Origin of the sequence: Enterococcus sp. BWB1-3 (genome assembly GCF_016745275.1) — a bacterium.
Taxonomy (GTDB): Bacteria; Bacillota; Bacilli; order Lactobacillales; family Enterococcaceae; genus Enterococcus_L.
The window spans coordinates 1-108,872 of record NZ_JADOEP010000013.1 but is presented as its reverse complement, the minus strand read 5'-3'; the positions used below and the strand labels follow the sequence as shown (position 1 = coordinate 108,872).

Annotated in this window: 78 protein-coding genes and 2 tRNA genes; 66 read left to right on the top strand and 14 right to left on the bottom strand. The window is 38.6% G+C overall.

Translation table 11 applies throughout. The features are described 5' to 3' along the window. The first annotated feature begins 166 nt into the window (after positions 1–166). The 4 genes from IW492_RS10510 (at position 167) to IW492_RS10495 (ending at position 6,280) form a co-directional block, all read left to right on the top strand. A complete protein-coding gene (locus IW492_RS10510; protein ID WP_202067578.1) occupies positions 167–490 on the top strand; it encodes a YfhO family protein in 324 nt (107 codons plus the stop codon). A gap of 24 nt (positions 491–514) precedes the next feature. Further along, a complete protein-coding gene (locus tag IW492_RS10505; protein ID WP_202067577.1) occupies positions 515–1,447 on the top strand; it encodes an NAD-dependent epimerase/dehydratase family protein in 933 nt (310 codons plus the stop codon). After that, positions 1,444–2,616, top strand: coding sequence for a glycosyltransferase (locus tag IW492_RS10500; RefSeq protein WP_202067576.1), 1,173 nt, complete (start codon positions 1,444–1,446; stop codon positions 2,614–2,616). Before IW492_RS10505 ends, IW492_RS10500 begins: the two co-directional genes overlap by 4 nt. Before the next feature lie 802 nt (positions 2,617–3,418). After that, on the top strand, positions 3,419–6,280 hold the full coding sequence (locus IW492_RS10495) for a GBS Bsp-like repeat-containing protein (RefSeq protein WP_202067575.1): 2,862 nt from the start codon (positions 3,419–3,421) through the stop codon (positions 6,278–6,280). A 964-nt stretch (positions 6,281–7,244) separates the two neighbouring features. On the opposite strand, the gene IW492_RS10490 is transcribed toward IW492_RS10495, so the two are convergent. After that, the gene (locus IW492_RS10490) at positions 7,245–8,681 is read right to left on the bottom strand and encodes an oligosaccharide flippase family protein (protein ID WP_202067574.1); all 1,437 of its coding nucleotides are present in this window, start codon (positions 8,679–8,681) and stop codon (positions 7,245–7,247) included. Positions 8,682–8,922: 241 nt separating this feature from the next. Here IW492_RS10490 and IW492_RS10485 point away from each other — a divergent pair, with 241 nt between their 5' ends. The 19 genes from IW492_RS10485 to glmS all read left to right on the top strand — a co-directional run bounded on the left by IW492_RS10485 (position 8,923) and on the right by glmS (position 37,397). Beyond that, positions 8,923–9,063, top strand: coding sequence for a hypothetical protein (locus IW492_RS10485; RefSeq protein ID WP_202067573.1), 141 nt, complete (start codon positions 8,923–8,925; stop codon positions 9,061–9,063). Positions 9,064–9,760: 697 nt separating this feature from the next. Then, positions 9,761–10,576 (top strand): ABC transporter permease, encoded by an 816-nt coding sequence (locus tag IW492_RS10480; protein WP_202067572.1) that lies wholly within the window; start codon positions 9,761–9,763, stop codon positions 10,574–10,576. Positions 10,577–10,689: 113 nt separating this feature from the next. Beyond that, positions 10,690–11,976, top strand: a complete 1,287-nt coding sequence (locus IW492_RS10475; RefSeq protein WP_202067571.1) for an ABC transporter ATP-binding protein — start codon at positions 10,690–10,692, stop codon at positions 11,974–11,976. Positions 11,977–11,999: 23 nt separating this feature from the next. Then, positions 12,000–12,920 carry a class I SAM-dependent methyltransferase gene (locus tag IW492_RS10470; protein WP_202067570.1) on the top strand — a complete coding sequence of 307 codons (921 nt, stop codon included), beginning with the start codon at positions 12,000–12,002 and terminating at the stop codon, positions 12,918–12,920. Between the two features lies 1 nt (position 12,921). Then, positions 12,922–14,298 carry a hypothetical protein gene (locus tag IW492_RS10465; protein ID WP_202067569.1) on the top strand — a complete coding sequence of 459 codons (1,377 nt, stop codon included), beginning with the start codon at positions 12,922–12,924 and terminating at the stop codon, positions 14,296–14,298. A gap of 27 nt (positions 14,299–14,325) precedes the next feature. Beyond that, positions 14,326–16,752 (top strand): glycosyltransferase family 2 protein, encoded by a 2,427-nt coding sequence (locus tag IW492_RS10460; protein ID WP_202067568.1) that lies wholly within the window; start codon positions 14,326–14,328, stop codon positions 16,750–16,752. A 928-nt stretch (positions 16,753–17,680) separates the two neighbouring features. Next, positions 17,681–19,240, top strand: a complete 1,560-nt coding sequence (locus IW492_RS10455; RefSeq protein ID WP_202067567.1) for a glucosyltransferase domain-containing protein — start codon at positions 17,681–17,683, stop codon at positions 19,238–19,240. Between the two features lie 714 nt (positions 19,241–19,954). After that, entirely contained in the window at positions 19,955–22,018 is a 2,064-nt protein-coding gene (locus IW492_RS10450; protein ID WP_442896327.1) for a glycosyltransferase family 2 protein, read from the top strand. Between the two features lie 193 nt (positions 22,019–22,211). After that, on the top strand, positions 22,212–23,129 hold the full coding sequence (miaA, locus tag IW492_RS10445) for a tRNA (adenosine(37)-N6)-dimethylallyltransferase MiaA (RefSeq protein ID WP_202067565.1): 918 nt from the start codon (positions 22,212–22,214) through the stop codon (positions 23,127–23,129). Between the two features lie 13 nt (positions 23,130–23,142). Further along, a complete protein-coding gene (hflX, locus tag IW492_RS10440; protein ID WP_202067564.1) occupies positions 23,143–24,393 on the top strand; it encodes a GTPase HflX in 1,251 nt (416 codons plus the stop codon). After that, positions 24,380–24,580 (top strand): hypothetical protein, encoded by a 201-nt coding sequence (locus tag IW492_RS10435; protein WP_202067563.1) that lies wholly within the window; start codon positions 24,380–24,382, stop codon positions 24,578–24,580. Before hflX ends, IW492_RS10435 begins: the two co-directional genes overlap by 14 nt. Next, entirely contained in the window at positions 24,567–24,746 is a 180-nt protein-coding gene (locus tag IW492_RS10430; RefSeq protein ID WP_202067562.1) for a methionine gamma-lyase family protein, read from the top strand. Before IW492_RS10435 ends, IW492_RS10430 begins: the two co-directional genes overlap by 14 nt. 242 nt (positions 24,747–24,988) lie before the next feature. After that, complete coding sequence (locus IW492_RS10425) at positions 24,989–25,372, top strand: MerR family transcriptional regulator (RefSeq protein WP_202067561.1); 384 nt, start codon at positions 24,989–24,991, stop codon at positions 25,370–25,372. Positions 25,373–25,407: 35 nt separating this feature from the next. Continuing rightward, positions 25,408–26,748, top strand: coding sequence for a type I glutamate--ammonia ligase (gene glnA / locus IW492_RS10420; protein ID WP_202067560.1), 1,341 nt, complete (start codon positions 25,408–25,410; stop codon positions 26,746–26,748). 732 nt (positions 26,749–27,480) lie between these two features. Further along, on the top strand, positions 27,481–31,155 hold the full coding sequence (gene nifJ, locus IW492_RS10415) for a pyruvate:ferredoxin (flavodoxin) oxidoreductase (RefSeq protein WP_202067559.1): 3,675 nt from the start codon (positions 27,481–27,483) through the stop codon (positions 31,153–31,155). A gap of 437 nt (positions 31,156–31,592) precedes the next feature. Beyond that, on the top strand, positions 31,593–32,492 hold the full coding sequence (cdaA, locus tag IW492_RS10410; protein WP_202067558.1) for a diadenylate cyclase CdaA: 900 nt from the start codon (positions 31,593–31,595) through the stop codon (positions 32,490–32,492). Then, on the top strand, positions 32,489–33,589 hold the full coding sequence (locus tag IW492_RS10405) for a CdaR family protein (RefSeq protein ID WP_202067557.1): 1,101 nt from the start codon (positions 32,489–32,491) through the stop codon (positions 33,587–33,589). The genes cdaA and IW492_RS10405 overlap by 4 nt, the downstream gene beginning before the upstream one ends. Positions 33,590–33,611: 22 nt before the next feature. Further along, the gene (glmM, locus tag IW492_RS10400) at positions 33,612–34,970 is read left to right on the top strand and encodes a phosphoglucosamine mutase (RefSeq protein WP_202067556.1); all 1,359 of its coding nucleotides are present in this window, start codon (positions 33,612–33,614) and stop codon (positions 34,968–34,970) included. Between the two features lie 615 nt (positions 34,971–35,585). After that, a complete protein-coding gene (glmS, locus tag IW492_RS10395) occupies positions 35,586–37,397 on the top strand; it encodes a glutamine--fructose-6-phosphate transaminase (isomerizing) (protein WP_202067555.1) in 1,812 nt (603 codons plus the stop codon). A 716-nt stretch (positions 37,398–38,113) separates the two neighbouring features. Here glmS and IW492_RS10390 read toward each other — a convergent pair. Both IW492_RS10390 and IW492_RS10385 read right to left on the bottom strand, forming a co-directional pair. Beyond that, the gene (locus IW492_RS10390; protein WP_330927849.1) at positions 38,114–39,007 is read right to left on the bottom strand and encodes a C40 family peptidase; all 894 of its coding nucleotides are present in this window, start codon (positions 39,005–39,007) and stop codon (positions 38,114–38,116) included. A 288-nt stretch (positions 39,008–39,295) separates the two neighbouring features. After that, positions 39,296–39,772, bottom strand: a complete 477-nt coding sequence (locus IW492_RS10385; RefSeq protein ID WP_202067554.1) for an effector binding domain-containing protein — start codon at positions 39,770–39,772, stop codon at positions 39,296–39,298. Positions 39,773–39,879: 107 nt separating this feature from the next. Between IW492_RS10385 and IW492_RS10380 the strand changes: the two genes are divergently transcribed. The 3 genes from IW492_RS10380 to IW492_RS10365 all read left to right on the top strand — a co-directional run bounded on the left by IW492_RS10380 (position 39,880) and on the right by IW492_RS10365 (position 42,701). Further along, a complete protein-coding gene (locus tag IW492_RS10380) occupies positions 39,880–40,908 on the top strand; it encodes a helix-turn-helix transcriptional regulator (RefSeq protein WP_236671875.1) in 1,029 nt (342 codons plus the stop codon). Positions 40,909–41,347: 439 nt separating this feature from the next. Continuing rightward, on the top strand, positions 41,348–41,638 hold the full coding sequence (locus IW492_RS10370; protein WP_202067553.1) for a hypothetical protein: 291 nt from the start codon (positions 41,348–41,350) through the stop codon (positions 41,636–41,638). Positions 41,639–41,732: 94 nt separating this feature from the next. Then, positions 41,733–42,701: a hypothetical protein gene (locus IW492_RS10365; protein ID WP_202067552.1), complete on the top strand. Its 969-nt coding sequence runs from the start codon at positions 41,733–41,735 to the stop codon at positions 42,699–42,701. 737 nt (positions 42,702–43,438) lie between these two features. Here the strand turns inward: IW492_RS10365 and fabZ are convergent. Further along, entirely contained in the window at positions 43,439–43,873 is a 435-nt protein-coding gene (gene fabZ / locus IW492_RS10360) for a 3-hydroxyacyl-ACP dehydratase FabZ (RefSeq protein ID WP_202067551.1), read from the bottom strand. Between the two features lies 1 nt (position 43,874). Continuing rightward, the gene (gene fabF, locus IW492_RS10355) at positions 43,875–45,113 is read right to left on the bottom strand and encodes a beta-ketoacyl-ACP synthase II (RefSeq protein WP_202067550.1); all 1,239 of its coding nucleotides are present in this window, start codon (positions 45,111–45,113) and stop codon (positions 43,875–43,877) included. Between the two features lie 303 nt (positions 45,114–45,416). Here fabF and fabI point away from each other — a divergent pair, with 303 nt between their 5' ends. The 3 genes from fabI (at position 45,417) to IW492_RS10340 (ending at position 47,602) form a co-directional block, all read left to right on the top strand. Then, the gene (gene fabI, locus IW492_RS10350; RefSeq protein ID WP_202067549.1) at positions 45,417–46,169 is read left to right on the top strand and encodes an enoyl-ACP reductase FabI; all 753 of its coding nucleotides are present in this window, start codon (positions 45,417–45,419) and stop codon (positions 46,167–46,169) included. Positions 46,170–46,339: 170 nt separating this feature from the next. Then, complete coding sequence (locus IW492_RS10345; RefSeq protein ID WP_202067548.1) at positions 46,340–46,519, top strand: hypothetical protein; 180 nt, start codon at positions 46,340–46,342, stop codon at positions 46,517–46,519. 306 nt (positions 46,520–46,825) lie between these two features. Beyond that, on the top strand, positions 46,826–47,602 hold the full coding sequence (locus IW492_RS10340) for a nitroreductase family protein (protein WP_202067547.1): 777 nt from the start codon (positions 46,826–46,828) through the stop codon (positions 47,600–47,602). A gap of 253 nt (positions 47,603–47,855) precedes the next feature. Here the strand turns inward: IW492_RS10340 and IW492_RS10335 are convergent. Beyond that, positions 47,856–47,927, bottom strand: a tRNA-Arg gene (locus IW492_RS10335). A 59-nt stretch (positions 47,928–47,986) separates the two neighbouring features. On the opposite strand from IW492_RS10335, the gene rpoN reads away from it, so the two are divergent. The 5 genes from rpoN to araA all read left to right on the top strand — a co-directional run bounded on the left by rpoN (position 47,987) and on the right by araA (position 54,750). Then, the gene (gene rpoN, locus IW492_RS10330) at positions 47,987–49,318 is read left to right on the top strand and encodes an RNA polymerase factor sigma-54 (RefSeq protein WP_202067546.1); all 1,332 of its coding nucleotides are present in this window, start codon (positions 47,987–47,989) and stop codon (positions 49,316–49,318) included. Between the two features lie 195 nt (positions 49,319–49,513). Continuing rightward, positions 49,514–50,599, top strand: a complete 1,086-nt coding sequence (locus IW492_RS10325; RefSeq protein ID WP_202067582.1) for a GntR family transcriptional regulator — start codon at positions 49,514–49,516, stop codon at positions 50,597–50,599. A 232-nt stretch (positions 50,600–50,831) separates the two neighbouring features. Next, positions 50,832–52,433, top strand: a complete 1,602-nt coding sequence (locus tag IW492_RS10320; protein ID WP_202067545.1) for a xylulokinase — start codon at positions 50,832–50,834, stop codon at positions 52,431–52,433. 45 nt (positions 52,434–52,478) lie between these two features. Further along, positions 52,479–53,174 carry an L-ribulose-5-phosphate 4-epimerase gene (locus IW492_RS10315; RefSeq protein ID WP_202067544.1) on the top strand — a complete coding sequence of 232 codons (696 nt, stop codon included), beginning with the start codon at positions 52,479–52,481 and terminating at the stop codon, positions 53,172–53,174. A gap of 151 nt (positions 53,175–53,325) precedes the next feature. Continuing rightward, positions 53,326–54,750 (top strand): L-arabinose isomerase, encoded by a 1,425-nt coding sequence (gene araA, locus IW492_RS10310; RefSeq protein ID WP_202067543.1) that lies wholly within the window; start codon positions 53,326–53,328, stop codon positions 54,748–54,750. Between the two features lie 503 nt (positions 54,751–55,253). Here the strand turns inward: araA and IW492_RS10305 are convergent. From IW492_RS10305 to IW492_RS10295, 3 genes are read right to left on the bottom strand one after another with little or no spacing between them, the layout of a single operon-like run. Then, positions 55,254–56,810 carry a helix-turn-helix domain-containing protein gene (locus IW492_RS10305; RefSeq protein WP_202067542.1) on the bottom strand — a complete coding sequence of 519 codons (1,557 nt, stop codon included), beginning with the start codon at positions 56,808–56,810 and terminating at the stop codon, positions 55,254–55,256. Continuing rightward, entirely contained in the window at positions 56,803–58,242 is a 1,440-nt protein-coding gene (locus tag IW492_RS10300; RefSeq protein WP_202067541.1) for a sensor histidine kinase, read from the bottom strand. The genes IW492_RS10305 and IW492_RS10300 overlap by 8 nt, the downstream gene beginning before the upstream one ends. Positions 58,243–58,253: 11 nt before the next feature. Then, a complete protein-coding gene (locus IW492_RS10295) occupies positions 58,254–59,228 on the bottom strand; it encodes an ABC transporter substrate-binding protein (RefSeq protein WP_202067540.1) in 975 nt (324 codons plus the stop codon). Between the two features lie 281 nt (positions 59,229–59,509). Between IW492_RS10295 and chvE the strand changes: the two genes are divergently transcribed. The 4 genes from chvE to IW492_RS10275 all read left to right on the top strand — a co-directional run bounded on the left by chvE (position 59,510) and on the right by IW492_RS10275 (position 63,951). Next, positions 59,510–60,607, top strand: coding sequence for a multiple monosaccharide ABC transporter substrate-binding protein (gene chvE, locus IW492_RS10290; protein WP_202067539.1), 1,098 nt, complete (start codon positions 59,510–59,512; stop codon positions 60,605–60,607). Between the two features lie 247 nt (positions 60,608–60,854). After that, positions 60,855–62,387, top strand: a complete 1,533-nt coding sequence (gene mmsA / locus IW492_RS10285; protein WP_202067581.1) for a multiple monosaccharide ABC transporter ATP-binding protein — start codon at positions 60,855–60,857, stop codon at positions 62,385–62,387. A 1-nt stretch (position 62,388) separates the two neighbouring features. Then, positions 62,389–63,594, top strand: a complete 1,206-nt coding sequence (gene mmsB, locus IW492_RS10280; RefSeq protein ID WP_202067538.1) for a multiple monosaccharide ABC transporter permease — start codon at positions 62,389–62,391, stop codon at positions 63,592–63,594. A 15-nt stretch (positions 63,595–63,609) separates the two neighbouring features. Beyond that, a complete protein-coding gene (locus tag IW492_RS10275; protein ID WP_202067537.1) occupies positions 63,610–63,951 on the top strand; it encodes a PTS sugar transporter subunit IIB in 342 nt (113 codons plus the stop codon). A gap of 584 nt (positions 63,952–64,535) precedes the next feature. Here the strand turns inward: IW492_RS10275 and IW492_RS10270 are convergent. Then, positions 64,536–64,606: transfer RNA gene (locus IW492_RS10270), tRNA-Thr, on the bottom strand. Between the two features lie 936 nt (positions 64,607–65,542). On the opposite strand from IW492_RS10270, the gene IW492_RS10265 reads away from it, so the two are divergent. The 9 genes from IW492_RS10265 (at position 65,543) to IW492_RS10225 (ending at position 76,485) form a co-directional block, all read left to right on the top strand. Continuing rightward, positions 65,543–66,508: a ribose-phosphate diphosphokinase gene (locus tag IW492_RS10265; protein ID WP_202067536.1), complete on the top strand. Its 966-nt coding sequence runs from the start codon at positions 65,543–65,545 to the stop codon at positions 66,506–66,508. 160 nt (positions 66,509–66,668) lie between these two features. Next, on the top strand, positions 66,669–67,568 hold the full coding sequence (rarD, locus tag IW492_RS10260; protein ID WP_202067535.1) for an EamA family transporter RarD: 900 nt from the start codon (positions 66,669–66,671) through the stop codon (positions 67,566–67,568). Between the two features lie 73 nt (positions 67,569–67,641). Next, positions 67,642–68,787: a cysteine desulfurase family protein gene (locus IW492_RS10255; RefSeq protein ID WP_202067533.1), complete on the top strand. Its 1,146-nt coding sequence runs from the start codon at positions 67,642–67,644 to the stop codon at positions 68,785–68,787. Between the two features lie 82 nt (positions 68,788–68,869). After that, positions 68,870–69,211, top strand: coding sequence for a DUF1831 domain-containing protein (locus tag IW492_RS10250; protein WP_202067532.1), 342 nt, complete (start codon positions 68,870–68,872; stop codon positions 69,209–69,211). Positions 69,212–69,576: 365 nt separating this feature from the next. After that, a complete protein-coding gene (locus tag IW492_RS10245; RefSeq protein WP_202067530.1) occupies positions 69,577–71,883 on the top strand; it encodes a glycoside hydrolase family 65 protein in 2,307 nt (768 codons plus the stop codon). A 165-nt stretch (positions 71,884–72,048) separates the two neighbouring features. Then, the gene (locus IW492_RS10240; protein ID WP_202067529.1) at positions 72,049–74,244 is read left to right on the top strand and encodes a glycoside hydrolase family 65 protein; all 2,196 of its coding nucleotides are present in this window, start codon (positions 72,049–72,051) and stop codon (positions 74,242–74,244) included. A 523-nt stretch (positions 74,245–74,767) separates the two neighbouring features. Then, positions 74,768–74,959, top strand: coding sequence for a hypothetical protein (locus IW492_RS10235; RefSeq protein WP_202067528.1), 192 nt, complete (start codon positions 74,768–74,770; stop codon positions 74,957–74,959). A gap of 247 nt (positions 74,960–75,206) precedes the next feature. Then, complete coding sequence (gene yqeK / locus IW492_RS10230) at positions 75,207–75,797, top strand: bis(5'-nucleosyl)-tetraphosphatase (symmetrical) YqeK (RefSeq protein WP_202067526.1); 591 nt, start codon at positions 75,207–75,209, stop codon at positions 75,795–75,797. Positions 75,798–75,894: 97 nt separating this feature from the next. Then, positions 75,895–76,485, top strand: a complete 591-nt coding sequence (locus tag IW492_RS10225) for an HAD hydrolase family protein (RefSeq protein WP_202067580.1) — start codon at positions 75,895–75,897, stop codon at positions 76,483–76,485. A 351-nt stretch (positions 76,486–76,836) separates the two neighbouring features. Here the strand turns inward: IW492_RS10225 and IW492_RS10220 are convergent, their stop codons facing one another. Both IW492_RS10220 and IW492_RS10215 read right to left on the bottom strand, forming a co-directional pair. Then, complete coding sequence (locus tag IW492_RS10220; RefSeq protein WP_202067579.1) at positions 76,837–77,097, bottom strand: integrase core domain-containing protein; 261 nt, start codon at positions 77,095–77,097, stop codon at positions 76,837–76,839. Next, positions 77,094–77,378, bottom strand: a complete 285-nt coding sequence (locus IW492_RS10215; RefSeq protein ID WP_202067525.1) for a transposase — start codon at positions 77,376–77,378, stop codon at positions 77,094–77,096. Before IW492_RS10215 ends, IW492_RS10220 begins: the two co-directional genes overlap by 4 nt. Positions 77,379–77,639: 261 nt before the next feature. Between IW492_RS10215 and mnmA the strand changes: the two genes are divergently transcribed. The 13 genes from mnmA (at position 77,640) to cydC (ending at position 96,544) form a co-directional block, all read left to right on the top strand. Further along, on the top strand, positions 77,640–78,761 hold the full coding sequence (gene mnmA / locus IW492_RS10210; RefSeq protein ID WP_202067524.1) for a tRNA 2-thiouridine(34) synthase MnmA: 1,122 nt from the start codon (positions 77,640–77,642) through the stop codon (positions 78,759–78,761). A 201-nt stretch (positions 78,762–78,962) separates the two neighbouring features. Continuing rightward, positions 78,963–79,358: a DUF1033 family protein gene (locus tag IW492_RS10205; protein WP_202067523.1), complete on the top strand. Its 396-nt coding sequence runs from the start codon at positions 78,963–78,965 to the stop codon at positions 79,356–79,358. A 211-nt stretch (positions 79,359–79,569) separates the two neighbouring features. Continuing rightward, entirely contained in the window at positions 79,570–81,654 is a 2,085-nt protein-coding gene (locus IW492_RS10200; RefSeq protein ID WP_202067522.1) for a DNA topoisomerase III, read from the top strand. 729 nt (positions 81,655–82,383) lie between these two features. Continuing rightward, on the top strand, positions 82,384–82,857 hold the full coding sequence (locus IW492_RS10195) for a PTS sugar transporter subunit IIA (protein WP_202067521.1): 474 nt from the start codon (positions 82,384–82,386) through the stop codon (positions 82,855–82,857). After that, on the top strand, positions 82,854–83,168 hold the full coding sequence (locus tag IW492_RS10190; RefSeq protein ID WP_202067520.1) for a PTS fructose transporter subunit IIB: 315 nt from the start codon (positions 82,854–82,856) through the stop codon (positions 83,166–83,168). The genes IW492_RS10195 and IW492_RS10190 overlap by 4 nt, the downstream gene beginning before the upstream one ends. Positions 83,169–83,180: 12 nt before the next feature. Then, positions 83,181–84,221, top strand: coding sequence for a PTS fructose transporter subunit IIC (locus IW492_RS10185; RefSeq protein WP_202067519.1), 1,041 nt, complete (start codon positions 83,181–83,183; stop codon positions 84,219–84,221). A 14-nt stretch (positions 84,222–84,235) separates the two neighbouring features. Next, on the top strand, positions 84,236–85,069 hold the full coding sequence (locus IW492_RS10180; RefSeq protein WP_202067518.1) for a class II fructose-bisphosphate aldolase: 834 nt from the start codon (positions 84,236–84,238) through the stop codon (positions 85,067–85,069). Between the two features lie 38 nt (positions 85,070–85,107). Beyond that, positions 85,108–87,075: a BglG family transcription antiterminator gene (locus tag IW492_RS10175; protein ID WP_202067517.1), complete on the top strand. Its 1,968-nt coding sequence runs from the start codon at positions 85,108–85,110 to the stop codon at positions 87,073–87,075. A 785-nt stretch (positions 87,076–87,860) separates the two neighbouring features. Next, a complete protein-coding gene (locus IW492_RS10170; protein WP_202067516.1) occupies positions 87,861–90,422 on the top strand; it encodes a cation-translocating P-type ATPase in 2,562 nt (853 codons plus the stop codon). Between the two features lie 221 nt (positions 90,423–90,643). Then, positions 90,644–92,053, top strand: coding sequence for a cytochrome ubiquinol oxidase subunit I (locus tag IW492_RS10165; RefSeq protein ID WP_202067515.1), 1,410 nt, complete (start codon positions 90,644–90,646; stop codon positions 92,051–92,053). Beyond that, entirely contained in the window at positions 92,054–93,079 is a 1,026-nt protein-coding gene (cydB, locus tag IW492_RS10160) for a cytochrome d ubiquinol oxidase subunit II (protein WP_202067514.1), read from the top strand. Then, positions 93,076–94,818 (top strand): thiol reductant ABC exporter subunit CydD, encoded by a 1,743-nt coding sequence (gene cydD / locus IW492_RS10155; RefSeq protein WP_202067513.1) that lies wholly within the window; start codon positions 93,076–93,078, stop codon positions 94,816–94,818. Before cydB ends, cydD begins: the two co-directional genes overlap by 4 nt. Then, positions 94,799–96,544 (top strand): thiol reductant ABC exporter subunit CydC, encoded by a 1,746-nt coding sequence (cydC, locus tag IW492_RS10150; RefSeq protein WP_202067512.1) that lies wholly within the window; start codon positions 94,799–94,801, stop codon positions 96,542–96,544. Before cydD ends, cydC begins: the two co-directional genes overlap by 20 nt. Positions 96,545–97,296: 752 nt before the next feature. On the opposite strand, the gene IW492_RS10145 is transcribed toward cydC, so the two are convergent. After that, entirely contained in the window at positions 97,297–98,277 is a 981-nt protein-coding gene (locus IW492_RS10145) for a polyprenyl synthetase family protein (protein ID WP_202067511.1), read from the bottom strand. A 128-nt stretch (positions 98,278–98,405) separates the two neighbouring features. On the opposite strand from IW492_RS10145, the gene IW492_RS10140 reads away from it, so the two are divergent. Both IW492_RS10140 and IW492_RS10135 read left to right on the top strand, forming a co-directional pair. Further along, the gene (locus tag IW492_RS10140; protein WP_202067510.1) at positions 98,406–99,308 is read left to right on the top strand and encodes a prenyltransferase; all 903 of its coding nucleotides are present in this window, start codon (positions 98,406–98,408) and stop codon (positions 99,306–99,308) included. Between the two features lie 88 nt (positions 99,309–99,396). Continuing rightward, on the top strand, positions 99,397–100,608 hold the full coding sequence (locus IW492_RS10135) for an NAD(P)/FAD-dependent oxidoreductase (RefSeq protein WP_202067509.1): 1,212 nt from the start codon (positions 99,397–99,399) through the stop codon (positions 100,606–100,608). A gap of 335 nt (positions 100,609–100,943) precedes the next feature. On the opposite strand, the gene IW492_RS10130 is transcribed toward IW492_RS10135, so the two are convergent. Then, positions 100,944–101,765, bottom strand: coding sequence for a VanW family protein (locus IW492_RS10130; RefSeq protein ID WP_202067508.1), 822 nt, complete (start codon positions 101,763–101,765; stop codon positions 100,944–100,946). A 331-nt stretch (positions 101,766–102,096) separates the two neighbouring features. Here IW492_RS10130 and IW492_RS10125 point away from each other — a divergent pair, with 331 nt between their 5' ends. The 4 genes from IW492_RS10125 (at position 102,097) to IW492_RS10110 (ending at position 108,737) form a co-directional block, all read left to right on the top strand. Then, positions 102,097–104,481, top strand: a complete 2,385-nt coding sequence (locus IW492_RS10125; protein WP_202067507.1) for a DNA translocase FtsK — start codon at positions 102,097–102,099, stop codon at positions 104,479–104,481. An 875-nt stretch (positions 104,482–105,356) separates the two neighbouring features. Further along, entirely contained in the window at positions 105,357–106,058 is a 702-nt protein-coding gene (locus IW492_RS10120) for a GntR family transcriptional regulator (RefSeq protein ID WP_202067506.1), read from the top strand. A 110-nt stretch (positions 106,059–106,168) separates the two neighbouring features. Continuing rightward, positions 106,169–106,918, top strand: a complete 750-nt coding sequence (locus IW492_RS10115) for an ABC transporter ATP-binding protein (RefSeq protein ID WP_202067505.1) — start codon at positions 106,169–106,171, stop codon at positions 106,916–106,918. Continuing rightward, entirely contained in the window at positions 106,908–108,737 is a 1,830-nt protein-coding gene (locus IW492_RS10110; RefSeq protein ID WP_202067504.1) for an FtsX-like permease family protein, read from the top strand. Before IW492_RS10115 ends, IW492_RS10110 begins: the two co-directional genes overlap by 11 nt. The last annotated feature ends 135 nt before the right edge of the window (positions 108,738–108,872 follow it).

Below are 108,872 nucleotides of genomic sequence, written 5' to 3'. Positions count from 1 at the left end.
TTCCTTTCTAGTTGGTTTTGTGGTGATTCTATTCTAGCGGAAATGTTGTGTGTCTTCCTTGTTTTTTAATAAGAAAATAGGACCGATAGATTTTTTTCTATCAGTCCAATAAATTATAGAGCCAGAAATTATCGATGAAACGAAACCTTTATCTGATGATGAGAAAGTGGTTGTTGAGGAAAGGGAAAAAGATGGAACGGTCAAATTAACTGTGGATTCTTCGGAAAATCGCATGTTGGTAATGAATGAATACAACGATGGCAACTGGAGAGCCTTTATAAACGGCAAAGAAACAACTGTTTATAAAGGCAACTATTTATTTAGAGCTATTGAGGTACCAGCAGGTAAAAGCGAGGTTATTTTCAAATACTCCCCGAAAGGACTGCAACTATTTACTTTTGTTGCTCTTGGAGCACTGTTTCTGTTATTTTTGATGATCGTATTCTGGAAAAGGATACAGATATTTATCAATCAGTTCGTCAGTAAATGATTTTAAAGAATTGGAGAAATTGCAATGAGATATTTAGTTTTAGGGGCATCCGGGTTTATAGGGAAAAATCTAGTAAAGCAGTTACATGGAAGTGGTGATCACACAATCCGTATATTTGATCGGGTAATTGCTTCAGAATTCTCCGGCGATCGTGTTGAGATAGAATGTGTGGAGGGAAACTTTGAAGATTATTCTGATTTTGACAGCTTAACCAAAAATATAGATATAGTCTATCATTTGATCAGCACGACAATTCCATCTTCTAAGATTTCATTTGAACAGGAAATGGCAGAGAATCTTTTTCCAACTTTAAACTTATTGGAAGCATGCAGGAACAATGGCGTGAAGAAGCTTGTCTTTGTTTCTTCCGGTGGAACGGTTTATGGAAAAAGTAAAGGTATTCCTTTCAAAGAAGAGGATGTAACTGACCCAATTAGCTCCTATGGTGTTCAAAAACTGACAATAGAGAACTATATTCGACTGTATCATCATCTGTACAATCTTGACTATAAAATTATTCGACTGGCCAACCCATACGGACCCGGTCAAAATCCTCATGGAAATCAAGGCGTACTTACAAAATTTATTTACAATATGGTAAATGACTGTCCTGTAGACATTTTTGGAGCAGGAGATGTTGTACGGGACTATATTTATATTGACGATGCTGTGGAAGGAATCATTGAGTTGTCTAAGGATGACAGTTCCGAGAAACTCTTTAATTTAGGCATGGGTATTGGTCACAGTATTAATGAGATCGTTGATGTAGTTGAAGAGGTTTCTAATAAAAAATTTCAGATTAATTATAAAGAGGCCAGAAATATTGATGTTCCCTATAGTGTGCTGGATATTGAGCGGTATCTGGAAGTATCACCAAATAAGACATTCATTACATTAGATGATGGTGTGAAAAAAACGTTAGATTATTTTTTGGATGGCGGTGAAACAGAGAAGTGAAAAAAATATTGGTTACAGCCTCAACATTTCCGAGGTATGAGCATGATACTGAACCCAAATTTATTTATGATTTATGTAAGGAGTATGCTAAGTACTACGATGTAACAGTTCTTGTTCCCAGTGCATGGGGGGCCTTGAACAGAGAGGAAATGGAAGGACTGCATGTCATCAGATATCGTTACTTTCCAATAAAAAAACTTGAGACCTTGGCTTATCCTGGTGCGATTGTTCCGCGAATCCGGGAAAAGAAAGCACGCGCACTGCTAATACCTTTTCTTTTTATCAGTATGTTCTTTGCAATCAGAAGGGAAATAAAAAAAGTTGATTTAGTTCACGCCAATTGGATTATTCCTCAAGGAATTATTCAGTCGCTTTTCTCTAAAAAGCCATATGTACTAAGTGGCTTAGGCGGAGATGTGACTTCATTGAATAAAGGGATCGTGAAAAAATGGAAGAATAAAGCTTTGGGGGATGCAGCGGCAATAACAGTCGTTTCCGCCGATTTAAAAGCAAGTCTTCATAAAGAATTTGGCTTTGATCAGGTGGAGATTTTACCAATGGGTGTAAACATGGAACAGTTTTCACCAGCCAATCGTGTAGAGAATTTTTTTGACACAGATAAAAAGGGAACAATTCTTTTTGTAGGAAGACTGGTCGAGAAAAAAGGGACACGCTATCTTATTGAAGCGATGGCAAAAGTTGATGCAACACTGATTATCGTTGGAGACGGTCCTGAAATGACGAAACTGGTTGAACTTGCTCAGGGAATTGATGCAGATATCAGATTTGTTGGGGCGAAAAATAAGAAAGAGCTGGCAGTATTGAACGCTTCATGTGATGTATTCTGTGCTCCAGCAGTTGTTGCCAAAGATGGGGATAAAGATGGACTTCCAGTCGCAATCATTGAAGCGATGGCTTCCGGCACCCCTATTGTTGCTTCTCAAATAGGTGGTTTGGCTGAAGCCGTAGTTGATAATTATAACGGTTTGATTGTCGAACCGGGGAATGTAAAGGATTTGGTTTCCAAATTGAATCTTTTATTAGATGATGATGAATTGAGAAATAAGCTCTCTCGACAAGCTATTGAGAAGGCTCATGAATTTGATTTCAGTAAAATCGGAGCCAGATATAAAGAAATATTTGATAGAATTATCGAGGAAGAGAGCTAATCTTTTTAGTGGTTGCCTACTCATATACTTTATTAATAATAACAACTTGTCTAAATTCAAAAAATATTTTTTGAATTTAGACGATTTACTTTTCTTCATTAAAATCATTGACTGGTCGATAACAGATGGACCGAACTTTCTTTTTGAAAAAGAGTGATGATTTTGTTAAAGTCAATGGGGAAGAATCAGGGACTGTCTGAAAATGATTGGGGAGACAACTTGCCAAGGTTTTCCAAATAGACGTGTTCGTACCGAGAATCGAACAGTGTTAGACTCGTAAATTTAAGGATTTTCTACTGGTATAGGAATTTTTAGTAGAATTACCAGTCCTGCTGTTGCAGGAACAACTAGAAGAATGGTATGTGAAGCCCTGATGGGGATGCATTTGTCAAAATTTATCCCATATATAAAGAGATAGCTGTGTACGTATGACAATATGAAGAATGTGGTAGCATTCCTTCTTTAAACGGGACTGACTCATAGGTATTTTTGTAAAAAAGCCTCACTGCTGGGGTTCTCAGACAGGTTCTAATTCGGATAAAACATTTATGTCTTTAATATATCGTTTATTGTAAAGAATATTATTTTTTGGTAGGATAGATGTAGTGAGTTTTCACAATCCTTTATTGATGGACATTTCATTACTTTAGTTTGGAGTTGTATTTATAAGTATGTTCTAGGGCAGTTTTATTTGGGGAGGCTACCTGTTTAACTAATGATTGGCGGCAGTAGGGTTATTCTGAACAGGTTAAATGATTAAGTGGAAGCTTGGGTAAAAAAATAAAAAGGAGATTTAGAATCAGTGAAAAAAACAATAAGCGGGATACTCACAGTTGCAATGTTGACATTGACTATCATCCAATTTAGTTATATTTCTCAGGCAGAGCAAGGTTCCGGAGTTGAAGTTGACCAAACTCCTGCACAATTACTTGAACAGGAATTGAGTCAAAGTTCTGAAATAGCAAATCTGGAGACGACAGTTGTTTCTTCAGAAGAGCAAAGTGTTGAAGCACCGACAGTGAGCAGCACAGAACAAATAGCAGAGGCAGAGGAAACTGCTGAGCTAGAATCAATGACTGAGTCAATGAGCGATGTCGATTTGGAAAATGGATATTACGAGCCATCCAATCGTTCAGATTTGTCAGGAACAGGAAGAAGCAGAATTAGTGCATTAAGCGCCATTGATGTAGTTCAAGCTGGAGAAGCCAATCGACCTGCAGCACATTTCATTGATGTTTCCTCACACAACGGTACAATTAGTGTAGCACAATACAACATGATGAAAACCTATGGTGTGACTGGTGTAGTGGTCAAATTAACAGAAGGAACTACCTATTATAATCCCTATGCAGCATCTCAGGTTCAAAATGCCAGAGCTGCAGGAATGACTGTTTCTGTTTATCATTACAGTCACTATACTTCTGCTGCCGGAGCACAGGCTGAAGCAGCTTTTTTTGCCGGCAAAGCAAGTATCTTGGGACTTTCAAAGAGCACCGTGATGGTTTCTGACATTGAAGAATCAGCAATGAAGAATTCTTCTGTAAATTCTAATACAAATGCTTTCAAGGAAAAATTAAACGGTTTAGGTTACAACCGGGTGGCATACTATCTGTCAAGAAGCTGGCTGGATGCAGATGGCGGGCTGTTCAATACATCAATGTTTGGAAAAAACAATATTTGGGTAGCTCAATATCCATATACACCAACTGCATCGCAGAAGTGGAATAGCGACTATGCTTCCTGGCAATGGTCTTCAAATTACTATTTCCCTGGTATTTCGCATGCTTTTGACATCAACACAGATTATCTAGGATTGTTTACTGGCGGCAGTAATTGGAGCAGTGATATTCCGGTTACAGGTACTGTGTCAGTGGCAGATACAGATGGAACGGAAACAAAATTCCGTGCAACGGCTAAGATCGAAGCGGGTGGTTATATTCCACAAAACGTTTATTTTGCTACATGGTCTGATAAAAACGGAAAAGATGATCTTATCTGGTATCCGGCAACTTTGAACAATGATGGTACATGGAGCACAGATATTGATATTTCCAGACATAAGACTGATGGCAGCTATACAGTTCATACTTATGCAAAAATGAATAACAGCACGCAGCTTCATGTAGCAACGAATACATTCAACGTCAACCAACCGACAATGAGTGTGTCCTTTGATAAAAGTAATGCGGCAAATGGAACCTTTGATGTGATTGTAACACCAAGCTCAAAATCAGCAATCAGCAGGATCCGTGTACCGATGTGGAGTCAGGCGAATCAGTCCGATCTAGTTTGGTATACCGCAACAAAACAAAGTAATGGGACGTATAAAGCAACCATGTCTGTTTCCAATCACAAAAATAATACCGGTGATTATACGGTTCATGTTTATATGGATACTGCAAATGGTTTTACAGTAGGTAAGAATGCAGGGAAAGTGACTGTTGGTCTTGGAACAGTTAAAGGAACAACAACCATTACAGATTCTGCCAAAACAGAAACGACTTATAAAGCAGAAGCAAGAATTAATATGGGGGGATACGGTACGCCATCCAATGTCTATTTTGCAACATGGAGTGCAGAAAAAAATAAGACAGATCTTCGCTGGTATGCAGGAACTAAAACCAGCTCGGGAACCTATACTTCCTCTATCAATATAAATAATCATAAGGCTTCCGGGATATACTATGTTCATACCTATGTTAAACTGTCCAATGGCGATATGAAACATATAACGACAAATACGTTTACAGTTAGTCAGCCGACAATGAGTGTTTCTATTGATAAAAGTAATGCGGCAAATGGAACCTTTGATGTGATTGTAACACCAAGCTCAAAATCAGCAATCAGCAGGGTTAGGGTTCCAATGTGGAGCAAATCGAATCAATCTGATCTAGTTTGGTATACCGCAACAAAACAAAGTAATGGAACCTATAAAGCAATCATGTCTGTATCTAAACACAACTACAATATCGGGGATTATACGGTTCATATTTACATGGATACAGTGAATGGAATTACAGTAGGTAAAAATATGGGTAGAGTGACTGTCGGTCTTGGAACAATTAAAGGAACAACAACCATTACGGATTCTGCCAAAACAGAAACAACATTTAATGCGGAAATCAAACTTGATATGGCTGGTTATGGAAAACCTTCAACTGTGTATTTTGCTGTCTGGAGCGCAGCAAAGAATAAAACTGATCTTCGCTGGTATACGGGAACACAGACAACATCTGGAACCTATGCTGCCTCAATCAATATAAACAATCATAAAAGTGCTGGGACTTACTATGTTCATACCTATGTGAAATTATCAAATGGCGATATGAAGCATGTGGCATCGAATACATTTACGGTCAGTCAGCCGACAATGAGTGTTAAAATTGATACTAGTAAAGCTAAAAGTGGTACGATTGATGTCATTGTGATGCCAAATTCTAAAGCTGCAGTTAGTAGTGTCCGCGTGCCTATATGGAATCAGGCAAATCAGTCGGATTTAATTTGGTATACCGCAACAAAAGAAAGCAATGGTACGTATAAAGCGACTATGTCTATCAGTAAACACAAAAATAAAGTCGGCGATTACACCATCCATGTTTACATGGATACAGCAAACGGCTTTACAGTGGCTAAGAGTATGGGCAAAGTAACGGTAGGCAAATAATACTAAAGTAAAGAGAATGAGCAAGGAGTGCTCAGCTTCAAGCAGTAAGAAGGAAATCACGAAAATGACAAGAAACACGGAATGTTTCATTCCGATGTGATTGATTCCTAATTGGTGCTCCAAAAATTTTTGGTAAATTTCGACTTACTGTCGAAGAAGTTGCTTCTGCACCTACGATTTTCACTTTGTTCTGATTCTCTAAGCAGTATTTATTTGCCTCAAGTAATCTCGCAGAGGCTTGGTGTGGCTCTGGAACACTTGAGGAGCTGTGGCGTCTAATAATTAAGTTGAAAAGCATAAGTCACATAGATTAATTCTTTCTGCAAAAGCCAGTGCTATAAAAACTGGTTTTTGCAGGCTCATTGTCAACTAGTATTGGTAAAAGAAATACTATAGAGAAAGCAAACGGGGAGGAAATCCATGTCACCCTGATTGCTTTTTCAGTGTCGCTTTTGGTTTCTTCTTGAGGAAATAGGTTCCTCAAGAAGAAAAGATCGTAAGCGGGAAATAAAAGACCGCATAGAAAAAGAAAGAAACAATCTCTATACTGAAAATATCAAAAGAAAGAGATTGTTTCTTCTTTATTTCGTACTCCTCATCCTCTATTCTTCAGTTCCTCCCGGATCTTTCTAAAACAATTCTTTCTCAATTTAAAGGAGTGAATAACCTATGTTCGTTGATTTTTCCCGAGTAGATACTTGTTACTTAGTTTGTGGTCATACTGACCTTCGCAAAGGATTGATGGACTTTCTGCCATTGTTTCCCGCTACCATTGTTCCTTTGTATGAGGTGTTGGACAAGTCACACAAGATTAAGTATAAAGGAATATTTTATGAAATATCGATTGTTTCATGCAACACTAGTGATTTATTATAGTACCGAAATTGGTCATCAAGTGAAAGCTGTTGTGAAAATATTGGTCTAAAAGCCATGATTTTAGTCAATGGAAGACATTAGTATTCAATTATTTAATAAACTGGCTGATGACTTTTTTTAAATTGATGATTTTCAGCAAATGTAGTACACCAAGGAAAACAAAATAGATTACTGCATACACGGGAGCAAGAATCAGTAAATTAGAGATACTGATATAAGAAAAGACCAGACGAAGAGTAACCCAAAGTGCTATGTTGAAAGCGATAACTAGGTATATCTGTTTGCTGAATACATTTCCAATTTTGTTTTTCACTTCACAGACAGATACCAGTGAAGTAATAAATGTTGCAATTATACTGGCTGCAGCAATGTAATTAATACCGCCTACTTTTGCCGCAATAATAAAAACAGGAATAATTGTTACTAAAGCAATAAATGAAAGGATATTTGAAAATTTATTTTCTCCAATAGAGGTCAATACCATATTGAAAAATACAGTAAATCCCATAAAGAAGTGAGAAATTGCCAGCAACATAAGAGGGATGGCAGCAAGTACAAATTCTTCTGTATAGAAGGACCTTAGTAAAGAACTGCTTGTTGCTGAAATAACCAGAGTAATTGGTAAAATAAAGATAAAGATCAATAATAAGGTTTCTTTGATTGTACTCAAAACTTTTTCTGAATTATTCTCACTGAAATGTTTCGCCACGACTGGTAAAATAATTGTAAAGAAAGCTGTTAAAAGAAAATAGGATAATTTGGCGAAATTGACAGCTCCTGTATAATATCCAGAAATCGATTTATTCGTAACAACTGACTTCACGATGAGTGTATCAATACTTAGAACGAGAGCAACGATAATGAAGAAAAAGGAAAAGCTCATTGTATTATGAGCGATCTCAGAAAATGAACTTTTCTTTGTTAAGTTTGAAGAAAATTTACTTTTATCTGATAAAAGTCTAACTAAACCAATCAAAATTGTCAGCACCAGCGCGAAAAGAAAGCCTATCTGCATTCCCACAACTGGATCTTTGAAAACAAATAAGATAAAGGGAATGGCGGAAAGTTTTGCAATTGGATAAAAAGTATTTAAAAAAGCACTTTTCCCAAATTCTTGTAATCCATCGTTTATACCTAAAATGACAACAAATAATCCATTGGCAGGGATGAGAAATGAGGCAACTTTAAAATAAAAAGACAGGGTTTCATCATTTAAGACAGATGCAAAAATAGGTGAACCGAAAAAATTAATCAGAAAGAAAAATGTAATAAGTAGAAACTGAAAGAGCACACTTTTTTTGATAATATCTTTTGGATTGTAACGATTCATTGAAAGTTCCCTGGTCAAAGATTGTCTTGTTCCATTACTTAAGAACATGTATTCAAAATCTAAAACAGTGATAATTGTTCCAACAATGCCATAATGAACAGCTGACATTGTGTTTCCCAAAAAGAAATGCAGAATATAACCGCTTAAAAAGAAGATAATATTGCTTGAAAGATTATAGATTAAGCCACGATGCATGGTAAAACCACCTTTTAATTTAGTAAAAACCTATTTAAGCTAATCTCATAAACATAAATCATGAACAATAATTGATTGAGATATAAAAAATAGAAGAAAAATGAAAATAAAAGAAGTAAGATAAATTTAATAGTATTTATAGGCTTTTGAAGTAGTAAAATAGAAAAGAATTGACTTGAAAAAATACGCTTTTTTATATTAATTAGGCTGCGTAAAATAAGCCAAAATTGAGAATAATGTGATGACTAAACAATGTTTAGGGAGACGAATTCCAACACTTGATCGGTTGAATCAGCTTCTAAGTGCGTGGGAAACGGCTCGGAATCAGCTAAATAAAGGGGTAGATTGGCAATTTACTACACGGATGCAAGAGTTCGATTAAAATACCTCTATCCTAATTTATAACATTGTCAGAGCGCTAGTATCTTGAACGAATTAAAATAGTTCTGTCTAATAATTGCTCTATACACGATTCAAGTTATCGGAATATTCTAGTGGTAGGTTTCAAATATTCAGATTAATGTAGGTAGGATAAATAGTTTTCGTAATTCTATATGGGTATAATAAAAGTAATCACTCATTATTCATCAACTTTCCTGCTTTCACTACTAATTTTAAAACACTTCCCCTATTTTACTTGATTCTACTTCTGCAATCAATTCAAATTTTAGCCATACAAAGCAGAAGCCTTTATCACTCAACCTGATAAAAACGTGTGTACGCTGATCTGAAGTTTTAATTTGTGATATTCTATACAGATAAGCTGCAGCTTTCTGATTAATCAAAGCTTGTCATGAAGTTAGAGTAGTTGTTTGAGGTTCCTCCAACAGATTGAAAAAAGATTTTCTATTCTATAATACACCAGCAACAATGTGTATATTATAGAGTAGTTTGGAATTTTTAAAAAGATTTAAGAAGTATCAGAGCAAAATTGCCTGTACTGTAAATTAATGATATAATTTATCGACGTTCAACTTAGGAATTATTTGAAAACTTTGGTGGTTCGAATTCCTCTATAGTTTTCAGATGTGACCTAATGTAAGGATAAGGAAAAGTAGTTTAGGAGATTGAATAGACAAATGATAAAAAGACTATTTGCAATACCAAAAGAGCTTTACCAGAATCGTAAATTAATTATGACGTTATCAATTAATGACTTCAAAACAAAATATGCAGGGTCTTATTTTGGGATAATGTGGGCGTTTATCCAACCAGTTACAACAATACTCGTGTACTGGTTTGTGTTTGGTACAGTATTTAAAAGTAGTGCTGACAGAGGGGTACCGTATGTTTTGTGGTTGGTTACTGGTTTGGTTCCATGGTTTTTTGTTCAGGAAGGTATCAATTCTGGAACAACCACATTTCTCGAGTATAATTATCTTGTAAAAAAAGTTGTTTTCAAAATAAGTGTCTTACCAGTAGTAAAAGTGATGTCCGCTTTTTTTATCCACATCTTCTTTTTGATGTTTGTTATATTGTTGTATTTAATCTATGGGATAATGCCGACTCTGTACTATTTTCAAATTATTTATTATAGTTTCTGTATTTTCTGTTTTATTCTAGCTATTTCCTATATAACAAGTTCACTGGTTATTTTTTTCAGAGACTTGACTCAGATTATTAACATCGTTCTGCAGGTGGGTATTTGGATGACACCTATTATGTGGGGCTTGTCGGATATGGGGATTTCTGATACAAGTAAACTGGGATATCTGCTAAGACTTAATCCTATTTATTATGTCGTAAATGGCTATCGAACAACATTAATTAATCATATTGGTTTTTGGGAGTATCCTAGCTGGACGCTCTATTTTTGGGCAGTTACGTTACTTCTGTTCTTAATAGGGATGAGCCTGTTCAAAAAGCTAAGAATACATTTTGCTGATGTCCTGTAAATTCACAAAGATGGGTGCCGAATCAGTAAAAAAATAATTATGCCGGATTTAGTTGGATAATGAGTATCTATTTATTTATAGAGTGAACACTCATTTTAGTAAGGAGAATAAATATGTCAGACAGTGTAATTACTGTAGAAAATTTAAATAAAGTCTATACTCTTTATGATAGACCTTCAGATCGTTTGAAAGAAGCGTTGGGGTTAAAAGTTAATTCGAGTAAACATTATGCTTTGAATGATGTCAGTTTTCAGGTGAACAAAGGGGAAACAATTGGAATCATAGGGACAAACGGCTCTGGTAAATCAACCTGCCTGAAAATAATAACAGGCGTTTTAAATCCTACAAGCGGCAGTGTGACGGTAAATGGAAGAATCTCTGCACTGCTCGAACTGGGAGCGGGATTTAATCCCGAATATTCCGGACTGGAAAACGTATTTTTGAATGGAACAATGATGGGTTTCACCAGAGAAGAAATTGAAGCTAAAATGGACAATATTTTGAGTTTTGCGGATATCGGAGACTATATTCATCAACCAGTTAAATCCTATTCCAGTGGGATGTTTGTGCGATTGGCTTTTGCGGTAGCTATTAATATAGAGCCGGAAATTTTAATTGTCGATGAAGCACTTTCTGTTGGGGATGTTTTCTTCCAAGCGAAGTGCTATAAAAAAATTGAAGAATTTCGACAAAATGGAAAAACCATTTTGTTAGTCAGTCACGATCTGGGCAGTATCTCAAAATACTGTGATCGAGTTGTTTTACTTAATAACGGGGAAAAGCTGGCTGAAGGCAAACCCAGAGAAATGGTGGATTTGTTTAAAAAAGTTTTAGTGAAGCAAGAAGGGGAACTAGCTTACGAAGAAGATCCTGACCAAAATGATATCGAGAAGTTGAATAGTGATTCAGTTGAAAAAACAAATGGCTGGGACAAACCATTTCCAATTAATCCAGAGGTTCTGGAATATGGAAATAAGCTGGTGGAAATCATTGATTTTACTGTTCTGGATGAAACTGGACTGCCAACCAATGCAATTGAGAAATTCAGTGAGTTTACCATTAAGATGAAGGTAAAGTTTCATAAGGATCTGGAGGATGCCATCTATGCCTTCACTATTAAGGATTTAAAGGGAACTGAAATAACCGGAACGAACTCAATGTTTGAAAAAGTAGAGATGAATGCGCGAAGAAAAAACAGCGAAGTGGAAATTTCCTTTACTCAAAAAATGACTATTCAGGGTGGGGAATACTTGTTGTCACTAGGCTGTACAGGATATCCACAGGGAGAATTTGACGTGTATCACAGATTGTACGACATCTGTAACATAACGGTCGTTTCTTCTAAAGATACAGTTGGTTTCTTCGATACAGATTCCCAAATTACTGTAAGAGATAGTTAGTCGTTCAGAAAGGAAAGTAGGAAATGAATGAATTTATAGGAAAAGTCCAAATTGATGAAACACATTATCCTGGTGAAGATTATTATAGTGATGGCGCTATAGAGGACCGATTATTGGATATAGTGGAAACATATCCAGAAGAAAATTATAATGAGATAATCAACGATAGTGAAGACTGGGCTATCCTGTATCATTTGTCTCACCTGCGTGGAAATATTGTTGAGTGGCTGCCAATTGAAAAAAAACAGTCCGTTTTGGAGATTGGTGCCGGCTGTGGTGCAGTTACTGGTGTATTGAGTCAAAAAGCAGCTAAAGTGGACTGCATTGACTTATCCAAAAAAAGAAGTCTGATTAATGCTACAAGAAATAAAGAAAAGGACAATATCACTATTAAACTGGGAAATTTTCAGGATGTAGAGGCATCATTAACTGAAAAATACGACTGGATCACTTTAATTGGTGTATTTGAGTATGGGAAAGCATACATATCTTCTGACAATCCTTATGTTGATTTCCTAAAAATCATTAAAAAACATCTTAAGCCCAATGGGAAAATTGTGATTGCCATCGAAAACCGTCTGGGTCTGAAGTACTTTGCTGGCTGTGTAGAGGATCATTCAGGAATTTTATTTGATGGAATTGAAGGGTATCAGCATGGCGGCTTAGCAGAGACGTTTTCAAAACAGGAGTTGACTACTGTTTTGAAGGAGGCGGGTTTTCCAATCGCTGATTTTTATTATCCGTATCCGGATTATAAGCTGCCTCTTTACATTTTTTCGGATGATTATTTGCCTCAGGCAGGAAGTCTGCATATTCATCAAAACTACGACCGCCTGAGAGTGAATGCGTTTGATGAGATAAAGGCTTATGACAGTCTGATTGCCAGTGGTCTTTTTCCATTGTTCTCAAACTCTTTTCTGATTATCCTGGAAGGAGATGAGTAATATGAAAAAAATTGCTTACAGTAAATACTCAAACGAAAGAGCTCGTCAGTTTGCCATACGCACGGATATTCTTGTGGATGAATATAAAAACTATACTGTTGTCAAGAAGAACTTGTATCCGGAAGGCAGAGCACACATTGAGAATATCTATAAGTGGTATGAATCACTAAATGCAATCTATTTTGAAACCGGATTGGTTATGAACGAATGTATCCTGAATGATGAAGGGGTATCCTTGGAATATCTTTCAATGTTTACATTGGAGCATGAGTTGACTCAACTGCTTCAAGGGGATAATACAGATAAATTTTTAGAGCTTCTGTTTTTATATTTGGATAAAGTAAAAAGTGTAAAAAATAAAATACCGTTTAAGCTAACAGATGCGTTTATCGAAGTATTTGGCCATGAAGAATTTCCGGAAGAGATGATTTGTTCAGAAATTACTGATATTGATATGGTATTGAACAATGTAATTTTGGGAGATAGATGGACAATTGTAGATTATGAATGGACATTTGATTTTCCAATTCCAATTAATTTTGTTGTTTACCGTATTTTACACTACTTAATTTATACAAGTACGTTTAGACAAAAGCTGCTTTCTCTTGATTTGATGAAAAAAGCAGACATTTCAGAAACTGAATGTGAAATATATGCGAGAATGGAGCTGCATTTCCAAACGGAATATCTGCTGACAGACCAGTCCAATAGAAAAGTTCTTGTTCCGATAAGAGAGATGCATGACAAAATTTCTCCGGGCAGTATAGATTTAAAAGCAATTTATATGACAGAAAAAAGCAAGAAGGAAAATCATCTTCAGGTTTTCTTCAGTGAAGAAGGCGTGTTTTCAGAAGAGAAGTCCTATACAGTTCTTCAGGATATTGAAAAACCCGGCAGACTTGAAGTTGATCTGCAGAAGGCAACGCAGTTTTTCCGCTTCGATCCTAGTGATCGTCCGTGTATTATAAGCGAATTAATTGTAAAAGATAATTTTGGCAATAAAAGAGCAATTGATTATACAAATGGGATTCCTGTCAAAGAAGATCAGTTCGTTTTTCTAGATAATGATCCTCAGATGGTTTTTGGCGGGCTAAAAGATGTTGCAAATCTGACATTGTCGTTTAACTTGGAGTTTTTATCTCAGGAAGAACATGAAATGTTTGGGGATATGATTGCTTCAAGAAGAAGAGTGGAAGAAATTCTGCAGACAAAAGAAGCGGAGATTGTCCATTTAGAAGACCAGACAAACCAGAAAAATGCTGAGATTGAGAATTATCAGGGAATCATTGCCAACAGAGATCAGCAGATAGAGAATATGAAGAATACCAAGATCTGGAAGGCTTATGAGAAATTCAGGAGCATGTTTGGAAAAGCCTGACCGACAGGAAACGAGGAGAAAGAAACAGTGGAAAATAGTTTTTGGATAAGAAATGATCGTTTTCATTTAAAGGATAAAACGAAATATATTATCGATGCCTGGCTGAAAACGGGTCATACAATAAATGTTAAACTGGATGATCAGACATTAGCTCATGCACTGGAAGAGCCTCATGAGGTTCAGGATAATTCTATTGGTCGCTTTGTTAAAATAACTATTGTTCTCCCAGATGATTTAAACGATTATCATAGTTTGAAGATTTACAGTCAGGGAAAAGGCAAAGAAGAACTGTGTTGTGAAATCGGCATTCCAGCTTTACTGAAAAGAAGAGAGCCAGTTCAGGTCTACTATGATAAGTCGGAAATTGATTTCGTGACAATGACTTATAGAATTGAAGGATGGATGGTTTCAGATCGGCCTGTGGAAATAAAGCTGCTTGACAAAAAAAACAAACCAATTAACTATGATCTCGAGTGGGTAAAACGCAGAGATATACTGGCTCTTTTTCCAGAATATGACTTGCCGGCAGATAATGGATTTGTTATTATCTTCAGTCTTGGAAATCCGAAAACAGGCTATTTAACCTTTAGTGACGGTATGTTTGAAACAACGGAGGTTCTTCATCTCAATAAGAATTATTACAGAAAAGAACGTGTGAAGGCACTAATTGAAAAGGCTAAGCTGGTCATTAAAACAGAAGGACTTGGCTCGATGCTGAAAGCTGCTTTTAGAAAAATTAGGCATCGTCTTGATTCGAGTTCACCAAGACCGGTAAATTACAAGGAGTGGAGTAATCTCCATCTGCCTGATAAAAACGAACTGAGTAATCAGAGAAAACATGTCTTTGAGAAGCAGCCGCTAATCAGTATTGTTGTTCCGCTGTATAAAACATCTGAGTATTATCTTAACCAGCTAATTGATTCAGTGAAAACACAATCCTATGAAAAATGGGAGCTTTGTCTTTCTGACGGCAGCGGAAAGAATTCTCCAATCAGATCGATACTGGAGAATTTTGAAAAAAGCGATCCAAGGATTAAAGTAGTGTATAATGAAAAGCAGCTTCATATCTCTGATAATACAAATGAAGCCATTAAGGTAGCTTCAGGTGAATTTATTGCATTTGCCGATCATGATGATACCCTGACGCCGAATGCATTATACGAAAATGTCCTGCTGATTAACCAGCATCCTAATGCAGAAATGATCTACTCTGATGAGGATAAAGTCTATGGAGATAATCAATATGTGCATCCCCATTTTAAACCAGATTTTAGTGTCGATATGCTGTGTTCACTAAATTATATTTGTCATTTTTTAGTGGTAAAAAGAAACATTATAGACGAGGTTGGCATGCTACGCTCCGAATACGACGGAGCACAGGATCATGATTTTATCTTAAGATGTTCAGAGGCAACAAAACATATTTATCATATTCCCAAGATTCTGTATCACTGGCGTCTTTCAGAAGATTCAACTGCGGAAAACCCGGAAAGTAAGATGTATGCTGTTGAAGCAGGAAGAAAAGCTGTTCAGGCGCATTATGACCGTTTAGGCATTCCAGCTGTTGTTGAAAAAGGAAAATATTTCGGTTTATACCGTACCTGTATGAAAAGAAACTCAGATCCGCTAGTATCAATTATTATTCCCAACAAGGATCATATTGATGATTTGTCCTTATGTATTAACTCTATTCAGGAGAAAAGTACGTATAAAAACATTGAATATGTCATTGTTGAAAATAACAGCACACAGGATTCAACATTCGAATATTATGAACAGTTAAAAAAAGAGATTCCACAAGTCAAGGTTGTTACTTATACAGGTTCATTTAACTATTCTGCCATTAACAATTTTGGTGTCTCCCGTGCTGAAGGAGAATACTATTTGTTTTTAAATAATGATGTGGAGATTATCAGTCCTGAAACAATTGAAGAGTTGCTTAATTATGCGATGAGAGAAGATGTTGGTGTTGTTGGATCAAGACTCTACTATCCTGATGGTACGATTCAGCATGCAGGAGTAGTTGTCGGATTTGGCGGAATTGCCGGTCATACATTTGTTAATCAGAAACCTACAGAAAACGGCTACTTCAATCGAATTATTATTGCACAAAATTATAGTGCAGTTACTGCTGCCTGTATGATGGTAAGAAGGGATGTCTTTGAACAGGTACATGGATTTTCAGAAGAATTAGCTGTTGCTTTCAATGATATCGATTTCTGCCTGAAAGTCCGAAAAATCGGCAAGTTGGTTGTATACAATCCGTATGCAGAGCTCTATCATTATGAGTCCAAGTCAAGAGGGGCAGAAGATACCCCTGAAAAAATTCAACGATTCCAGAATGAGATTGCTGTTTTTCAAAATAAATGGCCGGAGATACTGGCTGAAGGGGATCCTTATTACAATATAAATCTTTCTTTGGAAACACAGGATTTTTCAATAAAATTTAGTTAATCTGGATTATACAAATATGAGAAATTTATAGAAACAGCAGCTAAATTGTTTTCTTAAAAGATATGAGAAGCCTTCTCTTTCTTTTAAGGAGCAATTTTTACTGGTCTGTTTTTCCAAAATAAGAAATACGCAAAGTCTGGATGGATACTCTGTGATTTCTTTAGCAGAAAAAAGGTGCGCCGAAAGCTGTGTACTTGAAAATAACTTATTCTATGGACAGAACAATACTTCTGAAGTTGAATAGGATATACTGGACAAGAGAAATTTGAAATGTTGAACAGACCAACAGAATTTGGACAAGAAATTCGTCGGGGATTGCCATGACTGTTCATCGTGTATTCAACAGATACATTTCCAGATGATTTTAGGCGTACATTTTTGTTTGGGAAATAGCAGGAATTGAATTGTTTGCTGGACTAAATATATTTGTTTGTCTGGAGAAAGCAGGAAAGTCTTTTAAAAGTAAAGGACTGACTGATGCAGCAGAAAGATTTACATAGGGAGAAATAACTGGTTGTATACATAGAGCTTTCTATATTTTTGAGATTATTCGGCATAGTTTAGCCCATGCAAGTGCTGGCTCTACTGTGTCGTCCCCATTTTTTAGGAACAATCCAGTGAGATGGTCTGCTTAGTTTCGACAAGTATTTCTTGAATGAAACCAGCTCACTTAATCTAGTAGGATTGTATGCGTAGCGAAGCGTAGAAGAGTTGCCTTTGCGTTTACGGTTCTCACTACACTACACTTCGTTTCGATCTAATCACTTTCTAAACGGCAGAGCCGCTAAGAATTGAAGGACTTTGTTCCGATCCTCGGTATGCAAAGACTGGAACATCGTTTATTTGGCTTTAGGAAGCTGGGACATGCTAATGTCATGCCCTATTTATATCAGAAAAAAAGAAGAAAGAGATGCGTGGTGCTATGAGTTTGGAAATAAAAAAAATTTTGGTATTTACTAAGAAAAATATCGGATTGACTGTCTTCACATTTGTACTCACTTTTGGTGTTTACGGGATAAAAATTGTCAATCATGCATTTGGGATGGATACAAATATTTATATCTCCAATTATCCAAGATACTTAATACACTGGATTTCCATTGGCAGATTTGGTGAGGTATTTTTAAAGAAAAGTCTTTGGGGCGCTTATACGAATATCTATCTAATTAATTTTCTGTGTTTTTTATTGTTTGCACTATCCTCTTTTTTGTTATGTTATCTGTTTTCAAAAACAATTACTTCAAAAGAAGTAAAGTATCATTTATACATTATTCCCAGTCTATTTTTGACCAGTCAAATTTTTGTCTATCAGTTTTATTTTGTCTTACAAAATTTTGAATTTGCTTTAGGGATGTTTTTAGTTGTATCCGCCGTTATTTTATTAACGATTGAAACAGAGATAAGGTGGCAAAAGATAATTTACTGGATATTGTCTGTTCTTATGGCGGGTCTGGCAATTTCAGTGTATCAATCTTTTGTTCTGTTTTTTGCAGCGATTACTGCGGCAGTCTTGTTGTTGGAAATCTACAATAGTTTTACAGAGAATACAGAATACCGGTTTACAACCTTGTTTAAGCGTTCTCTGCCTTATATCATTGTTTTGGCTGTCAGCACAATACTTTATTTTGTAGCTGATAAAATAGTTGGAACAATCTTGGAGATTCCAAGAAGAGGGCGTGCTTTGGGGATGATTGTCTGGGATGACCTTTCTATAAAAGAAGGTGTGATTTCTCTTCTTAAGGCAATGAGGAATATTGTATTTTTAACCTCAGACATACACAGTAAGCCCACCTATAGCTACAGTATTTTAATTGCCGTAATTTTATTATTGCCAATTGCAGTTTTATTTTTGAAAAAAAGAGATAAAAATAGATTGACTGCTTTTATTTGTATGACAACGATTTTAGTATCAGGTTTTGGGGTTGTCATTGCCATGGGGACAAATCCGCTACCAAGAAGTATGGTGCCGCAATATCCATTTGTTGCTGCATTCTTACTCTTTTATGCCAGCTTATTCTATCAAAGAAAAGTATTGAAAAGGATTGTTCTTGTCATTGTCCTGCTTTTAACATTTTCCCAAATCAAAACGACCAGCAATCTGCTGTTTTCTGAACAGATGACCTTTGAAGAGGATCAAAGAAAAATGATTCAAATCGATCAGGTAATTAAAAATCTCGAGCTGGAGAACGCTTCTTCATATAAGCTTGTCATCATCGGAACTTCTCCTTCTGAAAATATGTTTAACATACAGGGGAACAATGAACTCGTTGGTGTTTCGATGTTTCAATTTGGTGCATCACCGAATCTGGGTTCCTATGACGTTAATGCGAATGTGATGGAGATCATGAAAATTATGGGGATGACTTACCAAAGCCCTTCGAGGGAAGAATACCTGGATTATTGGCAAAATAAAAGCACACTGAAAGACTCTCCTGTGGAATTTGGAGTTGAAGTAATTGATAATTTTATTATTGTTAAAGTAAGCTGAATTAGTAAAAGAAAAAGTAAAGAAAAAGGATCTTTCTCCTGTAAATGAATAAACTTTCTTCTGTCTATTAATTCAGAAGGAAGCGATAGGAGCGATAGTAAAGCACCTGTGAATCCACCCGTAATCGGGTTCAGATCACAGGTGCTTTTGTGTAGAAGAAAAGAATTTACGCAAAAGAAAATCTTTGTAGATAAAGTTCTTTTGTTTAGCAGTGAAATTGATTTTTAAGGAACATCTTTTTTGGGCTAAAAGGAACAAACCATTTTGAATTTACCCAAAATTGTTGAAAATAATACAGAAAATTGTTGAACTAACAGTACTTCATTTGTTTATAAAACAGCTTCTTTAACTACTGATATAATGGAGTTTTTAGTGGGAAATGGGTAAACTCAAAACAAACCATTTCTTCTCAAAGTATTCAATTGATGATAAAATAAATCAGTATGTTATTCCTTGAACTGGAAATCACAACAAAGCGACTGTTCATTTAAGTTCGGCGGATGCCTGTTTAGTCTGTTGGAAGACGAGCAGATAAGCACAATTTCGGCTTCGTTTGACATTTAAATGATTGAATTGGACTTTGCTCATAAAACACTGTAATCTATGAATAGAATAAACTTATAGAAAAGGAACGAATAAATGGCTAATGAACAAAAAATCCTCGTGAATATTGATAACATTTATAAAGACAAACAAAAAAAAGAGATAACAATTATGGGCTGGGCGATAGATATGCTCAGTAAAAAAAATCCGCAAATTGAAGTGAAAAAGACAGCAGAGATTGTTTCCAGCAAAATAGGACTGGCACCTAGAGGAGACGTAATAGGGATTTATGATCTTCCGCCCTATGTCTCTGTTGGTTTCAGTATTACTTTAACAGTGCAGTCTTTTAAAGGGGAGGCAGTTCTTCTTTTTTCAAACGCAGAAGAAACGGTCACTCAGACGATTGATTTGGAAAAGAACTATGCCAATCTTAAACAGTCTGTCAATAAAGACAAATGGAAGCAGTATTTCAGAAAAGTAAAAAAGGGTTTTGGCTATCTCAAAAGAAACGGTTTGTTGAATACGTATCGCAGAGTTCGAATTGAGCAGCAGAAAACGAATGATAAGTATTTGGAATGGATTGAGAAAAATGAACAGCCTTTACAGCAAACAGCTGAATTAAAGAATCAGGTTCTTATTTCAGTTGTCATACCGGTATACAATGTGGAAGTTAGATGGCTGGATAAGTGCATACAGTCAATTAAAGATCAGACCTACACAAACTGGGAGCTATGCATAGCAGACGATGCTTCGACAAATAAAGAGCTGCTGGATGCTTTGGCTGCCTATGAAAAGTCAGACAGCAGAATCAAAGTTGTCTTTAGAAAAGAAAATGGTCATATTTGCAAAGCTACAAATTCAGCATTGGAAATTGCTGAGGGAGAATTTGTGGCACTGTTGGATAATGATGATGAGCTTGCTCCGAATGCATTATATGAGGTTGCTGCATTATTAAATGAGCATCCGGAATTAAACTTAATTTATACAGATGAAGATAAAATTGATGAATCCGGTACACGTTCTGATCCGGCATTTAAGCCTCAATGGTCTCCGGATCTGTTGATGGGAACGAACTACATTTCTCATTTAGGTGTTTACCGTCGTTCGATTATTGAAGAAATCGGCGGACTGCGTGAGGGTTTTGAAGGGGCTCAGGACTATGATCTGGTCTTACGATTTACTGAAAAAACAGCACCGGAAACTATTGCTCATATTCCAAAAGTACTCTATCATTGGCGAATGCTGGATACCTCTACTGCAGCGAATCAGGGCTCAAAAAACTATGCCTTCCTGGCTGGTCAGAAAGCACTGCAGGAAGCATTAAACAGAAGAGGGATTGCCGGATCTGTGGAATCTGGTGCAGCTAACGGACTGTATCGGGTAACTTATGATATTCCTGAAAAAGAAATGGTGTCAATCATTATTCCTACAAGAAATGGTTATAAGGATCTTAAAAGATGTGTAGATTCAATTGTTGAGAAAACAGAGTATCCCAATTTTGAAATTATTGTTGCAGATAATGGCAGTGATGAGGCACAGATGGAAGAGCTCTACAGTCATTATGAAACAATGCTTGGAGATCGTTTTACAAAACTGTCAATTGATATTCCGTTCAATTTTTCGAAAATCAATAATCTTGCGGCGAAAGAAGCAAAAGGAAAGTATCTCTTGTTTTTAAATAATGATACGAAAGTTATCAATATGAATTGGCTGACCAATATGGTTTCACTGGCACAGTTTGACCATGTGGGAACAGTTGGGGCAAAGCTCTATTATGAGAATAATACGATTCAGCATGCCGGTGTTATTGTCGGACTGGGCGGAGTTGCCGGACATGGGCATCATACATACCCTAAAGGGGATTTCGGCTACTTCGGAAAGCTGGTTGTAAATACAGATTATCTGGCAGTTACTGCAGCCTGTGTGATGATTAAAAAGACTGATTTTGACCAGCTGAACGGTTTCGATGAAGAGTTTGTTGTAGCGTATAACGATGTGGATTTATGTATCCGCGTTTACGACGAGCTGGGTAAATACAATGTGTTTGCAGCGGATACGGAACTTTATCACTATGAATCACAGTCCAGAGGCTATGAAGATACACCGGAAAAGCAAGAACGATTCCTGCAGGAAGCAGAACGATTCAGAAGAAGATGGCCAGACTATGTAGAAAATGATCCGTTTTATAACCCGAACTTAACAGTAAGCGGCGGAGATTTCACAGTACGCTTATAAGTGATGAAATTACATTGGGTTTGTGCAGAGAAATGGATGTTTAGAGACGGAAACTCTTGAACAAGATGCTAATTGTTGTGAAAGAACTTTTGACGAGCAATGACAGAAGTGCAGTTTAATGCCGGGAGTATTTCTAGAATGAGTACTACCCGGTTCTTTTGAAGAATTGAGAAAAAAGAAAAGGACAGTAAAGATGAAGAAAGTACTGGCAATTACAGGACCGACAGCAGTTGGCAAGACAGCATTGAGCATATATTTGGCAGAAAAATTTAATGGTGAAATTGTCAGCGGAGATTCCATGCAGGTTTACCGTCAACTGGATATTGGAACAGCCAAAGTGACAGAGCAGGAAAAAAAGAGTATTCCTCATTATTTGATTGACTGCCGTGAAATAACTGAAAGTTACTCTGCGGCTGATTTCCAGTGTGAAGGCAGGAAATACATAGAAGAGATTACTGCTAAGGGCAAACTACCGATTATTGTTGGCGGTACAGGCTTGTACATTCAGGCATTGCTGTATGATTTTCAATTGGGCGGACAAAACGAGCCGGAAACTTCTGCTATTCGTGAAAAATATGAAGAATATGCTGAGAACAATAGCAATGAAGCTTTATGGCAGCTGCTGAAAGAGAAAGATTTGAAAGCGGCAGAGGTCATCCACTTCAATAACCGGAAAAAGGTCATCCGGGCACTGGAAGTGTTTGAGACAACAGGTTACAGTATCACGTCACCGAAAGAAAAGCCAAAGCCAGTATATGATTATTTTCTGATTGGCTTGGAAACGGAGAGGGAAATCCTTTATGAACGAATTAATCAGCGAGTGGAACTAATGATGGAACAAGGGCTCTTGAGGGAAGCAAAGCTGATGGATCAAAACAGGTCTGTACAGGCTGCTCAGGGTATTGGCTATAAGGAATTTTTCCCGTATTTTGATCAGCAGCTTCAGCTAGAGGAAGCGGTTGGTCAGGTAAAACAAAATTCACGAAGGTATGCGAAACGACAGCTGACATGGTTTAAAAATCGAATGACTGCTCATTGGATTGATCTGGTCATGCACCCAGAAAAATTACCTGATTTGGAACGATCCGTTGCCCAATGGCTCGATCAATAGAGAGGAAGAAACTATGGAGAATGGAAAAGAACGAGTGATTCTGGTTGGTGTAGAAACGGAAGCAAATACTCGTCAATTTGATTATTCAATGCAGGAATTAAAAAAACTAACAGAGACAGCACAAGGAGAAGTCGTTTTCTGTTTGACTCAAAAGCGTCCTCGAGTAGATCGGCATACAGTTATCGGCAAGGGGAAATTAGAGGAGCTTATTAACTTTTCAGATGCCCATGAAGCAGATTTGGTGATTTTTAATCATGAGTTAACCCCCAGACAAAACCAGCAGCTTGCAGAGGCTCTTGGGATAAGAGTTATCGACAGAGTACAGCTGATTTTAGATATTTTTGCTCTTCGGGCACGCTCAAAAGAGGGAAAACTTCAAGTAGAGCTGGCTCAGTTGAATTATCTATTGCCGCGACTGGTAGGACAAGGTTTGCATTTGTCCCGGCTGGGCGGCGGGATCGGAACGAGAGGACCTGGAGAAACCAAATTGGAGTCCGATCGAAGGCATATTCGCAATAAAATTACCATTATCAAAAGAGAATTAAAAGAAGTTGCTGCACATAGAGAACGAAGCAGGCAGAAGCGGCAAAATGCTGACGTCTTTCAAATTGGGTTGGTAGGATATACGAATGCCGGAAAATCAACGATTATTAACATGCTGACAGCTGCGAAAACTTATTCAGAAGATCAGCTGTTTGCCACATTGGATCCGCTAACTAAAAAATGGCAGATGCCTAATGGGATGGAGGTTACGATCACTGATACAGTTGGATTTATTCAGGATCTGCCTACACAGCTGATTGAAGCCTTTCAGTCTACACTGGAAGAAAGCAGAGAAATGGATCTCCTGCTTCACGTTGTTGACGCCAGTGCTCCTAATCGTCTTCAACATGAGCAGACAGTGACAGGTCTGCTTGATGATCTTGATTTTGAAAATATTCCTGTACTAACCGTTTATAATAAGGCGGATTTGATTATGGAAGATGATTTTACCCCAACCTTGTTTCCAAGTGTGCTGATTTCCGCGAAGAACAGTCAGGATAAAGACATGTTAATTGGCAGAATCAGAGAGAAAATGATGGAGCTGCTTGTTCCTTATGAGCTGGAAATAGCTGTTGATCAGGGACAGCTGCTGAGCGAACTTAAACGGCATACGATTCTATTGTCAGAAGAATTTGCAGAAGAAGAGAATAGTTATAAGGTGCGCGGATTTGCGAAAAAAGATTCCAAATGGGTAAGGAGACAGGAAAATGAGTTGGACTGAAGGCTTTTATCCTGAATTGATCACTAAAATTGAAGAAGTTGATAAAAAAATAAATTCGCAGCTTAAACTGCTGCAGGAAAGATTGAAGGAAAAAGAGGCGATGATTAAAGTTTTGTCAGGCGATCTAAAAGTTTTCTCCAGTTGCTGCATTTGTCGTACCGATTCCGTCCTGCATGCCGAGCTATGAAGATGATGTTATCATGGCAGCCGGAACGTTTATTCAGGGACCCAGTATGGAGTTGAGTGCAGATGCCCCCGTTCGTCCTCCGTGTTTAATTTATCTTCAAGGCGGACTGACTTATGAACACATAAAAATTGCTGTTTCACATGCCGTTAATGAAGTATTCTATTAGTATAAAAATGGTCTGGTTTTTTCACATTTTTTAGTATATCGATGATTGGAAGGATATCTCCAGTCATCGTTTTTTCATATGTAGGGAAATCTTAATATTTTCAATGAAAAAGTAATTTTTTATCTTTGAGAAGTGGTCTAAAACCGAACGAAAAAACATTTATGTTAGAAAACCTAACATAAATGATTGACAAGTTAAAAAAGTGCTGTTATCCTAATAGCAACTAAGAGAGGGGGGTGGATATGAGAGAAAAGGAACTGAGAAGATCTATGTCAGTATTTCCAATTGGTACAGTTATGAAATTAACAGATCTGTCTGCGCGTCAGATTCGTTATTATGAAGAACAGGATTTGATACATCCGGAAAGAAGTGAAGGAAATCGTCGGATGTATTCATTGAATGACATTGATACCCTGCTAGAAATAAAAGATTATTTATCTGATGGACTGAACATGGCTGGTATTAAACGAGTGTATACAATGAAACTGGAAGAGCAGAAGAACGGCACGGATACCAGTAAGCCTTTGACTGACGAAGATGTCCGGAAAATTCTGTATGATGAGATTCTTTCTCAAGGAGGACTTACTCAACAGAATCCATTCCAATCGCAAGGACCGAAACTATAACTTTAAGAAAAAGATGAGGGGCGTGAAGGGAATTTATGGTTAAAAAAGAGAACAGTGTAGAAGATATCAAGCGGATGGTTGAAGAGGAAAACGTTCGTTTCCTGAGATTGATGTTTACAGATATCATGGGAACAATCAAGAATGTAGAAGTGCCGGTCAGTCAGCTTGATAAAGTATTGAGCAACAAAATGATGTTTGACGGTTCCTCTATTGAAGGATTTGTAAGAATTGAAGAAAGCGACATGAATTTATATCCGGATCTATCTACATGGATGGTTTTTCCTTGGGAAAGTGCCCATGGAAAAGTGGCTCGTTTAATTTGTGATATCTATAATCCTGACGGAACACCATTTGCCGGAGATCCGCGCGGGAATTTAAAGCGAGCGTTGAAAGACATGCGGGAATTGGGTTTCACTTCGTTTAACTTAGGACCTGAGCCGGAATTTTTCCTGTTCAAATTAGATGAAGATGGTGAAATTACGACAGATTTAAATGACAGAGGCGGATACTTCGATTTTGCTCCAACGGATTTGGGCGAAAACTGTCGTCGTGATATTGTTTTGGAACTTGAAAGCTTAGGCTTTGAAGTGGAAGCCTCTCATCATGAAGTAGCTCCAGGGCAGCATGAAATTGATTTCAAATATGCAGATGTGGTTGAAGCCTGCGACAATATCCAGACATTTAAATTAGTAGTAAAGACGATTGCAAGAAAGCATGGACTGCACGCTACCTTTATGCCAAAACCTTTATTTGGAATTAATGGTTCTGGAATGCACTGCAACATGTCATTATTCAGTGAAGAGGGAAATGCATTCTTTGATAAAGAAGGACCGATGCAATTAAGTCAGACTGCCTATTACTTCTTGGGCGGCTTGTTAAAACATGCACGTGCCTATACAGCTGTCTGCAATCCAACTGTGAATTCTTATAAACGCCTAGTTCCCGGATATGAAGCACCTGTTTATGTAGCATGGAGTGGAAGAAACCGTTCTCCTCTGGTACGGGTACCTGAATCAAGAGGGATGTCAACTCGTCTAGAGCTTCGTTCAGTGGATCCTTCGGCGAACCCTTATTTAACAATGGCTGTACTGCTTCAGGCTGGTTTAGATGGAATCAAAAATGAAATTATACCGCCGGCTGCAGTGGACAGAAATATTTATATTATGAATGAAGAAGAACGCAGAGAAGCACAAATTGAAGATCTGCCCTCTACTATTCACAATGCGATTAAAGAACTTCGGAAAGACGATGTAATGATTGATGCATTGGGACAGCATATTTATGCAAACTTTGTTGAGGCAAAACGAATGGAATGGGCAGCATTCCGTCAGACAGTTTCTGAATGGGAAAGAGAACAATATTTGGAACTGTATTAGAATAGAAAAATGCAGGAAACACTGATTGCTGAAAACGTAATCAGTGTTTCTTTGTAATTTTGAAAACTGCGTTTTTGACGGGACAAACTTTCAAGGGCTGATACGTCAGTAAGTACATTTGTTAGCAGCTATTCAAATGAAGAATAAATAGAAAGCTGTATCTTGGCAAAGTATATCAAATTTCTTGAAAAAGACTCGTAACTGTTTTCATAAATAAACTAGTCTCTTTGCATTTTCACTGTAAAGAGAACTAGTGCTTCGACACTGTTATAAATCATAATAAAGATAGTTTATAAAAGATGTTCAAAGATAGAAAATTTTAACTTGTATGCTTCAATGACAAGAACGAGCAGCTACAAAAATTGAAGTTGCTCCCGTGCTGGCTGCACATTTCTTGGATTAGAAACTTCTCTTAATTTTAACTTAGTTAACAAGAATAGTTTCAAGCCTTTACTGTTTACATGCATTAGAATAACTCAGCACGATTACTGCAATGAGACTATAATTGTGCTGAGTTTATTTTTTGTTTCGTGTGTTTTTTCACTGATTACAGAGACTATATTCAGTAAAATCGTCATTTTTCAATTGAAATATAGATTTTTTTGAATGATATTTCATGAAATGTTTGTGAAAAATTTCTATAAATTGTTTCAAAATAATACTGTATCCGTTATAATAGATACGTATAAATAGTTAAAAAATTTACTTTTTCGACAGAAGGATGATATAAACATGAGGAAAATGAAAACAATGGATGGAAATACTGCAGCTGCTTATATTTCCTATGCCTTTACAGAGCTGGCAGCAATTTATCCAATCACACCAAGCTCAACAATGGCTGAGCTGGTGGATCAATGGGCTTCAGAGGGAAAAAAGAACTTATTTGGTCAACCAGTAAAAATTGTGGAAATGCAGTCAGAAGCAGGTGCTGCAGGAGTTGTTCATGGTTCACTAAAAACAGGAGCGATGACGACTACTTACACAGCATCACAGGGATTATTATTGATGATTCCAAATATGTATAAAATTGCCGGAGAACTTCTGCCGACAGTCTTTCATGTGGCCAGCAGAGCGGTGACAACCGGAGCTTTGAATATCTTTGGAGACCATGGGGATGTGATGGCAGCCCGACAGACTGGTTTTGCAATGCTGGCGGAAAGCAGTGTTCAGGAAGTGATGGATCTTTCTCCTGTTGCCCATCTGGCATCTCTTGAATCCAAAGTTCCGTTTATGAATTTTTTTGACGGATTCAGGACAAGTCACGAAATTCAGAAAATAGAAGTATTGGAATATGATGAACTGCTTCCCTTGATGAACCAGGATGCGTTGGCTGATTTTAGAAGCCGAAGCATGAATCCAAATCATCCTTCAGTCAGCGGAACCAATCAGAACCCAGATATACATTTCCAGCAGCGTGAGGTAGTAAATCCATATTATGAGAAGCTTCCTGCTATTGTACAGAAATACATGAGAGAAATTAATCAGCTTCGGGGAACAAATTATGATCTGGTTACCTATTATGGTGCTGAAGATGCGGAAGAAGTTATTGTTTCTATCGGTTCTGTGGCTCAGACAATTGAGCAGACCGTTGATTTTCTAAATAAAAACGGCAGAAAAGTCGGCTTTTTAAATATACGTTTATATCGCCCGTTTCCTATTGAAACATTTTTGGAAAAAATGCCGAAAACAGTAAAATCTGTCGCTGTTCTTGACCGTACGAAAGAAGCAGGAGCAGGCGGCGAACCTTTACTTCTGGATGTGCAGAGCGTTTTATATGAATCGGATATCCATCCTTCAATTATTGGAGGACGTTACGGACTTGGATCAAAGGATGTACTGCCGGACCAGATTATGGCAGTTTATGATGAGCTTGTAAAGGAAAAGATAGAAAGAAAATCCCGCTTTACGCTGGGAATCAACGATGATGTGACTGGAACATCACTATCTTCTAAAGGAGTCTGCGATTTAACGGATGCTCAGACTTATCAGGCAAAGTTCTGGGGATTTGGCTCAGACGGTACAGTTGGAGCAAACAAGTCTGCAATAAAACTTATTGGAGACCATACCGATAAATATGCTCAAGGCTATTTTCATTATGATTCCAAAAAATCAGGCGGTTTGACTGTTTCACATTTACGTTTTGGCGATATACCCATAAAATCGGCTTATTTAATTGAGAATGCAGATTTTATTGCTTGTCATACTGCAGCATATCTGCATACGTATGATCTGGTAAAAGGGTTGAAAAAAGGTGGAACTTTCCTTCTCAATACAATTTGGAATGATGAGCAGCTTGACCGATATCTGCCGGCAGGCATCAAACGTTACCTTGCACAAAATGACATTCAGTTTTATACCATTAATGCAGTTCAGCTGGCTTCAGAAGTTGGTTTGGGCGGAAGAATCAATACGGTTATGGAAACTGCATTTTTCAAACTTGCAAACATTATGCCGTTTGAAGAAGTTCTGCCTATTTTAAAAGAAGAAGCATTAAAAAGCTATGGGCATAAATCAATGGCAGTTGTTGAGAAAAATATACAGGCAATTGATCGAACGGTTGAATTGCTTCACAAGGTTGAAGTACCGGCTGCCTGGAAAGAAGTCCAGGCTAAAACGACAGCGGCAGACAGAAGTGTTTCAAAATATGTCCGGGAAATTGTTGAACCAGTTAATCGTCAAGAAGGAAATGAGCTGTCTGTCGGAACCTTAGTGGCAAATGGAATGGTAGACGGACGGATGCCGCTTGGTACAACTGCTGTTGAAAAACGTGGTATTGCATTGGAGGTTCCTGAGTGGATCAGCGATCGTTGTACGATGTGCAATGAGTGTTCATTTGTCTGTCCTCATGCAGCGATTCGACCATTTCTTGCAGATGAGGAAGAGATGGAAGAGGCACCGGAAGGATACATTGTCAGAGAAATGCGTGGTGCAGATGGTCTGAAATATCGCATTCAGGTTTCTGTAGAAGATTGCACAGGCTGCGGACTCTGTGTTGAAGCCTGTCCTGCTAAAGGAAAAGCACTTGTGATGAAGCCTTACAACGAACAGAAAGAACAGGCAATAAATTGGGCTTTTTCTATGACGTTGAGACAAAAAGAAAACCCTGCGAAAGCAACTACCGTTTTAGGTACACAGTTTAGTAAACCGTTGCTGGAATTTTCCGGTGCCTGCTCTGGCTGTGGTGAAACTCCTTACGTGAAATTATTGACACAAATGTTTGGTGATCGAATGATGATTGCCAACGCAACTGGCTGTTCATCTATCTGGGGGGCAGCGGCACCGGTTGCACCTTATACAACGAATGAGCTGGGGCAGGGACCTGCCTGGTCAAACTCCCTATTAGAAGATAATGCCGAATTTGGCTATGGAATGTTCTTGGCCAATCAGACACGAAGAGAATATTTGGCAGTTAAAATGGATGAGAGTATGTCAGTAGCTTCAGATGAATTGAAGAGTTTGATGACAGATTGGCAAAATCATCTTCATGACAGTGAAGGGACTCAGCAAAGAGCTGCTAAATTAAGGGCAGCTCTGGAAGCAGAAAAAATGGGTCAGCCGCTTTTAGAAGCCGTTTATGAGGATCAGGATCTCTTTGCAAAACCAAGTCAGTGGATGATCGGTGGGGATGGCTGGGCTTATGATATAGGATATGGAGGAATTGATCATGTGCTGGCCAGCGGTGCAGATGTTAATATGCTGGTGCTGGATAATGAAGTATATTCCAATACAGGCGGCCAGACCTCGAAAGCAACACCGGCATCTGCAATCGCAAAATTTTCTGCCAGCGGAAAATATGTATCTAAAAAGGATTTAGGGATGATGGCAATGACTTACGGCAATGTCTATGTTGCTCAAATCGCATCAGGTGCCAATCAAATGCAGACGATTAAAGCATTTGAAGAGGCAGAGAAATTCCCGGGACCGTCTATTATCATTGCTTATACACCTTGTATTGCTCATGGCTTGAAGGGCGGAATGAGCCAGACGTTGGAGGAAGCAAAGGAAGCTGTACAGTCAGGCTACTGGTCGCTTTACCGCTATAATCCTGAGTTGAAAGAAAAGGGAAAAAGTCCAATGATCCTGGACTATAAAAAACCTGATTTTAATGTTATGAAGGATTTCATGCGTAAACAAGTCAGATTCTCATCACTAGAGGCAACACAAGCTGAATACGCCGGGAAATTATTTGACAAAACTGTTTCAGATGCGAAAAATCGTTTTTACAGCTATGCTCGAGTAGCGGGACAGGAAGAAAAAATTCGGGAAAAACTGGAAAAAAATACAATATCTGCAGCAGATTTAACTGAGGAGAAGCCTGTTCGAGAAAAACGGGAACGAGTGAAAGATTCTGAAGCTGAAGCACGCAGAGCTGCAAGAAGAGCGGAGAGAGCTGCTAAAAGACAGTAAGAGGAAAGTTAGTACTTTTTGATAGCTGTTAAGGTGAGGTTGAGAAAGAAGTGTTCTGTCTCAAGAACCAGGTAGGTAACATGCATCATCTACTCTGACAAGTCAATCGTAGTGATTTATGTCAATAAGTCGGAATATCCGAAAATTGTCAAGGAGCACTATTCATAAAATGAATAGCTGTGGATTGATACACTACGCTGCGCTTCGATCCTCGAAGGATGGATGGGCTTTAGAACACCGTTTATTCGGCTCTAGGGGACTGTGACAAACTTTTGTCACAGTCCCATCTTTCTTCATATATCAGTTGTTACGAGGAATAATTGGAAAAGATTATGACCATTTTTCTAAAAGTTTCTTTCAATTTCCTGTATTCTGTAATCTATAAAAAATTTATGCTATACTAAAATGGAATTCCTCAGAGAGAAGTGATAAAAGATATGTCGTCTTTTCAAATCAGTCAGTTATTTGATTTAAGCTATTGGGAAAAATTTGTTCCTTCTGATTTGTTATCCCGCAATTTTATTATAAATATTATAGATATTCTGGTTGTCTGGTACCTGGTTTATAAGCTGTTTATGCTTATAAAAGGAACAAAGGCGGTTCAACTCCTTAAAGGTGTGGCAGTCTTTATCCTCATCCGAATACTCAGTGAGTTTATTGGTCTGCACACATTATCCTGGCTGATGAATCAGGTTATTATGTATGGAGTAATTGCAGCTGTTGTAATCTTTCAGCCGGAAGTGCGCCGCGGATTGGAGCATTTGGGAAGGAGCTCATTTTTCAGAGCCTCCAAAAATGAAGAGCAGGAAGATGAGAAAATGATTTTGGCATATGATAAAGCCATCCAGTATATGGCCAGACGGAAGATTGGTGCGCTGATAACTATTGCCAGAAATACAGGTTTGGAGGAATATATTGAAACAGGAATTTCTTTGGATGCGGATGTAACCGGCGAACTGTTGATAAATATTTTTATTCCGAATACACCTTTGCACGATGGGGCAGTGATTGTTCAAGATGGAAAAATTGCGTGTGCCAGTGCCTATTTGCCTTTATCTGAAAGCAGTTTGATTCCAAAAGAATTTGGAACAAGGCACAGAGCTGCTGTAGGAATCAGTGAAGTCAGCGATGCATTGACAATTGTCGTGTCAGAGGAAACTGGCGATGTCAGTCTAACTTTAAATAATGAATTAATTCCACGCCTGAATCAGGAAGAATATTTAAAAATACTTAGAGAAGAACTGGTTCAGACAAAAGAGCCTAAAAATGACAAGGACCGAAACAACCTTTTACAGCACTTTATTGATGGTGTGGCTAAAGGAGGGAAAAAGAAATGAAAAAAGCCTACGAAAGCAACTGGTTTTCTGGTCTGCTGGCTTTATTATTTGCTTTACTGCTCTTCTTTAATGCGAACTCAAACAGCAGCTCAACCAATACTGCAACTAATAATCAAGTGTATGATGAGGTGCTTTATAATATTCCGGTCAAGCTTGAATATGATGAAGACACGTATTTTGTTTCAGGGTATGAAGACAGTGTAACGGTTCATTTAAGCAGTGCAAACCGAATACAGTTGAATCTTGAAACGAATGAAGATACAAGAAATTTTCGGGTAGAGGCTGATTTGACAAATCTTTCACTGGGAACAGCCGAAGTTCCGTTAAGAGTAACAGGAATCAGCTCGGCAGTTACGGCTGAACTTGATCCGGCTACGATTACAGTAACGATAGAAAACAAAGTGACAAAAGCTTTTGATGTAGAAGCTCAAATACCTGAAAGCTTTAATACTGAAGGATACAAAGTTGATTCGATTTCAATCAGTCCCAAAACTGTAGACATTACAACCGGCGAGGATACTATGGCGGAAATTGTAAGAGTAGTTGCGCCTTTGACCAGTGTCACTCAATCGGCAGACACGATCAGACAGACAGTAAACGTACAGGCTCTTGACAGTAAAGGTCAGATATTAAGCATTGAAAATCCAGCACCGCAGGTCAAAGTGTCTGTTAAGCTGTCGCTGCCTAAAAAAGAAGTAGCGCTGAAAATTGTCAGTACCGGATCTTTACCATCAGATATAACAGGGTACACATTTAATACATCCGAGCAGGTGGTGGAAATCAGTGGATCAAATTCAGTCTTGGAGTCGATTGATTCTATAGAGGTACCTGTTGATATCAGTGATATTCGAACTTCTATACGAAAGACAGTGAATATTCCTGTTAATGGCGACTATACGGTGAATCCGTCTCAAATAGAAGTCACGATTATACCAATTTATGCTGGGTTCGGTACCAGCGACTCTATCAGCAGTTCAACGCCTCGTGGAACTGACGGTAATGGAACAGCAGACAGCAGCAACACGGTTGTGTCATCTGCTGAATCATCAGAAAACAATCAGGGATCGACAGAAGAAAGTACAGATTCGACAAACTAATTAGCGAGTAAGGAGAATAATGATGGGTAAATATTTTGGAACAGATGGAGTTAGGGGAATTGCAAATAAGGAATTAACTCCTGAATTGGCATTTAAATTGGGGCGCTGCGGGGGCTATATTTTAAGTCAGCATGAAGATGACAGTTCACGCAAACCCAGAGTTCTGGTGGGAAGAGATACTCGTATTTCAGGGCAAATGCTAGAGCAGGCGATTATTGCCGGATTGCTGTCTGTTGGGATTGAAGTATTTCAGCTGGGAGTTATTGCTACTCCGGGAGTCGCCTACCTGACCCGTTTGCAGAAAGCTTCAGCAGGAATTATGATTTCTGCTTCTCATAATCCTGCTGAAGATAATGGTATTAAGTTCTTTGGTTCTGACGGTTTTAAGCTGGATGATGAACAGGAGCTGGAAATTGAAGCATTGCTTGACAGTGAAGAGGATACACTGCCTAGACCCTCTGCGGCAGGACTGGGGACAGTAGAAGATTTTCCGGAAGGACTGTTAAAATATTCTCAGTTCCTTGTACAGACGATTCCTGGGGATCTGTCAGATTTAACTGTTTGTATTGATGCGTCTAATGGGGCGACGACTACATCTGTCAACCGACTGTTTGCGGATCTGGAAACAGACTTCTTTACGATGGGTACTAGTCCGAATGGCTTAAATATCAATGATGGCGTAGGCTCAACACATCCTGAAAAACTGGCTGAATTTGTTCTTGAAAAAGGGGCAGATGTGGGTCTGGCGTTTGATGGTGATGGAGATCGGCTGATTGCGGTTGATGAATTGGGAAATATAGTTGACGGAGATAAAATTATGTTTATCTGTGCAAAATATTTGTTCGAGAAAAAACGGCTGAAAAAGAATACGATTGTGACGACAGTTATGAGTAACTTAGGTTTTCGTAAAGCAGTTGAAGCAAATGGACTGCTGGATGTGATCACACAGGTAGGAGACCGTTATGTTGTAGAAGAAATGAGAAGAAATGACTATAATTTTGGTGGTGAGCAGTCCGGACATATGGTTTTTCTTGATTATAATACAACAGGTGACGGGATGTTATCTGGTATTCAGCTGCTAAATGTGATGAAGCAAACAGGTAAAACATTATCCGAGCTGGCATCTGAAGTAACTGTTTATCCTCAAAAACTGGTGAATATTCGCGTAATGAATAAAAACAATGCCATGGATGTACCAGCTATCAAAGAAATTGTAGAAAAAATGGAAGCAGAAATGAATGGCGATGGCAGAATTTTGGTTCGACCTTCCGGAACAGAGCCGTTACTTCGAGTGATGGCAGAGGCGCCGACAAAAGAAAAAGTCGACTACTATGTAGATACGATTGTTCGGGTTGTTGAAGATGAGATCGGTATCAAATAAATAAGAAACTAACGAAACGGATTTCTTTCTAAAGAGCTTATTGTCAAATGATAGTGGTGAGGGGAAAGAAATTCTTGATGAAGACTATAGCTATTTTCTAACAGAAGCAATCTGTATTCTTTTATTGCACTCAGAAACACCAACGAAATGAACCCTTTTTGGGGCATTCCATTGGTGTTTTAGTATGGACTGAGGTTACTTCTTTTTGTATATACCAATTTATTTTTTTAATTCTTTCGTTGACAACTGTATGTGTTTTATTATAATATTTAATAAGTTTCTATAGATATTAAAGTTAAGGAGGGTTGTGTATACCAATTTAGGGGAGCGCCAGACCTGAATGACTATTTTCAGGTGACGAGGGTGAAGCTTATCGAAGATTCGGCGGGTAGCTTCAGGGACTGCACTCTACAAGTCAGAACAAAAAATAATTGTGAAATTATAATAAAACACTGACTAAGCAGATAGAAACAGATGTTGAATAGATGAGTGAATGAATTTGTATTATTTTAAATAAATGGAAAGTACAGAAAGCCCTCTCTATTCTTTGAATCTTAATAACTGGCGGGAAGGATGACCTAATCCTGACCTCGTGAGAAAGCAGGAAAAGATATTATGTGTGGAATTGTTGGAATTATAGGCAAAGAAAATGCTGCAGATATTTTATTACAAGGATTGGAAAAACTTGAGTATAGAGGCTACGACTCAGCCGGTATTTATGTAACAGATAAATCTGGAAAAGATTGCCTGGTTAAATCCCAGGGAAGAATTGCGGATCTGCAAAGTAAGATAAAAGAAGAACTGTCCGGAAATATCGGGATAGGGCATACCCGATGGGCAACGCATGGCAAACCAAGTGAACGGAATGCCCATCCGCATACTTCAGAAAATGGTCGTTTCACATTGGTTCATAATGGAGTAATCGAAAATTTTGAAGAAATAAAACAGGAATTTCTTCAAAACAGCAGATTAATCGGAGAGACAGATACAGAGATAGTTGTTCATTTGATTAATTATTTTGCCGATCAGTCAGGTGATACAAAGGAAGCATTTAAACAGACCTTGAAAGTAATTAAAGGTTCATATGCTTTTGCATTAATTGACAATCATAACCCGGAAGTTATCTATGTAGCAAAAAATAAAAGTCCGTTGCTGATTGGACTTGGAGATGGCTTCAATGTGATTTGCAGTGATGCAATGGCTATGCTTCAGGAAACGAATCATTTTGTGGAAATTGCCGACGGCGAGCTGGTAGTCGTTAAGACTGACAGCATTCAGATTGAAGATGAAAAAGGAAACATGGTTTTTCGCGAATCTTATGAAGCCCAGCTGGATTTGAATGATTTGGAAAAAGGAACTTATCCTTATTATATGCTGAAAGAAATTGATGAACAGCCAAGTGTTATGCGTCGAATCGTTGATTGTTATACAGACAATGAAGGAAATCATCTGGTTGATCAGAAAATCATTCAGCAGGTTCTTGAAAGTGATCGGATTTACATTGTTGCCTGCGGGACAAGCTATCATGCAGGTTGGGCCGGTAAAAAGATTTTTGAAGAGCTAACCGGCATACCGGTGGAAGTTCATCTTTCCAGCGAATTTGGCTACAACATGCCTTTGATTTCTCAAAATCCGCTGTTTATTTTTTTGAGTCAAAGCGGAGAAACGGCTGACAGTCGTCAAGTCTTGGTACAGATTAATCAAATGGGATATTCTTCATTAACACTGACAAATGTACCCGGCTCCACATTGTCCAGAGAAGCAAAACATACGATGCTGCTGTATGCAGGGCCGGAAATTGCTGTTGCCTCAACAAAAGCCTATACTGCTCAAATTGCAGTACTGACAATGCTTGCTGCAGCTGTCGGCAGAGAAAAGGGAAATTCAGCAGCACTTGGATTTGATGTGGTCCATGAGGTGAGTCTTGCTGCAGCTGCGATGGAAGCAATTGTTGATGAAAAAATGATGATTAGCCAACTTGTTGAAACATTTCTAAATGATACACGAAACACTTTTTATATTGGCAGAGGAATGGATTATTTTGTTTCGATGGAGGCAGCATTGAAGCTGAAGGAGATTTCCTATATTCAGGCAGAGGGATTTGCTGCCGGGGAATTGAAGCATGGGACGATTGCACTGATTGAAGAGGAAACCCCGGTTATCGGGATTATTACTGATCAGAAGACGGCGTCCCTTACTAGAGGGAATCTAAAAGAAGTAGAGAGCCGAGGAGCTCAGACAGTGACAATTGTCACTGAGTCACTGGCGAAGGGAACAGATCAGCTGGTCATACCTGAGATTCATCCATTGCTGACAGTACTGGTCAGTGTTGTTCCAACACAGCTGATTGCTTACTTTGCAACCCTTCAAAGAGGGTATGATGTTGATAAACCAAGAAATTTGGCGAAAAGTGTTACGGTAGAATAAATGGGCAGCAGATATCTGTAAAAGCCTGAAATGAAAAACATACTAAGATTTAGGTTGCGACAGAAGTGTTCTACCTCAAGAACCAGGTAGGTAACATGCATCATCTACTCTGACAGGTCAATCGTAGTGATTTATGACACCAGGTAGGTAACATGCATCATCTACTCTGACAAGTCAATCGTAGTGATTTATGTCAATAAGTCGGAATATACGAAAATTATCAAGGAACACTATTCATTTTATGAATAGTGTTCCTTGATACCTCCCTGGAGCTGCTTATATTTTTAGTATAGTTTGACTTATTTCCGAGAGGTTGCCTGCGATTACTCGGCACAGTTTAGGACCGACAAGTGCTAGTTCTACTTTGCCACTTCTGCTTATATTCGTACTTTAGCAGAATGGTATGCGTAGCATAGAAGAACTGCTGTCTCTACGAGTCTAACGATCCTCGAGACAAAATATTACGCTGCAGCTATTTTTCTGCGTCTACGGTTCTCACTACACTACACTTCGTTTCGATCTCATCAATTTCTAAACGGCAGAGCCGCTAAGAATTGAAGGACTTCGTTCCGATCCTCGAAGCATGTCTGAGGGGCATATAAGAACTTGATCCTACGCTTCTTACGAATGTTCGAATCATACAAAGACTGGAACACCGTTTATTTAGCTTTAGGGGTCTTAGACATACTTCTATCACAGCCCCTTTGATTTTCTAATTATAAAACACGTACTGCAAAATTAGGAGAATAAGAGGAAACTGAAGTCACCTGAACAACGTCACCCGGTACCGGAGCATGAATAAAAGATCCATTCCCCAGTGAAATTCCCACATGGTAGGTTTCTCCATGACCGCCCCAAAAGACAAGGTCGCCAGCCATAGCCTCACTTACAGAGATTATATTTCCTGCTGTTTCCTGATTTACTGTTGTTCGACCGATAGACAAACCAACAGAATTAAATACATATTGTACCAAACCGGAACAATCAAAAGCATTTGGACCGGATGCGCCATATACATAAGGCTTTCCTAATTCTTTCTGAGCTGCAGAAACAATTTGAGAACGCAGATCTGATGATACATTTTCCTTATCCAGCCGTTCTTCCAATACTGATAGTTCCAGTAATATTCTTTTTTCTTCTGCCAAAAGATCAGCAGCTTCAGTGAGTTTCTCTTTTTCAGCTTCTTTAATTGCAGCTAATTCTTCTTTTAAACTGTTCAGTTCATTTAAATAGACTGTTTCTTCATTGTCTTTTGTTGGATTAGATGCCGGAACAGGCAACAGAGTTAACGTAGCTGTTTCTTTCGCTTTAGTCCCAGTCTGATTTATCAGCTTTTGTGAAACAGTCAGTGACTCATTAAGCAAACGAATTTTTGTAATTGAGGCTTGAGCTTCTTTTATTTTTTCAGTGATTATTTCTTTATCAGATTGAAGGCTGCGTAACTTTACACCTTCCGCTTTCTTTTCTTCCTGAATCAAGTCAAATCGAGAAGAGAGGGCTGCAGGCTTCTCTTCCGACTCTTCTGCCCAAGCGGAGAATCCTCCCGCAAACGTAACAGCAAGTATCAAGAGGAATAGTAATGATTGACTAAAAAAGGTTTGTTGCTTCACAAAAAAACTCCTTACATTATTAAAATACAAATTTAACACTAAGGAATATTAAAGCATAATAGAGAGGCAGAGTCTGTAATAAAAAGATTAAGTCTTTATTTCTTAAAAGACAAAATAATGTCTTTTTATTTTTAAATAGCAAAAAGATTGGAAAAATGTCAACAGCATGTAATTTTTGTATTTAAATGATACAAACTTATTTAGTCATTTGACAAAATATAAAAAAAGCAGTAGATGACTTCATTACAGAAGTATATCTACTGCTCAAAATAGTTGGAAAGGGAGATGCTATTTGTCTACAACAGGTATCAATAATTCTCCACAAATGTCTTGTTTCGTTTCCTCAGTGATCACAATACCGTTGGGACCTCCTACATAAGCAAAATCATTTGCTTTAGGTAGAATGTGTCCAAAAGCCAAGTTGGTTAAAGAATCATTTAATGTTAAGATATCATTTGCCTTATCCTTAGAAACTAAATATTTACTTTTAGGAAATTGAATCATACGGGCTTCATCCATAACTGTATTGGCTAATATACCTATATAAAACATCTTTTTATTATTGACAGCTTCATTAACAATATAAATATCCATATTCGTTGCCACTTGTCTTAATTTTTTTAGTGTACCATCATGCATTACTTTTTCCAAAAATGCATGCTTTTCGCGATTTAAACCTTCAAAATCTGTATACTCACTTATCAATTCTGTTCCAATACCAGCAACAGTAAAGGCTTCTTTATCTACTAACTGATAGCTACTCATGGGGCATTCCTTCTCTCTGCGTTTTTATCACAGCTTGTATTCTTAACTGTGTATATTTATAATAACATTAAAAGGTGTCAAAAATAGATACTGTTTAGGAGCAAATAATGAAAAAAGTAGAAAGAGTCAATACCATGATTCACTATATCAATAATCGAGCACATTTCACTATTTCAGAATTGATGCAAGAATTCAATATTTCGCGTTCTACAGCAATTCGTGATTTGCAAGAAGTAGAACAACTGGGTATCCCTTTAGAAGCTGAGGTAGGACGTTCAGGGGGCTACTCTGTATTGCCAAACGCAGTTCTTCCCAAAATTCGATTTACTGACACTGAAGTAAAAGCGTTGTTTATTGCTTTTATGGCTACAAAGAATCTGCAGCTTCCTTATTTAAGCAGCAGGCAATCATTAACAGAAAAAATTTTAGGACTTATTTCAGAAAAACAACAAGAGGAGCTGATTTTTCTTAATCAATTTCTTTTTTTTGAAGGAACGAATCTGCATAATTCAGATATATTAGATTTAAATGATCAGCCGCATTCCAACCTAAACATACTTATTAAGAGCTGTCTGGAAGATCAATTTCTATTACTTTATTTTTCTGAGCAAGAAAAAGTTTCTCATGCTATATATACATTACGTTTATATAATGAAAAAGCTATTTGGAATTTAGAATATTTTGATCTGGAAACTGAAAAGACAGAAATTATTTCTATTGAACAAATCTCAAAGATAAAAATTAACCCAAGTCCATTAAAAAAGTGGACAAAAAAACGAATTTTAAAAACCATATTAAATAAAAAAAAGGATATGAATGTACGCTTAGTATTGAAACAATACGCTGTTCAACAATTTAAAAAGTATCATCCATATAATTATTCATTAATCTATACAGATGCGTATCAATCAACGGCAATTTTTCAAACAAAGGTCAATACTGCAGATAAACAAGAAGTTCATTCTTTTATTAATTGGCTGCTTTTTCTTGGTCCGGATTGCCAGATAGAACAAATTCCCGAAACTATTAAATTGGTATTGAGACAACGGATGCAAGACTTTTTAATGGGTGTGGATTTGAATTTAGAAGACTTCTCTGATCATGAAGCAATTACTACTATTTATAAAGATAACTAGAGGTAATTTTAGATTGATTCATTGATTATCCACACAGATTGACCGGGTTTTGGAGATAAACAATCTAATAGTTATAACCGTTGACGTAGTTGAAGCTGCTGGAGAAATTACCATTTAAATGCAAAAGTCACAAAAGCATTTCAGAAATGGCTGATATTAAAAACTAACTAAGCTTTTTGGATATAAAAAGGAATAGTACTGAGACTGACAAGAGCTGGCTGTTAGAAATTATTAATGAAAACAGATTTATGAAATGATCATTTATTATTGTGGTTTAATTTTAAAGCAGATAAAGGTTGAAAATGCTTCGACAGGGAATTGGACGGACTTTTATAATTAAGTATTCTTTTTTAGGGTTTCTATTCTCTATCGGAGTAATTTGGGGTATGATGTTAAAAGAAGCACTTGCATACAAGCCAATAGGAAAAGGGGCGAGCAGATGGAACACGAGGTACAAACAATGACATTTAAAGAACTGAAAGATGTTGTGTCGAAATTAGAAAAAAACCAGCACGTTAATGACAAAACAAAATTATTTATAGATACTGGCTGGGACAGTGTTCAGGAAATAGATTCTGAGGCGGTTTCTGTTGAAACTGTAATGGCTTTTACTATTGAGGATGAATTGACAAAGGAACAGTTTAAAGGATATTCTCTCATTGAAAAGGCAGAGAAAATGGGTGCAGACGGAGAAGAAGAAACAGTAATCATTATCAGAAATTTATATTAATTTTTGATTAAGCACAGGGGGAGTAAATCTGTTTTTTGTTGGATTCATTTTAATGATTAGCAGGTTTGGATAGTATAGAAAGGCGGCGTTTTTTATGTCGAATCAGATACAGTTTCCAAAAAACTATGATCGATTCATCTCACTTGGAAAAGAATCAATGAAAAAAGAAAATGTGATTGAAGCAATCGATTATTTTCAGGAGGCATATGCAATCAGGCAAGAATTTTCATTGAACTATTTATTGGTCGGCAGTTATTTAAAAAGCGGCGAAAAGACACAGGCTCTATCCATGATTGAGGAAATGAGAACAGAGTATCTTTCTTGTTTGGAATATATCGAAACTTATATACAGACATTAATTCTAAATAATCGTTTCCTGACAGCGCATGGTGTGATTAATGATCGTATTTTGAAAGAAAACAGCGGAGAGATGCGAGTACTGGTTGCTCTAAAAAAGAAAGTAAGGCAAGCAGAACTGCTTTATCAGCAATTTGAAGTAAAGAAAATAGAAAAGATTAAAAATGAATTGTCCAAACTGGGCAGCTGCAGCTACTATGAGCAGATGTATCTTGTGAAAAAAGCAATGAGCCTTCCACAGGAAGAATTTATAGAAGTCAGCAGAGAGATTTTGACAAACAAAGATATCCATAACCTTGTCCGTTCATGGGCACTGGAAGAATTATGTCGAATCCATTATCGGAAAGAGGTGCAATTTCTTTGGCGGGACAATCAAGTTTATGATATTGTGCCTGCTTCAGCAGGAGCGCCGCTGGACAGTATGGCTTACCAGCGAATTGTGCTTTTTTTGGAAAAAGAATTGTTGAACAATCATCATGTCCTATTGCTTGATTTACAGGAGGAAATTCGACTGCATTTTGCTTTGCTCTATCCTTTTGCAGATAAAATAATCAAAGATCCAAAGCTTTGGGCGATTTGTTGTATAAAGTCCTATAATGATCAGGCAGCAGTGCGTTATAAGGATGAGCTGGCAACGGAAGAAGCAGCCAGAATTCAGGAAATACAGCGTACAATACGGTTTGAACTGGAAAATTTTGTTATTTAAATTCAGAGGATGTGCCAAATACTCATGAGGGCAGGGCTGCCCTCACCAAACAGAATGAAAACAAAAGAGGTCGACCTATCAGCCATTTTCTGTCATGCTAAAGAGGACAGATGCGGCTGGTAGGTCGATCACTTTTTAAGGTTCTTCTCCAAGTTGTCCTTGAGTTGTAAATTCCGCCTTATTTCCGAGAGGTTGCCTGCGATTACTCGGCACAGATTAGGACCGACAAGTGCTGGTTCTACTTTGCCGCTTCTGCTTATATTCGCACTTTAGCAGAATGGTATGCATAGTTTTGATAAGTATTCCTTGAATGAAACTAGCTCACTTGATGTAGTAGAGCTGTATGCGTAGTGAAGCGTAGAAGAACTGCTGTCTCTGCGAGTCTAACGATTCTCGAGACAAAACATTACGTAGAAGAACTGCTGTCTCTGCGAGTCTAACAATTCTCGAGACAAAACATTACGCTGTATCCGTTTTTCTGCATCTACGGTTCTCACTATACGACACGACACTTCGTTTCGATCCTCGAAATATGTCTGAGTGGCATATAAGAACGTGCTCCTATGAATGCTCGGATCATACAAAGGCTGGAGCACCGTTTATTACTCAGACATACTAATGTCACAGGCCCCTGATTTTTTAGCAGTTCTCTGATTAATATTCAACATGTTAGGATTTATTCATTTTAATGCAATTAGTTATTTCTAAGCTTGAGTCAGTTTTAAAAAAGAATCTATCTATCTTCCTACAATAAATGTCAGCTCGCATTCACAGACTTTTTTATCATCCACATACGCAGTTGCCTGTCCAATTCCTACGAAGTCCCGCAGCTTTACTATTTCAAAATGAAGCTTTAGAACATCTCCAGGAACTACTTTTTGACGGAATTTTGCTTTATTAATACCGCCGATATAGGCTGTTTCTCCTTTAAACTGATCCATTTTTAAAATCAGAATAGATCCAACCTGAGCTAAAGCTTCAATAATCAGAACACCCGGCATTGTTGGGTTTCCCGGGAAATGTCCCTGGAAAAATTCTTCATTGATAGTCACATTTTTTGTTGCAATTATTTTTTTATCTTCAATTATTTCATCAACATAATCAATAAAACAAATGGGGTATCTGTTTGGGATTAAATCCATTATTTCTGTTACAGTCATTACTTTTTCCATATTATTGATCTCTCCATTTCTTTAAACAAATAACAGCATTGTGTCCGCCAAAGCCAAATGAATTGCTGATGGCATATTCTGCATGTATTGAGCGGGCGCCTTCTGTCAGATAATCCAAATCACATTCAGGATCGGAAACTTTATAGCCGACTGTTGGATGAGCAAGATCTTCCTGCAGTGTTTTGACGCTGGCAACAGCTTCTATTCCTCCGGCAGCTCCCAAGAGATGACCAGTCATACTTTTGGTGCTTGAGATGGGAATCTTTTTCGCGTATGCTCCAAAGACATGCTTGATTGCTGTTGTTTCTGCAGCATCATTTGCAGGTGTAGAAGTCCCGTGGGCATTGATATAGCCTATGTCTTCAGGCTGGATTTTCGCTTCCTCCAATGCCATTGCTATTGCGTCAGCTGCACCGCTGCCGTCTTTCAATGGTGCGGTCATATGACTTGCATCACAGTTGCTTCCATAGCCGACAATCTCCCCTAAAATAACTGCACCACGTTTTTGCGCATGCTCCAGTTCTTCCAGAACGAGCATTCCAGCACCTTCGCCCATCACAAATCCTTTACGTTCTTTATCAAAAGGAATGGAAGCTCGTTTTGGGTCATCTGTTGTATTTAGTGCATTCAAAGCTGCAAACCCGGCAATACCGATTTCGCAGATGGTAGCTTCTGTACCTCCGGATATCATGATATCTGCTGCTCCAGATTTTATAGCCCGAAATGCTTCACCAATTGCATTGGTAGCTGAAGCGCAGGCTGTCACAATTGTCTGAGAAGTTCCTTTTGCGCCAAGTCGGATAGAGATGTTGCCCGAAGCCATATTTGCAATGACCATAGGGACAAAGAAAGGAGTCACACGATTGGCCCCCTTTTTATCCATCACACGCACTTGATCCTGCAGGGTAGTCATACCGCCTATTCCGCTTCCTACAATCACTCCGAAACGTTTATGATTGATTTCAGCATCAGACAGTCCGCTCATTTCCCAGGCCTCCAGAGCAGCTGCTAAGCCGTACTGTGAAAAAAGATCCATTCGTTTCTGTTCTTTTCGATCTAATACTTGACTGGGATCGAAATCTTTTACTTCGCCTGCCAATGTTACATTAATATCATCGGATGCAAATTTGGTAATTTTTCTGATGCCTAATTCACCATTTACAAGTTTCTGCCAGTATTCTTTAACGGTATTGCCCAGTGGGGTTACTGCCCCCAGGCCGGTAATTACTACACGTTTCATTTGGTTCCTCCTACTAGTTATTTTGACCTTCAAACGAATAAAACACTTATTAAATTAAACTTTTTTAAAAAAAACAGATAAAATAGTTTGACTTTCAAAGTATTTTAGTTAATAATGCAGACATCCGGGAATGTCTGTCGTTTCTTTTTGTATTCTCAATTAGGGAATGATTGTATCATTATCAAACAGATGATACCAGTTGTCTTTTTATTCGTCAACTCATAGTTATTCATATTTCCCTTGAATGGAGAAGAATGATGGTGTATTCACGAAGTAAAATAATTATAGAAATGGATGGGATTTATGTTTTTAGCAAATAAAAAAATTGTAGTAATGGGTGTAGCCAATAAAAAAAGCATTGCCTGGGGCTGTGCAAGTGCATTAAAGAATCAGGGAGCAGAAATTATTTATACGTATCAAAATGAGCGAATGAAAAAGCAGATTCTTAAATTAACAGACGAGGGTGAGCTGCTCGTTGAATGTGATGTGGCATCGGATGAATCGATCGCTGCTGCTTTTAAAGAAATTGAAGAAAAAATCGGAAAAATTGATGGTTTGGTTCATGCGGTTGCTTTTGCGAATAAGGAGGAGCTGGATGGTAACGTCAGTGATATTAGCAGATCAGGCTACGCGTTGGCACAGGATATCAGCAGTTATTCATTATTAGCAGTGACACATCATGCAAAGCCGTTATTGAATCCTGGTTCCGGAATTGTGACCATGACTTATTTAGGCTCAGAACGGGCAATTCCAAATTATAACATGATGGGAATTGCCAAGGCTTCACTGGAGGCAGCTGTCAGATACCTGGCTGCAGAACTTGCCTCTGAAAAAATACGGGTAAATGGTATTTCAGCTGGAGCTATTAAGACATTGGCCGTGACAGGTGTTAAAAATTATGACCAGCTTATTAAAATGTCAGATGATCGTACACCGGATAAGACTGGTGTGACAATTGAGGAAGTAGGAAATGCTTGTGCATTTTTAGTCAGTGAATTATCAGCCGGAATAATCGGAGATATTATTTATGTGGATAAAGGAGTCCATTTAACATAAACTTTTATTCTCATAGATAATTATCTATATAATCACAGTGAGCGGGTTAGGGAAGTCTGCTTGCTGTGATTCTTTGATGTGCTGGAATTATGGTAGTGAGAGGGGCTTCTGCTGGATTCAATAACTTTGAGATGGAAAAATGACAAAAAGAAAATGAAGAGGGCAGAAGAATGTCAGAGATAGAAGTAATTTATAAAAGATACCGCAGGGGAAATAAGCTACCCTTGCAGCTTCTGTTTCTTTTGAAAGTCCGCCTGTTTTCATTAGCTGATCTTAATAATAAACAGGATTATTTATCGAAATCAACATCAGCCTTCAAAAAATATGATATACTTTTTACAAAGCAATGAAATGTACGGATGATAGCTCAAAATAATCTATGGAAACTCTATGATAAATAACTGATACACTTGACAGCGATCCTCTAACATCAAGCGTTTTGACGATAAAAAGAACAGTAAGAAAGTGCATTAGAACAGAAATCTTAGCTCAATGGTGCTCACTGTAAGGTGTTCGCTTCATCCACTTAGATAACAGGTCTGCTTTGATACAAGGGGAGAGCGGAAAAAACGGGCATAAACTGCACTGCTGTTAAGTTTTTAGAGCATTTTTTAGAATATATTTTGAAATACGTATAGGATATAGGAGGAAGAAAAATGAAAGAGCAGTTAAACGAGTTGCTTCAGAAGAGAGTTTCTCTAAGAAGGTATGCGGATCGTCCGATTACACTGGAAGACATGGATTTTATTTTGAAAAGTGCAATGAGAGCACCAACTGCCGGAAACATGATGCTGTATTCTGTTATTAAAGTTGAAAAGGATGAAACCAAGAAAAAACTGGCTAAAAGCTGTGACAATCAGCCGTTCATAGCTCGTGCACCTAGTTTATTGATTTTTTGTGCAGATTTTCAACGATGGTATGACTACTATCAGCTGTCGGGAGTTCCTGAAGTTTGTCTGGAAAGAGAAACGGCTTTTCATCTTCCGGAAGAGGGGGAATTTTTGCTGGCAGCAATGGACACATTAATTGCCTCAAGCTTTGCGACCGTAGCTGCTGAGGCTTGCGGGATCGGCAGCTGCTATATTGGTGACATCGTTGAGAATTATGAAATACACAAAGAGCTGTTGAAGCTTCCCAAGTGGGTTCTGCCAGTGGGAATGCTGTGTCTGGGATATTATCCTGATAATTACAAACGTTCAGTTAATACACGCTTTGACAGCAAGTTTATCGTATCTGAGGAAACCTATCATCATCTTTCTGATGCAGAGCTTCAGGAAATGATGGCAGATAAGGAAAAAGAGTTTAATTCCAAGAATAAATTTAATGCAGAAAACTTTGGTCAGTTCAACTATTTCAGAAAGACAGGTACTGAATTTTCTGATGAAATGACTCGCTCTGTGAAGCTGATGCTGGATGAATGGAAAAGTGTCTGAAGAAATCTGAACAAAAAGAGTATAAAGTACTTAAGCAGCTTCAGCAGGGATTTACCATAGGTGCAGATAGAAAGAACAAAGAAAACCGGCAGTGAATTCTTTTCAGAAACTTCACTGTCGGTTTTGATTTTTTACATACATTCACCTAAAAACTATGAATTAAAATGTAATTGAAAATATGTTATAATCCTTTATGAAGTCAATATTTAAAGAACGTTGTAAACAAGAGTATAACAAATACTTTTATAAATTACGCGCCCTGAGGGAATCGAACCCCCGTCTCAAGAACCGGAATCTTACGTGATATCCACTACACTAAGGGCGCAGGCACGAATACTAGTTTAGCGGATATTTTCAAAAAAAACAAGTGGGAGATTGAAATTTATGAAATTTGAGCAGCACTTGTCTCAACAGCAAAAACAAGTTCAAAAATTAGCCATGACACAGCAGCTTCAGCAATCTATCCAAGTACTGCAGTACAACACAGAAGAGCTGCAGACATTTATTGAAAATAAAGCGTTGGAAAATCCCCTGATTGAGCTGCAGCCCAATCATAGCGACTATACATACTCAGGCAGTCGAAGTACACAATACAATAATGAAAAAGAGTCCAATCTGATGAATCAGATTCCTGACAGCTCGATTTCCTTATTTGAATATTTAATTGATCAGATTCATCTCAATTATCGTGATACATATTTGCGGACATTAGTGATGTTTTTAACAGAGTTTATTGATTTAAATGGCTACCTGACCATTTCTCTTGAAGAAGCTGCAGAAAATGCAGGTGCTGAGGAAATAGAAATGCTGGATGCATTGACCCTGCTTCAACAGCTGGACCCTGCCGGCATTGGGGCCAGAGATTTGAGGGAATGTCTTATGCTGCAAACTGAGCGGGATGATCAGGCACCTGTTCTTGCTTATATTGTACTGGAAGAAGAGTTTACAGCTCTTGCCAATCGGAAATGGGCAGATATCAGTAAAAAGTTTGAAATCGAACTAACAGAGGTTCAGGAAATTTTTGATTATATACAAACACTGACTCCTTCACCGGGAAGTATTTTTGGTTCGACTTTAGGTATTTATATTCGTCCTGATTTAAAAGTAAAAATTGAAGGAGATCAGTTAATCGTGATCTCAAACAAAGAAGGGGCACCTCAAATTCGTTTTCAGGAAGCTTATTTTAAGAAAATGGAAGAAACAAAAGACAAGGAAGTTCAGGAATATATTTCAGAGAAAAAGAAAGATTTTGAATGGCTGCAGAAAACAGTTGCTCAAAGAGGCGATACCATTCTGCGTGTTGGAAAAGAAATTGTTGCTAGACAGAAGGATTTCTTTTTGAAACCTGGACGACCGATTAAACCAATGACCTTAAAGGAAATTGCACAGGATTTGGATATTCATGAGTCTACTGTCAGTCGAACTGTGAATGGGAAATATCTTGAAACAAACTTCGGCTCATTCGAGCTTCGTTCCTTTTTCTCCCAGGGCTTGTCTCGCGGAGCTGACAGTAAAGAAGAGATGTCAGCAATTGACGTGAAAAAATTTATTCAGCAGCTGATTGATGAGGAAGATAAAGCTAAACCAATTTCTGATCAAAAACTAGTCGAACTGCTGAAGGAGAAGAAGATTGAGATTGCCAGAAGAACGGTGGCCAAATATCGTGAGGCCTTAAACATTCCAGCTTCATCTAAACGCAAGAGGTATGATTATTAAAAAGAGGGGAGTTCCGAAATGCTGAATCCGACTTCAGGTTTTGGGGGCTCTTTCTATATAAGTAACAGCTTAGGTTGGGAAAACGCTGTATTTTTGATTTTCGTTCTACTTCTCAATCATTCCTGACTTGCTATTTTTGCCAAATCATCATATGATAAAATTGTACGTACAAATTTACGTTGGAGGACTATCATGGTGTCTAAGTATAATGTCATTGCGGAGGAGCTCCGCTCGAAAATAGTAAGCGAGGAATATCCTGTCGGTTCAGTGATACCCCCGGAACTTAAGCTGATGGACAGTTATCAAGTAAGTCGTCACACCATCCGGCAGGCGATTGCCGTTTTGGTTAATGAAGGGTTTTTAAGAAAAGAAAAAGGCTCCGGCACTTATGTAGATGACCGTTTTAAAAATCAAAACAGTTCTGAAAAAAGAACAAAAACAATTGGTGTTATTACTACTTATTTATCAGATTATATTTTTCCCTCAATTATTCGGGGGATTGAAGAAGAGCTGCAAAAGAAAGGTTATTCTCTGCTGCTTGCCAGTACAAATAACAATCCGGAGCAGGAGAAGAAATGCCTGGAAAACATGCTCCTACAACAAGTTGACGGGCTAATTGTCGAGCCAACCAAAAGCAATCAGTATAATCCAAATCTTTCTTATTATTTATCATTTAAGGAGGCTGGGATTCCAGTTGTAATGATTAATGCATATTATGAAGCAATTGATCTCCCCTCCATTTGCCTGGATGATGTAAAGGCTGGTTTCCTGGCTACCTCTTACATGCTGGAAAACGGTATAAACGAGCTGGCCTTGATTGTGAAGATGGATGATTTACAGGGGAAACTTCGGATGAGAGGATTCATTGATGCTTTTGAAACATATGGGCTGACATTTGATTCACAAAATATTTTTACGTATGCTACAGAGGAAAAAGCAAGTATTACAGAGACCGTTGCCAGTCGTTTGTTAGAGAAGCAGTCTGCTGTTAAAGGGGTCGTCTGCTATAACGATGAGATTGCTAATCTGCTTGTTCAGCGGTTAATTGCTGCAGGAAAAATGATTCCTCAGGATATTTCCATTATCGGGCAGGATAACTCGACATTAAGTACAGCCGGTGAGGTCGCTTTAACCACCATCAGTCATCCGAAAGAAAAGCTGGGAATAGATGCAGCTAAGTGGATGATTAAAGCGATTGAAACAAAGACGCTCAGTGACAGTATTGTGTATGAGCCGGAAGTGATTGAACGTCAATCAGTACTGAAAAAGCAGTCTTATTGAGAAGATATTTTTTCCGTCAGAACAGCCTCGTCAGAATAACAGATAGCAGAAAAATAATAGTAGGAATGGAAACGAACAGATAAAGTTCGTTTCTTTTTTTTGTGCGTACAAATTCGATTAACTCGTTTACATGTACGTACAAATGTGGTATACTTCCTTTGAAAAAGCAGAAGAAGAATTTTTTATGGAAATTTTTTTTCGAATGAATGAAAACGTATACAGGAGGGCTGGCATGGATAAGCAGGCAGTAAGAGAGTCAATTATTCAGGGAAATACTTCACTGGGGATTGAATTGGGTTCAACAAGAATCAAGGCAGTATTGATTGACAAACAGCAAAAACCCATCGCGTCAGGAAGTCACGAGTGGGAAAATCAATTGATTGATGGTATTTGGACATACAGCTTGGAAGAGATTTGGTCGGGGCTGCAGGAAAGTTATCAGCACTTGAAACATGAGGTATGGACATTGTTTGATGCAGAGCTGACTCAGGTTGGAGCGATTGGATTTAGTGCAATGATGCATGGCTATATGGCTTTTGATAAAGAGGATCAGCTGCTGGTGCCGTTTCGAACCTGGAGAAATTCAATCACAGCAGAGGCAGAAAAAGAGCTGACTGCTTTATTTGACTATAATATTCCTCAGCGATGGAGTATCGCTCATCTTTATCAGGCGATTCTAAATAATGAGACGCATGTAAAAGACACAGTATTTTTTACAACGCTGGCCGGCTATGTACATTGGCAGCTGACAGGTGAAAAGGTTCTGGGAGTAGGAGATGCATCAGGGATGTTCCCGATAGATCCTCAGAAAAAAGAGTATGATTCTGATATGCTTGAAAAATTTGATCAACAGGTGAAGGGAAAGCAATTTTTATGGAAGCTGAAAGATATTCTGCCAACGGTTTTGGTGGCAGGTGAAAGTGCCGGGCAGCTGACTGAAGCAGGAGCGAAGCTGCTTGATCCGACAGGTGATTTAAAAGCAGGGATTCCTCTTTGCCCGCCGGAAGGAGATGCAGGAACTGGTATGACAGCAACAAACAGTGTAGCTCTGCGGACAGGGAATATCTCAGCTGGAACCTCTGTTTTTGCCATGATTGTTTTGGAAAAGGAGTTGAAGAACGTACATCCGGAGCTGGATTTGGTTACAACGCCGGCAGGTGATCTTGCAGCAATGGTGCACGCCAATAATTGTTCCTCTGAGATTAATGCATGGGTGAAGCTGTTCAAAGAATTTGCAGATGTCAGTGGATTTGATATAAGTACAGAACACTTGTATGAAGTATTGTTCAAACAAGCACTGGTAGGTGATAAAGACTGCGGCGGATTACTTTCTTACGGCTACTTCTCCGGAGAAAATATAACGCACATATCGGAAGGAAGACCGTTGTTTGTGCGGACACCGGACAGTCTGTTTAACTTGGCGAATTTTATGCGGGTTCATCTTTATTCAGCATTTGGAGCGTTGCAAATCGGTATGAAGATACTGGTGGAAGAAGAACAGGTCAATATTGACAGGGTCATGGGACATGGCGGCATTTTTAAGACTGAAGGAGTGGCGCAGCGAATATTGGCGGCAGCGATGGATACGCCTGTTTCACTGATGGAAACTGCCGGAGAAGGCGGAGCCTGGGGAATTGCACTTCTTGCAGATTATTTGAAGTATGCAAAGCAGGGACAAAATTTAACCGATTATTTAAATATTCAGGTGTTTGGCAGCAATGAAGGAATTGAAGTTGTGCCTGATCTGGAAGATGTTAAAGGCTTTGAGCAGTTTGCGAAGCGATATGCAACAGGGTTGCCTATTGAAAAAGCGGCTGTTGAATTTTTGAACTAAGCGACATAAATCAATGCATTGGAAACAGAGAAGGGGGAAATATATGTGCTTGAAGTATTAAAAGAAGAAGTCTATTATGCCAATCTGGAGCTTCCGAAACAGGGCTTGATTAAATATACCTGGGGAAATGTCAGTGGGATTGACAAGGACAAGGAGCTGTTTGTGATTAAGCCTTCGGGAGTGGATTATGAAACACTGACACCGGATGATATGATTGTCTGCGATCTGGAAGGAAATGTGATTGAAGGTAAACTGAATCCTTCTTCTGATACACCGACCCATGCAGTGCTGTATCGTCAATATGAAGATATAGGCGGAATAGTTCATACTCATTCAGCATGGGCAACGATCTGGGCTCAGGCAGGACTGGATGTTCCTCCGATGGGAACAACTCATGCAGATACATTTTACGGAACAGTTCCCTGTGCACGCTTTTTGACTCAGGAAGAGATTGACAGAGGCTACGAGGAAGAAACCGGGCACGCTATTGTTCAGACTTTTAAAGAAAGAGGGATTGCCCCGATGGAAGTACCCGGAGTCTTACTTCACGGGCATGGACCGTTCACTTGGGGGAAAAGTGCAGCCGGCGCTGTAATGAATGCTGTGGTTCTGGAAGAAGTATGTAAGATGAATCTTTTTGCCCGCCAGCTGAACAGCTTTGCGGAAGAACTGCCGCAGCGGATTTTAGATAAGCACTATTTAAGAAAGCATGGAAAAGATGCTTATTATGGACAGAAATAACCTGATTTAAAAATAACAGGAATGGGTATGAATGTGTGAAACGAGCAAAGCATCTAAGACTTGGAAGCTTTGTATTGAAAATTGAATGTCAGTAAGACTTGTAGATACACATATGTAACCGCCCAATTAAACTAGTGAAGGAGCGAATAATATGTTAACAGTAGAAAAGAAAGAATTTTGGTTTGTTGTAGGCTCACAGCATTTGTATGGAGAAGAAGCATTGCAGGAGGTACGCAGTCATGCAGAAGAAATGGTAAAAGAATTAAATGACAATGGCAAGCTCTCTTATCCTGTTGTTCTGCAGGAGCTGGCTGTTTCAGCAGATGCAATAACTCGTATTATGAAGGAAGTTAACTATCGGGATGAAGTAGCCGGTGTAATTACCTGGATGCATACCTTCTCACCTGCAAAAATGTGGATTCGTGGAACGAAATTGCTGCAAAAACCGCTGCTTCATTTAGCAACCCAATACAATGAAAGTATTCCATGGCAAACAATTGATATGGACTTTATGAACTTGAATCAGGCTGCTCACGGAGATCGTGAATACGGCTTTATTAATGCTCGTCTGAAAAAACAAAATAAAATTGTCGTTGGCTACTGGAAACGTCAGGAAGTTCAAAAGCAGATTGCTGAATGGATGGACGTGGCTGTTGCCTTTAATGAAAGCTTCAATATCAAGGTTGCCCGCTTCGGAGATAACATGCGGAATGTGGCTGTAACAGAAGGGGATAAAGTAGAGGCGCAAATTCAATTTGGCTGGGTTGTCGATTATTTTGGGATTGGCGATTTGGTTCGATATATTGATGCGGTAAAAGATGAAGAAGTTGATGCGTTGTTTGCAGAATATAAAAACCTTTATGATTTTGACTATGGAGACTATGATCATGAAATATGGGAAGCGCATGTAAAAGTGCAGGCTCGTCAGGAAATCGGCATTCGTCATTTCCTTGAAGCAGGCAATTATAATGCGTTTAGTTCAAACTTTGAAGATCTGTATGGCATGCAGCAGCTGCCAGGGCTGGCCGTTCAGCGCTTGATGGCTGAAGGATATGGATTTGCCGGCGAAGGGGACTGGAAAACTGCAGCAATTGATCGTTTAATGAAAGTAATGGCTCGTAATGAAAATACCGGATTTATGGAAGACTATACTTATGAGCTGGAAGCTGGTCGTGAATTCATTCTGCAGTCTCATATGATGGAAGTTGATCCGACGCTGGCAAATAATAAACCCAAAATTATTGTTTCACCTCTTTCAATGGGTGATCGTGAAGATCCGGCACGTCTGGTATTTGACGGCAAAGCAGGAGCGGGTGTCGTAGTTTCAATGGCAGACTTCGGGACGCATTATAAGCTGCTGATCAATGAAGTAGAGTTGTTCGAACCAACAGAGGAAGCACCTATGCTGCCGGTTGCCCGTGTGCTGTGGGAAGTAAAACCAAACTTCCAGGAAGGGGTTGGAGCATGGATTGAAGCAGGCGGCGGACATCATACTGTAGTTTCACTGAACGTAACCTCAGACCAGATTATTACCTGGGCGAAGCTGGTGGGACTGGACTATATTTTAATTAAATAAAACGAACCGATTGTTGTTTTTAAATAAATCGGAAGGGGTGAGACAACTATCCGGAGGGAAAGAGGTGTCTCACTCCTTTTAAAAGTAGAGAGCAAGCGACTTTTAATTCCTAGGGGTCGATTGCATTCATTTTGAAGGTCCGCTGATCAGCCGAGTGGTATCGACGGCTTGGATTATCCTTCTTACTGATGAAAAGGTTAAAGGGGGAATGCCCACAGCTGATCTGTCTGTCATTATTTTCACAGCAAACCTTGGTTCAGAGGAATTTGTTATGTATGGATGAAAGCTTGTTCATCATGGGGAAATTACACTGGAAATATAAGTGCCGTCCGGTGTAACTGATTATCTGGAGTGGGGAAATGTCGCTCTGTATCTGAGAGAAATGCTTGACAAACAAATGATTTTTAAACAAAAAATAAAGCAGGAGAAGCTCCAGAAGGTCAGCAGCAATGATCGGAGCTTCGCCTGTTTTTAATGTTACAAGGTAATTTTAATGGATAAATTCAATTTTTTTGTCGATACTCTTTAGGAGAAATCCCTTTTTTCTTTTTAAATATAAAGCTGAAATAGTTAGGGTCATTGTAGCCGATTTCAAATGCAATTTCGGACAGCTTTTGGTTCGTTTCTTTTAATAAAGATTTTGCAAGATTAATTCTCTGGTCAGTAAGATATTCTATGAATGTTTTGCCTAGTGATTGTGAAAAAATGGTACTGAAATGAGCGGGACTTAAGGAAAGTTCATCAGCAACCATATTTAAGGAAATATCAGGATCGGTATACTTTTCATTAATGAAGGTTAGAGCATGATTAATGACGCTTTGGTATTTTGACATAGAGGGATGAATCCTAACCTCAATCAGATAGTTAATCATTTCCCGAATCATTTTTTCATAATGCTCGCTGCTTGAAGATATTTCAATCAAATTAGTTAGTGCATCTGCAGATGAAAATTTTTCCGGTGCATTCTGCTGTTTCTTTTTAACCAGACCAGTCAGTTCAGTTAAAATGAAGAATCGAACCATTCGAGTACGTTCAAATGTGTCTTGGTGCTGACAAAGCTTTTGAACAAGTACTTCACTGTTTTCCTGAGTAAGGCCGGAAATTTCATCTGCCAAATCCATTTTAAACGGATGAGTTGGTGAGAGCTCTCCTTCCTTCATGTCATCTTCATAGCTGATAATTTTTTCTGTTCGAAGGTAGCCGTAGGTAGCCAGCATCTCTCTTGCTTTTTGATATGAAGCGGAGATTTCACTGATTCGTTCTACCACCGGACCAATCGCTACGGCAATATCATCCTGAGAATTTTGTTCCAGCTCGTGAATCAGCGTCTGTGCCAGCTGATAACTTTTTTCGAGTACATCTTCCTTCTGTGTATCAAAAATCAGAAATTTAATAAAATGAGAGGAGACACTGGAAAACAAGATACTGTCATCTTCGGAAAAAAGATAATTTAGATATTCGCTGAAATGGGCATAGTCCTCAAAATTACTGTTAAATTGATTGGTTGCAAGTACAACGGTAAGCTTTTTGCCGATAATTGTCCGCTGGAAGTTCTGAGACTCTTTAATGGCTGTTGGTATATCCAAATCGCCTTTGAAAAGTCCATTCAGGAAATGATTTTTCTTTACTTCAGTGATCAGCAGCTCTGAATTTGACTGTGGAGCAGTGGACTGTTTCTGCTGCGACAGACGTTGAACAACCCGTGCGATGGTTGTTTCCAGCTCATCTGTTTTAATTGGTTTTAGTAAGTATTCATCTGCCTGAACCTGTATGGCTCCCTTCATATAATCAAAGTCGTCAAAGCCGCTGATAAAAATGATACGGGTCCAGGGAAGTACTTTTCTCGATTCTCTGGCAAATGTCAGCCCGTCCATGAAAGGCATTTTGATATCCGTTAGAATGATGTCAGGCTGAAAGTCCAGGATTGAGGCTAAAGCCATTTCCCCATCACCGGCTTCTCCAACGTAAGTAATAGGATATGTTTCACTGAGTGTCAGAATCTGTTTTCGTAAACTTTCTCTGATTAAATGCTCATCTTCAACAATAAAAACTTTATACATTGGGCGGGTCCTCCTGTCGCTTAGGGACGGTCACTGTAATGACTGTTCCATGCCGATACTGACTTTCAACTTGGATGCCGGCCTCTCTGCCATAGTAGAGCAGCAGGCGTTTGTTCACATTATACAAACCGTAACCTGTACTGAAATCAGAATCAATCCCTTTTTCAAGTTCTTCCTGAACCTTCTGAAGTCGTTCAGGAAGCATGCCGATACCATTATCTGAAACAGTAAAAATCAGATCGTTTTCTGTTTCTGTGACGTTTACCTGAATGTATCCGGTACGTCGAATAAATTTGGTTCCGTGATAAACAGCATTTTCGATCAGAGGCTGTAAAATCATTTTTAGAATTTCATAATCTTTTAACTGTTCCGGAACATTGATTTCAAAGCTCAGCATTTCTCCATACCGAATTTTTAATATAATCAGGTAATCCTTGATATGTCGGATTTCAGTATCTACAGTAATCCAGTCTTTTCCTTTACTTAGAGAAATTCGGAAGAAATCTGAAAGAGCAAAGGTCATTTCTTTTGCTTCATCATAGTGTTTTTGTTCAATCAGAGAGACAATTGCATCTAAACTGTTGTAAACAAAATGAGGAGTAATTTGCGCCTGCAGCACGCGTACTTCACTTTGCGCCAGATGGTATTGCTTTAACACATTTTCTTCCAGCAGCTGCGTCAGGTCGTCTGCCATTTTATTAAGACTTTCTGTTAAGGAGGAGAGCTCCGGTGTATCCGGGAGCTCCAGCCGATAGCCCAAATGACCTTTTGACAATTCATGAGACATAACAATTACGTTGTCCAGCGGCTGTTGAATTTTTTCATCCAGAAATTTGCGGTTTCTCTGAACAAAATAAAGAATGACTATAACTATCCCCAGCTCTGCGAGAGACAATATAACCAGAGAGTGTGCCAGCTCATTATTTTTCTGACTGGCTAAATTGATTTCAATTCGTACAAATTCCTGCAGAATGTCTGAAAGAAGCTGAGTGACTGATTCGACCTGAATCATTATTTCTTTATTTTTTTCATAGGAGTTTTCCTGAGTTAGATTTTCGAAGATCTTTGTCTGATAATTTTCCAGAGAATCAATAATTCTCAGCGCCACCTCCAATATGCTCCGTTCCCCGTTTGTGCTGGTGTTTTCCTGAATATGATGAATATCCGCCCGCAGTTCATCAACAATGCTGTTGCCAATATAAGAGTTCAATGCAGTCTGCCCGGTCACTACATCCCACATATCCTCCAATACCTCTTCATCTACCTTTGCTGCTATCTCATTGGCTTTCTGAATATTGGTCACAGTGTTTTTATAAAGAAAAATTTGTCTGGAATAAAGTAAAATACTGATAAATAAAGGAACAATCGCCAGAGCAAGCATTAATTTATTTGCATGGGAAAAGATTTGTTTAATGCTGAGTGCCTTTTTCATAAGCGGCTCCTTTAGTAATTTCTGGTAGGGATTTTATCCAGATTGGTTTCGGAAAAGACTGTTTCAAACATATAGATTTCACGTACAAAATCCTCTTTATTGTCACTGGCAAAATAGCGTTCAATGGCATTTGCTACAAACCAGCCTGCGTTGGGATTACATTCCACCACACAGTTTACTTCCCCAGTCCGAAGCTTTTCTATCATGTCCTCCTGGGCATCAATGGTCACGATAACAATGTCTTCTCCGGGAACGATATCTGTCTTTTTCAAGGCTTCTAAAGCTCCGTGTGTCATTTCATCATTATGGCTGTAAAGAACATCAATGGTTGAAATGTCATGAGCCTCAATATATTTTTCCATTTGTTCTTTTCCTTTCATCCGAATATAGTCTCCGTACAGTGTATCGACTACTTCCATACGGTTATCCCGTGAAATGGTTTCCTGAAAGCCGTCTGTCCGAAGTGTGGTAGGAGAGGTATCAGGCAGTCCGGCGAGCTCCAAAATATTTATTTCCGGCTGTTCAACAGTTGAAAAATGGTTGCTGACATAGAGCCCACCTCGATTCCCTTCGGCTTTAAAGCTGGGCCCGATATGTGTAACATAGAGACTTTGATCAGACACATTAATATGCCGATCCACAATGATAACCGGAATTGCTGCCTGCTTGGCTTCTTTCAGAACCGGTTCCCATCCATCCTCCTGCAGAGGAGTAAAGACAATCATGTCCACTTTGTAGGCAATAAAAGTACGGATATCCTGAATCTGGCGTTCCTGATTCATATATCCGTTACGGTAAAGGACCTGATTATTTTTTTCCAGCTCAGTGCGGATAGAGTCTGTATGACGTTTGCGCCATTTGCTCTCAGTTCCTGATTGTGAAAAACCAATGACCAGGCTTTGCTGCTCCTCATCTGAAATAACAGCAGAATTGCAAGCGCTTAAAAAAAATAATAAAAGAAAAATGGCGGGGAAAAATTTTTTCATGATTTATTCACTCTTCCTTGGGATGTGTTTGAAAATTTTGACGTCGAATATTTCTATTCATTGCCTCTTTTCTATATTTTACCAAAAATCAGCTGGATTTAGTTGCTGGAAACAACATACGAAAAAAATCCAAGAAAAACTAAAAAATTCCCAGATGCATTTGTTTGTGCAAAAAAACGCAAAAAGAATTTCCAGAAAACATGAAAGATATTTAATGTAAGCGGTCACTGAAAACGGTATACTTCTGGATGTAAAGCAATTATAAAATTGGAGGGATCAAGATGAAATTTGGTTTTAAGAAAACGGTAACTTTGGCTGCGTTACTGCTGACAGGAGCAACATTACTGTCGGCATGCGGCGGCAGCTCGGCTTCAGATGGCAGCAGCGGCGAGAAAGGATATGTTGGAATTGCCATGCCGACTAAATCAGCAGAACGTTGGATTGCCGATGGAAATAATATGGTGGAAGAGCTTGAAAAACTGGATTACAAAACTGATCTGCAATATGGAGAAGATAAGGTAGAAAACCAGGTGGCACAAATTGAGAACATGATTACAAAAGGCGTGGACACACTGGTCATTGCATCAATTGACGGTTCAGCATTAACGGACGTATTGGAAAAAGCGCATAATGAAGGCATTAAAGTAATTGCTTATGACCGTTTGCTGATGAATTCTGAATATGTCGACTACTATGCAACATTTGACAACTTTGGTGTTGGAGTTTTACAAGCTTCTTATATAGAAGAAAAACTTGGACTGAATGATGGTGAAGGGCCATTTAATATTGAATTGTTCGGCGGGTCCCCAGATGATAATAATGCATTGATTAACTATAATGGTGTAATGTCAATCTTCCAGCCGTATTTTGACAGCGGACAACTAGTTGCACCCTCAAAACAAACAAGCTTCAATCAGATTGCTACACTGCGCTGGGATGGTTCAACGGCTCAGGCCCGTATGGATAACCTGTTAAGTGCAAATTATACAGACAAAACATTGGATGCTGTTCTTTCACCTTATGATCCAATCAGCTTGGGAATTATTTCATCTTTAAAGGGTGTAGGCTATGGGCCTTCGGATAAACCGCTGCCGGTTATTACAGGGCAGGATGCAACAGTTGCCGGTGTGAAATCAATTATTGCCGGTGAACAAACACAGACAATCTTTAAAGATACTCGTATTCTGGCTAAAAATACTATTGAAATGATCGAAGCAATCAACAACGATGAAGAGGTTCCTGTAAACGATACAGAGACTTATGACAACGGTGTGAAAGTTGTTCCAACATATCTGGCTAACCCAATTTCTGTTGATAAAGACAATTACAAGGTGGAATTGATTGATACAGATTATTATACAGAAGCAGATTTGAAATAAAATATGTTCTATTAAGTTTCCAGACTCCACACTGCAAAAATCCAGACTTTCTATAAAAAAGATAAATTTGAGATTATTCAGTATGGTTGAGAGCATACAACAACTGGAAGTACGAAGTATCTGTCTATAAAAAGAGGCGGGGATCGGAATTTATTCGGTCCCTTCTCATTATCCAGAAAGGAATTGGAGTTTATTTTAAATGATCGCTTGTTTTAAGGGAGCTGGAAGCAAAGAAAGGATGGGAAATATGGCGGATTATATTTTGGAAATGAAAGGCATTATTAAAGAATTTTCCAGTGTGCGTGCGTTGAATAATGTTAATCTGCGAATAAAACGGGGAGAAATTCATGCACTTTGTGGTGAAAATGGTGCAGGAAAATCAACGTTGATGAATGTACTCAGCGGTTTATATGCCTACGGAAGCTATGAAGGCGATATTATTTATGACGGAGAAGCCTGTAAATTCAAGGATCTGCGTGACAGTGAGAATAAGGGGATTGTTATTATTCATCAGGAACTGGCATTAAGTCCTTACTTATCCATTAAAGAGAACATATTCTTAGGAAATGAGCAAGCAAAGCATGGCGTTATTGACTGGGACCTTACAGAGAAAAAGACAGATAATTTGTTGAAAACAGTTGGCTTGCGCATTAATCCCAACACTCTGATTTCCCAAATCGGTGTCGGACAGCAGCAGCTGGTTGAAATAGCAAAAGCCTTTTCCAAATCAGTACGACTGTTGATTCTGGATGAGCCGACTGCTGCATTGAATGAAGAAGAAAGTGCTAATCTGCTGGAATTGATTAAGGAATTCAAAGTACAGGGGATTACGTCAATTATCATTTCTCATAAGCTGAATGAGATTGTGGATGTAGCGGATCGTATTACTATTTTACGTGATGGTCAGACAATTGAGACACTGGAAAATGATGACATTAATGAAGAACGAATTATTCGTGGAATGGTTGGTCGTGATCTGACAAACCGTTACCCGGAACGTCATCCGCAGATTGGCGATACATACTTTGAAGTCAAAGACTGGACGGTTCATCATCCGATTGACGGGACTCGAACGATCAATAACCAAGTGAACATTGAAATTCGTAAGGGCGAGATTGTTGGAATTGCCGGTTTGATGGGTGCAGGACGCACAGAATTTGCCATGAGTTTGTTTGGACATTCTTATGGAAGTAATATCAGCGGAAGTGTTTATAAAGACGGCAAAGAGATATCTGTTAAGGACGTACCGGCAGCCATTCAAAATGGACTGGCCTATGTATCGGAGGACAGGAAAGCACTCGGTTTGAATCTGTTGATGGATATCAGAGAAAATACAACAGCAGCCAGTCTTGGGAAAATCAGCCGAAACGGTGTTATTGATAAAGAAAAAGAAGTTGTTGCTGCAGAGAGCTATAGGAAGAAAATGAGGATTAAAACAAATTCTGTTTTCCAAAATGTCGGCAGTTTGAGTGGTGGAAATCAGCAGAAAGTCGTTTTATCGAAATGGCTGATGACAGAGCCGGATATTCTCTTTTTAGATGAACCAACTCGCGGAATTGATGTGGGAGCCAAATACGAAATTTATACAATTATTGAGGAGATGGCTGCGACCGGAAAAAGTATTTGTATTATATCTTCTGAACTCCCTGAGATTCTTGGAATGTGTGATCGCATTTATACGATGAATGAAGGTCGAATTACAGGTGAAGTACTGAAGAAAGAGGCAAATCAGGAAGTCCTGATGAATCTGATGACGATGGAAGAAAAGGGTGTGAGTTAGCATGGAAAATACGACAAATAAAGTAGATAAAGAGAAAAACAGTTTAAATATTAAAGATAGAGCAATGGATATTTTCAGCCGCTACAGTATGGTGATTATACTTGCAGCTTTGCTGATTGCTTTTCAGATTATGACAGACGGCATTTTCTGGCGTCCGCTGAATATCACGAATCTGGTTTTGCAAAACAGTCATATTTTAGTACTTGCCGCAGGCATGCTGCTGGTTGTTCTATTAGGGCATGTTGATCTGTCTGTTGGCTCTGTGATGGCGTTTGTCGGTGCAATTGCAGGAATGCTGATGGTGAACAATGGAATGAGTCCAGTACTCGCTGTCCCTATTTGTATAGTGATTGGTGCAATGATTGGTGCCTGGCAGGGCTTCTGGGTTGCTTATGTGGGCATACCTGCTTTTATTGTCACGCTTGCCGGCTTACTGATGTTCCGTGGACTGACACAGGTCGTTCTGGGGGGGCAATCTTTGGCACCATTTCCAGTTGCATTCCAGAAAATTTCAACAGGCTATCTGCCGGATATTGCAGGAGGAGAACATATCCATTTCCTTTCAATGCTTCTTGGAATTATTATTGCAGCTGCTTTAATTTTGGGACAATGGCGTTCACGTGAACGACGCAAGAAAAATCTGTTTGAAGTGGATTCGATGAATGCTTTTCTTGTAAAAGCTGTTTTCACAGGGCTGATTGTTGTGGGTATAACCTATATCTTTGCTGCCTATCAAGGATATCCCATCATTTTGATTATCCTTGGTGTGATTGTAGCGGTATATGGATTTTTGACAAATAAAACTGTGGCCGGTCGTCAGATTTATGCAACAGGCGGAAATAAAAAAGCTGCTGAGCTATCAGGGATTAAAACGAAAAAAATTACGTTTTTGGTTTTTGTTAATATGGGTGTTATGGCTGCTTTAGCCGGATTAATCTTGGCTGCTCGCTTGAATGCAGCGACACCTCAGGCAGGAACTTCTATGGAATTGGATGCGATGGCTGCTGTTTACTTTGGAGGTGCATCTACTTCGGGCGGTATTGGTACGATTATGGGTGCCATTGTCGGTGGTCTTGTAATGGGGGTTCTGAACAACGGGATGTCCATTCTGGGAATTGGTGTTGACTGGCAGCAGGCAATTAAGGGCTTGATTCTTCTGTTGGCAGTTGTTTTGGATATCTACAATAAGAAAAAAAAGATTTCTTAAGAGGAGGGAGGAGCTATGACTACTGCCAATGATTCACAAAAGACCATTCTGCTGATCTGTACTGCAGGAATTACAACAGGCCTGCTGGTGAAAAATGTCCAGCAGGCTGCCGATGAACAGAAGATCAATGTTCACGTGTATTCAGCTCCTGCGATTATTGCGGAACAAATTATTCAAACACAGGAGGTTGATGCTCTGCTGATTGGTCCACAGTCTAAATATGAGGTTAATCGTTTAAAAGATTTTCTTAATTATAAAGCTGTTCCTTACAAGCTGATCTCAGCTGAGGATTACGAGACGCTTGATGGAGAAGCAGTTTTGAAAGAAAGCCTGGCTCTTTTGAATAAAGGAAAATAACTATTCAGCATTCGGATTATCTTTTGATTTTCTAGCCCCCTAAAAATAGAATAAATTATAAAGAGATGGCAGCCGAATGGACTGAAAATGAGTTTTTTGCAAAATAGGTGTAAAAATACTAGTTTGATAGTATTTCTGCACCTGTTTTTTATATAGAGAAAAGGAGAGTGCTTGGAAATACTAAAGAAATCCGGGTAAATATGATTCTTACTTGCGCATTGCAGAGAAAGTGGATGCTTTTCAGAAAATGCTTTACTGTAATCAAATAAATCAGCGAAAGTGAGAAAAAAGAAAAGGATATGCAGCATATTTTTGTAATAAATTGATGTTAGCATAGAATTAGGAAGAATTAAAAGAGCTTTTATCAGATGAATGGACGGTGTTTAACAGAGATGAGGAGCCTATACAGCGAATAAGGCAGACGTGATGCTCAGCGACTGTCCTTCGAGATATGTCAAGAGGCAGCTGGCATTATCAGAAATGAAGCTATCGTATTGGAACTTTTGGTTTGTGGAATGATTGAAGATTTTCATTTGCAACTTAATTTTGCAAAGTGCAGAGCAATTCAAGTGATAAAAAAATGAAGCCTCGGCCGAGAATTGAACTCGGAATACGAGCTTACCATGCTCGCGTTATACCATTTAACTATCGAGGCAAAACAACAGATTTAATCAGATAACCTTCTGTCTTTTTGTGCATTTGAATCAGGACAACTGCTCACTCAGCACAAGATATAGAATACCTAATTTAAAAGGCTTTGTCAATAATCTGTTGATTTGAATTTACCCAAAATTTTTGAAGCTAATACAGAAAAACGTTGAACTAGAAGTATTTCGAAGCGTATTTCATTTGTTTAGAAAATAGCTTCTGTAGCTGCTGATATAATAGGGTTTTTAGTGGGAATAGGTGAATTCAAACCTGTTGAAAGTTCATTTGTATAAAAGAATTGGGCTGAGTCTCTTCACTTTTTAGTTTAAAATGTTCTTTTCTGAATAATCTATTTATGGATTTTTTTATCATAAGCGTTGATTGTTTGGGCTAGTGTTTTAGTAGATAGTCATTGAAATCTGGCAGCAATTATACTTGGCTGAATAATTTCACTGATTATTTTTTATGTGTTCTTCTGATAGAATACAAATCTTTTCAAGTTTGGTAATATCTTTTTAAGTAAAAAATACTTCCATCACAATCATATTATTTTGAGAGAGCGGTTCATTGGAATAACCACTTTATAAAGATCACTTTCTCCCATTTGAGATTCCTCTGACATATCAAAAAAGAATGATCTCATAATCACGGTCGCTTTGTTTGGAACATTCATTTGTAGGACAGTATCGCTAACTTCCGTATACTCTTTTCCGAGATCGCTGAATATACTAATATCATTACCTTCAAGAAAGGAAAGACATACAATGAAATGCATGCATTAGAAAGGTAAGCAGGAAGATAAAACTTGATGAGTATTGTTCGACAAGAGGCAGGTAATCTTGCCGTAGAAATTTCTTGTTTTATATTTTTATGATGTTCCATGATTTTTCTGTCAATCAGTGGTAAAATGGAGACCGTAGAAAATAGAAAAATGGAGGAAGTTATGGGCCGGAAATATAAGGATGAAACGTTGCGGATTTTTAGTTTAAATGCCAATCAGCCTTTAGCAGAAAAGATAGCTGAGGTTGTTGGAACGGAATTAGGAAAAAGCACTGTCCGACAATTTAGTGACGGAGAAATACAGATCAACATTGAAGAAAGTATTCGGGGAGATCATGTCTACCTGATTCAGTCAACCAATGCACCTGTAAACGATCACTTAATGGAGCTGTTAATAATGATCGATGCATTGAAAAGAGCCAGTGCCAAAACGATCAATGTCATCCTGCCGTATTATGGATATGCACGTCAGGACCGGACAGCGAAACCAAGAGAACCGATTACGGCTAAATTGGTTGCAAATATGTTGGTGGAAGCCGGAGCGAGTCGTCTTTTAACACTGGATCTGCATACTGTACAGGTTCAGGGATTTTTTGATATTCCAGTTGATAATCTATTTACTATGCCGTTGTTTGCACAGCACTATCTAGATCAAAAATTGACCGGAGAGGATGTTGTGGTTGTTTCACCTAAAAACAGCGGTGTACAGCGTGCCCGTAGTCTGTCAGAGTATCTGGATGCTTCTCTGGCTATTGTTGATCAGGTGGAAACAGATGGTGGAAAACGCTCAGGTTACGTAATTGGAGAAGTAGAAGGAAAAACCTGTATTCTGGTAGATGACATTATAAACACTGGAGAAACATTGACGACAGCAGCAGAAATACTGGCTGAAAATGGTGCAGCAGAAATTTATGCCTGCGGTTCTCATGGGTTATTATCTGAAGGAGCCAAGAAGCTGATTGATGATTCACCCATTCAGCAGCTTTGTGTGACTGATTCTGTCGCCATTACTGAAGAACGAAAACCGGAAGAGCTGATGGTTGTTTCCTGTGCGGAGCTTATGGGCGAAGCCTTGAAACGTATCCATGAGAATACACCAATGAGTCCGCTGTTCCGTTTGAATAAATAAAGAAACAGACAAGACCTGAGGAAGAGAGTGAGGCAAGTCGATTTGTCAGCGGCTGCCTTACTCTTTTTATCTTCAATGAGGTATAGGAGTTTTGAACAGCTATAGAATACAGGTGACTGCCTGATATGTTAATTGCTGTTTTAAAATGAAGGGAGATTGTATGAACGAACAGAAAAAGGGGATTACTTTAGGTATCAGTGCTTATGTTTTGTGGGGGATTATTCCTCTTTACTGGAAGCTTCTTTCAGAAGTGGAATCACTGGCGATTCTCTGCTATCGGATCTTTTGGTCATTTCTATTTATGGGCCTATATATTCTGGTAACCAGACGCGGCAAGATATTTTTAAATGAAACGAAAGTTATTTTAAACGATCGAAAGAAAACACTGGGTATCATTACTGCAGCGATCCTGATTTCTATTAACTGGTTTACCTTTATTTATTCAGTCGGTCAGGGAAGAGTGACTGAAGCCAGCCTGGGTTATTATATGAATCCATTAGTGAATGTTCTGTTTGGGACGGTGATTTTAAAAGAAAAACTTAACCGTGCTGGAATTACTGCCTGTCTGCTTGCATTAACCGGTGTCATTCTCTTAACGGTTCAAACAGGAGTCATTCCCTATGCTTCACTGATTATGGCTTTTTCTTTTAGTTTTTACGGACTGATAAAGAAGCAGATCAATGTCAGTTCTTATAGTGGATTGGCCTTGGAAACCTTGGTAATTCTGCCGATTGCGCTGATTTATCTGCTGTTCTTTTCTGAACAGGGATTCATGAATTATGGAGTAAGTACAACTATTCTGCTGATGGGAGCTGGTATTGTCACGGCTATTCCTCTACTGTTGTTTGCGGAAGCGGCAAAGAGAATATCTTATATTATTATTGGCTTTATTCAGTATATCAATCCGACAATTATGTTGCTATTTGCGGTTTTCCTGTTTCGTGAGCCTTACACAATGGCTCAGCTTGCAGCGTTCAGCTTCATCTGGCTGGGCATTGTGGTTTTTGCCTACAGTACGATGCTGCTATACAAAAAAGAGCATTCATTAATGGAAAAGTAAGGATAGTTGGAGTAACATACTTCTCTATGCTAGAATAATTCAAAATGAAATTGTTGAGAAAGGACGTAATCCGATGAAGTACATTTATTTAGATCATGCAGGAACAACTCCCATGCATCCGGATGTAATTGAAGAAATGACAGCTGTTATGCGGGATATTTTTGGAAATCCATCCAGTATCCATGGTGTTGGACGAGAGGCTCATCGGAAGCTGGAAGCTGTCCGTCAGATTATTGCCGGAAGCATCAATGCCACACCTCACGAAATTATTTTTACCAGCGGCGGAACTGAGGGCGACAATACAGCAATCGTCGAAACAGCGATAAAAATGAAAGGTAAAGGCAGCCACATTATCACAACAGCTGTTGAACATTTGGCAGTTCTGCAGCCAATGAGGTATCTGGAAACTTTGGGCTTTGACGTTACTTATCTGCCGGTTGATAGGACAGGAAAGCTTACAATAGAAGCAGTTCAATCTTCATTAAGAGAAGAGACTATCCTTGTTTCTGTAATGGCAGGCAACAATGAAACTGGGCAGCTGATGCCGATTAAAGAAATTGGTGAGCTGTTGAAAGATCATCAGGCATTTTTTCATACAGACGCTGTTCAAGTCTATGGCTCTGAAAGTGTAGATGTCGAGAAGCTGGGGGTAGATCTTCTTAGTGTCTCTGCACATAAGATTAACGGACCAAAGGGTGTTGGTTTTTTGTATAAGCGTGATGGTGTCCCTTTTGAACCGCTGATTCGAGGCGGTGAACAGGAAGAAAAACGGCGGGCAGGAACAGAGAATTTACCTGGGATTTCCGGAATGGGCAAAGCAGTGGAGTTGCTGACTCCAGAAGTGAAAGAAGAAATGAAGAATAGAAACAGCCGCTTTCAGAAAATGATCCTTCAGAAGCTGGAAGAAAACAGTATTGACTACCAAGTAAACGGCTCGCTGGACGGAAAGCTGTCCCATATTTTGAATATTTGGATCAAGGGGATTCCGAATGATTTGCTCCTGATGCACTTGGATCTTAACGGGACAGCTGTTTCTACAGGATCTGCCTGTACAGCGGGAACGGTTGAGCCTTCGCATGTCCTTGCAGCAATGTATGGCGAGGAAAGTCCGGCAGTAAAAGAATCAATCCGTATCAGTTTCGGATATAGAAATTCGGAAAATGAGATTGAAATATTTACCAAGAGTCTGATTCAAAGTATTGAACGCTTGAAATCCTGAGGGAGATTTTCTGAATAGGGCTGGAAAAAGAAATAATTAACTACTATAATAAAAGGTGAAATGAAATAGAGGGGTGAAAAAAATGGCTTTTCAAGAAAAGGCAGCAGTTGAAGGATCAGATGTTTTTTACAAAGTGAATCCCGCTGCAAAAAGATATACACTAAGAGATAATGGATTCACAGAGACTAATTCAGGCAATTTCCAGTTAATTCGTTCATTGGATGCAACGCCTCAGAGTAAGGAAGGCTTTAAGCTGAAAATCACTATTTCCAATGATCTGAAGACATTGAAAATGTCAGTAACCACAGCAAACGGCTTGAAATCGATGAATATTTTTAAAAACGAACAGCATGACATGAGCCAGGAAAAATTTTACTTTCTGATGGACGGCATGATCAGCCGGGGAGTGCTGGAAAAAGTCTGATTATCGAAAAGTTATGGTAAGTAAATGAAAAGATGAAACAAGCAGATAGTGCTGGTTTTATCTTTTTTTTGTTTTCGGGAAAGTATCCAGTTTGCTAAAAGAAAGAGGGGATTAAGAAGGAAAGATTTGATAAATATGGTACCTGAATCAGTTAGAACATTTGCATCCTTTTTTGAATTACCGATATAATGACCAGTAAGTAATAGTAAAAGGACCTGCTGCTAAAAGGGAAGGAGCATTTTATACAGATAAGGGCTGCAGCAGCTGGAAAAGTGTTCAGGAATGAATAGGGAGACTGAATAGGATCTGATAGAGGTTGTTTATGCGTGGAACAGTCAAATAAAGAAAAGGCGGTGTTTTAAATTATGGCAAAAATTGCGGATGAACATTTGAAAGTAGATCCCTGGAAAATTATTGAAGAGGGATTTGACCCTAAGCATGCAAAAGTCGATGAGTCAATTTTTTCACAGGCCAATGAATATATGGGTGTACGCGGATACTTTGAAGAAGGGACAACCGGTGAAACACTATTAGGCAGCTATTTTAACGGGATTTATGAATACAGCCGCACAGAAAGAGATACAAATTATAGAGGCGTTGTCAAAAGACCTCATTTTATGATTAATTCGGTTGACTGGCTGTATGTCAGAATTGAACTGGAGAATGAACAGCTGGATTTAAACCAGATATTTTTTGAAGATTTTACTCGTGTTTTAGATTTGAAAAAAGGGACAATGACCCGCACCTTTACTTGGCGTACACAATTTGGTAAAGAGCTGAGATTAACATTTGAACGTTTTTTGCATATGGAAATATCTACAAACGGTTATCAGAAAATAACGCTGGAGCCGCTTAATTTTTCCGGCGAAATCAATGTGCTGATGGGGATTGATTTCGATACCAGAGATGGACACGATCCCCTTTCCTTTTGGAAAGAACAAAAGAAGGGAGATATGGGAGCTGATTTAGGCATACTTTGTGAGACTACCTCTACCAGACAAGAAGTTTTTGCCGGCTGCCATATTCAGGTGAATCAGGAGTACCAGAAGAAATTGGTTGAAAAAGAACGATTCATTGGTTTTCAGATGACGCTTTCTCTGACTGAAAAAAAAGCAGCAGAGATCGAAAGAATTGCATCAAATATCAGCCGTAAAAATGGAGATAATCCTGACAGGCTTTGGCAGGATGGAATTGAAACGCTGACTGAAGCGACTCAGCTGACTTATGATCAGGCAAAGAGAGATCAGGAAGAATACTGGAAGACTGTCTGGGATCATTATGATATTCAGATTGAAGGCGATGAAAGGAATCAGCAGGGAATCCGTTATTGTATTTTCCAGCTGCAGCAGACCTATCATGGACAGGATCATACACATAATATCGGAGCCAAGGGGTTGACCGGCGAGGTTTATAATGGGTATACCTTTTGGGATACGGAAATATTCTGTCTGCCTTACTATCTGTTTAATAATGTGAAAGCAGCAAAAAATCTTTTGGAATTTCGTTATGAAACATTGAACGAGGCCAGAATTAGAGCAACTCAGTTGGATTGTCATGGTGCGTGTTATCCGGTTTCGACAATTAACGGAAAAGAAGCCTGTGTATTTTGGGAATATGCCAATGGTCAGTTTCAAGCCAGCACCGGTGTAGCTTACGGTGTTTGGCATTATATCAATTTGACAGGTGATAAGGAGTTTCTTTATGAAAAGGGAATTGAGATGCTGGTGGAAATTTCCCGTTTTTTGGCTTCCCGAGGCGATTGGGGGCAGCAATCTCACCAGTTTGGCTTTTATGGCGTGATGGGACCGGATGAATTTCAGATGATGGTAAATCACGATGCTTACACCAATTACATGGCTCAACAAACATTTGCCTATACTTTGATGGTTTTAAGTGAACTTTCAGAAAAGAAACCGGCAATTTTGGCGCAGTTAAAAGAACGAACTGGTGTAACAGAAACAGAACGCGAGTATTGGTGGAAATGTGCCAAGAATACTTGGCTCCACAAAAGTCCGGAAGGAATTATTGAGCAAAATAAAGGATTCTTTGATCTGCCGCATATTGATGCTGACTTGATTCCGCCAACCCAGTTTCCACTTTATGAGCACTGGGCACATGATCGGCTTTACCGTAATGACATGATCAAGCAGCCGGATGTGCTGATGTTTCAATTTCTCCATAATCAATGGTTCACTAAGGAATCAAAACGGGTAAATTATGAATATTACGAACCTCGGACCATTCACGAATCTTCTTTATCACCTTCAGTGCACTCTATTTTAGCAGCAGAACTGGGAAAGTTTGATCAGGCATTGTCATTTTTCTCCTTTTCAACACGGATGGATTTGGATGATTACAATAGAAATACCAAAGATGGTCTGCATACGACGTCGCTTGCTGCTGCCTGGATGAATATTGTTTATGGCTTTGGCGGGTTGCGCAGTGACGGAATGGAATTAATTTTGAATCCTGTTCTTCCAAAACAATGGAACAGCTACACATTCCGAATTGAATACAGAAAGACGATTTTGGAAGTCAAGGTAACAAAGGAAGAGGTATTGCTTAATGTGCTGAAAGGGGATAAAATTCATTTCATTATTTACGGCAGTCCAATGACAGTCGATTCTGAAGAAGCGAAAGTAACGATTCCAGAAGACAAGCGAATTAGCTAACCGGAAGGTAGTAACGAAGCTGCAGGAAAAGAATTTCAGTAGTGAAAAAGAGCCTGGATTTTTCTGCTGTTCAGTTAAAAGAGTCCTGATTCAGAATACTTTGCAAGATTCAAGGAATTGAATATAGTTGTTGCGATCTGATTAAACGAGAAATGAGGCAGAGCAATGAAATGGATTGTTGGAGAGAAAAATTTGCAGCAGGAAAAAATAGTAGACTTCGGGAATAAATTTTTAGTTGGGAACGGCTATCTGGGTTATCGCGGTACAATGGAGGAATATGGGAAAAAAGAATTTACTGCATGTATTCTTTCAGGAATTTATGATCAGCAGGGAACTGCCTGGCGGGAGCCGATTAATGCGCCAAATGGCATGTATACAAAATTGTTGGCTGATGGCGAACCATACGATCTATTGAGTTGTGATGTGAAGGACCATAATCAACAACTTGATATGCGATTTGCTATACATTTAAGAGAATCCGTTTTATCTGGTAAAAACAATGAAGTTAAAGTTAAAAGTGAACGATTTGCCAGTGCAGCAGATTATCATTTGCTGACTATGAACTATTCTTTTTCATTTACTCATTCAGCAGAAGTACAGCTGATTACCGGAATTGATGGAGATGTATGGGATATCAACGGACCTCACTTTGCTGATTATGCTTATCATAAAGAGGGAGCAGCACTAGCTGTAGAGGTGATTACCGGAGAGCTTCATCATCACGTTGTCACAGCAGAAACTTCGGTAATGAACGTTGAAGGCAGACAGGAAATAATCGAAAAGGACAAAGGAATTTTTCGAAAAATCAGTTTTTCTGCTAAAGCTGGAAAAACCTATACAATCAGTAAAGCAGTAGTTGTCTATACGTCAGAAGATGTTGCAGATCCGTTGACATTGGCACTTGAAGAAAGTTGTTCGGCCATTGAGCGAGGATATGATACGCTGAAAAAAGAGCATGAGAAAATCTGGGCAGACTACTGGGAAGCGGCAGACGTTATTATTGAAGGAGATGAGGAGGCACAATTTGCTTTACGGTACAGTATCTATCAGCTGCTGAGTATTGCTCCCCGTCATACTCAGGCTGCTTCAATTCCTGCAAGAGGATTGTCAGGACAAACCTATAAAGGAGCCGTTTTTTGGGATACTGAGATGTTTATGCTGCCCTTTTTCCTTTATACTGATCCGGAAGTTGGGAAAAATCTAATGAATTACCGTATCAAAACATTAAATGGGGCTAGAAAAAAAGCTGCTGAATATGGATTCCGAGGGGCCTTTTATGCTTGGGAAAGCCAGGAAAACGGGCAGGATGCCTGTTCGGATTATAATGTGACAGATGTATTTACCAATCGGCCGATGAGAACGTATTTTAGAGACAAGCAGGTTCATATCAGCGCGGATGTGGCATATGGCATTTGGCAGGTTTATCTTCTAACCGGTGATCGCTCAATCTTGTTGGATGGAGGAGCAGAAGTGATTTTAGAATGTGCCCGTTTCTATTGCTCTTTCTCCTATTATAAAGAAGAGAAAGAACGTTTTGAATTGATTGATGTAATTGGACCGGATGAATATCATGAGCGCGTATATAACAATGCTTATACCAATAAAATGGCTGTTTACACGATTAAAATTGCTTTGGAAACATTGGAATTGCTGAAAGAAGAACCGAATTTTTATGAAGCGTTGATTGACAAGCTGAATTATCAGGAGGACCTTGAAGGAATCATAAGGTTGAAGCGAATGCTTTATGTACCTGAACCAGATAGAAAAACAGGCTTAATCGAACAGTTTGATGGTTATTTTAATTTGGAGGATACTACGGTCGAGGAAGTTCGCTCCCGATTGATTAATCCGAAAGAATACTGGGGCGGAGCTTATGGAGTCGCTTCGGATACACAAATTATTAAGCAGGCAGATGTTGTGCTGCTGCTGAATCTGTTCAAAGAAGAGTACTCACAGAAAGACAAAGAGGCAAACTGGACCTATTATGAACCCAGAACAGAGCATGGTTCTTCTCTAAGTGCTTGTATCTATGCGATGCAGGCCTGTGATATTGGTGATCCTGAGTGGGCTTATCCCTATTTTATGAAAACAGCTTCAGTAGACTTGACTGGAGAATCCAAGCAATTTGCCGGCACAATCTACATTGGCGGAACTCATCCGGCAGCTAATGGCGGAGCTTGGATGACAGCGGTACTGGGGTTTGGCGGCTTGAAAGTAAATGAAGCTGGTATTATTACAGTCGATCCGGTGCTGCCTGAAAAATGGCAGAAGCTGTCATTTAAAATTTTTGTGAAAGGTCAGCAGTATAAAGTTGAGATATCCAAACAAGGAAGCGAGATAATGAAAGTGGTTAAGAGCTGATAGACTACAATAAACTAGACATAAAAAATAAGGTGTCCAATTGCCACCTTATAAAAACTGTCAAGAAAAGGGTTGCCATTCCAGCAGAAAATCAAAACCTCCAGTTTACATTGGAGGTTTTGGTTTTCTTCATATAGTATTCTGTTGTTTTGTGATGCTTGAAGCAACTACTTTATTTAATAAGATTCTTTATGAAAAAGCATAATTGGACTTTGAACATATAACCAGATAATTTAGGGCATATGCGACTGACCATCTAAAGAGTAGATATTATTATTTACGAGCATGCCAAATTGGGAGACTTATTTTGTATAAAAACTATTTTAAATTAAATTGATACATTTTTAGATATATGATATTCTAAATGTAATGAACTAATTATTTTTAGTGATTATAACTAAATCAATGTAAAGGTTTTATTGTTTGTTTAAATAATATTTAAATCTTATTTTTTGTTGAGAAGTTAAAAAGGTAGTACATTATAAAAATTATTAGAAGAATATTCAACAAATAGGAGGTTTTTATGACAGAAAGAATTGTTACTTTGATTAACAAAAATAAAAAAATTTTTTATTATGACTTACAGCGAGTTATGAGAATTAATAGTGTTAAGTCTGAAGGAAATCAAGAAAATCCTTTTGGTAAAGGACCAAAAAATGCTTTAAAAATGGTTGTAAAGTTAGCTGGCAATTATGATTTAAAACTAAAATTATAAATAATGCAATTGGTTATGCTCAATGGGGAGATAGTTCAGATTATATTGGTATTGTAGGACATTTAGATGTAGTTCAGGCAGATGAAGAAGACTGTATGTTTCCACCATTTGACTTAACTTAAATGAATCGAATCTAAAGATAGTTTTAAAAGAAATTTCTAACTCTCAATCAATTTTTGAAATAACTGAAAGTAGAGAATGTTTTTTGGGGAATACATATATTAAATAGTTGGAGGAATAAGTCACGATGATAAATAGTTTAGAATTAAGAGATGATCTGCATACATTTCTTAGAGAACATGATCATATAAGCACTTATAATCATTGTACAGCAGTAGGAAGTTGTGCGGGCAAACTTGCTTTAAACCACAAAGTTAGTAGTGAGAAAGCAAAAATATCAGGTTATTTACACGATATTTCCGCAATATACCCTAATGAATATAGAATTAAAGTGGCAAAAAAAATGGGTATTGAACTAAATCAAGAAGAGTTGTTATTTCCAATGATCATCCATCAGAAGATTTCAAAAAAAATGGCAGAAAAAGTTTTTAAAATAACTGATACTGATATCTTATCTGCAATTGAATGTCATACAACTTTAAAAGGTGATTTTTCTCAGTTAGATTTAGTTTTGTTTGTTGCAGATAAAATAAGATGGGATCAAAACGGAACTCCTCCATATCTAGATGGTTTGATGTTGAAGCTTGAAAATTCTTTGGAAAGTGCTGCATTATATTATATAGAATATATATTGGATCATGATATAAAAATTGTTCATCCATGGCTTAAAGAAGCACACCATACATTGTCTAGGAAAGTGAGGGGAAGAATAGTATGATAATCAATATTACGAATAAATATAATCAAATAATTCTTAGTGATTTGGATGGAACTATTATACCTTTCAAGGAAAAGAAAATTTCGGATAAAACAAGATTATTAATACAAACTATGCAACAGGAAGAAACATAGAAGGATTTAAAAGAGGAATAAAAAAATACAATATTGATTTCTTTGACTATGTGATATGCTCTAATGATCCGATAATTTTAAATAATAGTTTAAACGTAATGTCAAAAAATCTTTTCCATGAAAAAGATGAGAAAATTATTGAACAATTTTTTGAAGATAATAAAAATATGGTTGAAAGTATAGAAATTGGAGAACATGAAGGCGAAACATACTCCTATTCTATTACAACAAATAAGGAAGCAACCGCAGAGTGGATTTGTCAATGTTTAAAGGAAGAACTTGAAACGGTTGTTGTTCAAAAAAATGGCAAATATATTGATATCACTCCAGATGGAACTGGAAAGTGGAGTTCACTAAAGAAAATATTTGGAAGCAGCGGTTTTAATGGAGTTGTTTCCAGTATTGGAGATGGAGAAAACGATATTGATATTTTAACAAACAGCGACTATTCATTTAGTTTTCCTTTCGCTAATCAAAAAGCAAGGAATGCAGCGAAAATGATTTGTAATGATTTTGAGGGTAGTTTACTTGAAATCCATAAAATATTTGAATGATTGCTTTGAAGAAAGTTATAAAGTGTAATAGTTACTAGTTTTTTATAATAGTGTTGGAGCAAAGTTGAACAACTGATTCTGGCAATCTGGTGAGCTACCCGTCAATAGGGCAGTGAAATAATTAAAGATTTTGAAAGCTACTCTTCGATTTGTGAAGGGTAGTTTTTTGCTTTATTTGAAGAAACAACTGTTGCATTATCGTTTGACTGTCGTATAAGTTTTATCTGATAAATAAGTTCAATTTATCAGATAAAACTTATGCAAGAACTTAAACTGCTTTGTAGTACTGGTTGTGGTATTTGATCCTATGTCAAGAATTAGGACAAGTTAAAATGAGAACGCCCCCTACTTTTAGCTAATGAGTCGACATTTCCTTTTCTCGGCTTGTTCATGTAACTTTTCAAATTCATTTGGGGACAGATAATTGCAATGGCTGTGGATTCGAACTGTATTGTAGAATGTTTCAATGTGTTCAAAAATCATATGGTAGGCATGAGTGAAATTTTTGAGAGTAAAACGATTTAACCATTCCCGTTTAATCAGAGCATGAAAGGACTCGATACACGCATTCTCCCACTTATCAGAAACGCTCTGATAAAGTGTCTCTGTCAGTTTCCCAGAATGTTGATGACTTTTTTTAGGACATCCAGTGCCTCTTCTGTATTCTGCAGCTGACGTTTGAGATGGGTATTTTCTTTGGCTAAATCCGAGCTGTAGTTGCCAGAACCTCTAGGGTGAATGTCTCTGGATTCTCGTAGTTCTTTTTTCCAGCGGGAGAGGGTTTGGTAACTGACGACCAGATTCTTGGCACATCCCTTCAACCCCAGATTTTTATGCTCCGAATAATACTGAACTGCAGCCAATTTAAACTGCTTATCATACGGCTTGACCATGATGAGTTCCTCCTTCTTTTGGTACTTCAAGTGTACCATGTGGTCAGAGTATTCTCATTTTACCTTGTCCTAATTCTATGCTAACATCATAGAGATATTTTTATTAACATGGTGTTTGAATAGAGGCAGGTACTTTTGATTTATTCAACATCTTGCGAACATCTTTACATCTCCAAAAAACCTAGTATAATTAGAAACACTGGAAACAGCGACCTTCAAATCGTGGATATTTCAGAATCTATATGAAATGATGGTGATACAATGACAGACAACAGACAAATACGTGTGGTTGTCGGGATGAGCGGAGGAGTGGATTCATCTGTCACTGCTTTACTGCTCAAGGAACAAGGCTATGATGTTGTCGGAATTTTTATGAAGAATTGGGACGACACAGATGAAAACGGTGTATGTACAGCAACAGAGGATTACAAGGATGTTGCCAAGGTAGCCGATCAAATTGGGATTCCTTACTATTCTGTTAATTTTGAAAAAGAATACTGGGATCGGGTGTTTGAATATTTTTTAGCGGAATATCGTTTAGGCAGAACACCAAATCCAGATGTGATGTGCAATAAAGAAATTAAGTTTAAAGCTTTTCTCGACTATGCCATGCAGCTTGGTGCAGATTATGTGGCAACCGGACATTATGCGCAGGTAACAAAAGATGAGGATGGTACGGTTCATATGCTGAGAGGGATAGATAATAATAAGGATCAAACCTATTTCCTCAGTCAGCTTTCTCAGGAACAATTATCAAAAACAATGTTTCCTCTTGGTGGAATGGAAAAATCAGAAGTACGTGAAGTTGCTGAGCGTGCGGGCTTGGCGACAGCCAAGAAAAAGGATTCAACAGGGGTCTGTTTTATCGGTGAAAAGAACTTTAAAGAGTTCCTAAGCAACTATCTTCCGGCTAAAAAAGGCAACATGGTGACAGAAGATGGCGAAATTAAAGGTCAGCATGCCGGATTGATGTATTATACGATTGGTCAGCGCCAAGGCTTGGGGATCGGCGGAGGCGGAACCTCCCAGGACCCTTGGTTTGTTATTGGCAAGGAATTGGAAACCAATACGCTGATTGTTGGACAGGGATTTCATCATCCAACACTTTATGCGACTCGTTTGGATGCCAGTGCTATTCATTTTACGACGAATGAAGAAAAGCCAAAGGAATTTCGTTGTACAGCAAAATTCCGTTATCGTCAGCAAGATGTACCTGTAACTGTACGTCTCCTGGAAAATGATCAGGCTGAGGTAATTTTTGACGAACCAGTTCGAGCCATTACGCCGGGACAAGCGGTGGTTTTCTATGATGGTATGGAATGTTTGGGCGGGGGTCTGATTGATCAGGCCTATAAAGAAGAAAAAATACTTCAATACGTTTAATCAGTTGCAGACTGGAAAATGTTAAAAAATAAAAGAAAATTAAATTAGAATAGGAGAGGCTGAAGAGTATCAATTTCTTTGCTTCTTCTGTTTTAAAATGGAAAGAATTTTGAAAAATGCGGAGAAAAGAATCTCAAACACTTGCATCTTCGTTTGGAAGTGATTACAATAGCAGTTGTATGAATTGGAGAGGTGAGTGGATTGTACCAAGTGATCGTGATGTACGGTGATAATGAACCATGGTGGTTTTTTGAAGAATGGCAGGACGACATTGTTGAAAAATATGAATTCGATAGTTTAGATGAAGCAGTTACATACTACTTGGAAAAGTGGAAAGAAATTTCTTCAAAATATACATATACGAACATTAAACCCAACTATCTGGCTGCTTTCTGGAATGATGGCGATGAACGATGGTGTGAAGAATGCGATGAAGATCTGCAGCAGTATATTGGCTTGGCTTTATTAAAAGATTATCAGGCTGTTTCGCATGAAAGCAGCAGTGATTTTTCAGAAGTGACAAATAAATGCGGCAAGGCAAAATGCTGCAAACGAAATCTGGTAAGCAAATCGTCGGCAATACAGATAATTCAATGAAAACCACAAAAGGGATGGTGCACTGTCAATTGGACAACGGCCCATCTTTTTTCTTTTAAATAGACAGGAGAGTGGGACAGAAATAAAGTTCTGGACTCTCTTCGTGTCTACCCCCGAATAAACGGCGGTACAAACACTTATAAAAAGATTCATTTATTATTTCCAGTTTTGTTATAATTAAAGTGCTGCAGAAAAATTAAAGGAGAGTATTATGGCAAAAAAACAATTAATTATCGCTGAAAAACCCAGTGTAGCGAAAGATTTGAGCCGTGTTTTGAATGCTAAAAATAAAAACAAAAGCTACTATGAAGGTCCTGATGTGATTGTTACCTGGGCATTGGGACATTTACTGGGCTTGAAAATGCCCGAAGATTTAAATAAAGACTGGCAGAACTGGCAAATGGAAACTCTCCCTATGCTGCCAAAACAACTGGGAATTAAGCCCTTGCCAAAAACAGGTCATCAGCTGAAAGCCATTAAACAACTGGCAAGTCGTAAAGACGTTGGTGAAGCGGTGATTGCAACAGATGCTGGGAGAGAGGGTGAACTGGTTGCCCGCTGGATTCTGGAATATATTCGCTTTGATAAACCTGTGAAGCGCTTATGGATTTCTTCTCAGACAGACAAAGCAATTAAAGAAGGATTTAGAAAACTAAAACCGGCAAAAGAATATGATAATCTCTATTATTCTGCTTTGGCAAGAGCGAAAGCAGACTGGCTGGTGGGTCTGAATGTAACAAGAGCCTTGACTGTAAAATATCAAGATAACCTTTCGGCGGGACGTGTGCAGACGCCTACTCTGGCACTGGTCAGGGATCAGGAAAAAAAGATTGAATCCTTTAGACCGCAAACCTATTTTACTGTAGATTTGCTTTATCAGAAAGAAAAAGGACGGCTGGTTCAGAAAAATCAGTTTGCATTCAAAGAAAGAAACGATGTGGAAAGCTTTGTCAAAGAGCTGAGCAAAACTAAAGGCAGAGTGACAGATATTCAGGATAAAATTAAGACAGAAGCAGCACCTCTTCCGTATGATTTAACTGAGATTCAGAGAGAGGCTAATCAACGCTATCAGTTTTCTGCTAAAAAGACCCTGTCACTAGTTCAAAGTCTCTATGAATTTCATAAAATTGTCACGTATCCAAGGACGGATAGTAAATATCTGACAACAGACATGAAGGATACGATGAAAGAGCGGCTTCGTGCGATCAGCTTAAGCTTTCCAGAAGCAAAAGAGTATCTGAAAACAGGTGGCAAAGTTGTTTTAAATAAAGTATTTAACAATGAAAAAGTCAGTGATCACCATGCACTGATTCCAACAGAGCAGCAGCCCAGATTTGAAAAGCTGAGCAATGACGAACAGAAAATTTATTTGATGATTGTCAATCGCTTTTTGGGAATTTTTGCCCAGCCCCATCGAGTGAATCAGCGAAAAATCATAGCTCAGTTTGGGAAGGAACAATTTATTTTTAGACAAAATAAGGTAGAGGAAGCAGGCTGGAAACAGGAAAAAGATGAAGCAGTTTCGACTGTTGCCTGGAAAAAGGACATGATTGTTCCTGCCGACTTTACAATTAATAAAGAACTGACTTCGCCGCCCAAGCCATTGAACGAAGGTAGTCTGCTGGGCTTTATGGAGAAGCATAGCTTAGGAACACCGGCAACTCGGGCAGAAATCATAGAAAAGCTGATTAAGTCAGAATTGATGGAACGAACACCACAGGGATTGAAGGTTTCACCTAAAGGAAAACAGCTTTTACAGCTGGTAAATGCTTCACTAGTTACTCCGGAGCTAACGGAAAAATGGGAGAAAACGTTGGAGGGCATTGCCAAAGGAAAGAAAAACAGCAAGGTTTTCCTAAGTGAAATAGAAGCGGACACGAGCCGTCTGGTCAGTGAGATTAAACATAGCGAAAACAGCTATCAGGATTTTTCAATGACACAGAAAAAATGTCCGGATTGTGGTTCAAATCTCAAAGAGAAGAATACTCGAGACGGAAAGCTCTATGTCTGTTCGAACCAGGAATGCAGCTATAAACGCAGAAAAGAACCGAAAACCTCTAATCATCGCTGTCCGCAGTGTCATCGTAAAATGGTGATTATTGAAGGGAAAAATGGTGCCTATTTTAAATGTAATCAGTGTTCGATCAGTGAAAAAATTCCTGATAAAAAACAGCATAGTAAAAAAATGACTAAACATGAAGAGAAGCGTTTAATGAAGCAGTACTCAAAGAAAAAAGAGCCGGAAGAGAGTGCGTTGGCTCAGGCGCTGAAAGCTGCATTGGGTGAAGATAAGTAAAAAGAATATAACAGAATCGGAAATGGACTCAGCATGCGTATTGATGAGTCCATTTCCGATTTTCATGTTTGAGAGTTGAAAAAAACAGAGAGCAATCAGACTAGGGTATGTCTGAAAAGTTAGTGGAATTCGAATTTTTCAGTGATTTTTGTTGAAATCAAGGAAGAAAACACAGCTTATGTGGTTCATAAGCGAGTATTTATGACGAGGAGTTCGATAAAAATTATCAAAATATTCGCCGCTTGAATTTTCAGACATGTCCTAAATAATGTGTAATGAAATTGACTGTTAAGCTGTATTTAAAGAACAAAAAAGGGTTGTATCGGTTTTTGTTTTTCTGAGGGCTCCTGCAAGAACGTGCTCCTACGCTTCTTCGAATGCTCGTCGCATGTCTGAGGGTCATGTAAGAACGTGCTCCTACGTTTCTTCGAATGTTTGTCGTATGTCTGAGTGGTCCTGCAAGACATACCAATGCTTTTTCAAGTAGATGCATCTGTATCGAGAGCCGAACAATGTGAGACTTGTAGATATAAGGATATTCTACTAGTATGTGAACTTTTAGTAGAATTGTCAGTCTCAAGCTTGAATAGGTTAATAAGCTGACTTCTTTGAAGGAATAGGCAGATTTTAAGAGATAATGCAAAAATTTCTTTTTTTTTAAGGTAAATATCAGAATTATTGATTTTAAAATCAATGCTATGATTTAAGTGTAGAGAAAGAGGTGAGTGGATGACTGCAGAAATTAGACTTGATGAGAAGTTTGTATTAATGGATGTTTCAGCAAAAGACAAAAAAGAGGCTGTAAAAATTTTAGCAAATCTATTGGAGGACAACGGTGTTTTATCGGATAAAAAGCAGTTTATTATGGATATCTATATTAGAGAAAAAGAAGGAGCGACAGGCATTGGGGATGGGGTAGCAATTCCCCATGGCGTTTCAAGCGGGGTAGAAAAGGATGCGATAGCTGTTGGTATTCTCAAAGAAACTATCTATTGGGAAAGTGTCGATAATGAAAAAATTAAGGTTATTGTCCTATTTGCTGTCTCTACTAAGGAATATGGAAGCAGCAAACGTCATTTAAAAATGATGGCGAATGTTGCAAAGGTACTGGCACATGATGAGCTGAAGGAGCAATTGAAGAAGGCCGTAAATGCAAAGGAAGTCGTTGAAATCTTTTCGCAAAGAGAGGAGAATTTAGTATGAGAATTGTGGGGATTACTGCCTGTACTGCAGGCATTGCGCACACTTATCTAGTCAAAGAAAAGCTGATTAATGCAGCTGCAGAATTAGGACATGAAATAAAAATTGAAACTCAGGGAAGTATTGGAAATGAAGATATTTTAACAAGCAATGATATCGAAGAAGCAGATGTAGTGATTATTTCTGCAGATATTGAAGTATCTGGAAGAGAAAGATTTGATGGGAAAAAAATTTTAGAAGTTCCAATGAAAATTGCGATGAAATCTCCTAAAAATCTCTTGTCAAAGATAGAAGAAAAGTTGAAATCAGAGTGAGGAGGAAATCTCATGGAGAAGCTTCAATTTAAAAAACATGTATTGACTGGTATTTCATTTATGATTCCTGTTGTCGTTGCTGGGGGGATTTGCCTAGGATTATCTCAAATATTCGGTGGTATTGATATTCAGCCTGGAACTTTTGCTGCTTCGCTTCAAGATATTGGTGTAGCTGCTATTACTTTTACGGTCCCTGTTATTGCTGCGGCAATTGCCTATTCAATTGCGGGAAGGCCGGGGATTGCTCCCGGATTAGCAGCCGGAGCTTTGGCTAATGCTGTAGGAGCAGGTTTTCTTGGTGGTCTTGTGGGTGGATTCCTAGCTGGTTATATTGCACTTATGGTGAAAACCTATGTGAAGCCGCCAAAAGTATTGCAAGGGTTAATGCCGGTTTTGATTATTCCTGTTAGTTCTACTCTGATTGTCGGACTTGTTCTTGTATATGCTTTAGGAGGACCTCTGGCTTTTATTCAAAGCAGTATGACCGACTGGCTGCTTAGCTTGCAGGGAGAATCTGGATTTCTTCTAGGCGGTATTATCGGAGCAATGCGTTTTGATATGGGAGGCCCCTTTGCTCAAGCAGCAAGTGCATTTTGTGATGCCATGTTAGTAGAAGGTATTTATGCACCCAAAGCGGCTAGTATGGTTAGTGGTATGACACCTCCGGTTGGTGTTGCAGTAGCTGTATTTTTAGCCCGAAAAAAATTCACGCAAGCAGAACAAAATGCTGCAAAAACAGCTTTTCCTTTAGGGTTATTCTTCATTACTGAAGGAGTTTTTCCGTTTCTTGCAACTGATCCCATTCGAATCATTATTTCCTGTACTTTAGGAAGTGCCATATCCGGCAGTTTGGCTGTTGTCTTTGGTTGCTTGTGTCCGATTCCAGCTGGCGGCATTTTTGCTATTCCATTTATTGAACGACCGTTCATGTTTATCCTGGCATTTGTTATTGGTGTAGCGGTTACGGCAATTAGTTTGATCATACTGAAACCAAAAGCGATTGAAAATGAAGAAAAAGAAGAAGAGATTGATTTTGAAATTAAATTCAATTAGTAGGGGATGAAAGCATGCTGGTTCCAATGAAGGAAATCTTAGAAAAAGCCAGAGAACAAAAATATGGGGTGATTGCACCCAATGTTATTAATGAAGATACTGCTCGAGCCTGTATCGAAGCTGCTGTTGAGTTAGATGCTCCTTTGATTTTAGATTTTGGTTTTGTATTTCATAAGGATATTGTCTATTTAGGAAGAATCATTGAATATTTAGCCAATCAAGTTTCTGTTCCTATCGCTTTAAACTTGGATCACGGTGCTACTTTCGAGCAAGCCGTTTGGGCAATTCGAGCGGGTTTTACCTCAATAATGGTTGATCGCAGTACGGCGCCTCTGGAACAAAATATTAGGGAAACAAAGGAAATTGTGAAAATGGCTCATGCAGTAAATGTAAGTGTTGAGGCAGAGCTTGGACATGTTGGAGAAGGCAAAATGTATGGAGATTCTGTTAAAGGACTGTATACTGATGTGGAAGAAGCCCAGAGCTTTGTTACAAAGACGGGTATAGATTGTTTAGCAGTAGCTGTGGGAACTGCTCACGGACAGTATAACGGATTACCTCATTTAAACTTCGAACTCTTAAATGAATTGAATCAAAAGCTGTTAATTCCATTGGTCTTGCATGGAGGGAGCGGTACAGGAGATGCCAACTTAGTGAAAGCAATCAAATGTGGGATTACGAAAATCAATATCGCGACGGATCTGTTTACAGCTGCGATTGATGAAGGCAATCAACTCGGAGAATCTTATATGATTTATCATCGCTTGCAAAAGGGATTTAAGGATAGACTTATTTATTATATGAAGTTAGCCGGTCAAGCAGGTAAAGCAGGTAAAGCTTCAAATTAGGATATAAGAAGTAAGAACGAGAGAGAAGGTGCGATAAGATGCTGACGAAACGGCAACAGATGATTGTTAAAGTATTACTAGAAAAGGAACAATCAACTAGTAAAGCAATTGCAGAGACGCTTTCTTTATCTGACAAGACTGTTCTCAATGAACTGACGGTAATTGATCAAGAACTGAAAAAGAGGAAGTATGGCAGGCTGATCAAGAGTCGTGGTGTTGGAATTCGTTTACTGATTGAAGACGCTGTTTCGAAGCAAAAGCTAGAAGAAGCCTGCTATCAAATCTCTGTAGATGATGATGTGTCTCACCTGCTAAAACGACTTTTCATGGGGCCGAAAAAGACTATTGTTACAGAAAAGAAACTAAAACGAGAATTATATGTAAGCCGCAGCTATTTAGCTCATAAAATTGAAGATTTAAATCAAATTTGTCATGACTACCATGTGATGATTAAACGAGTTAAAAATTATGGTTTGGTCATTGAAGGCAGTGAATTCGATATTCGTGATGCCATTATCGAATTGTTCTTAAAAACCTATTTGTTTCCAACACAAGTTGCAGTTGGGAAGCACTTCTTTAATGAAAAACAAGAGTACTCATTTAAAAGTGTTTTTGGCGAGTTTAATTATCATCCGATTGAACAATTGATTTTGGGTTTTGAAAAGAAAAATCAGCTAAAGCTGGATCACTTTTCCAGAAATACGGTACTTTTGCATATTTCTTTAGCGATCATTCGTGAAAAATTAGGGTATAAGTTGACATATACTCGACAACAGAAAGAGCTAATCGCTTCTTTTCCCAAAATGTTTTTAAATGAATTGGGACAGTTTTTCAAGGAAAATTATACAACAGAGCCATCTAAAACTGAGCTTTCCTATATCTATCTTTACCTTGATTTATATGGACTGCTGACTTCCAATTCTTTTGATAAAAAGAAACTTGAGGTAGAAAAATCTGAGAGATTTAACGAGTTTATTGATAACTTTTTAAGCATCACTGAAGGTATATTAAATATTGATATTGGTACAGATAAGCAGCTGAAAAAGGGAATTGTCCATCATCTTAGCGGAACGATCTTAAGGCTGACTATGAGTATTCGTATTCATAACCCGCTTCTTTATGAGGTAAAGAAAAACTTTTCAATGGTCTATAAAGCTACCTGGGCCAGTAGCTTGCTTTTCGATCAATACTATAATGCAACAATTAATGAAGATGAAATTGCTTATATTGCTTTATATTTGGGTATCGCAAAGGAAAAAAGAAAACAAAATATTAATATTTGTTTACTTGTGAACGGTAAGAATAGTTTTTCAGAGTTATTGTATGAGCAAATCAGGAATCTTCATCCGAGAATTTCTTTGAGCTGCCAAACAACAGAAGAGTATCAGGATGTCTATGATATAGTTGTTTCACCTTTAATGAATGTAAGTAACTATACCTCAAAAAAAGTCATTCATATTGGACGTATTCTAACTGAAAATGATAAGATTGCGGTCTTATCAACTGTTAAAGAATTGATTAAAAAGAAAATATTAGGTAATAAAAAACGAGATATGAATGAAGCAATGGGACTCAAGGAAGAATTTATTTTTCTGGACTATCCATCCAAAGAAAAGAACACAATTATTACAGAAATCTGCAGGCTTTTAGAGAGAAAAGGATACGTCTACAAAAACTATATACAATCGGTTATTAAACGGGAAGTTTTTGTTTCTACGGAAATTGGTTCTGCAGTTGCAATTCCTCATGGAAATTCAAAATTAGTGAAAAAATCAATCATTGTTTATATTAATTTACAGGAGCCGATTCAATGGACAGAAGCAGACAAAGTTAAGCATATCTTTTTTCTTGTTGTTTCTGAGATCAATGATTTTACCACTGAAAAAACGATTCGCGGCTTCTACAAAACGTTGATAAAGATCACTGAAGATGGCAGCATTACTCTTTTGAATCAATTAAAAACTAAACAAGAAGTGATTGAATTCTTTGTTGAAAGAGGAAATTAAACTGTTACTGATGAAAAGCAACTCACAAAGCTGTTTTTGCTCCCGTGCCGGCTGTACGTTTCTTGAATTAGCAGCCTAACTTAGTTTTAATTCGGTTAATACACTAGATAATTTCTATAGCTTATAAATCTTTAGACTGACATTCTTATTGTGGCAGGAATTTTATTTGCGGCTTTGATTCTTTTTATCATTTTTGGATTAGCAGGTGGAAAGTGTTGGCAAAAAAATATGTAATCGTCCTTGAATGATGGATTAAATTGGGAAATTATTGTTTATAATTCGGATAGCTTGAAGAAGCAGGAAAATTTGATATTAGTTATGGGGAAGAACGCCTGGGATATATAGATGCTGGGACTAGTCTAAAATGAATAGCTGCATTGGTTATAATGTTGCAGTAATTGTTAATGAACTGGAATAAGAGCATCACAGATATGGAAAAATCGAGATTTTATAAATGAGAATGAAAAGTCAGTCTTTCTTTACTTGTTATTTTAAGTTATTTTGAATTTACCCCAAATTATTGAACTAGCAGTATTTTAAAGTGTATTTCATTTGTTTACAAAGCAGCTTCTGTAACTACTGATATAATAGTAGTTTTAGTGGGGAATGGGTAAATTCAAATAAGTTGCCCCTTGAACTCTTTTTTAAAGTGTGAAATAATAGCTTCAAAATAGAAACGACTTAAGATTTGTTCGCCGGAACAATCTTGCAGGAGTCAGACAAACGGACCGTAGGCTTTAATGGTTCGTTTGGCTGGCTCCTTTTTTCATAGGAGGTACAGGCATATGACAAAAGAAATCTTTGGAAAAGAAGTGCAAGTTAACGAAAAAATGGGGCTTTCAAAAGAAGAGGTGCAGAGACGATTAGAAGAATTTGGCTATAACCAACTGGAAATCCGGACTGGAAAAAAGTTCTTTGAGTATTTAAAAGAAACGGTAAAGGATATCACGATACTTATCTTAATTTTTGCAACGATTCTATCAGGGTACATTGCTTTCACAGTACACCCGGATGATTTTTCTGAACCGATTGTTATCTTTTCAGTTGTTCTGCTTAACATTTATTTATCCATTCGGCAGCAAAAAAATGCGGAAAAATCAATGAATGAGCTGAAAAAAATGAGCGTTTCGACAAGTAAAGTTCTTAGGGATGGACAAATAAAAGAAATTGAAAGTACAGCGATTGTTCCAGATGATATCATTCAGCTGGAACTGGGGGACCGAATTCCAGCCGATGCAAAAATTTTGAGCTGCAGCAATTTTTTTGTTGATGAATCATTTTTGACAGGTGAAAGTGAACCCAGTGAAAAGAATCCTGAGTATATTCCTTTGGAGCATGATTCACTGGGGGATCGAAAAGAATTAGTTTTTTCAAGCTCGTTGGTAGTAACAGGAAAAGCGAAAGTCAGAGTTGAAAAAACAGGTATTCATACAGAAATTGGCAAAATTTCCAGCTTGATAAATAATGAAGCTGCGAATACAGCACCGTTGCAGCTTAAAATGCAAAAGCTTGGAAAAGCATTAGGGTTTGTTGCCATTTTAGTTGGATTCTTTGCGATAGGTATAGGCGTGATCAAAGGCTTGCCTTTGGAAACAAGTATTATGACAGCTATTTCAATGGCTGTTGCTGCGATTTCTGAAGTTTTGCCTGTAGTAGTGACTATTTCACTGGCAGTAGGAATGAGCAATATGGCAATAAAACAAACAATTGTCAGAACACCTTCAACCGTCGAAACCATTGGCGGAGTGTCTGTTATCTGTTCAGACAAAACAGGGACAATAACAGAAAATAGAATGACAGTTAAGTGTGTCAGTCCATTGGGAGACTTATCAAATACAATTTTTAATATTACAGAAGATAAGGAAAAAAATTTATTGTTCTTATTTTATCTTGCTAGTTCCATTGAAGCAAACGCGACTGTCAGCAGCAATCCCACTGAATTGGCAATTAGTAAAGCTTTAGCTGAAGCTTTCACGCAGGAAGAATTAACGAATGCTGCTTCAACAGTTGAAAAAGTTTATGAAATCCCCTTTGATTCCAAAAGAAAAAGAATGACTGTTTTATATAAAGTTAAAGAGCAGTATATTTCAGTAACAAAAGGAGCCTTTGACCGATTAAGTATTATAAATGACAAGCAGGACTTTTATTTGCAGGAACACGATAAATTAGCTGAACAAGCCTACCGTGTATTGGCAGCAGCCTATAAGACATATGAAAATTTTCCGACTGGTATTTCTGATGATGAGTTGGAATGCAGCTTGAATCTTGCCGGCTTTGTGGGAATCATGGACCCTGCAAGAGCAGAGAGTTATCAGGCTGTTGCTGCAGCAAAACAAGCAGGAATTGAAACGGTCATGATTACCGGAGACCATTTATTAACAGCTGAGAAGATAGCAGAAGATGTGGGGATTCTTGCGGAAGGAAAAAAGGCGATGACCGGTGCAGACCTAAATAAATTGGGGGATGAGGAATTAGCTGCTGTTATTCAAGACTACCGGGTTTTTGCTCGTACGTCTCCCGAAGATAAAATCCGCATTGTCAAAGTTTTTCAAAGCAATGATGAAATTGTCGCAATGACTGGGGATGGCGTGAATGATGCTCCTGCATTGAAAGCCGCTGATGTGGGGATTGCTATGGGGGGAGGAACAGAGGTTGCAAAAGAGGCTTCAGATATGATTTTGGCAGACGATAATTTTGCAACAATAGTAGCAGCTGTTGAGGAAGGTCGGCGTGTATACAGCAATATCAGGAAATCCTTATATGCAATGCTGGGGTGCAACATTTCGGCACTGACCATTGTTCTGATTTCTTTATTACTTGGCTGGGGAGCACCGGTTACAGCCATTCAACTTTTAATTATTAAGGTAGTCGCAGATGGTATTCCAGGGTTCAGCTTAAGTGTAGAACCGGCAGATAAAGAAGGGATGAAGTATCCTCCTATAAGTAAATATGAGAGTATTTTTTCAAATGGTTTGCTGCTTAAAATTATTGAAATTTCTGCGGTGTTTACAGGGGTTACATTAATTGCTATTTTAGTGGGACAAGCACAATCGGTTGAGATAACAAGAACAATGACATTTATTGTTTTGGGGCTGTCGACAATCGTACACATGTATAACTGTCGGAGTACCGGCTCTATTTTCAAAATGGACTTTTTAAGTAATTCTTTGCTGGCAGCAACCACAATTGCAGGAGCTTTGATCATCATTCTTCTGGTAAATATCCCTGTAACGCAACAAATTTTTGGGTTTGTAACAATCAGCTTGATTAACTGGATATGGGTTCTTGGGCTGTCAATCTTTCCGCTGGTTTATATTGAAATAAAAAAATATTTTCACTTATTTTAAAAAAGCGTACTTTTTTCAGCCTTGTCGGGTTCTTTTATTTTTATAAAAGACCGTATCCATTCAAATCCTTGAATAGAACTAGGTAAAAAGTTGAAATTTTTTAACAAATATTTGGTACTTTTCTGTTTAAAGGAGTATACTCGAATTGACATCATTATAATGATTATTTAGTAAAGTTTTTCTTAATTGAAGGAAAAACAGAGATTAGGAGGGGGATTTTTATGGATATTGTTACTTTAGCGAGATTTCAATTTGGGATGACTACGGTTTTTCACTTTTTCTTTGTACCGTTTTCTATTGGGGTCGCTCTTGTTGTGGCAATTATGGAATCAATGTATGTATGGAAAAAAGATGAACGTTATCGAAAAATGGCAAAATTTTGGGGAAATATTTTTCTCTTAAGCTTTGCAGTTGGTGTGGTGACAGGGATTATTCAGGAATTCCAGTTTGGTATGAACTGGTCTGATTACTCTCGTTTTGTCGGGGATATTTTTGGAGCACCGTTAGCTGTTGAAGCGTTGCTGGCTTTCTTTATGGAGTCAACCTTTTTAGGCTTATGGATTTTTACCTGGGATAGAGTAAAACCGAAACTGCATTTATTGTTTATTTGGCTCGTAACCATTTCTTCTATGATGTCAGCATTTTGGATACTGGTAGCCAACAGCTTTATGCAGCATCCTGTGGGTTATACACTTAATAATGGCCGTGCAGAAATGACTGATTTTGGCGCGCTGCTAACCAGCCATCAGGTTTTATATGAGTTTACTCACGTGATTGCGGGAGCAATTACAATGGGCGGAATGATCGTAGCCGGATTGGCTGCTTTTCAGATTTTAAAGAAAAGAGATGTCGAGTTTCACAAACCTTCCATGCGTTTAGGATTGGTTATCACATTGTTTGGTGCTCTTTTTGTGCTGGGAACAGGAGATATGCAGATGAAAGCTCTCCTTGATGATCAGCCGATGAAATTTGCGGCAATGGAAGGAGAGTATGAAGACTCTGGAGATCCGGCAGCCTGGACGTTAATTGGCTGGGCAGATGAAGCCAACCGCAAGCAGGTTTTTGGGATTAAAATTCCATATATGCTGAGTATCTTGTCTTATAATAAACCTTCAGGATCAGTCGATGGGATGGATACTGTCAATAGGAAGCTGATTGAAGAATATGGGGAAGACAATTATTTCCCTCCGGTGAATACACTGTTCTGGAGCTTCCGTGTGATGGCCGGCTTCGGTATGCTGATGCTGCTGGTGTCAGCACTGGGACTATTTTTTACCCGTAAAAAGAAACCCTCTCTCTATGAGAAACGCTGGATGCTGTGGATTATGGGGCTGTGCACCTTTGCACCGTTTTTGGCAAATACAGCTGGTTGGCTGATTACTGAACTGGGACGTTATCCTTGGACGGTTTACGGATTATTTAAAATCGAAGATAGTGTTTCACCAAACGTATCAGTGACTTCACTGCTGATTTCAAATATTGTTTACTTCGTTTTGTTTGCTGGTTTGGCTTCTGTAATGATCTATCTGGTTATCAGAGAATTGAAAAAGGGACCTGATTATGAGGAAAAGATGCTGGTGCAAAAACAAACAGCTTCTTCTGATCCTTTTGATAAGGAGGTTTTTAATTAAATGAGTAATTTGCAGTTATTATGGTATGTACTGATTGGGGTACTTTTCTCAGGCTTCTTCTTTTTGGAAGGCTTTGACTTTGGAGTTGGAATGGCTGTTCAGACTCTGACACATAATGATGGAGAAAAAAATCAGATCGTTGAGACTATTGGACCTGTTTGGGATGGAAATGAAGTCTGGCTGCTGACTGCAGGCGGCGCAATGTTTGCATCATTTCCATACTGGTATGCCTCTTTGTTCAGCGGCTACTATCTAATTTTATTCATTATTTTAATAGGTTTGATTATTCGAGGTGTCTCTTTTGAATTTCGTCATCGGATGCCGGAAGGAAAAATGAGAAATGTCTGGAATTGGACTTTGTCGATAGGCAGTTTTATTGTGCCGTTTTTCTTTGGTATTCTATTTATCAGTATGATTCAGGGAATGCCGATTGATTCAGCAGGCAATATGACAGCAGGCTTCTCAGATTATATCAATCTATTTTCTTTAGTTGGCGGAGTTGCATTGACATTATTGTGCTATCTGCATGGACTGAACTATATTGCTTTAAAAACCGATGGTGATATCAGACATCGTGCGAGAAACTATGCACAGTTTTTATATGGGATTCTTTATGTCGGCTTAGTTGTTTTTGCTGTATTACTGTACTTCAATACAGACTTTTTTGACCGTCATTTGATGACTACACTGATTTTGCTTGTGGGAATTGTAAGCTTGACTGTAGTTGCAAATATCAGTGTCTTCAAGCAAAAGGAACTACTTGCGTTTGTTGCCAGCGGTTTGACCATGATTCTTCTTGTTGCATTATTATTCAGTGGGTTGTTCCCTCGAGTAATGATCAGCTCTTTAGGAGCTTCCAACGATCTGTTGATTGAAACAGCATCCAGCAGCCCATACACACTGAAAATCATGTCTTGGATTTCGTTGAGTATTTTGCCATTTGTACTGGTGTATACAGGTTGGACGTATCATGTCTTCAGAAAACGTGTTTCCAATCTGCCGACACATACGGGGTATGGCGAATGATAGATAAGGCAATTTTAAAAATGCCTGAGATAAAAAAAGTAATGCTATTGCTTGCAGGGGCTGCTTTCCTGCAAGCAGTGTTTATTATTGGGCAGGCTTATTATTTGGCCAAAGCAGTTACTAGGCTTTGGAATGGCGGACAGTTACAGGAGCAGGGGCTGTCCATGCTCCTGTTTTTTTTATTTTACAGCGGTCGTCATATGATCACTTTTTTCCGGGACAAGCTTTTGGATACGTTCAGCTACAAGCGCTCCAGTGAGTTAAGAGCAGCACTTTTATCCAAGGTGTTTCGTCTTGGCCCTGTTGTTGTGCAGGAAGAGGGGACCGGCAACATGGTAACCATGGCATTGGAGGGTATTCATCAGACAGAAAATTATCTGCAGCTGATTTTAATGAAAATAATCAACATGATGGTGATTCCATGGATCATCCTGATCTTCCTGTTTACTTTGGACCTTCGATCAGCTGCTGTATTGCTGATTGTTTTTCCCATCATCATTATTTTTATGATTATTCTGGGGTATGCAGCTCAAAGTAAAGCAGATAAGCAATATAAAGCCTTTCAGCTGCTGTCTAATCATTTCATCGATTCTCTGAGAGGATTGGATACATTAAAACTGTTCGGATTGAGCAAGAATTATGCTAGAAGCATCTATGCTACCAGTGAGCGGTTTAGGGAAGCAACAATGGGGACTTTGAAAATAGCAATTTTATCGACCTTTGCACTGGACTTTTTTACAACACTTTCTGTCGCAGTGGTCGCAGTCTTCTTGGGACTGGCATTGCTTAATGGACAGATTCTGCTGTTCCCTGCATTGACCACCCTGATTCTAGCTCCGGAATTTTTTCTTCCGGTCAGAGATTTTGCAGGTGACTACCATGCAACTCTTGATGGAAAAAATTCCTTTCAGGCGATTCAAGCAATTATGAATCTTCCTGAAATAATGGATACAGATCAGTTAAACTTATCAACTTGGACAAGGAATGATCAGCTGACAGTCAATAAGCTTAATTTTACCTATGGACAGAGTGATTTTCCTGCGCTGAAAGAGGTAGAATTTTCTGTTCGGGGGTTTCAAAAAATTGGAATTATCGGTTCCAGCGGTTCGGGCAAATCTACACTTATAAATTTATTGAACGGCTTTCTTGCTCCGGACAATTCTTGCTTTGCTATTAATGGAGAAGGGATGTCTCATTTAAATCAAAAGGACTGGCAGAAACAAATGCTCTATATTCCGCAGTCTCCTTATATTTTTCAGGATACACTGGCAAATAACATTCGATTTTATACACCGGCAGCTTCTGATCAGGAAATTATGCATGTGATTGACTTAGTCGGATTGACAGAGTTGGTAGCGGAGCTTCCGGAAGGAATAGAGACGGTTATTGGCGAAAGCGGACGAATGTTCAGCGGTGGTCAGGCGCAGCGTATTGCCTTGGCAAGAGCATTTTTGGATCAGGAACGCCGTATTTTGGTATTTGACGAACCAACTGCACATTTGGATATTGAAACCGAAGTTGAGATTAAAGATAAAATGCTGCCGTTAATAGAAGATCATCTGGTTTTCTTTGCCACTCACCGTCTTCACTGGATGAAAGAGATGGACTATATTTTAGTCATGGATGAAGGGATGCTGGTTGAAGCAGGAACGCTGGATGAGCTTATGGAAAAAGAAGGGTATTACGTAGCGTTGACTAAAGAAATGAGGGGGGAAGCAAATGAAACTGTCAATGACTGACAATGGGCAGCAGGATCAGTGGGTTCGACCGTTTTTAAAAAAATATAAAGGACTGCTGATGCTGGCAATTTTTTTAGGTTTCCTCACCTTCTTCAGTGCTGGTGCTCTGATGTTCAATTCAGGTTATTTAATCAGCCGGGCAGCTTCATTGCCTGAGAACATTTTGCTGATTTATATTCCGATTGTTTTGACAAGAGCGTTTGGTATCAGTCGTCCTGTTTTCCGCTATGTTGAGCGCCTGGTCAGCCATAACTGGGTATTGAAAATGACTTCTGATCTGCGTTTGAAGCTGTATCGGGTTTTGGAAAAAGATGCAATGTTTCTTAAATCAAATTATCAAACCGGAGATATTCTGGGACTGCTTTCAGAAGATATCAATCATTTGCAGAATTTGTATTTGAGAACAATCTTTCCAATGATTATTGCAGGATTGCTGTATGTAGTTATTGTGATTGGCTTGGGCTTCTTTTCCTGGTGGTTTGCTCTTTGTATGCTTCTTCTTTTAGGCGTAACGGTTGTTCTCCTGCCGATATTGTCTGTACTGGTGAACGGCGCCAGACAGGAGCGACAGAAAGGAACAAAAAATCAATTGTATAAAATTTTGACGGATAATATTTTGGGCGTCTCTGATTGGGTTTTCAGTCAGCGGGGTTCGGAATTTGTTCTTTCCTACGAAGAGAAGGAAAAGGAACTGCGTGAGATTGATGGAGAAATTAAGAAGTTTGATCGCAGAAGAGATGTTGTGTTTCAGCTGTTCTTTGGTATGATTGCACTTGCTGTGCTAATCTGGGCAGGCACTCGCTTTCCAGGAAATCATGGTGGTGCCGCTAATTGGATAGCAGCATTTGTATTAACTGTTTTTCCTTTGATTGATGCGTTTGCTCCATTGTCGGATGCGGCTCAGGAAACGACAATTTATAAAGATTCCATTTCACGTTTGAATGAGCTTCCGGAAGTGGAAGGAGCAAAAGAAGCCGCTGCGTCAAACCCGAATTCAACAAAGATAGAGGCCAGACAGCTGACCTTTGCGTATCAGAATGCTTCACGGACTGTGCTGAGCAATCTGTCGCTTGAGATTCCAGAAAAAGAGAAACTGGCGATTTTAGGGCGCAGTGGTTCTGGGAAAAGTACGCTGGCCTCTTTAATAAGAGGGGACCTTCAGCCGACTCAGGGAGAAATGCTGATTGGCGGTGTGCCGGCAGACCAACTAGGGGATTCTATTACAGAATATATCGGGGTAATTCAACAAAAACCGTATCTGTTCCATACAACGATCCTCAATAATCTTAGAATTGGTAAGGAATCAGCAAGTGAAGAAGAGGTCTGGCATGTTCTGGAATTAGTTGGACTTAAGAAAATGGTTCAGCAGCTGCCTGATGGATTGCAGACAATGGTGGATGAAGCCGGACTCCGCTTTTCCGGAGGAGAGCGGCATCGACTTGCACTGGCCAGGATTCTTCTGCAGGATACGCCAGTTGTTCTGCTTGATGAGCCGACAACAGGACTGGATCCAATTACAGAGCAAAAACTGTTAACAACCTTTTTTGATGTACTTGAGGATAAAACGATCATCTGGATTACACATCACCTGCAGAGTGTACAAAAAATGGATCGGATAATTTTTATTGAGGATGGTCAGTTGATGATGAGCGGAACACCTGAAGAATTGATGACAGGAAACCGGCATTTCCAAATGCTGTATAGAATTGATCAAGGCTTAAATTAGTATACTGACTGCTTCAAATCATAACGACGTTTACAGTCAAAGAAATGGAACTTCCATCTTTTTTGCTGGTACAGGCAATCTATCTATTAAGCAATGCATTAGTTAAAAGAGATTGTGACGGCTCTTTGCTTGGCTGAAGGGGTCACTTGCTTCTACGCTTCTATGAATGCTCATCGTATATTTGAGGGGCATATAAGACATACCAATGCATAGATGAACAAACAGCTATGTTCATTGCTAAGAGGCTGCTTGTATGCGAAGTACTGATGGGAATAAATTTGTCAGAATTTATTCCAGATACAAAGATACAGCTGTATGTGAAACAACGATCTGCTGAATGTGCAGATAGTCTTCAAACTTAAATAGGAGACAGCTAATCGCAGAGATATAAGCAGCCAGCTTCTAGCACAAGACAGGTACCATGTATCATCTACTAGTCAATGCTTAAGGGGATGCGACGTAGCGTTGTCACATCCCCTCTGCGTATTTACCAAGTATATTCATGACTGCGGACCAGTAGAAGCTCTGTTAGTTTTGTCTCTGTGGTTCTCACTAGGGACTGTGACAAAAGTATGTCTGAGACCCCTAAAACCGAATAAACGGTGTTCCAGTCTTTGTATGATTCGAGCATTCGATAAGAAGCGTAGAAGCAAGTTCATACATGCGCTGAGTATTCAAAGAAAAAGCCCTTCCATGCTTCAATCCTGGAAGCATGAGAGTTGTTTATACCCCATGCTTTTTATCAGGCATTATCAGTACTTACGGACTAGTAATAGTTCAGTCAGTTTCTGCAGCTGTTTACGGCTGGTGCTTTTTGGCAGCTTGGCAATATCCTGTCTGGCTTTTTCGGTCATCAGATCAGCGAATTCCTTTGCTTTTTCCACTCCATCCAGTTGTTGAACAATCGAGGCGACTTCTGCTGCTTCTTCAGCAGTCAGCTGCTCCTTTTTATTTAAGTAAGGGGCAAGGAGAGCGGGGTGTTCCTGCAGGGTAAAGATCAGCGGCAGTGTATAAACACCTTGAGCAATATCTTCAATTGTCGGTTTTTGTAACGTTTCTGTGGTCGCTGTATAATCAAGAATATCATCGTAAACCTGAAAGGCAATTCCGATATGACGCCCGATTCGTCTAGCCAACTGTTCAATTTCTTTAGACGCGTGACCAAAGTGTGCACCTTCCAGACAGCTCAATGAAAAAAGCTCAGCCGTTTTTCCATTTACACTTCGTAAGTAATCGGTAATCGTGATATTTTGGTTATAGCGGGTATGCATCTGGTCTAGCTCGCCAAGCAGCAGGCGCTTCATTGAATGTGCGTTAACTTGAAGATATTTAGAATTCTTCATAGTATCAGCAAGCAAATCAAAGAATTCTGTAAACAGCAGATCCCCTGTATATACTGCAATGTCTTTGCCGTAACGTGATTGAATGGTTTGTGTTCCCCGACGTAATGGAGAATCGTCTATAATGTCGTCATGAATCAACGTTGCCATATGCAAAATCTCAAGTGAAGCAGCAATTTTAATCAGCTGCTGGCGGTCTTGTTGATCGGCATTTCCCATTTGGGTAAAGATAAAGAAAAAAGCCGGGCGCAGTAATTTACCGCCGGAGTTGGTCAATTCAACCAAAGCCTGTTTAATCTCTTTGTTGCGACTGTTGACTTTTTCTATGATCAGCAACCGCGTTTCATCTAACTGTTGCTGGATCAATGGGAAATATGTCCAAAATTTTTCCATAACATAAATAATCCTTTCAATAGCTCAATACTATTGATTGTATACGAAGAGCCAAAATAAATACAGTAAATCTTATCAAAACTTTGCAAAGCAAATTTTTGATAAAAAGCTGAAGATAGGAGTATAGTTTGAATAGAGAAATATTTTTTGAGCTAGTTGAATTAAAAGCAAAAACTGCCAGTATTTTGCCATTTCTTTTAGGTCTGTGTTTCAGTTGGTATCATTATCGTCAGGTTCACGTATTGTATGTGCTTATCTACTTTGTAGCAATGATCGTTTTTAACATGGCTGTAGATATTCTGGATAATTATAATGATTATCTTCATGCTAAAGAGGGACATGATTATAAAGAAAAAACGAACATTATTGGTAGAGAAAGATTGTCATTATCAATGATTCGTCAATGGATTCAATGGATGGTCTGCAGTTCGGCAGTGATTGGTATTTTACTTTCAACAGTAGTCGGCTGGCCGCTGCTTTGGATGGGAATTTATTGTTACCTAGTCGGCATTTTTTATTCTTCAGGACCTAGACCGTTATCCAGTTTACCTTTGGGAGAGTTTTTTTCAGGATTTACGATGGGCTTTATGATTCTTTTGATTTGTGTTTATATCAATACGTTTGAGGTTTTTCAATGGACAGGAGAAAGCTTGTTCAATGTGTTTGTGATTGCTCTTCCGAATATGTGTCTGATTGCCAATCTAATGTTGGCAAATAATATCTGTGATTTAGATGAGGATGAAAGAAATCACCGCTTTACACTGGTGCACTATTTAGGAAGAAAAAAATCACTTACATTATTTGTTTTATTATTGTTGATTGCTTTATCTGCAGTTTTTTACAGTGTTATTGCAGGACTGGCACCGATGACTCTACTGCTGACGGTGGTAGTTATTCCTTTTGTTTGGAAAGAGACCTGCGGCTTTCTGAAAGAACAGATAAAGTCAAAAACGTTTAGCTGTGCAGTAAAAATATTGGCAGTCGGAGCATTTGCTCAAGTATTCTTTTTTGCGCTAGGTTTGTGGCTGTGAATTTGAAGGTTTGGATATTTGTGAAAGAAGATGGCAGCCGATAAGTGATGAATGATCAAATAAACGTGTAGAGAGAGGGATAAATAAAATGAGTAAAAAAATCGTTATTTTAGGTGCGGGATATGCTGGTTTAAGAGCATTGCATGAATTGCAGAAAGAGGCAGCCGATATAGAAATTACTTTGGTGGACCGAAATGAGTATCATTACGAAGCAACAGATCTTCATGAGGTAGCAGCCGGTACGCAAAAAAGCGAAAGAATCATTTACCCGATCAGAGATGTTGTAAAAAATTCATGTACAACCTTTATACAGGGAACCATCAGTGCGATTGATACTGAACAGCAGCTGGTAAAATTAGCAGATGGAAAGACATTATCCTATGATTATTTGGTGGTAGCTTTAGGATTTGAATCTGAATCATTCGGAATCCCAGGTGTCGACGAATACTCGCTGCAAATGGTTGATGTGGATACTGCTGAGAAAATCTATCAGCATATTGAGGAGCAAATGAAGAGCTATAAAGAAATGCAGGATGAAAATGCGCTGAAAATTATTGTTTGCGGGGCAGGGTTTACAGGAATTGAATTGCTGGGTGCTTTGACAGACGGAAAGAAAAAGCTGGCTGAAGCAGCTGGTGTAGATTCGGAAAAAATTAGGCTGTATTGTGTTGAAGCTGTTACCCGCTTATTGCCTATGTTTAGTGAAAAACTTTCTGATTATGGAATCAATAAGCTGAAAGATTGGGGTGTTGAGTTCTTAACAGGCAAACCGATTAAGGAAATCAAAGAAGGATCGGTTGTTTATTTGGATGACAAAGAAAACAATACCTTAAAAGAATTACATGGCGGAACCATCATTTGGACGACAGGAGTCAGCGGCAGCCATGTTATTGGCGCATCGGGCTTTGAAGAAAAACGCGGGAGAGTAATGGTTAATCCTGATTTAACTTACCCCGGACGTGATAATGTCTACATTATCGGAGATTGTTCTGCAGTAATGGATGAAGAAAGTCAACGACCTTATCCGACAACCGCTCAAATTTCACTGAAAATGGGCGAGTGCGCCGGAAAGAATATTAAAGCTCAGCTTAGAGGAAAATCAACACAGCCATTTACTTTTCATTCTTTGGGCTCTGTTTGTTCTATCGGAAACACCCATGCTTTTGGAGAGGTTGGCAAAATGGAAATTAAAGGCTATCCTGCTTCATTTGTTAAGAAAGCCATTATGGATCGCTCCCTATTTGAAACGGGCGGAGTAAAAGAAGTATTGGCTAAAGGACGTTTTGATTTTTACCATTAAGAGTTAACATTGCTGCTTTGATTAATTATTGAAAAAACAAGGTCGGGACAAAAGCGTTCAGCTCCGAGAATTAAGAAGGAATATCCGAAAATTGTCAAGGAACACTAGTCATAAAATGACTAGCTGTGAATTGATACCTCCCTGGAGCTCCTCATATTTTCAGGATAGTTTGGCTTAATTCCGAAGGAGTTGCTCCTGCGGTTACTCGTCGCAAAAAGAATTTTTGCTTTTGTCTCGCCGTTTATTCGGGATTAGATACGAAGAGAGTTGGGAACTTTATTTCTGTCCCATTCACGCTATTAATTTGTTAAGCTGTAAATAATTTATCGGTTGTTCTACTTTTCTATTATAGTTAAATGGTCTGTAGGGTAGACAACTTTGGCATGATTTTTTTTAATTAGTACTTTTTTAATTTCGTTTCCTGTTTGTTTGTCAATGACTTGTTGATAAATATTGCTGTTGCGGTAAACAATTCCCTGTTCTCTGCTAAAATAGTCATCTTCACATTTTACGTGATAGCTGTAGGGCTGCTCTTTTTCAGCATAAAGCTCTCCGTGAAGATGAGTGTCGTCTGTATAAGTAATAAGCTGATAGGTTTGATCGGAAGAATTTTTGAAACGGTAGTCCATATAGTTGTAAACAATGGATGTTCCAGTTCCAAAAGGAATGACTCTGCCATAATCTGGGAAAAGATCCACCCCATCATGATGATGATGTTCCACAATTTCAAACGGAGTATGAAGAACCATCCAGTGAATTAGATTGGTAAACTGGCACATCCCTCCGCCTATTCCGCTGATCGCTTCTTCTTTGCCTATCATCAGTCCTTCCTGATAGCCGTCTTTTTCCTTACACGAGCCTACCAGCTTCCAAAATGAAAAAGTTTCGCCCGGTCGGATGAGGATTCCTGAAACCTTTGGGGTTGACAGTGCCAAATTAACCGCTTTGTTATCCTGCAGATGCTGATCGACATTTCCAAGCTTTCTTCTAATTAACGAACTATGTTTATAAATACAAACAGGCAGTTTCTCTGCCTCTTTTTTTGAAGCGAATCGTTGCTTTTGCAGTTTATCCTGAAAATGCCTTGAGATAATATTTTTATAGACTGATAGTTTGTATGTTGTCGGTGAGATTTCACAAAATAATTTTCTTCCCATAACCAGTACCCTCCATAATATTAACTTCCCCTAAGAAAAATCATTACATAATATTACTTGCGTGTCAAAAATATTACAATTATATTTCTTTAATATTAAATGAGAAATGCAGATTACTGGTTTCAGGCAGTATAAACAGGGAGAAGCCTCTTCAATGGGAGAATATTTCTAGTTAGAGTTAGACTATTTGATAAAGGGGATGTTAAGAAGGAACTCTCTGTAAATCTGAATAAAATCATGTTTCTGTGAATAATTTTGAAAAAGGAATAGGGATACTTTTGATCGTGCTCGTTTTCAGGTATAATGGAATTTGTTGAAAAGAGGGGAAAAAATGGCGCAGAAAAAAAAGACAAAGAAACAGAAAAAGCAGCAAGAACAGCTGCGTTACATTTTTATTGGTATCTTCTTTATTTGCTTTAGTTTACTGGGGTTGCTAAAGTTGGGATACTTGGGGATACTGATTGCAAACGGACTGCGTCTGGTAGTGGGGAATACCTTTACCATTGCTGCAGTTTTGTTAATGTTATATGGGTTTTCGCTGGTCCTTTTCGGAGAAAATTTTCCAATTAAATCCGCTCGTCCTATTATTGGCGGGCTGCTGATATATTTAGGAGTATTGCTATTCCTGCATGTTTACTGGTTTCGAAATATTGGCAGCGGATCACCTAATATTATTAATACTACCTGGGATTTTTTGAAAATGGATCTAAGCAGAAGCACCATTGCTGAAAATATCGGCGGAGGAATGATCGGAGCCGGCTTGTACACTGTTACCCATTTTCTGGTTGCTCAGCTTGGGAGTTATGCTGTTGCTGTTGTGTTGATATTGACCGGCAGCTATTTGATCAGCATGCTGGAAATTCAGCAGCTGTTGGATGGTATTCAGAAATTTCGCAAGGTACTGGGAACGCTATTTGCAAAAAGTGATGAGCATCTGGCCGCGAGAGCAGAGAAGCGTGCAGAACAGAAAAAAATGAAGGAAGCAGAAAAACAGGAAAGAGCCAGAGAGATGGCTGAACAGTGGCTTGAGAAGAATCAGGTCAGAGAGCATACGCCGGGAGAGCATCTGGCGCAAACTGAAAGAGAGCAGTACGATTATCCTGAACAGGAGCCTGAGCAGTTGACCTTGGTACCAATTGACAGCTTTCAGAGTCAGGAACAGGAAAGGTCTGAACCGCATTATTCTCAGGAAGAGATACACTATAACGAACAGGAAGAGGCTGGTGATCTTGACTTTGATATTGCTGCTGAAGCAGAAGACCGCGACTACCAACTGCCTTTTTCGACTCTTCTTGACTCAGTACCTGTTGCTGACCAGAGTGGAGAATATAAGAAGATTGAAAAGAATATTTCTGTTTTGGAGCAGACATTCAAGAGCTTTGGTGTTGACGCTCAAGTTGTCAAGGCGAGCTTGGGTCCGGCTGTTACCAAGTTTGAAGTTCAACCTGCTGTGGGTGTGAAGGTAAGTAAAATTGTCGGATTGACAGACGATATTGCTTTGGCATTGGCCGCGAAAGATGTAAGGATGGAGGCGCCGATTCCGGGGAAATCCTTAATTGGAATTGAAGTGCCCAATAGTACAGTCAGCACAGTATCATTTAGAGATGTGATTGATGCTCAGCCAAGTCATCCGGATAAAATTTTGGAAGTGCCTTTGGGAAGAGACATATCTGGTGTTGTACAGTCTGCTGATTTGACAAAGATGCCGCATTTGCTGATTGCCGGCTCTACTGGTAGTGGTAAATCTGTAGCTATTAATGGGATTATTACCAGCATTCTGATGAGAGCAAAGCCTCACGAAGTAAAAATGATGATGATTGATCCCAAAATGGTGGAATTGAATGTCTACAACGGGATTCCGCATTTGCTGACGCCAGTGGTTACAAACCCCAGAAAAGCAGCACAGGCTTTACAAAAGGTTGTTCAGGAGATGGAATTCCGTTATGAAAAATTTGCAGCAGCGGGTGTGAGAAATATATCCGGCTACAACGAGCTGGTGATTCAGAAAAATCTCGAGGATGGCGAGAACCGTCCGATTTTACCATTTATTGTTGTGATTGTTGATGAATTGGCTGACTTGATGATGGTGGCCAGCAATGAAGTGGAAGATGCAATCATTCGACTGGCACAAATGGCGAGGGCAGCGGGTATTCACATGATTCTTGCTACGCAGCGGCCAAGTGTTGACGTTATTACAGGAATTATCAAAGCGAATGTTCCGTCCAGAATTGCGTTTGCGGTTTCCAGCGGGACAGATTCCCGAACGATTATTGACAGTAACGGTGCAGAGAAGCTTCTTGGACGCGGAGATATGCTGTTTCTGCCTATGGGGGAAAATAAACCAATACGCGTGCAGGGAGCATTTATTTCGGATCACGAAGTGGAACGTGTAGTGAGCTTTGTGACGGAGCAGCAGGAGGCAGACTATCAGGAAGATATGATGCCTACGGAAGAAGCTGTTTCCGGAAGCAGTGAAAATCCTCAGGATGAACTATATGGAGAAGCAAAAGCACTTGTGATCGAAATGCAGACAGCAAGTATCTCTTTGCTGCAGCGCCGGTTCAGAATCGGTTATAATCGGGCAGCCCGTCTGGTGGATGAGCTGGAAGCCAATCATGTTATCGGTCCGTCTGAAGGCAGCAAACCAAGAAAAGTTTTTGTTGAAGTGGAAGAAGAGGAAGAGGTTCAACCGCCTGAACATGATCAAGATTATTAATTAAGAGAAATTGTTGTATCAGAGACCATGGGAGGAATTTCCGTGGTCTCTTCTTTTACACTAAAAAACAGAAGGGAAGCAGTATAAATTGCAGCAGCTAATAAGGGAGCTGTTCATTTATATGACTACAGCACTGGGAGCTATGCCAAATGGCTTTAAGCTTTCGAATGGCTCGTATGTAGATATCATGCCATTCTATAAACAGCTCGATTGATCTGAACAAAAGATATCTCCCTGAAATAAAATGAAAGATATACAGATAGAAATAAACAGTCTGAAGACTGTTTAGAAACCAGTAAGATAGACTGTTTAGATATTTCTAAGTTACCTGATTTTTCCTTTTTTATAAAATATTTCTTCTTTTTTTAGAGAAATCAACCTTAATCGAATTGCATTCCGCTCTATTTGCGGTATCATGTTTATAAGAGCATAAAAACATATTTTGGTTGGTAGTCCAAAAGCATAAATTGTCAGTAACCTTTCCTCCTTGGGGTGTCGGTTGTTCTTTTTTTCATTTTAAGAAGGAAGAATCATGGCACAGTCAGATAACAAGTGTAAAGACAGAAAAGAAAAGGCTGAATCTCAAGCATGTACAAAGAATGATTCAGAAAGAGAAGAAAAAAACTAGTTGTTATTACAAAAAGCACAGGCAGTCATGGCGGAACAGTACGAGGAATTGAGAATTGAAAAAAGCACGAGCGCAGTGAAAGAAGCTCTGAGGAAACGCAGCTTATTTTTTGAGAAGAAACAACAGAAGTGTCTGGAAAAAAGAAAAAGGTATTAGTTCTTGTTTGGAATAGTTTGTAAGGAAAAAATACGAGCTGCATGCTGTTTGGCGGGAACAGATAGATAAAATAGGGATAAGGGTGAGCGATATGAAGAGAAAAAGCGTCTTATATCTGGAAGTGGCAGAACAAATCAAAGCGGATATCCTAAATGGCAAATATCCTGTTGGTTCTCTGCTTCCGACAGAGTCAGAACTGGAAGAATTGTTTGAGGTTAGTAAAATTACGATTCGTCGGGCAATTGAAATGTTGGCAGATGAAGAGCTGGTGGAAAAGAAAAGTGGAAAAGGGACGACTGTTCTAAGTAATCGTCCATACAACAAATTATCAAAAGCAGGAACCTTTACAGAATATCTCCATGATTCAGGATTGGATATTATTAAAAAGAACTTTGATCTTGAGCTTGTGACTTTGTCAGAAGATATGGAAGCATACAAAGGACTGGGAAACAGCGCAGTGAAGTTTTCAAGGCTCTATCTGCTTGACAGCCAGCCCTATATCTATTTTGAATATCTGCTGCCAAGAGCACTGTCGGATGTGACTGTAGAACAATTCGAAACAGAATCACTCTATCGGATTCTTGATCAGCATCATATAGAGATTTATCGATTCGAGGATAGCTTTGAAATTATCCCGTTGACTCCCAAGCTGCAAAAAATCTTGAATACAGCTGAATCGTCAGGGCTGAAACGAATCCGCCGATCATTTGGTAAGAACGACCAAATTGTTGAGTTTTCTGAGGCTGTTTATAACACAGCCATGCATCCTTACGTGATTGAATATGAAGCATAAATAACAAAGGACTTACATGACAAAAATGTAAGTCCTTTGTTATTTGTTTCAATGGCTGGTAAGCAGTGTCTCCTATAGAATGAAAGGAAAAAGAAAATGGAGTGAGAAAAATGCTGCAAGTAAAAAATCTAAGTAAAACCTATGGAGATGAAATTAAATATAAAGCTTTAAAAGCCTTGAATCTTACTGTTGAGGATGGAGAATTTATAGGAATTATGGGACCTTCCGGAAGTGGGAAGAGTACATTTTTGAATTTACTGGCAACAATTGATCAGCCAACCTCAGGAACGATTGAACTAAATGGAAAAAATCCAAATGAATTGAATCAGGAGGCTATTGCTAAATTCAGAAGAAGAGAACTTGGTTTTGTTTTTCAAAGCTTTAACCTGATGCCGACCTTGACAGTGGAAGAAAATATTGTACTGCCGCTGACTTTGGATGGAGAAAAAATTTCGGTGATGAAGAAAAAACTGAGCAGATTATCAGAACAGCTGGGAATTGCGCCTTTGCTCAAAAAGAGAATTGCTGAAATTTCCGGAGGACAGGCACAGCGTGCAGCAGTGGCAAGAGCGATGATCCATCAGCCGCAGCTGCTGCTTGCAGATGAACCGACAGGGAATCTGGATACTAAGTCTTCCAAAGATGTTATGAAGCTGCTCCAACAGCTGAACAAAAGAGAAAAAGCGACAATTCTAATGGTGACACATGATCCGCTGGCTGCCAGCTACTGTCAAAGAATTGTCTTTATTAAAGATGGACAGCTGATTGGTGAAATTAGGCAGATGAATGGTCAGAAGCAGTTCTACAATGAGATTATGGTAAATTTGGCTAAGATTGAAGGTGTTGAAAATGAGTTTTAGTCAATTTGTTATCCGCAATACAATAAGAAATAAAAGGCTGTATATGGCTTACTTCCTGAGTACATTGTTTGCAGTGATGGTCTTCTTTACATTTACCGGTTTTGCGTTTCATCCTGCTTTATCAGATGGACTGAATGCGAGTGCAAGACAGGGGATGCTTGGTGCAGCAATTATTATTTATGCCTTTTCGTTTTTCTTTGTTTTATATTCGATGGATGTTTTTATTCAGTCCAGAAAAAAAGAATTTGGATTATTAATGATTCAGGGAATGAGTCCGAAACAGCTGAAGCGGATGATCTTTATTGAGAATCTGGTCATTGGTTTTTTTGCAACATTTATCGGCGGATTTGCGGGAATTGGATTTTCTCAGATTATTCTCCTGATCAGCAATCATTTAATTCATGTACAGCTGGCTTTCTATTTTCCGTTGCAGGCAATGCTGATTACGATTGCGGCATTCACACTTTTATTTTTTATGATAGCTTTTTTCATCCAGTTTCGTTTGCCAAAACTTAAGTTGCAAACCTTGCTGAAAGCAGGCGATTTAGGTAAAGGAATGATCAAAGGCTCTTTACTAAAAGGAATATTGGCAATTGTTTTGATTGGAGTTGGCTATGCAGTTGCATTGCTTGTACCGGGAATGATGGTTCCAGTTGTAATGATCCCAGTTATTTTCCTAGTTGTTGTCGGAACTAGATTCTTGTTTAACCAATTAAGTGTCTGGAGCATTGAGAAGTTAAAAAAAAATCAGAAAATCTTTTGGAAAAAGACCAATATGGTGATTTTCTCTGATTTGTCATTCAGAATGAAAGACAATGCACGTTCGTTTTTTCTTGTATCTGTCATTTCTACTGTTGCTTTTGCGGCAATCGGGACTCTTTACAGCTTTCAGCAAATGATTCTGGAGTCTGCAGCTAATGTCCCTTATGAATTTCAAATTTCTGGAGAAGAAATTAAAATTATGCCGACCAGCAATGAATTTACAGCACTTCTGGAAGAAAAAGGAATCCAGGTTGATCAGGCAGAGTATAGGCTTTACACAGATCAGAATCAGATTAACTATATTACAGAGAGCGACTACAATCAGCTGGCTAAAGTTGCAGACAAACCTCAAATCCAGACAAATGGACAGGCCGTTCAATTGGAATTTAAAAGTGAGTTTAATACAGGGAATCAGGCAACAAAGCTGACACAGGTGGAGATAGCAGGGCAGCAGATCCTGCCTGTGTCTAAAAGTGAAAAAGAGGAAATTTTACCAGCTTTTAATGCAACAGTAGTGGTTCCTGATACAGTAAATTTTGCTAAAATGACCTATACTAAAAGTGTTGTCTGGCAGCCAAAAGATGCTTCCAGAGAGGACTTGATTGCATTAGGGAAAACGCAGGAAGGCAACTATCTTTTTACTGCGAAAACCTCTATGACACAATCAATAATAGACGGTTATAAACCTATTTTGTTTGTCGGGATTTTTATCGGAATTGTTTTCTTTGTATCTGCAGGCAGCTTTTTGTATTTCCGTTTATACAGTGACATGGATGTCGATGTAGAGAAATTTAAAATGATTTATAAAATGGGACTGGCGAAAAAAGAGCTGAAGAAGATGATTAATCAGCAAGTAGGCATTTTGTTTTTTACGCCAATTATTGTTTCCGTGATACATGGAGCAGTAGCACTGACTGCAATGTTCCATATCTTTGGTCAGAGTATGCAGCTGGCAGGCTGGCAGGTATTGGGTGCTTTTGTTCTCATACAGATTGTCTACTATATGATTGCAAGAATTTTCTATTTTAATAAAGTATATAAACTGGTACAGTCTTAAAAATGACAGAGCGAGTCTGGGACAATAGTCCGTCCTCAAAAAGAAAACACGCTCGATTTTGGCAATAATCATCAAAATCGAGCGTGTTCTTTCTTTTTTACGTGTCTTCCTCTCCATATATTTTCCCAATTTCCT

What these genes read in the sequence shown, in the direction of transcription:
- IW492_RS10505 (WP_202067577.1), top strand. Translation starts at nt 515, where the DNA reads ATGAGATATTTAGTTTTAGGGGCATCCGGGTTTATAGGGAAAAATCTA.
- IW492_RS10490 (WP_202067574.1), bottom strand. Translation starts at nt 8,681, where the DNA reads ATGCATCGTGGCTTAATCTATAATCTTTCAAGCAATATTATCTTCTTT.
- IW492_RS10485 (WP_202067573.1), top strand. Translation starts at nt 8,923, where the DNA reads ATGACTAAACAATGTTTAGGGAGACGAATTCCAACACTTGATCGGTTG.
- IW492_RS10480 (WP_202067572.1), top strand. Translation starts at nt 9,761, where the DNA reads ATGATAAAAAGACTATTTGCAATACCAAAAGAGCTTTACCAGAATCGT.
- IW492_RS10475 (WP_202067571.1), top strand. Translation starts at nt 10,690, where the DNA reads ATGTCAGACAGTGTAATTACTGTAGAAAATTTAAATAAAGTCTATACT.
- IW492_RS10470 (WP_202067570.1), top strand. Translation starts at nt 12,000, where the DNA reads ATGAATGAATTTATAGGAAAAGTCCAAATTGATGAAACACATTATCCT.
- IW492_RS10465 (WP_202067569.1), top strand. Translation starts at nt 12,922, where the DNA reads ATGAAAAAAATTGCTTACAGTAAATACTCAAACGAAAGAGCTCGTCAG.
- IW492_RS10450 (WP_442896327.1), top strand. Translation starts at nt 19,955, where the DNA reads ATGGGCTGGGCGATAGATATGCTCAGTAAAAAAAATCCGCAAATTGAA.
- miaA (WP_202067565.1), top strand. Translation starts at nt 22,212, where the DNA reads ATGAAGAAAGTACTGGCAATTACAGGACCGACAGCAGTTGGCAAGACA.
- hflX (WP_202067564.1), top strand. Translation starts at nt 23,143, where the DNA reads ATGGAGAATGGAAAAGAACGAGTGATTCTGGTTGGTGTAGAAACGGAA.
- IW492_RS10435 (WP_202067563.1), top strand. Translation starts at nt 24,380, where the DNA reads ATGAGTTGGACTGAAGGCTTTTATCCTGAATTGATCACTAAAATTGAA.
- IW492_RS10430 (WP_202067562.1), top strand. Translation starts at nt 24,567, where the DNA reads ATGCCGAGCTATGAAGATGATGTTATCATGGCAGCCGGAACGTTTATT.
- IW492_RS10425 (WP_202067561.1), top strand. Translation starts at nt 24,989, where the DNA reads ATGAGAGAAAAGGAACTGAGAAGATCTATGTCAGTATTTCCAATTGGT.
- glnA (WP_202067560.1), top strand. Translation starts at nt 25,408, where the DNA reads ATGGTTAAAAAAGAGAACAGTGTAGAAGATATCAAGCGGATGGTTGAA.
- nifJ (WP_202067559.1), top strand. Translation starts at nt 27,481, where the DNA reads ATGAGGAAAATGAAAACAATGGATGGAAATACTGCAGCTGCTTATATT.
- cdaA (WP_202067558.1), top strand. Translation starts at nt 31,593, where the DNA reads ATGTCGTCTTTTCAAATCAGTCAGTTATTTGATTTAAGCTATTGGGAA.
- IW492_RS10405 (WP_202067557.1), top strand. Translation starts at nt 32,489, where the DNA reads ATGAAAAAAGCCTACGAAAGCAACTGGTTTTCTGGTCTGCTGGCTTTA.
- glmM (WP_202067556.1), top strand. Translation starts at nt 33,612, where the DNA reads ATGGGTAAATATTTTGGAACAGATGGAGTTAGGGGAATTGCAAATAAG.
- glmS (WP_202067555.1), top strand. Translation starts at nt 35,586, where the DNA reads ATGTGTGGAATTGTTGGAATTATAGGCAAAGAAAATGCTGCAGATATT.
- IW492_RS10385 (WP_202067554.1), bottom strand. Translation starts at nt 39,772, where the DNA reads ATGAGTAGCTATCAGTTAGTAGATAAAGAAGCCTTTACTGTTGCTGGT.
- IW492_RS10380 (WP_236671875.1), top strand. Translation starts at nt 39,880, where the DNA reads ATGAAAAAAGTAGAAAGAGTCAATACCATGATTCACTATATCAATAAT.
- IW492_RS10370 (WP_202067553.1), top strand. Translation starts at nt 41,348, where the DNA reads ATGGAACACGAGGTACAAACAATGACATTTAAAGAACTGAAAGATGTT.
- IW492_RS10365 (WP_202067552.1), top strand. Translation starts at nt 41,733, where the DNA reads ATGTCGAATCAGATACAGTTTCCAAAAAACTATGATCGATTCATCTCA.
- fabZ (WP_202067551.1), bottom strand. Translation starts at nt 43,873, where the DNA reads ATGGAAAAAGTAATGACTGTAACAGAAATAATGGATTTAATCCCAAAC.
- fabF (WP_202067550.1), bottom strand. Translation starts at nt 45,113, where the DNA reads ATGAAACGTGTAGTAATTACCGGCCTGGGGGCAGTAACCCCACTGGGC.
- fabI (WP_202067549.1), top strand. Translation starts at nt 45,417, where the DNA reads ATGTTTTTAGCAAATAAAAAAATTGTAGTAATGGGTGTAGCCAATAAA.
- IW492_RS10345 (WP_202067548.1), top strand. Translation starts at nt 46,340, where the DNA reads ATGTCAGAGATAGAAGTAATTTATAAAAGATACCGCAGGGGAAATAAG.
- IW492_RS10340 (WP_202067547.1), top strand. Translation starts at nt 46,826, where the DNA reads ATGAAAGAGCAGTTAAACGAGTTGCTTCAGAAGAGAGTTTCTCTAAGA.
- rpoN (WP_202067546.1), top strand. Translation starts at nt 47,987, where the DNA reads ATGAAATTTGAGCAGCACTTGTCTCAACAGCAAAAACAAGTTCAAAAA.
- IW492_RS10320 (WP_202067545.1), top strand. Translation starts at nt 50,832, where the DNA reads ATGGATAAGCAGGCAGTAAGAGAGTCAATTATTCAGGGAAATACTTCA.
- araA (WP_202067543.1), top strand. Translation starts at nt 53,326, where the DNA reads ATGTTAACAGTAGAAAAGAAAGAATTTTGGTTTGTTGTAGGCTCACAG.
- IW492_RS10305 (WP_202067542.1), bottom strand. Translation starts at nt 56,810, where the DNA reads ATGTATAAAGTTTTTATTGTTGAAGATGAGCATTTAATCAGAGAAAGT.
- IW492_RS10300 (WP_202067541.1), bottom strand. Translation starts at nt 58,242, where the DNA reads ATGAAAAAGGCACTCAGCATTAAACAAATCTTTTCCCATGCAAATAAA.
- IW492_RS10295 (WP_202067540.1), bottom strand. Translation starts at nt 59,228, where the DNA reads ATGAAAAAATTTTTCCCCGCCATTTTTCTTTTATTATTTTTTTTAAGC.
- chvE (WP_202067539.1), top strand. Translation starts at nt 59,510, where the DNA reads ATGAAATTTGGTTTTAAGAAAACGGTAACTTTGGCTGCGTTACTGCTG.
- mmsA (WP_202067581.1), top strand. Translation starts at nt 60,855, where the DNA reads ATGGCGGATTATATTTTGGAAATGAAAGGCATTATTAAAGAATTTTCC.
- mmsB (WP_202067538.1), top strand. Translation starts at nt 62,389, where the DNA reads ATGGAAAATACGACAAATAAAGTAGATAAAGAGAAAAACAGTTTAAAT.
- IW492_RS10275 (WP_202067537.1), top strand. Translation starts at nt 63,610, where the DNA reads ATGACTACTGCCAATGATTCACAAAAGACCATTCTGCTGATCTGTACT.
- IW492_RS10265 (WP_202067536.1), top strand. Translation starts at nt 65,543, where the DNA reads ATGGGCCGGAAATATAAGGATGAAACGTTGCGGATTTTTAGTTTAAAT.
- rarD (WP_202067535.1), top strand. Translation starts at nt 66,669, where the DNA reads ATGAACGAACAGAAAAAGGGGATTACTTTAGGTATCAGTGCTTATGTT.
- IW492_RS10255 (WP_202067533.1), top strand. Translation starts at nt 67,642, where the DNA reads ATGAAGTACATTTATTTAGATCATGCAGGAACAACTCCCATGCATCCG.
- IW492_RS10250 (WP_202067532.1), top strand. Translation starts at nt 68,870, where the DNA reads ATGGCTTTTCAAGAAAAGGCAGCAGTTGAAGGATCAGATGTTTTTTAC.
- IW492_RS10245 (WP_202067530.1), top strand. Translation starts at nt 69,577, where the DNA reads ATGGCAAAAATTGCGGATGAACATTTGAAAGTAGATCCCTGGAAAATT.
- IW492_RS10240 (WP_202067529.1), top strand. Translation starts at nt 72,049, where the DNA reads ATGAAATGGATTGTTGGAGAGAAAAATTTGCAGCAGGAAAAAATAGTA.
- IW492_RS10235 (WP_202067528.1), top strand. Translation starts at nt 74,768, where the DNA reads ATGACAGAAAGAATTGTTACTTTGATTAACAAAAATAAAAAAATTTTT.
- yqeK (WP_202067526.1), top strand. Translation starts at nt 75,207, where the DNA reads ATGATAAATAGTTTAGAATTAAGAGATGATCTGCATACATTTCTTAGA.
- IW492_RS10215 (WP_202067525.1), bottom strand. Translation starts at nt 77,378, where the DNA reads ATGGTCAAGCCGTATGATAAGCAGTTTAAATTGGCTGCAGTTCAGTAT.
- mnmA (WP_202067524.1), top strand. Translation starts at nt 77,640, where the DNA reads ATGACAGACAACAGACAAATACGTGTGGTTGTCGGGATGAGCGGAGGA.
- IW492_RS10200 (WP_202067522.1), top strand. Translation starts at nt 79,570, where the DNA reads ATGGCAAAAAAACAATTAATTATCGCTGAAAAACCCAGTGTAGCGAAA.
- IW492_RS10195 (WP_202067521.1), top strand. Translation starts at nt 82,384, where the DNA reads ATGACTGCAGAAATTAGACTTGATGAGAAGTTTGTATTAATGGATGTT.
- IW492_RS10190 (WP_202067520.1), top strand. Translation starts at nt 82,854, where the DNA reads ATGAGAATTGTGGGGATTACTGCCTGTACTGCAGGCATTGCGCACACT.
- IW492_RS10185 (WP_202067519.1), top strand. Translation starts at nt 83,181, where the DNA reads ATGGAGAAGCTTCAATTTAAAAAACATGTATTGACTGGTATTTCATTT.
- IW492_RS10180 (WP_202067518.1), top strand. Translation starts at nt 84,236, where the DNA reads ATGCTGGTTCCAATGAAGGAAATCTTAGAAAAAGCCAGAGAACAAAAA.
- IW492_RS10175 (WP_202067517.1), top strand. Translation starts at nt 85,108, where the DNA reads ATGCTGACGAAACGGCAACAGATGATTGTTAAAGTATTACTAGAAAAG.
- IW492_RS10170 (WP_202067516.1), top strand. Translation starts at nt 87,861, where the DNA reads ATGACAAAAGAAATCTTTGGAAAAGAAGTGCAAGTTAACGAAAAAATG.
- IW492_RS10165 (WP_202067515.1), top strand. Translation starts at nt 90,644, where the DNA reads ATGGATATTGTTACTTTAGCGAGATTTCAATTTGGGATGACTACGGTT.
- cydB (WP_202067514.1), top strand. Translation starts at nt 92,054, where the DNA reads ATGAGTAATTTGCAGTTATTATGGTATGTACTGATTGGGGTACTTTTC.
- cydD (WP_202067513.1), top strand. Translation starts at nt 93,076, where the DNA reads ATGATAGATAAGGCAATTTTAAAAATGCCTGAGATAAAAAAAGTAATG.
- cydC (WP_202067512.1), top strand. Translation starts at nt 94,799, where the DNA reads ATGAAACTGTCAATGACTGACAATGGGCAGCAGGATCAGTGGGTTCGA.
- IW492_RS10145 (WP_202067511.1), bottom strand. Translation starts at nt 98,277, where the DNA reads ATGGAAAAATTTTGGACATATTTCCCATTGATCCAGCAACAGTTAGAT.
- IW492_RS10135 (WP_202067509.1), top strand. Translation starts at nt 99,397, where the DNA reads ATGAGTAAAAAAATCGTTATTTTAGGTGCGGGATATGCTGGTTTAAGA.
- IW492_RS10130 (WP_202067508.1), bottom strand. Translation starts at nt 101,765, where the DNA reads ATGGGAAGAAAATTATTTTGTGAAATCTCACCGACAACATACAAACTA.
- IW492_RS10125 (WP_202067507.1), top strand. Translation starts at nt 102,097, where the DNA reads ATGGCGCAGAAAAAAAAGACAAAGAAACAGAAAAAGCAGCAAGAACAG.
- IW492_RS10120 (WP_202067506.1), top strand. Translation starts at nt 105,357, where the DNA reads ATGAAGAGAAAAAGCGTCTTATATCTGGAAGTGGCAGAACAAATCAAA.
- IW492_RS10115 (WP_202067505.1), top strand. Translation starts at nt 106,169, where the DNA reads ATGCTGCAAGTAAAAAATCTAAGTAAAACCTATGGAGATGAAATTAAA.
- IW492_RS10110 (WP_202067504.1), top strand. Translation starts at nt 106,908, where the DNA reads ATGAGTTTTAGTCAATTTGTTATCCGCAATACAATAAGAAATAAAAGG.